The organism is Sediminibacillus albus, from assembly GCF_900101125.1.
Lineage (GTDB): Bacteria > Bacillota > Bacilli > Bacillales > Amphibacillaceae > Sediminibacillus > Sediminibacillus albus.
Genome location: NZ_FNFL01000002.1, coordinates 403701 through 519043, shown reverse-complemented (window position 1 = coordinate 519043; position 115343 = coordinate 403701). Strand labels below are relative to the sequence as shown.

Genomic DNA, 115343 nt, shown 5'->3' with positions numbered 1-115343 from the left:
TGAATGATGCCATTGATGAAGGCCGGTGTATCTGGCAGTTCGACAATATCGGAAATTCTTTCAATGGAAAGAATTTGACTTACGTCCGCCCCATATTCCTGGTTGTTCAAATGAAAAACAATAATTTTTTTAAAAGTTCCCATCTTTTAGCCACCTACTTTGTTATTATTTAGCAGTAAAAAAATTTCCATATCACCGATCGATTGGTAGGTAAGTTCCACCTGGATAGCCTGCTGGAAATCCTCTATAACAGTGCCGTCTTTTTCTGTAACCATTGGCGACTTTATGTCTGTCTGGAACCCCTTGCTATAAATACTTGTAGAAATACTGCCAGCAATCATATTGCCAAGCTCTCCGGAAAAAGAAAGAAGCATTTCCCCATCCAATGGCATGCCGAACATTGCTTCCCCGATTGACCCGAACAAACCCTCTTCCCCTTTTAAGACAAGTGTTCCTTGCACATCTCCTGTCAATTCAATCAATACCCCGAAGGGAACCGTCAATGAATCCTGGAAGACTCTAGCCTTACCTACATCCGGTTCCATTGGTATCACCGTTTTTATCGACTTCAATGTCTCGTTGTATAACTCTTTAACAATGAGATTCTCTTTACTCTGTAGGATTTTCAGCACCTCCTTTTATGTTTGAAAATTCTAACTATTAAAAAAATGGCTACTCTATCAATTAGAATAGCCATTTTTTTCTACTAGAAAAGACTATCGGCAACCAGGCGATCATGACCGGTACGGCTTTAGACCCTAGGCTTTGCGTCCTCCTCTTTCGAGAAGTTTGCCATTATCATTTAGTTTTTACTAGGCATTTTGTTGTAGTTATAAATAATTATAATATATTTTCGACAAACTTCAACATATTTTTGCGTAAAAAGTAAATAATTTGTTTAATTCCCAGTTAAAATCCATCAAATAAAAAAGCTACCAATGCATAGAATGCATTGGTAGCTTTTCCATTATTCGATGCTTGCAGATACTTCATTAACCATCTCGGACACTGAAATTAATCCGCCTCCAGAAAGGTACCAATAATCCGGATTCAAATAAACGATATTATCTTCACTATAAGCCTTCGTATTTTTAACCAGCTCATTTTCTAATGTTTTTTCGGCAGAATATTCACCACCGGTTACTTTGTTCCTATCCACTACGAAGAGATAATCTGGGTCTTTCTCAACTAAATATTCATAGGCAATGTTTTGCCCGTGTGTAGAAGATTCAATTTTTTCATCGACAGGAGTAAAACCAAATACATCATGGATCAGGCCAAAACGGGAACCAGGGCCATATGCATTAATACTGCCATCATTCGTCAAAATGACCAAGCTGTTTTTTCCGCTGGCCGAAGCTTTTTCATGAAGCGCTTCGATATCGGCCTCGATGTGGGCCAGTTCATTCTCTACTTCTGTTTCTTTACTGAAAATTTCACCAAGAGTAGTGACGTTTTCTTTAAAAGAATCCATATACCTTGTGGTGTCAACACCCATATGAATGGTAGGCGCTAAATCATTTAGTTCATCATAAGCTTCTGATGTTCTTCCGGAAATAATAATCAAATCCGGCTCCATCTCACTTAACTTCTCAAAATCGGGCTCGAACAAGGTTCCTACATTTTCATATGCCGAGTCCTCGTATTTTGCTAAATATGATGGAAGGTTTTCCTGAGGGACCGCTGCCACTTCTACTCCTAATTTCTCTAAAGTGTCCAACGTTCCAAAATCAAATACAACAACTTTTTCTGGATTAACTGGGACATCTGTTTCTCCTAACTCATGGGTTATTGTTATCTCTTCCTGGTTTGTCTCGGTATCTTCTGAGGCAGCAGCCGCATCATCGCTAGTATTATCCTTGCTTCCACATGCAGCAGTGACTATTGCCAATATAAACACTGAAATTAGCATTGCTAATTTTTTTGTCATGTTCCATTCACTCCTTAAAAAATATATTTATTTAAATGGATAAGGAGAAAAAAATCGGTAAGCAGGTACTGGGCAATCTACCAAGACAGCTTCTAAGACTAGACGGTTATTTTTTGGGCCCACCATCTTTTCATAGAGGCTATCCGGAAGTCCTGCCTATCCGCTTGCCCCCCCTTATCAATATTTAAATCAACGTTAAGTAATACAGTAATTAAGAAAAATAGAGGCAAATCCTGCATTGGTCAATGTCTTGAATTTCGATGTCCATATCATAAACTTCTTTAAGTACCGATTTGTTAATGATGTCATTTGTCGGTCCTTTGTTGACGATTTTTCCGTCTTTGAGAGCGACAATATAATCAGAGTACACGGAAGCGAAATTAACATCATGGATCACAATCACAACCGTTTTACCAAGCTCATTGACAAGCCTGCGCAAGACTTTCATGATTTGGACAGAATGCTTCATATCTAAATTGTTAAGCGGTTCGTCAAGCAGAATATATTCAGTATCCTGGGCGATGACCATCGCTATGTATGCCCGCTGCTGCTGTCCACCGCTCAATTGATCTAGAAACTTATCCTGTATGTCTTCCAATTCCATATAAGCTATTGCTTCATCGATAAATCGTTTATCTTCATTAGTTAATTTACCCTGTGAATAAGGAAAACGGCCAAAGCTGACTAGTTCTTTGATGGTCAACCGGATGTTGATATGATTGGCTTGTTTCAAAATTGATATCTTTTTGGCGAGCTCTTTGCTTTTACTTTCGCTTATTTCCTGATCATCTATCAATATTTCCCCATTGTCTTTAGCTATCAGCCTGCTGACCATAGATAACAATGTACTTTTGCCTGCGCCGTTAGGGCCAATAAACGAAGTAATTTTTCCTTTTGGTATAGTTAAAGACACATTGTCTACAACATTTTTCGTCCCATACTGTTTGGTAACTTCTTTTACAACTACCATGCTTTACTCTCCTTTAATAAAAGATAGATGAAGTAAACGCCGCCGACAAAGTTGACGATAACACTCAGTGTAGTGGAAAAGGTAAAGATCCTCTCTACAATCAACTGACCGCCCACTAGGGCAACAATGCTGATCAATACAGAACCAGCAATTAAAAATCTATGGCGGTATGTTTTCAAGAACTCATGGGCGACATTTGCGACCAACAATCCTAAAAAGGTTATTGGACCAACCAATGCAGTAGAGATAGATACTAGAATAGCGATGATAACCAGCATTCTTTTTACAACATAATTGTAATCGACTCCCAAATTGATCGCCTGTTCTTTTCCTAATGCCATAACATCCAAATATTTAGTAAACCGCCAAAAATATACAGCAACTAACAAAACGAGAACAAAAGATATTGTCAGCAAATCTGTGTTTACGTTATTAAAACTGGCAAACATTTTATTCTGAACAATAAAAAATTCATTTGGGTCTATCAATACCTGCATAAAAGAAGAAAGACTGCCAAAAAACGTACCGAAAATTAATCCTACTAATAGTAAAAAGTATATATTTTGATCGCTTCTTTTAAAGAGCAACTTGTAAAGTATGCCGGCAAAGATGACCATCAAACCGACCGAAATGAGAAAATTGACATTTTTGTTAAGAACCATTGCGCTGTTTGAGCCAAACACAAAAATGATAAAAGTCTGAATCAGTAAATATAAAGAGTCAAGACCTATGATGCTAGGCGTCAATATCCGGTTGTTGGTAATTGTTTGGAATATAATCGTTGAAAAGGCAATCACCGAACCGGTTAACACAATCGCTAATATTTTGGTTGCTCTTCTGGGAAGAATATAACCCCAATTACTTCCTAAATCGAAAAATAAAAAAGCTGCGACTAATAGGAAGGACAAGACTGCAAGAATTACTAATTTGATTCTATTACTCATACGCCTTTCTCCTCATCACCAAGTATAGAAATATCCCGCTGCCGATAACTCCCACTGTCACCCCAATGGCGATTTCATAAGGATAAATGAGAATTCTGCCAATGATGTCACAAGCCAGGACAAAGACTGCCCCAAGCAGCGCTGTATGAGAAAGGCTTTTTTTTAGGTTATCTCCTTGGTACATGGTTACGATATTGGGGATGATTAAGCCGAGAAAAGGTATCATTCCAACGGTCAACACCACAACGGTAGTGACCAAAGCAACAATCACCAGTCCAATATTTACAACCAGCTTATGGTTCAAGCCAAGATTGGTGGAAAACTCCTCTCCCATCCCCGCAATAGTAAATCGATTTGCATAAAGATAAGCAAGAGCAAGCAAAGGAATACTTATGTACAACAATTCGTACCTGCCTTGCAAAATCAAAGCGAAATTACCCTGCAGCCATGAAGACATATTTTGGATCAAATCTTCTTTATAAGCAAAAAAAGTAGTAATCGAGCTGACAATATTGCCAAACATCAACCCAACCAACGGAATGAAAATAGCATCCTTGAATTTAACTTTATCGAGAATTTTCATAAAAATGAATGTTCCCAATAAGGCGAAGAAGAATGCAACCAACATCTTTTGCAAAGGCCCTGCAGTTGAAAAAAACATTAAGGAAACTAGTATCCCAAAACGGGCAGAGTCGATTGTCCCTGCTGTGGTTGGCGATACAAATTTGTTCCTGCTTAGCTGCTGCATAATCAATCCGCAAATACTCATTCCCATTCCAGCGATAATAATGCTAACTAAACGCGGAATTCTGCTAACTAATAAGATCTGCAACTGATCTTCACTTAAATGTAAAATACTCGATGGTGACAGGTCCGTTACACCAATAAAAATCGAAGTAACAGAGAGCACAATCAATGCGACTAGTAAATGCCATTTCTTCATAAAAGCAATCCATCTCTTTCCCACTGCAAGCGTAGTTCTTTATTCCTTCTAATCAATAATGAGATTCATTATCAATTAGATACCCTTATATTAACATGTAAAATTTTTCTGTCAACGGGCTATTGGGAAATAAGCAGAGAATTTGTCCCTCTTTTCTGCAGATATTAACAGCCACAGGCAGTTGATTCCCCTTTTTTTATCCGCTTCCTGGCAAAAAAAAGAGGTCCTCTCCTTGATTACAGGATACGGACCTCCCTAAATACTATTAAATTCCTAATAAAACCGATAGTCTCTCTTTATCAAAGCCCATGACTATCTCCTCCGAACCGCCTTCTTCTGTTATTACCGTCACCGGTGTTGCACTGGCGCCAAGAGCTACTACTTCATCCATATATTGCGAATGGGTGCGGATATCTCTATCTTCAAACTGAACATTATTATTTTTCAGCCACTCTTTCTCAGCCTGGCATGGACTGCATGTTTCCTGACTATAGATGACCACTTTTCTCTCCATAGTATTTTCAGCCTCCTTTCAAAAACTTATCATTATTAACTATATCAAATGAAGCCTTATAATAGAAAATCCCGGCTTTTGGGTCTTCTTCCAAAAATATGATTGATTTCATAAAACAGCAGGAGCAGGTATAATAAGAGAAGCTTCCAATTATGTGAGGGGGGTTTTCAATGATTGTAATCATCGATAATTATGATTCATTTACATACAATTTAGTGCAATACTTTAAGCAGCTCGATTCCGCTGTGAAGGTCATCCAATGTGACAAGGGCACAGCGGAAACTGTTTCTCAGCTAAATCCCAATCTAATCGTCCTGTCACCAGGACCAGGCCGTCCTTGCCAATCCAGCTTAAGCTGGCAAGTTCTCGAACAGTTCAGCAATATCGTGCCGATACTTGGTGTTTGTCTGGGGCACCAAACGATTATTGAATACTTTGGCGGGAATATCGTTAAAGCAATGAGACCGACACATGGTAAAGTTTCTGCTGTTATGCACGATAAGCAAGGGATATTTGACGGAATAACTAATCCTGCCCAAGTTACCCGTTATCATTCTCTAATAGCTGATGAAGCATCCATTCCTGACTGCTTGATAGTGACTGCCCGTTCTGAAGATGGGGCAATTATGGGAATTACACATCGGGATTGGCCTGTCACAGGCATCCAATTTCATCCCGAGTCTGTATTGACTGCAGAAGGATTCCATATGATGAAAAATAGTTATCAGCAGGCAATTAGATTCTACCAACGTCCATTAGGAGGAACAGCAAATGATCGATCCATACCTGCTATTTGAGTTTACAGAGGGGCAGGATCAGCATCCCTTAGCATTTACGTCACCGGTAAAAATATTGCAAACGGACAAGCTGGAAGAAGTACCCGAAATCATCAAAGAAATTGATAAAGCCATACGAGCCGGTTTTTATGCTGCAGGTTATCTTTCTTATGAAGCAGCCCCCGCTTTCCATTCTGAAATGGAGGTCCACCATACATCAGCACTTCCACTTATATGGTTTGGAATATTCACCCAACCAATTCCGCCTGGGGAGGAAAAAAAGGCAAATAAAGATTATTCTATTTCTAATTGGAAATTAACTGCTTCAGAAGAAGATTATCAACAAGGCATAGAGGAAATAAAACATGCAATTGAGGAGGGGCATACTTACCAGGTTAACTATACCGAACGTCTGCAAGGACAGTTTAAAGGCAGTGATTTTTCATTTTATCGGCAATTAACCAGGAATCAACAGTCCAGCTATAGTGCTTATCTTCATCTGGGCAAATACAGAATTCTGTCTGCTTCTCCTGAATTGTTCTTTAAGGTGCATAACCAGAAAATCACAGCAAAACCGATGAAAGGAACTGCACCGAGAGGAAGGTTTACGGAGGAAGATCAAAAGAATCTAAAAAACCTGCTGACATCAGAAAAAGAGCAGGCTGAAAATTTGATGATCGTTGATTTGCTTAGAAATGATATCGGCCGGATTGCCAAGCCAGGCAGTGTCAAAGTGACCCGCCTTTTCGAGGCAGAAACCTATCCGACTGTCCATCAACTGACATCGACAATCGAAGCTGATTTAGTTGATGATATAACGATTTGGGATTGGTTTCAAGCTTTGTTTCCTTGTGGATCGATCACAGGGGCTCCGAAGATTAGTACAATGCGCTATATATCTTTACTCGAACAGTCACCAAGAGAAGTTTATTGTGGTGCCATTGGTTACATCACCCCTGAGCGAAACGCTATTTTCAATGTCCCTATCCGGACTGTCTTTATTGATTCAGAAAAGGAAACAGCAACTTATGGTGTCGGTGGAGGTATAACCTGGGATTCCACGCCCGTAGGAGAATTCCGGGAGCTGCATACGAAAGCTCAGCTTTTATCAGAACGGCGTCCGGAATTTCACTTGCTGGAATCCATAAAATTAGAGAATGGATACTACCCAATATTGTCTTATCATTTAGATAGAATCAAAGAATCAGGAAATTACTTTCAATTTAGAATAAATATCGAGGCAATCAAGCAAAAACTTGGTGAACTTGCGATGCTTTATGCAAACGGCACGTATAAAGTACGGCTAGTAGTCAAAAAGAATGGAGAGATTTCGATTGAGGCAGAAAAGGTTTACCGGAAGTCAGAGCCAGTAAGGTGCACCCTCGCGTCCTCTCCAATCGACAAAAATGACCCGTTCCTATTCCATAAGACTACACACAGACAGATTTACGAAACACAACATAAAACAAGCCCTGCTCAGACCCTTTCCGTTTTGATGTGGAATCAAAACGAAGAGCTGACTGAATTTACATTGGGAAATCTTGTAGTAGAAAAGGAAGGAAAGTTATTCACGCCTCCCGTGTCATCCGGTTTACTACCCGGGACATTCAGGCAGTACCTTCTTGATCAGAACCGAATAGAAACCAGGACTTTATATAAGCATGAATTGCACGAATATGATGCTGTTTGGTTCATCAATAGTGTTAGAGGCTGGTTGAAAGTTGAATTAATCTAACAAAATTACTTGACCTGCGGATTGATTCGAGCAGGTAATGAGAATCGCTTAGAAAGATTATCATTGTCAATTACACATTTCACCCTTGTTCGCATAACAGCTAAGTAATGGATTCTCATGGGAAAGTCTGATAAAATCGCTGTAACAATGGCAAAAAGGGGGAATCCAAGTGAAAATAGTATCAATTGAACCTACTCCCAGTCCACACTCCATGAAAATAAACCTAGATGAGGAATTACCTGACGGACAAAATAGTAACTATAAACAGGGAGACAATCTAGATACCGCTCCTTTATTCATTCAGAATTTATTTAAAATAGATGGTGTCAAGGGCATTTACCGGGTAGCTGACTTTATAGCATTGGAAAGAAATCCGCGTATCGCATGGGAAACCATTTTACCTGAGGTAAGAAAAGCATTCGGAGAAACCGGCCTAAGCAATACTCCAGATCCGGCTTCTATATCGCCTGACACGGAATCTTTTGGTGAGGTAAAAGTGTTTGTTCAAACATTCCGAGGTCTGCCCATGCAGGTCAAACTGGACGATGGAAACGAAGAAAAGCGATTCGGCTTGCCCGAAAACTTTATGGATGCTGTGATGGAGGCGTCTGCCGCATCCACTAATTTTGTGATGGAACGGAAGTGGATAGAACAAAGCCCTCGATATGGAACACTGGAAGAAATCGGTACAGTAATTGTGGAAGAGTTATCAGCCAGTTATGACAAACAAAGATTGCAGCAACTGGTGAAGATGGCGTTAAACGAAGAAACAGGTTCGAGTGAAGAAGCAGCAGGCTTAAAGAAAAAACGCCCTAGTATGGACATTCTTGATCATAAAGATTGGAAAGTACGTTATGCTGCACTGGACCGGATGGGAGATCCAGAATTAATCGATCTTCCTTTCCTCGACAAAGCGCTTAACGATGATAAGGCGTCGATACGCCGGCTCGCTACAGCATATTTAGGCATGATTGAGGACAAGGAAGTACTTCCTTATTTATATAAAGCCTTAAAAGATAAAGTAGTAACTGTTAGAAGAACTGCTGGCGACTGTCTTTCTGATCTAGGATTTAAGGAGGCAATGCCAGAAATGATTGCCGCGCTGAAGGATTCCAATCGCCTCGTCCGCTGGCGTGCTGCGATGTTTTTATATGAAGTTGGCGATGAAACAGCAATTCCAGCTTTGAAAGAAGCTAGTAATGATCCGGAATTTGAAGTAAAGATGCAAGTGAAACTGGCATTAGAAAGAATCGAAGGCGGGCAGGAAGCAAAAGGTTCTGTATGGAGCCAAATGACAGAAGCAACAAAGAACTAACCAATTCTAGGAGGAAAACCAATGAATGCTTATGAACAATATATGAAGGAAATTTCACAGCCAATGAGAAATGAATTAACAGAGGCCGGTTTTAATGAGCTGACCTCTCCTGAAGAAGTAGATCAGTTTATCAATTCTGCTGATGGTACTTCTTTAGTCGTTGTTAATTCAGTTTGCGGATGTGCAGCAGGGCTGGCTCGGCCCGCTGTTCGGGAGTCCCTGGAAAACGGCAAAACACCTGACAATCTTGTAACAGTATTTGCTGGCCAGGACCGTGAAGCTACTGCCCGGATGCGTGAACATTTCACCGGTATTGAACCATCTTCCCCATCCATGGCCCTTTTAAAAAATGGAAAAGTATTACACTTTATTCCGAGGGAAGAAATTGAAGACCATGAAGTCGAAGAAATCGTAACCAACCTAACCAAAGCCTACAACCAATATTGTTAAGAAAAGCGAAAGCGACTGATCAGCGTCGCATGAACTGGACTATACCACAGGAGATTATTAAAACTAGTTTGTCGCTTATAACAAGCGACAAGCGTAGTTTTGATTATACTTTGGTCCATTTTAAGACTCGCACTGGCAAAGTGAAAAGGAAACACAGAGCGACAGCGATAATGTTGACTTATCGGACGAAGGTACAGGAAGTTCACTAGACGCTAGGCGCTTGGAGCTGGACATAAGAAAAGCGAAAGCGACTGATCAGCATAAAAATCTTATCTGAAAGAAACCACAGAACAGGCAGTGCCACTCGTAATGAATGATTGGCACTGCCTGTTTATTTTAACGATTAGATTTTTTCCACCAAGTAGGTGGTCTTATTTCGAAAATATTTCTCCCCATTCTCTGAAGAATGCTCAAAAAAGCCACTTAACTGCTGGGTGACCTTATATTCCCTGTCTGGATCAGTAAAAAGTTGTTCTTCATTAGTGGAAACTAACACAACATCGGTAGTAGAAACAAAGCTATCAAGCGCTTGGGCTGAATAATTTTCCCCGACTGTCAAATCATTCAATCTCAACCTTGCCATAGCTTCTCTCACCTTCCTTTAGTTATCCCTTAACCCGAAAAGAAGATAATTAAACACTCTCTTATTTTTCTCATTATTTGTCTTTATCCCGCATTTGTTTTTTGGCCATTTCGATCATTTCTTTAACCATACTACCGCCAATTTTACCGCCGATCCTGCCAGCGTCCTTTGCCTTGATATTTCCGTTATAGCCTTGATTCAATTGTATTCCCTGTTCTTCTGCAGATTCGAATTTCGCCTCTGACGGATCATTAGCCTTCGTTACTTTTGCCTTTAATTTATCCAAACCTTCCCTTGCCTCAGGGACCAATATTTTATTTCTCCTTGCCATTTTCTGCTCCTTCTTTCTCAACTATGTTACTTAATTTTATTATTCGATTTGTTTTTGCCCTTATGACTGACAAGGTTCCCGTCTTGTCCTACCTGGTCGATTTCACCTTCAATAGTTCCTTCAGTATAGTTATCCGAAGCCTGTTCATGCGTGATCGAAAGTCCCTGTGCTAATTGATCATCTTTCTGATAATCTGAAGGGTCGTACATTTTTTCTGCAACTTTTTCTGCATCCTTGTTTGATACTTTTTTATTTTTATCCATCAGTATGCCTCCTTTTCCTATGCCGGTATGAATCCTTATGTTATTTTACATACGGTCTATTATACTGGCCAGCTCGGTTAATAACTGCTCCGCTTCTTCCTGAGCAAGCAAAACTGGTATTTGGTCATTTACAGTAATTGTACAGCCCTCTTGCTGGCTATGCTGCTTGGCTAAATAATCTTGCAGCTGGTGAAGCTGCCGATTAGAAAGAATCGACTGCGTTTGCAAATTTTTCACTCGCCGAAGATAAAACAATTCTTCGTCTTCGGAAAACTCGCCGCTGAATAAAACTCCATCAAAGCTATTCACTATAGCAGCCCCTTTAAGCTTGATTTTCTTTTTTTAGTATAAACAGTTCTAATAATTTCATGCTTTTTATAGAAAAGCACTCATAAAAAAAGCTAAGTCCGCTTAGGAGGACTTAGCTTCAGAAACACGTCTGTCTTGACGAAAATTTAAGTAATAGCTCTTTTGATTAGTTTCCGGAAAAATAATAAAACAAGCCCTATTAAAAAGATCACTACAATCGTTGAAAAACTGGATTGTTGATCGACCTTATCCGAAGATGAAGCTTTTTGGACATCACCGGACGATTGTTTGTTGTCTGCCTCATCATCCAGCGAAAACGCAGTATTTAGTAACTTATCGTTTTGCTTAATTTTTAATGTTCCATCATTTCCTACATTCAACACAGCGCCCGATTTTGTCTCTGTAAAATAAAGATCCTCTTCAACTGTATAACTGCTTCCATCTGGACTCACGTATTCTTTTCCACTTGGAATAATCGACGTTTTGAAATTTTCAAATCCGTAATCCAATAAAGCGATCGCATCCTGATATGCTTGATTCTGTGTTTCTGTTTTTAGAGTAACAGCGATCAGACTGATATTTTCCCGCTCGGCTGTAGTTATAAGTGTATGGCCTGACTCATCTACATAGCCAGTCTTCCCTCCGGTAATTCCTTCATAAGGAATTTCCCGAACCATTTTATGATGATGATAAAGTGTTGTAGACCAACTATCTCCATTCCAATCTAATTGTTCGGTACCAAAGATTTCTTTAAAGGTGCTATTTTGCAACGCATATTGGGTAAGTTTCGCCAAATCTGCTGCTGTAGTTACATGCTCTTGATTAAACAAGCCATGGGCATTTGTGAAATTTGTATCTCCCATGCCGACTTTTTTTTCTAAATAGTTATTTAAATCACGGGCAAATTGACGGGAACTGCCACTTATGTGCTCCGCTATCGCCACTCCTGCATCATTTCCTGAATTAAGCAACAGACCCTGAATAAGTCGCTTCAGAGGAACTTGCTCCCCCTCTTCCAGATACACCCTGGTCCCTTCCACGTTACGTGCTTTCGCACTAACAGTTACTATTTCATCCAGGTCAGCTGTTTCAATGGCATAAATAGCCGTCGCCACCTTAGTCAGACTTGCAGGGTACATCGGGCGGTCCGCATTTTGTTCATAGAGAACTTGTCCTGTGACTGTATCAATCAAAATGCCTGATTCACTAAACAATTCATTATCTAATTTAGCAGCATCTGCTTTCGTTTCTATCGAGAATATTATGATAATGGCAATAAAATAAAACGACAATCGTTTCACAATAGCACCTTCTTCCATATAGGTAAATAGTAAATAGTAAATAAAATTAACTTCGTATAAAGGGAAATGGTTACTGTGCCCTCGACACGGTCATCTATCAACTAGCGCAGAGGAATAGTATAACCAATACCCTGAAAATTGCTCTTCCCTTTTATACTACTATCAATCGACAAAGAATGACAATATCTTAAGTAGGTAAAAATAAATGTTTTTGTTGATTTTGACCCAATCAAGCCTATTTTTTTAAAAGATATATTACACTTCCCGTGTCAACTGGCTTCCATTGCATAAAAAAAGGACCCCCAAACCGGGAATCCTTGAATACTGTAAACCCCAAAATCTAATACTTAATTCATCACTCTGACTACACGGCCATTAAAATGCTTTTTCCAATACCCGCTCGACATGTTTGCAACTGCAACTCCTGTGGAACTTTGGGAACCGATAAATTTACCGCCGCCAATATAAATTCCTACATGGCCGTCTGTTTTATATGTATTAAAGAAAACAAGATCACCTGGTTTCATATCACTGGATGAAACCTGCTTCCCCGCACTCTTAAGGCTGTTGGTGCTTGCTCCAACACGAACACCCGCTTGAGAAAAGGCCCAGTGGACGAACCCGGAGCAATCGAAACGGCCATTAGCAATATCGGAAGCGCTTCGTCCGCCTCCAAAAACATAAACAGAGTTGCCGATATACTTATAACCAGCTGAAATCACCGTATTGATGTTTCCGCTTGGAGCAGATGTTTTACTTTTCGATGTTTGCGAGGCGGCTGTGCCATCCGAATTTCTCGGCTGCTCAACGCTCATCGTTTCTATTTGTGTTTCTCTTTGCTCGATTTCATTCCTGATTTGCTGTTCTTTCGAAGCAAGTGCTTCATCTTTATTTTGCAACTCAGCTTTTTCGTTGAGATTTGCTTGTTCTTTCTGCTTCAACTCTTCCTTCAAAAGATCGTTCTGTTCTTTTTGTTCCAAGATTTGGGCCTGCATGCCTTCTAATTCTGTTTGCATATCGGTAAGGTTTGTTAGTTTTTCATCCAAAGCCTGCCGTTTGTCTTCTAATTCTTTTTTGTCTGCCTCATGCTGGGCAAGAAGATCGGCATCTGAATCCATTACCTTAGAAACTAATGAAACACGGTCAATAAAATTGCCGAAACTCTTTGAACCTAAAATAACTTCCATGTAACTGATTGTTCCGCCATTTTTCTGTAGAGTCTTGGCTCTCTCTTTTAAAATTTCCAGCCGTTTTTCCATTGCTTCTTCAATTTCAGCAATGTCTTTTTCCAACGCTTCAATTTCTTTATGTGTATCTTTTATATCAGCTTTTGTGTCGTCTATCTTTTTTTGGTTGTCTTTTATTGCCTGCTCTACTCTTTTGATTTGCTCATTTAATTGTTGCAGTTCCGCAAGCACTTTTTCGATTTGTGCTTCTGTTTTTTCGATGCCGTCCTGGATTTCCGATCGTTGTTCCTGGACTTGTCTCTGCTCGTCCTCTAAACTGCCGTTTGTTTCTGCCGATACTGCTGCCGGTACTATAACGCTTCCAACACAAAGCAGCGCTGCCGTTTTCATTCCAATCCACTTTCTCGTAAACATGCTATTCCTCCCCCTAGAAATCTACTAATTTGATTATTCTCTATGTAATTTTGCTTATTTTCATCTATGTAAATCTAGTAGTAAGTATGTAATAGACCTGTTGGCAACTAATTCTATTTATTCACAATTAGTAGTATATCACTATAAAATGACAACAATATTATGTGAATATTACAATTGTGTATCAATATAAGGGGTAAAAAGTATCAAAAAATGCTCGAAACCTGTTTACTGGTGTAATTTTTAGTAAATAGGGTATGATGTAGTTTCTGATTAAGTTGCCCCACTGCGGGAAAGAGAACAAAGAGTTGTTTGTCGAAAAATAAACGGGAATGTATTTTCGTTTTCGAGAAACTACTAATCATATCAAAATAATTTAGGAAAGAGGAGATATTATGAAAGCGATCATTATAAACCAATACGGTTCAGCGGAGCAGTTGACAGAAGCCGAAGTTGACCAGCCAAAATTAACAGACGATCAGGTTTTGGTTGACATGCATGCCACATCGATTAACCCAATCGACTGGAAATTAAGGGAAGGCTATTTACAGGAGATGCTGCCGTTTGATTTTCCGATCATCTTGGGATGGGATGCAGCAGGTGTTGTCAAGGAGACAGGAGCAAAGGTAACAGACTTCCAAGTCGGAGACCGTGTTTTTGCCCGGCCAAGTACTACCCGGTTTGGCACTTACGCAGAATATGCTGCCATAGATGAGCAATTGTTGGCAAAAATACCGGATAATATTACCTTTGAAGAAGCAGCAGCTGTGCCATTAGCCGGTTTGACGGCCTGGCAATGCCTTGTCGACTTCTCTGAAATTAAACCTGGTGATAAAGTGTTGATCCATGCCGGATCAGGAGGGGTTGGAAGCTTCGCTATACAAATCGCTAAAAGTCTGGGTGCTTTTGTTGCCTCAACAGCCAGCGGGAAAAATGAAGAATTCCTGCAAAAAATAGGTGTTGATAGATTTATCAATTATAAAGAAGAGGATTTTGAGGAAGCCATTGAAGATTATGACATTGTACTAGATACATTAGGCGGGGATATTCAGCAAAAAAGCTTCAACGTCTTAAAAAAAGGCGGAAAGCTTGTGTCGGTCGTAGGAGCGCCTGATGAAAATATTGCAAAGGAAAAAGGCATTAAAGCAGGGTCCTTATGGCTGGATCCCAACGGAAGACAGCTTGCCGAACTGGCGGGATTAATGGAAAAAGGAGAACTAATTGCAACTGTAGGACATACATTCCCTTTCAGTGCAGAAGGACTGAAGGAAGCACATCGTCTGAGTGAAACCCACCACGCCAGAGGAAAGATTGTTATAAAAATCAAGTAACGAACGTAACTATGTTTTAGTTGGAGAATCAGGAAAACTTTAAGGAGCTGCCCTTTTGTGTCGATAAGGGCAGCTCCTTTACTATCTTTTTTGTATTTCGACCAATGTCAGTTTGTTATCCTCCACTTTTTTTATCTCAAAATATAGCTGGCCATATTCAAAATAATCCCCTTCAGCAGGAAAATAGCCGATCTCGCGTAATAGAAAGCCTGTTAAGATATCCTCTTCTTCAGGAATATTGGTTTTAAATACTTCGTTTAACCGATGCAATGATATTTTACCATTACAAACGATATGGCTCTCCGTCAATTCATGTATTAAAACATCTTCATCCTCATCTGTTTCATCCTTGATTTCCTGGCCAATCATTGCTTCGATAATATCCTCATTGCTTAATATTCCATTCGTGCCTCCATATTCGTCAAGGACGATGGCCATATGTTTTCGCTCTTTCAGCATTGATTTAAAGACTCGTTCAATTGAGTAAAATTCAAACACAAACAACGGGTCATTATCCATAAACTCCTGAATTGATCTTGTTTGATCCATTGACCATGATAACAACTGTTTGGAATGAAAAACCCCGACAATGTTATCCATATTTGCTTGATAAACGGGAAACCTAGTGTGATTATTGTTTAAAACAATATCAAACGTCTGCTGGTAGGAAGCATCAGACGGAATACCATCAATTTCTGTTCTGGGGGTTTTTAAGGCGTCTCTCACGTCCAGCCTTTGAAAATCGATAACCCCTTTAATCCGCTGTTTTTCATCTGTGGCAAATGTCCCTTCTGCCGTGGCAATATCAACCATTGTAATAAACTCTTCTTTTGAAATGGAGACCTTATCAGGGTCTTCACTGGATATCATTTTTATTACCAGCCGAGTAAATCTTGCCAGTAAGTAGGTTAGCGGTTTTACCAGCCGCATGAGCATGCTTATTACCGGAAATACAAAATAGGATACCTTTTCTGCAAATGTTGCGGCAATTGACTTAGGCAGCACTTCAGCAAATATTATCAAAACTAGGGTTAAGATTCCCGTAGCGATTCCAACACTGAAGCCATATTCAATCGCCACCATCGTTACAATCGTCGGCAGCAGGATATTAGAAATGTTGTTTCCAATAAGAATTGCGGTAATCAGCTCGTCCGGTTTGGATATGAGCTTTAACAATCTTTGCGATCGTTTGTCTCCGCTTTCGGCTTTTGATTTAACCTTCATTTTATTGACTGCTGTCAGAGCCGTTTCACTGCCTGATAAAAAAAAGGAGACGATTAGAAAGAAGATAATTGCGATAAACAATATGTTTCCTCCAATATCTTTTAGTAATATGTATTATTACCTATAAGCCCAAGAAGAATAATAGGGAACGAAAGATGGCTGAACAGGTGGTCCAAATCTTTCATTCCCTTGTTACATTTTAAATAAACAATAGAAGGCTGACAGCCATAACCGCCATCCCGCCAATCAATCCATAAATCGACAGGTGAGCCTCATCGTATTTTTTCGAAGCAGGCAATAACTCATCAAGGGAAATAAACACCATTATACCGGCAACACCTGCAAAAATCATGCCGAACAGTACGTCGTTTAAAAACGGCATTAATAAAAAGTATGCAGCAATTGCCCCTACTGGTTCAGATAATCCTGACAAAAAAGACAGCCTAAATGCTTTTCGTTTATCCCCGGTTGCAAAGTAAACTGGTACAGAAACCGCGATACCCTCAGGAATGTTATGGATAGCTATTGCAACAGCGATTGCTAAGCCCAATCCTGGATCCTGCAATGCTGAAGTAAACGTAGCAATTCCTTCCGGAAAGTTATGAATAGCTATGGCCAATGCTGTAAAGGTACCCATTTTTAACAAGCCGGGATCCTTGATAGCATTTCTTGTCTTATCCATATCCTCTACTTTTTTTACTTCATGCGGGTTTCCCTGCTTAGGAATGACTTTATCGATCAAGGCAATTAAAAGCATTCCGGCGAAGAATCCGATAACAGTCAGCCAATTGCCCAGTTGAACCCCCATCGCTCCGACGAGAGCATCCTTAGCTTTTACAAAAATCTCGATCATAGACACATAAATCATGACACCAGCTGAGAAACCGAGAGAAAAGGAGAGAAATTTGGTATTCGTAGTAGAAGTGAAAAAAGCGAGTACACTGCCGATCCCTGTTGCCAAGCCCGCCATCAACGTCAAGCCAAAAGCCAGCAATAAATTTTCCAACTTACATCTTCTCCTCTTTTGCACAATAATTTTTTTCCTGTATTTATTGGTCAGTTGATTTTTAGTATATGTTTCTTCCATAAAAATTTGCTACAGAGAAACTTGTCAATTTAATTTTTACTCGTGAATAAAAGTTTACCTTAGGAAACATTTTATGTTAAAGCAAACTTTCCGTCAATGTTTTATTATTATAATAAAAAAAGGCTTCCCCATGGTTGGGAAAGCCCTGCCTTACTTTAATTAGTCATGGTGACACAACATTAAACAGAGCTTGCCGTATCGGCAAGCTCTGGCTGTCGGGTATGATATAGGAAATCCACCAAAAGCATTCTTCTATGTATTTGGTGGAGACGGTGGGAATCGAACCCACGTCCAGAGATATCGTCACTCAGGCATCTACGAGCGTAGTTGGTATATTATCATTCACTACCTCTACAGCCTACCAACAGGCTTTCGAGGAGCTAGTCTGATTAGTCTCTTCTGGCATCCTCAGACGGTGGATGACAGCGTAGCCCGCTTCATTTGAGACCCTTCATCTACCACACGGGCGATGGCAGGAAGGATCCTTTAGTGCTACTTACGCAGCTGCTAAAGAGTAGTTGTTTTCTTTGCCAGTTATATTTAGGCGAATAACGTTTTACGAGACGTAACCTCGACACGCAGCCTGAGCTCGATCTATCCCTGTCGAATCCGTAACGTCCCCAAGAAAAAGTATCTGGGTACAACGGAATATATGATCAAGCATCATAATATTAAGTTGGAAATGTCCCTAAGACAATTCTAATTATAGCATATTCAGTGGATTTTTCAACCCTGTTCACCTAAGATTTTCCTTCATAGCCCTATCAACATCCCGTTTTGCTTGTTTTCTTTTTAGGTCTTCGCGCTTGTCATATTTTTTCTTCCCTTTACCCAAACCAATCAGCACTTTAGCGACTCCATTCTTAATGTAAATCTTCAATGGGACTAAAGAGTAGCCTTGCTGCTGTGTTTCCCCGATCAATTTATCAATCTCCTTGCGGTGAAGCAGCAGTTTCCTTGTCCTTGTTGGATCATGGTTAAATCGATTCCCCTGCTCATACGGAGAAATATGCAAATTGACCAAATAGGCTTCCCCGCGGTCAATCCGCGCAAAGCTATCCTTTAAGTTGACCCGGCCGGCTCTAATTGATTTTATTTCTGTACCTTTTAACGCGATTCCTGCTTCGTATGTTTCTTCTATGAAAAAATCGTGTCCTGCTTTACGATTTTGAGCTATTGCATTGCTTTGACCTTTTGCCATAACCTTTTCCTCCTAATTATCCGTATTATTGATTTTATCAGAAAAGCAATCCAATTCCAATTCTGCCGATGTTCGCTTCCTATCATCAGTAATCAAAAATAAAAGACTTACAATTGATGGTTTTCAGATGCAAAACAATCTTTTCTGTGAGAAAATATTTTCTACTAATAAGAAGAGAAGGAGCAAGATGACATTGCCTCAAGGACTTTTACAAATTAGAAGATTAAACATGGAAGATTGGGATACAGTAAAACAAATGAAAACAAATATAGAAGATGATTATGTTGTAAATATATTTCCCGACTTAGTGAGCTCCAGTTCCCAGGTGCTCTACGGAATGTTTTCCGATAACCAATTACTGGCGATCGCCGGTTATTCTGTTTTTCCCGGCGGATTAGCCATGCTCGGCAGATTGCGCAGCGATAGCAGATTCTTATCAAAAGGCCATGCCACAGAGCTTCTGGGTTATATTATTACAGAGCTAAAAAAACAGCCTGACATTATATGGGTAGGTGCCAATACTAATGAGCAGAATCAACCAGCAAGAAGGGTTTTAGAAAAGTTACAGTTATCTATCGTAACAAAACTGCATTCTCTTCCAGTGGCACATCCAGAATTCATTAACGGAACGGCAGGAAGCCTGTGGGCGCCGGTGGATTCAAGGAAGGAAAAACGGGCGTTGCTGGAATCCTTGACGGAAAATGCTATTAATTCCTTTCCATATGAATGTTACTACCCCCTGCCATTGACGCAACAACTGATCACCGATGAATACTTAGATAGCTCTGCATTTTATCAAAATCACGATGGTTCGAGATTTTTATCAATCAAGACTGACAGAAAACGTGAATGGTATGGGCAGGTCAAATACTTTTGGAATGATCACTTTGAACAACCCGGTTTTTGGGAAACTGCTTTTCATTATGCTAAGAAATCACCAGTGGACCCGAAAATTTGGATGGACTTTTCTGAGGTAGGGTTTAGCAATATTCCAGACAAAAGGGCCTTCACTGTCGCTGATGCCTGGGTGCTTTACGGCTCATGGATTTAAAGGGAGTTTTTTCAGGGTAGAGGAATAGTAATATTAAAGAATAGAAGGAGATGTTTCGCAATGACCGACAACAAGCAATACTCCTTAAACTCCTTATATATACCGTTAATCATTGCTATCCCAGCCAATATATTCTTTCTGGTCAGACTGCAGTTTGGTGTATATTATCAATGGGCATGGGTATCCTTTGCCGTTTTCACTTTATTTCTGCTAATCACTGGCGGGATTTCGATCACTAGGAAGGAAAGAAAATCACAAATACTTGGCTGTATTTATCTTTTATCAGCGGTAATATTTGTTGCTCTTGCTTTTCTTATTTCATAACAAAAACAGACACATAAACTGCTTCTCAGGCTGCCGGAAAAGCTTCGGCAGCCTTGTTTTTGATTTGAAAAGCAAATAAATACGCTTGAGGAGGCGTGCCTTCGTCCGCGAGGAAAACGAGTATCTTCATTCCACAAGGGACGAAAAAAAGCTTGCAGAAAAACCGAGGGCACTGAAAAAACGGAAGCGCTCTGATAGGTAGGATTTTTTAAAAATGCGGCCAGTGTGGGATTTAATTTCCATACAGACCGCTTTTCGTTTAACGATTCGTTTCACATTTTCCATGAAAATAGCTATCGTCCCTTGAATGCCATGCCTTCGAGACCCGAAGATGAGGCGACATCATATCCGTGTCTATGCTTCCATTCGCTATTGTTAGCTTCAGTTTATGGGATGAACAGTTCATTGTCCAAGAAAAAAAGAGTGATTTTCTTTGATTTATAAAAGAAAACCACTCTTTTAAAATTGGCCTCTGTTTATTCCGCGATGCGCGTCGGTGGTGACGCCTGCGGGAACAGCACGAGCCGAAGACCACTTGGTCAAGTGATCTTCTTGACCAAGTTAGCTGAGGCCGTGCCCGCGGCAAGCATCCACCGCCAAGCGATTCGTGGAATCAACAACAAACGTTGACAGCCCCTCTAGATTAAAAAGGACTTTTTCAGGGGGCGCGAAAAAACGAGGGTTTTTCTACAAGATGAACCCAGAAAACTGCGCCTATTTCTTTTTCTTCCGTTTTCCTTTAGGATTAGCCTTCTTTGCCGATCCTTTGGCAGTTTTCCCTTTAGGTTTGCCATTGTTCTTTTTTCCCTGATCCTTCTTGGCTGTAATCACTTTCGGCCGGTCTGGTGCTACTCTTTCTTTCCTGGGTTTCATCCCGACAACTTCGAAGTCGACCACTCGTTCATCCAAATTCACATTTACTACACGAATGGTGATTTCATCTCCGATTCGGAAAATATTTCCTGTACGTTCGCCAATCATGGCGTATTGTCTGTCGTCAAAATGATAATAATCGTCTGTAAGGTAGCTGACATGGACAAGTCCTTCAATTGTATTCGGCAGTTCAACAAATAATCCGAAGCCGGTTACAGAACTAATTACACCGTCATACTCCTCACCGATTTTATCCTGCATATATTCTGCTTTTTTCAAATCATCCGTTTCCCGTTCGGCATCGACAGCTGCACGTTCCATCTCTGAAGAGTGCCTTGCTATTTCAGGCATTTTATCCTTCCAATGGCGCCGCGTCTTTTCATCTAGCTGGCCATTGATCAAATAAGTCCTGATCAGGCGATGGACAATTAAGTCAGGATATCTGCGGATTGGCGATGTGAAATGAGTGTAAAAATCTGTCGCCAATCCAAAATGTCCAATCCCTTGCGGATCGTACTTGGCTTGTTGCATCGAACGCAGCATTAATTTAGAGATAATCATTTCTTCCTGTGTATCCTTCACTTCTTCAAGCACGCTTTGCAGCGCCTGTGGATGGATCTCATTCGAAGTTCCTTTGACGACATACCCTAAATTGGCGATAAACTCAAAGAAATGTTGAAGCTTATCCGGATTGGGGTCTTGGTGAATCCGGTGGATAAATGGCACATCCATCCAATGAAAGTGCTCGGCAACTGTCTCGTTGGCTGCCAGCATAAATTCCTCTATAAGCCGCTCTGCCACAGATCGCTCACGCAGGACAACGTCTACTGCCTTGCCTTCATTGTCTACTAGAACTTGCGCTTCTTTAAAATCAAAATCGATAGCACCACGATTTATTCTTTTCTTCCGTAAAATAGAAGCCAGCTGTTCCATATCCTTGAACATCGGTACAAGCTCTTGATATTTCTCCTTAAGTTCAGGATCATCCTCGGCTAAAATTTTGTTGACGTCATGATAGGTCATTCTTTCGTTCGTCCTTATTACGCTTTGGAAGATTTCATGGTTGACCACTTCTCCCTGGTCATTTATTTCCATTTCACAACCAAGTGTAAGCCTGTCCACTTGGGGATTTAAGGAACATATTCCGTTGGAAAGCCGGTGCGGTATCATCGGGATTACCCGATCTACCAAATAAACACTGGTAGCCCGCTCGATAGCCTCCTGGTCAATTGGTGAATCTTCTTCTACGTAATAGGTTACATCAGCAATATAGACGCCAAGCTTATAATTACCATTATCCAGCTGTTTGACTGTGACGGCATCGTCCAAGTCTTTTGCATCAGCACCGTCAATCGTGACAATGGTTTCATCTCTTAAGTCTTTTCGATTGGCGATTTCCTCTTCCTTAATTGTTTCAGGAGTTTCTTCTGCCTGCTGCAAAACTTCATCGGGAAAATCAACTTTTATTCCATGCTTATGGATAATGGAAATAATATCAATCCCCGGATCATTTTTATGCCCGAGAATTTGAACTACTTCTCCTTCAGCACTCATCCGTCCTTCAGGAAACTTCGTAATCTTAACGATCACTTTATGGCCATCTACCGCGCCTTTAGAAGCATTCTTCGGGACAAAGATATCGTTTGGAATCCGTTTATCATCGGCAACGACAAAACCAAAATTGCCATTATCATCATACGTTCCCACTAGCTCAGTTGTTGCTCTTTCAAGGATACGCACTACTACGCCTTCTGGACGTTTGCCATGCTCATCCCTGCCTTCAATTCTTACAAGCACTTTATCATTGTTCATTGCTGATTGTAAGTCAGCGTGATTGATATAAACGTCATCCTGGCCTTCTTCCTCAGGGATTAAAAAAGCAAATCCCTTGGAATGCATCTGGATTTTTCCACGGATTAAATTCATTCGTTCCGGGGGGCCGTATCTGTTTTTTCTTGTTCTGACCAGTTCGCCCGCTTCTTCCAGCTCGTTTAAATTCTGCATCAATATTTTGAATTGATCCGCGTCCTGCAAATCGAGAATTTCCTCAATCTCTTGCACGGATAACGGCTTGGAAGCATTCTCTTTAAAGTATTCCACGATTTTTTGTTTCATTTCTGTATTCAAACGCTCACCTTCCTTCACTATAAAATCGATTTAATCAAATTAACTGGATAAGATAGTTATCTCTATTATGGCTTAAGACCAGGATAGAGATTCTAAAAACTGATAAATATCTTCATGAAGCTGTTCTTTTTGTTTATCCAACGTTATTACATGGGAAGATTCTTCATACCATTTAATATCCTTCTGGTCAGCTTCCACATTTTCATATATGTAAGAAGCACTGTCTGTGTTGATCATTTCATCTTTTCTTGCTTGTACTACAAAGGTGGGTGCATAAATCTCATCGACTTTTTGTTTTACTTCGTTAATTAGGGAACCTAAATCCTTGAACATACGGCTGGAATGATCTATGAGCTCTTGCACTTCCTCTTCGATCGTTTGGTCATCCTTTTTTTCTAATTGCTTAAATTCGGTGGAGAATGCTTTAAACCCTTTGGTCAGCTGAACCTCGTTATCAAAGAACATGGGTGCACACATCGGGATAATTGCTTTGATTGGCTGTGAGTAAGCCAGTTTAAGTCCAAGAACCCCTCCTAAGGACAAGCCTGCTACGGCAATTTCCTCATGCCCCAATTCTTTCAAGTGATCAACGGCAGCCTGTACATCCTCCCACCATTGATCGGGATGGGCTTTGATTAATTCCTCGGGCGGCAATCCATGGCCGCGGTAGATCGGCGCATGGCATGTGTAGCCTTTACTTTGCAAGTAACGTCCTAGCATACGCACATCTGCTGTATGCCCAGTAAACCCATGTAATAATAGTACCGCACGGTCTCCTCCTTTAAACGTAAACGGTTCCGGCAGTTTGATTTTCATGGTCGTTTCATCTCCTCATTCAATAGTAACATTAACGTTTGCTGTATTACCTCATCTTATCAAAGAAAAAACAAAGAGGGGTATAATCCAGCATGAATCAATCTAATATATACCTTATCTTAGTAAGTGACAGGCATGAGCGGATTCCTGTATCCCCTGCCCTTCGGAATAGTAAACAATCCCTTATCGTTGTCGATAAGGGATTGTTTATCTAAGTAAAATATTAAAATTTACATTTAATAATGACAAGACTTTCACCTTAAAGGACTTAACCAGTATATCTCATCTATACGGAGCTAAGAGTTTATCCTTACAACACAAAACCAACGACAAATGTAAGAATGAACAGGATAACTGAAGCTACTACAGTTGCCCGGTGAAGTACTAAATCCATTCCGCGCGCCTTTTGTTTACCAAACAATTGTTCAGCGCCTCCGGAAATTGCTCCGGATAGTCCGGCACTTTTTCCCGATTGAAGTAAAACCAATACAATAAGTGCTATAGCGTCAATGATCAAAATGGTAATTGCAGCTGCATACATGATGCGCACACCTCCTATTTAACTCCCGAATAATAGATGCTACGGGATAAGTTCATCCTATCCGGCTATCTTTGTCCAAATTATCAAATTCCTAAGATGTCTAAATCAATAGAAAACGGACGAATTCATAATAGTAATGTAGCATAAATTCCCGCCTTTTAGCAAGCTATTTTCAGGCTGGCTAAAGAAACGAACGCACCTTCATTTAGATAATTCTGTTAAAATAATAGGACAAACCACGGAATACTAACCAATATGTGAGGAGAGAATTACATGAAGCAAACTTCTTTCTGGCTGCAAGCCTCCGATAACCAAAAAATATTTGTGCGAAAGTGGCATAATACAGAACGCCGGCCTTCAGCAATTGTACAGCTTTCTCATGGGATGGCCGAACACATTAACCGCTATCAGACTTTCGCCCAATTCCTGACAGACCATAACATCGCTGTTTACGGGAATGACCATCGCGGCCATGGGTACACAGGGCAAAAGCAAGGAACGATGGGGCACCTTGCCGACCAGCATGGATTTAACCGGGCTGTAGATGATTTAGCCATGGTAACAGAACAGGCGCGAAACGACTATCCGAGTGTACCAGTATTTTTATTAGGACATAGCATGGGCTCGTTTCTGGCTAGACGTTATATCCAGTTGTATAGCGATGTACTTGCTGGTGTCATATTATCTGGAACCGGCAGCCATCCTGGCATTGTCAATATAGCAGGAAAGCTCCTGGCTTTGCTTGAAATCAATCGTAAAGGCGGCAGGACCCCTTCAAAATTGCTTAATAAGCTAAGCTTCGCCAATTACAATCAAGCTTTTAAGGATAGTGAAACGGACTTTGATTGGTTATCGCGCGACCATGATGAAGTCCAATCATATCTCCAGGACCCTTTTACCGGATTTATTCCTACGGCAACGTTTTTTCATGACCTATTTACCGGTTTTGATTTAATCGATGACAAGCATGGACTGGAGAAGATTAACAAAGACCTTCCGTTTCTTTTTATTACCGGCAGCCTTGACCCTGTCGGCAAACAAACGAAGGGAGTATATGCTGTAATGAATCGATATTACCAACATGGGCTTACAAACATAACCTCCTATTTTTACGAGGATGGCAGGCATGAAATGCTAAACGAGATAAATAAAGAAGAAGTCTTTGACAATATTCTGCAGTGGATAACCGATGTCACTTATAAGCGAAGCAAAGAGAACAGCATGCGCTCTCTGTAGTTTTTTAACTTTTCAGCAGATGGGGTTGCCACAAACGTATAGCGGCCAAAGCAAAAATCGAACGATGATTCGAAATCCTTAGCATTCGAACTCGTTCGATTTTTCTTTTCTATTGTTTCATATAATCTGCGGGCCACAGTGACAACTCTATTTCTTCCTTCTAACAAGGTTCGGTGCTTAGGCATCCGCCGGCAGCGTCCTTCGCTTTCCGTGGGCACGGCTTCAGCTTCTTACTACCTTGCATGACAACCGCGGTCTCAAGTAAATCTTAAGCATTTGAGGTTTAATGGTTGAAAACAGTACGTAGACTTTCAGCGGAGGAAATCCACGGAGACTCCTGCGGGAAGCGTAGTGTATTTCCGCAGCGTAGTACTAATGGTTATCCGATACTATTAAAGAAACACCTACTGTTAATCGCCATATATATTCCTTTTCGTCATCAATCGAATGCTTAAAGATGGCTTTTTAAAACTTTCTATGCTGTTATCGTTCGATTTTTGCTAATGGATGTATTTCACTATTTTCATGCCCTCCTCTCTCAACCTTTTCTGTTTAATTTTGAATAGAATTCCGATTGTAAAATGACTAATTTGTGAACCGATGATTGTTTTTGGATGTTTTTGATTAATTATGATTGAAAAATGAAAGGGTTTGCTTTATGATTTATTTGATTGATATTACTTAAGAGGTGATGAATTATCCTTACACCAGAACGCCACCAACTTATCTTACAGCGTTTGGCCAAACAAGGAACCGTTAACATTCAAGACCTCGTTCGTTTAACAAAATCTTCGGAATCTACGATTAGAAGGGATTTAAGCGAACTGGAGAGCTTGGATAAATTAGTCCGTGTCCATGGTGGAGCAGCGACAAAGCAATCGATTAGCCAGGAGTTAAGCTTTCCAGAAAAAACTACCAAAAACCATCAAGAAAAACTAAAAATTGCCCGCTATGCAGCAGGCTTTGTAAATGAAGAAGAATATATTTACTTAGATGCAGGCACTACCACCTTTGAAATGATTCCTTTTTTAAAAGAAAAAGGAGTGACAGTCGTTACGAATGGGCTTACTCACTTAGATGCGCTAAGTAAATATCAAATACCAACGTATCTAACCGGTGGTTATGTAAAACATAAAACAAAAGCACTCATCGGTCATGGAGCCCAATCGGGCTTAAATAAATATCGTTTTGACAAATGTTTTTTGGGGGTGAATGGAATCGATTTAGCGTATGGCTTAACAACCCCGGATCCGGAAGAGGCACGGATTAAACAGCTGTCCCTCCGCTTGTCCCAAGAATGCTTTGTGCTTGCTGACCAGTCCAAGTTCAATCAAGTATCGTTCAGCAAGATTGCAGAATTAGAGGACAGCCAAATTATCACTACTGAGGTAGATGAACACATACTGTCACCCTACCAAAATAAGACAAACATAAAGGTTGTGTAATCAATGATTTTTACTTGTACCTTAAACCCGTCCGTCGACTATGTTATCCACGTAGATACATTTACTCCAGGGGGATTGAACAGAGGAAATAAAACATTTTATTATCCGGGCGGCAAAGGCATCAATGTCTCGCGGGTCCTTAACCGCCTGGGGCGCAGTAATACAGCTATCGGCTTTCTTGGCGGTTTTACTGGAGACTTTATTAAAAATGAACTTACTAAAGAAAATATTGACCATCAGTTTATTGCTGTCAACGGAACGACAAGAGTGAACATGAAATTAAAATCAACAGACGAAACAGAGATCAATGGGCCTGGTCCGGAAATAACCGCTGAGCAGCAAGAGCAGCTGTTTAAGCAAATTGCCGAAATGTCCGAGGGAGATTATTTAGTAGCTGCCGGAAGCGTGCCCTCTACGATTGCAACAGACTTTTATGTCCAGGCGGCTGAGCTTTGCAGGCAAAACGGCGTGAAAATGATTGCTGATACATCAAGCAACGCTTTAAAGGAAATTGTCGGCCGGGAGTTATTTTTGGTGAAGCCAAATCACCATGAATTAGGCGAATTATTTGACACAGCCATTACCACTCATGAGCAGGCAGCCCATTACGGGAAACAGCTGCAGCAAAAGGGTGCAAGGCATGTGATTATCTCGATGGGCGGCAATGGAGCCATCTATATTAATAAGGATACTTGTTTACGAGCAAATGTCCCATCCGGTCAAGTGAAAAATACGGTGGGATCAGGAGATTCCATGGTTGCTGGTTTTTTGTCCAGTTACGTGAAAACCAAGGATCCTGTGCTGTCCTTTAAAACAGCAGTTGCAGCTGGAAGTGCTACCGCATTTAGTGACGACTTGTGCGAGCAAGAAGATGTGGAAGCATTACTTTCTAAAATAACTACGGAAGCATTATAAAAGGAGGTATTCATAGTGAAGATTACGGATTTGTTAAAAGAAGATACAATTATTTTAGATTTACAAGCCACTTCCAAGGCGGATGTCATCGATGAGTTAGTATCAAAATTGGATGAAGCCGGCCGGTTGAATGACAAACAAGCGTACAAGGATGCCATTTTAGAGCGGGAATCACAGAGCACGACAGGAATTGGCGAAGGGATCGCCATTCCCCATGCCAAGACCTCCGCTGTAGCCACGCCAGCCATCGTGTTTGGCAGAGCGAAAGAAGGGATTGATTACGAATCCTTAGACGGTGCGCCATCCCACTTATTTTTCATGATTGCAGCTTCTGAAGGTGCTAATCAAACTCACTTGGAAACTTTATCAAGACTTTCTTCCTTCCTGATGGATAAAGATTTCCGCCAAAAGCTGGAAGAAGCCTCCTCAGAGGCTGAAGTAATGACTGTAATAGACGCGAAAGAACAGGAAGAGTCAGAAGAAACCCAACAGGAGACCGGCAATCAGGCCAGCAGCATCCTGGCGGTAACTGGCTGTCCCACAGGAATTGCCCATACATATATGGCAGCAGATAAACTAAAAGAAACTGCTTCAGAAATGGGCATTACTATTAAAGTGGAAACAAATGGCTCAGGCGGGGTGAAGAATCGGCTGACCGATGAAGAAATCGAACAGGCAGATGCAATCATTGTTGCGGCCGATACCAAAATTGAAACAGACCGCTTCCGCGGAAAACCTTTGATTCAGGTACCGGTCGGAAAGGCTATTCATCAGCCAAAAGAATTGCTGAACAAAGCTGTTAATAAGGATGCCCCGATATATCAAGGGGATGGCGGGCAGTCTTCCGATGAGAACAATCAAAACAGCGGCGGCCGTTCCGGATTCTATAAGCACTTGATGAACGGTGTTTCCAATATGCTTCCTTTTGTTGTCGGAGGCGGTATCTTAATAGCAATCTCCTTCTTATGGGGGATTAACTCCGCAGACCCTGCAAACGATGATTATAACCGTTTTGCAGAGATGTTAAATACCATCGGCGGAGGAAATGCCTTTTTCTTAATGGTTCCAGTTCTTGCTGGTTTCATTGCTTCCAGTATTGCTGACCGGCCCGGCTTTGCTCCAGGAATGATCGCTGGCCTAATCGCTATCACTTCAGGAGTTGAAGGTGCTGATGGCGGTTCAGGCTTTCTCGGCGGGCTGATCGCAGGTTTTCTGGCTGGTTATGTTACTTTATTTGTCAAAAAAGCCATGCAAGGACTCCCTGCCATATTCGATGGTTTGAAAACAGTCCTTTTATACCCGGTATTTGCCATTGGAATTACCGGACTGATTATGCTGCTGATTAATCCACCATTGACAACCATTTATACAGGACTATCCAGCTGGCTGGAAAGTCTTGGCGGCTCAAATCTTGTGTTACTCGGACTATTATTAGGCGGAATGATGGCTGTTGATATGGGCGGTCCAATCAACAAGGCTGCTTATACATTTGGAATTGCAATGCTTGATGCTGATAATTTCACTTTTATTGCTGCTATTATGGCAGGCGGGATGGTACCGCCGCTTTCACTTGCAGTGGCAACTACGATGTTTAAAAACAAATTCACGAAACAAGAACGAGAAGCGGGAAAATCTGCTTACGCCCTAGGGGCCTTCTTCATCACAGAAGGCGCAATCCCATTTGCTGCTGCAGATCCGGCCCGGGTAATTCCTTCTGTTGCTATCGGCTCTGCCATTGCCGGAGGACTAACCATGTTGTTTGACATTGGACTAAGGGCCCCTCATGGTGGTATTGTAGTAGCTGGGCTTGTCGAAGGAAATCCTCTCTTGTACTTGCTTGCAATCCTTGTTGGAACAGCAGTGAGTGCAGCTATGCTCGGATTCTTGAAAAAAGACCTTAGAAAAGAGTAAAATAGTACAGGGATACTGCCCGTGACTATAAAAGATAAATAATTAGGAGGTTTTATCTATGGTAGAAAAAACAATGACTATCACAGACGAAACAGGAGTACATGCACGTCCTGCTACGGTTCTGGTTAACAAAGCTGGTAATTTCGAATCAGACATCAATATGGAGTATAACGGAAAAAACGTTAACTTAAAGTCAATCATGGGAGTTATGTCACTAGGAATCCCTAAGGATGCAGAAATTAAGGTATCTGCAGAAGGCTCCGATGAGGAAGAAGCTCTGCAGACAATTGTCGATACTATCAAAACTGAAGGGCTAGGAGAATAATTATAATGAGCAGCATTAATGGAATAGCAGCATCAAACGGGATTGCCATCGCTAAAGCTTATAAGCTGGAAGTCCCTGAGCTGACTTTTGATAAATCAAAGGTTGAAAACCCTGAAGCGGAAATCGAGAGATTAGACAACGCTTTGGAGGTTTCGAAACAAGAACTGGAAATCATCAAAGAAAATGCGAAAAAGTCACTTGGCGATGAACATGCGGAGATATTTTCAGCACACTTGCTTGTATTAAGCGATCCAGAGATGATTAATCCCATTAAGGATAAGATTAAATCGGAAAACGTTAATGCCGAAGCAGCATTAGACGAAACAGCAAACATGTTTATCGATATGTTCAAAAACATGGATAATGAGTATATGAGAGAGCGTGCAGCAGATATACAGGATGTTACCAAACGTGTAATGGCCCACTTACTTAAAGTAACCTTCCCTGATCCTGCATTAATTGATGAAGAAGTCGTTATCGTAGCAGAGGATTTGACGCCGTCTGATACTGCTCAGTTAAATAAACGGTTCGTTAAAGGCTTTACTACTAATATCGGCGGCAGAACTTCCCATTCAGCAATCATGGCCCGCTCATTGGAAATTCCTGCAGTTGTAGGGACCAAAAACATAACCGAAGCAGCCGATAAGGATACCCTTATCATTGTAGATGGCATTGATGGCCACGTGATCATTGATCCCAGTGAGGAAGAGCTAGCTGCTTATAAAAAGAAACAGGCTGATTTCGAAGAACAGAAACAAGAATGGGCTAAATTAAAGGATGAGCCAACAAAAACAGCTGAAGGTGAGCATGTAGAACTTGTTGCCAATATTGGTACCCCAGAAGATGTAGAAGGGGTAATCAATAACGGTGGAGAAGGCGTTGGCTTATACCGCACAGAATTCTTGTACATGGGTAAAAGCGAATTGCCTACCGAAGAGGAACAGTATAAAGCTTACAAGTCTGTATTGGACCAAATGGGAGATAAACCTGTTGTCGTTCGAACGCTTGATATTGGCGGAGATAAAGAACTTTCTTATTTGGACCTTCCAAAAGAACTTAATCCATTCCTGGGCTTCCGTGCCATCCGCCTATGCCTGGAAAGAGACGACATTTTCCGTACCCAGCTTCGTGCGTTGCTGCGGGCTAGTACTTCCGGAAACTTAAAAATCATGTTTCCAATGATCGCCACATTAGATGAGTTCCGGCAAGCAAAAGCGATATTGTTAGAGGAAAAAGACAAGCTTATCAATGAAGGAACAGAAGTTTCTGATCAAATAGAAATAGGCATCATGGTTGAGATTCCTTCTACTGCGGTTATTGCCCGTCAATTTGCTAAAGAAGTTGACTTCTTCAGCATCGGCACCAATGATTTAATTCAATACACCATGGCTGCAGACCGGATGAATGAACGGGTTTCTTACTTGTACCAACCGTATAACCCTTCTATCATCAACTTGGTCAATAATGTAATAGAAGCTGCACATGCAGAAGGTAAATGGGCTGGTATGTGTGGAGAAATGGCCGGCGATTCAATCGCAATCCCTATTCTGTTAGGACTTGGTCTTGATGAATTTAGTATGAGCGCCACTTCCATTCTTCCTGCTCGTACGCAAATTAAAGAACTTTCCAAGCAGGATTTAGCATCCTTTAAGGACAAGCTTCTTTCGATGAACACTGCAGAGGAAGTTGAACAGTTCATCAGAGAAAAAACAAACCAATAGTTATATAAAGCAAAGACCTGGCTGTATAAATACAGCCAGGTCTTTATTTTTGCCCAATTGAAAAGTTTTCCTTGTTAATTTACTTTCGGAAGCGAGGATTTGTACATCAACCATAAAAAATATGGAGCGCCCATTAATGCAACCAAAATACCTGATGGTATTTCTTTTGGCACGAGCAATGTTCTGCTAAGTATGTCAGCGACGACAAGGAAGAAAGCTCCTAATAAAGCGGAACAAGGAAGCAGGTACTTATGGCCTGGTCCGAGAAACATCCTTGCCACATGCGGAGCTATTAATCCAACAAAGCTTATCGTTCCGACAGCAGCGACACTAGCGGCAGCCAGCAGAGAGGCGACAAGGGCCATTTCAAAACGAGTACGGGTAACCCGCAATCCAAGCCCTTTAGCCGTTTCATCTCCCAGCGACAATACGTTCAAATTCTTTGATTGCAGGTAAAGAATTGGAACCAAAATAACCATCGGCCAGAGCAGATAATCGATCAATGCCTCCCAGCTTTTCGCATATGTGCTTCCAGATAACCAAGTTAACGCAGATGCTACAGCCATGTCTGCCTGTACCACCATGATTTGAATGAGCGCAGATCCAAATGCTGATACACCAATCCCTAACAAAGCCAACAAGGACGGCTGGAAGCCAGCCCGATACGAAAGACCCATAACAACTAAAAAGGCTGCTAGAGCTCCCATAAATGCCCCAAGTGGAATAAAAGCTGCCGATAAGCTAGAAAAAATAACTAACAAAGCGCCTACTCCGGCACCAGAAGTAATTCCTATTACCGAAGGATCAGCCAATGGGTTTCTCAAAACCCCTTGGAATACAAAGCCGCTGACTGCCAATAGTGCACCGCTTAAAGCCGCTACCAATAAACGAGGCAGTCGCAAATTAACGATCATATTACGTAAAAATTCATTTCCATTTCCCATAACAGCCGATATGCTGTCAGCGATCTGAATACCATAATTTCCAGCAGTAAGTCCGATAAAAATTGCTCCGGCTAAAAGGATGACTAAAATTGGCAGAAGCAGCCTGCTTGAAAAGGGCAATCTTACACTGCCTGCCAAAACCCCGGTTTGCTTATCCCCATATTGGCGGTTCCGTTTGTTCAGTACAAGCCAAATTAACCATGGCGCACCGATGAGGGCTGTTATCGAACCTACCGGCAGTTCAGAAAAGGAAGTATCGATGATTCTTGCCAGCACATCAGCACCTAATAGGACGTTAGCTCCCCATATGAATGACCCGGCCACTAATAAATAATGGCTGCGGAAACCTATTAATTTTAGTAAATGAGGAGCAATCAAACCGACAAAACCGATCGGGCCGACGACGCTTACTGTCACCGCTGTCAAAAACACTGCAATAAGCAGAGAAATTAGCCGGAGCCTGCCGACATTTTGCCCGAGAGACGAGGCAACATCCTCTCCTAATCGAAAAATATCCAGTTGACTTGCGATAAAAAAAACTCCACAGAGACCGACAATAATAAATGGCAAGGAAAATTGCACTCCCCCCCAATCATTTTGGACAAGCGTCCCTGCTCCCCATAAAAACAAGCCCGCGGTTTCATTTTCGTAAAAAATTTGCAGCACAGAGGTAAAGGAAGAGAACATGATCGTGACCACCATGCCTGCCAGAACCATCTTTACCGGATTCGCCGCAGCACCTCCCGCCAGTCCATAAACAAGCAGCGCGGTAAGGATTCCCCCGGCAAAAGCAACAATTAATCCCTGGCCTGGAATCATGGCAGGTATAAAAATAGTACTGAAAACAACAGCAAAATAAGTGCCGGCATGAATACCCAATGTACTGGCAGAAGCGAGCGGATTTTTGGTGATCGTCTGCAAAATCACCCCGGATACCGCCAATGCGCCTCCAGCAAGTATCCCGATGACCGCTCTTGGCAGCCGTAAAAACCGCACCGTATGATGCTCAATTATATCTTCAGGGGCAAAAAGAGCATTGGCTACCACGTGCAACGGCAACTCCACACTCCCCTGGTTTATATGTACAACTAACAATGCAACTAAAAGCACGGCTCCACCTCCAAAGGTTAGAGCCGTTTTTATCCATATGCTTCTAAAGACATTTATCATGTTATCACTTCGCTTGCAGTAAGGCTTCCTTAATTTGTTCAGCAAACACTTCAGCAGATAGCGGGCCGCCGAATGTCCAAGTATCTCCCGGCAATGGATGTGTCTTACCCTCTTCTACAAAATTCAAGCTTTCCCAAGCTGGATTTCCCTTTAGCTGAGTGTCGAAAATGTTATCACTTTCCTGGACGATGTAGAAAAAATGAGCATCCTGGAAATTTTGCAGTGTTTCCACACTCGTTTCATCAAATCCATAAACTTGAAATCCTTCTGATTGATAAGCATTTTCCAAACCGATATTTTCCATGATTTGCACAGCCATAGCATTGTCTTTAAACAAACGGATCACCGGACTGTTATCTGCGCTATATGCCTGTGATAAAACAAAGGATTTGTCTTCCACATCGGAGCTGGCAATTTCTTCTTCAACACTACTATAAGTAGCGTCCAAATCACTTAACACTTTCTCTGCTTCTTCTTCCTTGCCGAATAGTTTGGCCAAAGTATTAAAGGTGGAAGTCATTTCTTCATACTGGTCACCCTCTCCTTCCGCTGGATAAGGATTGAACGACAATGTTGGAGCAATTCCTTCCAAACTATCCATAATTGCTTCATGGCGGTAACCTGCCGTGATGATTAAATCAGGATTCAATTCTGCAATTGCTTCTAAATTGGGTTCCTGTCTAGTCCCTACGTCTTGTACATCCTCTGAAAGTTCAGCATCGATATTAACCCATTTATGATAGTTTTCTATTCCTGCCATTCCTACCGGCTGAATGCCAAGCGCTAATAAATCCTCACCATATACCCATTCTAAAACAACGACACGTTCAGGTGTTTCTTCAAAAGTATGCTCTTTATAAGCATCCTTAACAGTAATCCCGCTGGCATCGCTGCTTTCCTCCTCAGATGATTCTTTTTCATTTCCCTCGCCTGAATCACTACATGCTGCCAATACGACAACCATTCCAATCAATAATAGCATCAACCAATTCTTCATATGTAACTCCTCCTTAGTAGTCAATAAATACTGCTTCCGTATGTACAAAAGATTTCTTAACCTATTATTGCAAAACAAAACCGTAAGTGATAATGAGAATCTTTATCACTTACGGTTTTATGTTATCGTATGTTCCCTGCTCTGTCAATTACTATTCCAGATGCATTCTTTTCCATTAATAAAAGGTGCTTCCCTTCAGGAAAGCACCTTTTAACTCAATTACTTATTTAAATTATAAAAAGCGTCTAAGCCACCGTAGATGCCAGTACCAACTAATTCATCTTCAATACGAAGAAGCTGGTTGTACTTAGCTACACGGTCTGTACGAGAAGGTGCACCTGTCTTAATCTGACCCGCATTAGTTGCAACTGCAATATCAGCAATGGTAGCATCTTCTGTTTCACCGGAACGGTGTGAAATAACTGCTGTATAGCCAGCACGCTTAGCCATTTCAATGGCGTCAAATGTTTCCGTTAGCGTACCGATTTGGTTTACTTTGACAAGGATGGAATTGCCGACTCCTTGCTCAATTCCTTGTTTCAAACGCTTCGTGTTTGTAACGAATAGGTCATCGCCTACTAGCTGTACTTTGTCGCCGAGACGATCTGTAAGTTTTTTGTGGCCATCCCAGTCATTTTCGTCAAGTCCATCTTCAATAGAAATGATCGGATATTTGTTAACCATTTCTTCATACCAATCAACCATTTCCCCAGAAGTACGGACAACCCCTTCACCTTTCAGGTTGTATTTACCATCTTCATAGAATTCGGAAGAGGCAACGTCCATAGCAAGTTTCACTTCTTCTCCTGGCTTATAGCCTGCTTCCTCAATCGCTTCGATGATTGTTTGTAAGGCTTCTTCGTTGGATTTCAAGTTAGGCGCGAACCCACCTTCATCACCAACACCTGTATTATAGCCTTTGGATTTTAAAACACCTTTTAATGAATGGAAAATTTCTGCTCCCATGCGCAGTGCTTCACGGAAAGTTGGAGCACCAACAGGCATAATCATAAATTCTTGAATGTCGACATTATTGTCTGCATGCTCACCGCCATTAAGAATGTTCATCATTGGTGTAGGTAGTGTTTTTGCACTGAATCCACCTAGGTATTTGTATAATGGCTGGCCAAGGTAATCTGCTGCAGCATGTGCTACCGCCATGGAAACACCAAGAATAGCATTAGCGCCTAATTTACCTTTGTTTTCTGTACCATCCAATTCTAATAGTAATTGGTCTATGATCACTTGACGGGTAACGTCCATCCCAAGTAATTCTGGAGCAATTGTTTCATTGACATTCTCGACAGCACGAAGGACACCTTTGCCTAAATAGCGTTCCTTATCGCCATCGCGAAGTTCTACCGCTTCATGTTCTCCTGTGGAAGCACCGCTGGGTACTAAAGCAGAACCGAAAGCTCCGGTTTCTGTAAATATCTCTACTTCTACTGTTGGATTACCGCGGGAATCCAATACTTCGCGTGCATAAACATCTGTAATGTAAGGCATGTAAATCTCTCCTTTATTTTTTAATTAATGATTTTCCTGTCATTTCTTTAGGCTGCTCTACTCCTAATAAATCTAACAAGGTTGGCGATAAATCTCCAAGGATTCCGCCTTCCCTTAGGGTAATTCCTTCTTTAGTCACTACCACAGGAACAGGATTCGTTGTATGAGCAGTCATTGGCTTGCCTTCCGGCGTAAGCACCTCATCTGAGTTGCCATGATCAGCAGTAATGATTGCTTCACCGCCTAATTCATGAATTTTATCTACTACTTTGCCTAAGCATTCATCGACTGCTTCCAAAGCCTTGATTGTGGGTTCGAGCATGCCCGAATGACCTACCATGTCAGGATTGGCGAAATTTAAAATAATCGCATTTTGATTGCCTTCATCCAATTCCTTTAACAAAGCATCCGTTACCTCGTAAACACTCATTTCCGGCTTCAAGTCATAGGTAGCTACTTTCGGCGAATCAATAAGAATCCGTTTTTCTCCGGGAAACTCTTTTTCCCGGCCGCCACTCATAAAGAAAGTTACATGCGGAAACTTCTCTGTTTCAGCAATACGGAGTTGATTTAGGCCGTTTTGGGATAATACTTCACCAACGGTATTATCCAAATTAACCGGCTTGTATGCCACGAACCCATCAACTGTTTCACTGAATTGGGTAAGGCCGACGAAATAAAGATTCTTTGGTACTTTGTTTCCCCGTTCAAAGTCACGGAAATCTTCATTGGCAAACGTACGGGATATTTGAATGGCGCGATCTGGGCGGAAGTTATAAAAGATCAATGAATCGTGATCCTTGACAGTACCTTTTGCCTGCCCGTTTTCATCTACAATCACCGATGGAAGCACGAATTCGTCGTAGATTTCGTTCTCATAAGAATCATTCACAACTTCCAATGGGTCCTTATACTTTGGTCCATCACCATATACCATGGCATCATAAGACTTCTTGACACGGTCCCAGCGTTTATCCCTATCCATAGAATAATACCGGCCGGAAATGGTTGCAAATTCGCCGACGCCATACTTTTCCATGATTTCCTCGGTTTGTTTAATATACTGTTCAGCTGACTTTTGCCCTACATCTCTTCCATCAAGAATCCCATGGACATACACCTGCTCTAGCCCTTGGGTAGAAGCAAGCTTCAACAATCCAAAAAGATGTTCAATATGGCTGTGGACACCGCCATCTGACAACAATCCAAAGATATGCAGAGCTTTGTTGTTTTCTTTTGCATGGATGACAGCATTAACCAGTGCCTCGTTCTCAAAAAAGTCGCCTTCCTTGATTGACTTGTTAACCCTAGTCAAGCTTTGGTAAACCACTCTTCCGGCGCCGATATTCAAGTGGCCCACTTCTGAATTACCCATCTGTCCTTCCGGCAGGCCAACAGCCTCGCCGGAAGCATTCAATTGCGAGTGCGGGTAATTATTGAAAAAACGATCATAATTTGGCATGTTTGCCTGTTTAACTGCATTACCTTTTACTTCATCTCGGATTCCAAATCCATCTAAAATGATGAGTGCAGCTAATTTATCTTGTTTCATTTGGCACCAGCCTCCGCTAACTGTACAAAGGAATCAGCTTCTAAGCTTGCACCGCCGACCAACGCACCATCAATATCAGATTGGGATAAAAGTTCATCCACGTTGGCTGGCTTAACACTACCGCCATACTGAAGTCTTACAGCATTTCCTGCTTCTTCCGAAACTGCTGTTTTGACAACTTTTCTTATATGGGTACACACTTCATTTGCTTGTTCAGAAGTAGCTGTCTTACCAGTACCGATTGCCCAAATTGGTTCATAGGCGATAATGGATGCTTTAACCTGATCTTCTGTCAAGCCTTCCAAAGCTTTTTTAACCTGTGCTTCAATATGATTCATCGTTTCGTTGTTTTCACGCTGCTCCAATGTTTCCCCCACACAAATGATTGGAATCAAACCGTGGTTGAAAGCAGCACGGGTCTTTTTGTTAACTGTTTCATCCGTTTCCGCAAAAAGCTCGCGTCGTTCAGAATGGCCCAGCACTACATGAGTGACACCTAAATCTTTTAGCATCGCAGGGCTTACCTCTCCGGTAAAAGCACCGCTGTCTTCAAAGTGCATATTTTGTGCAGCGATTTTCAAATCTGTGCCTTTGGCTTTTTCAACCAAGGCAGGAAGAAAAGGAAATGGAGCACAAACAACCGATTCTGCTTTATCCTCATTAGGGATTTTTGTCTTAGCCGTTTCAACAAACTGTTCAGCTTCTGAAAGCAGTTTATTCATCTTCCAGTTACCTGCAATTACTTTCTTACGCATATGATCACCTCTCCTTTATTTATCGCTTAGTGCATCGACACCAGGTAATATTTTACCCTCCATAAATTCCAGTGACGCACCGCCGCCCGTGGATACGTGGTCCATTTGGTCTGCATAGCCGAATTTCTCTACAGCTGCTGCAGAATCTCCGCCGCCGATAACGGTGTAACCTTCCGTTTCAGCCATTGCTTTTGCTACTGCTTTTGTCCCGTTGGCAAAAGTCTCTAATTCAAATACTCCCATTGGTCCGTTCCAGATTACAAGCTGAGAATCAGCGATGATGGAACGATATTTTTCTCTCGTTTTCGGTCCAATGTCGAGTGCTTCCCAATCTGCAGGGATATTCTCAATATCAACTTCTTTGGTGTTCGCATCATTTGAAAAATCATCCGATACAATGACATCAACAGGCATAATCATATCGACGCCGTTGTCTTCAGCTTTTTTCATGAACTGCTTTGCAAGGTCGAGTTTATCTTCTTCCAGCAATGATTTTCCGATCTCATACCCTCGTGCTTTGATAAAGGTATAGGCTAGGCCGCCGCCGATGATCAAATGATCTACCTTATCTAGTAAGTGATCGATAACGCCGATTTTATCTTTGACCTTGGCCCCGCCGATAATTGCCGTAAAGGGCCGCTCTGGATCTGATAAAGCTTTGCCTAAAACATCCAATTCTTTCTCCATCAGCAACCCGACTGCAGCTGGCAAATGTTCAGCAATCCCTGCAGTAGATGCATGCGCCCGGTGGGCTGCACCAAAGGCATCATTTACATAGACATCTGCCATATTGGCGAATTCTTTCGCTAATTCCGGATCATTGTTTTCTTCACCTGGATGGAAACGAACATTTTCGATTAAAAGGACATCGCCATCAGCCATTTCAGCCAAGGCGCGGTTCACTTCTTCCCCGTAAACCTCATCTGTTTTGGTAACAATTTGGCCAAGCAAGTCACTTAATCGTTTGGCTACAGCATCGAGGCGTAAATCTTCCGCCACTTCACCTTTAGGTCTGCCTAAATGGCTGGCAAGGATGACTTGAGCACCTTTTTCAACCAGTTTCTGGATAGTCGGCAAAGCCGCTCTGATCCTAGTGTCATCACTAACTTCACCATTGCTCATCGGTACATTGAAATCGACTCTGCAAAAGACTTTTTTTCCTTTTACCTCTAAGTCGGCAATCGTTTTTTTATTCATTCGTTTCAGCCTCCTTACCTGTTATCACTCCACATACTATCATTCCCGTATGTAGGACTCTCTTAACAAAAAACTTCATTTAACTTTTAAAATTTCCTATCAACAAGCAAGGGAGGAGGACAATTCCCCCTCCCTGCTAGCCATTAACTATTCGACTATTTTTGTATTTCTGAATTAAAGCCCTTGATTTTTAAGAAATACAGCCAAGTCTACACAACGGGAAGAGTAACCCATTTCGTTATCATACCAAGTGATGACTTTAACCATATTATCTTCGAGCACCATTGTAGATAAACCATCTGCGATAGAAGAATGAGTGTTGCCAACAATATCAGAAGATACTAATGGCAGTTCACTGTATTCCAGAATACCTTTCAAGTCACCTTCAGCAGCTTCGCGAAGTGCAGCATTTACATCGTCAGCTGTAACGTTTTTATCCAGTTCAACAACCAAGTCAACGATAGATCCGTCTGGAGTCGGTACACGCATAGCCATACCATTCAACTTGCCTTCTAATTCAGGAAGTACTTTGGCTACAGCTTTAGCAGCGCCGGTTGTAGTTGGGATGATATTTTGTGCAGCTGCACGGGCACGGCGATAGTCTTTATGCGGCAAATCAAGGATTTGCTGATCATTTGTATAAGAGTGGACGGTAGTCATTAGTCCGCGCTTGATACCGAATTTTTCGTGAAGTACTTTAGCAGCAGGAGCTAAAGAGTTGGTTGTACAAGATGCATTAGAAATCACATGATGGCTTCCTGCATCATATTTATCTTCGTTAACACCCATAACTAGCGTTAAATCTTCATCCTTTGCAGGAGCAGAAATTACTACTTTTTTCGCACCAGCATCAAGATGCTTCTTAGCATCATTGCGGTTTGTAAAAATACCTGTTGATTCAATAACTACTTCAACGCCTAGGTCTCCCCAGCCAAGATTAGCCGGATCGCGCTCAGATTTTACAATGATTTCTTGTCCAGCTACAACCAAGTTGTCGCCGTTAACAGAAACTTCTTCCTCCAAAATACCGTGTACAGAATCATATTTCAAAAGGTGCGCAAGCATGTTGGCATCTGTAAGGTCGTTTACTGCTACCACCTCAACCTCTTTGTTCTTCAATGCTTGGCGAAATACATTACGGCCAATACGTCCAAAACCATTAATACCTACTTTTACTGTCATCTAGAATTCCTCCTTGTTTTCATATATATATAAAGGGATTAATCCCTTATTAACTCTTTTGCTGCCCCTTCGTCAGTAACCAGGACATTGCTCTTGCCTTGCTTAAAATAAGAAATAATCGCTTGTGCCTTTGATTTCCCGCCAGCAACGGCAACGACACATTGAGAATTATCTAAATCCTCCAGCTGCAGGCCGACAGTTCTTACCTTGTGGATAACATCCCCAGTTTGGTTAAAATAATAACCAAAAGCTTCACTGACAGCATTGCCATCAGAGATTCTTTGCAAAATCTTGCCGGAAGCTTTTCTGCGCTGCGCCATCGTCCAAGCATCTCCGATCCCATGAATGACTACATCTGCTTGCTTAATCAAATGGAGAATTTCTTTAACAGAAGGTTCTCCTATAATTGACTGATAGGATTCTTCACTTAAAGGATCAGGAACATATAACAACCGGTACTCTCCATTAGCTTTTTTCGCCATTTCAGCACAGATTGTATTTGCCTGGTTTTCCACGCGTTCACCTAGACCACCGCGTGCTGGCACAAACATACAATTTTCTGCTCTTTCCAAAGGAGTCATCATTTCGGCTACAGCCGCCATCGATGTACCGCCAGTTACAGCAATTGTTTGATTGGCATGGAGAATCGAACGCAGAAAATCGACTGCTGCTTTTCCCATTTCTTGTTTTACCCAATCAAGCTCATCACTATTACCAGGAACCACTACAACATGGTCTACGTGTAATTTATCCTTCACACTTTGTTCTAAAACACTAAAACCAGATACTTCTTTAATGAATTCCCTAAGCTGTGCCAGGACATTCGTACCTTCTGGAGTTAACAGCATCCCTTTGGAAGTAATATCGAGAAAACCGTGGCTATTCAAAAAATCAATCTCACTCCGCACCAGCCGTTCTGCCATCTCAATATTATCAGCCAGGCTTCTGCGGCCAATTGGCTCCATTAAATGTATGTAATGCAAGATTTTATACCTGCGCTGCATAACATCGAGAAGGTCAGGGAATAATTTTTTTTGAAGATCAATTAGTGCTCTCATGTTATAACTCCTTTATTACCAGTTAATGCTAACCGGGTTAAAAACGTCCCTGGCAGGCGTATTATGTCCCGCATACTCCAAAAAAATTCCTCTTACAGTTTTTATTGTAGCAGAACCGGCAATTTACGACAACTAAAAGCACTTCTATTTTATAAACTCACTCAGCTTTGCCCACTCGATTTGACCATAGTCGACCTCCTGTCCGTCGATTTCCACGACGGGAATCGTCAGTTGGTATTTCTCCAGGAGTTCGTCATCACTATAAATATCGACTTCTTTCAAGTCATACCCATACTGATCCTGAAACGCGATCAGAAGATCTTTTGCCTCATCACATAAAGGGCAATTCGGCTTCGAATATAAAACCACTTTTTGCATATTATTCCCTCCACCCCTCTATTGTGCCATATTCCTTTAAAAGAAAACAGCATGAAGCTTCTATATGTCCTGCACTAACCAACCCTGCGGAGGAAACACCAACATACTCAGTCTACTCGAAAATACAAACCTACGTCCTTCGCGACGGATCGCTGCCACAGTTCTCCCTGGGCCTGGCGGTTACTCGTCCACCGAAAATTCTTGGTACTGAGTATCTTTATGCTTTTAATTTCAATTCAATCCTTTTTAGATATAGGAACAGAAAAACAAACTGTAGAAGAAAATAAGAAAAGTGATGACGGCAGAAGGAGTTAATGAGACTATCCAGAGAAAATTATTACAATCTACCTCACGAAGGTTTAATTGGGGAGACGAGAGTAAACCGAGAAAAGACAAGGGATTTGCATGAAAAAGACCCAGAAATCGGAAAAGTTTATTTTCACTAAATCGAGGTCTTAATCCTAATTTTTAATTTTAACTGAGAAATATTTATTTTTAGTTAGATCCCCTCAATACTATCTCCGCTACCGTTTCTACATGTGACTTGGCAGTATGAAGATACTGTTACGTATAAGTATTATTCTTCTCATATGTAAACTTTTTAAAAGTTATAATAAAACTCATATTGCCATAAGAAAGACCTCTAGTATTTGCTTTTTCCCGTAAAAGTAAGACACTAGGGATCAAAAAATACCTCGAACTAATATTCCGAGGGAACATAAAACACACTTCTATCTATAGTTAAGACCACTAAACCTATGTTACCAAGCTATTTGTACAATTATAAAAATCCATTGGTAAATCACCCCACTCCAACCCGCATTCCACCGTTGGAGTTAAAATAAAATTCTCCGATAAAAGAAGGAAGAGAAAATCGAGAAAAGACAGTCAGGACAAGGTTTGGGCATAAAAAAGACCCCGAAATCGGAAATGTTTATTTTCACGAAATCGGGGTCTGAATCGGAAATGTTTATTTTTATTGATAGATTTACTTTTAAATTAGACACCTTTCAATACCATTTCCGCTACCGTTTCTACATGCACCGTCTGCGGAAACATATCCACCGGCTGAATACCTTTCACCTCATACCCGTTCTTGGTTAAATACTTCATATCCCGCACTTGCGTCTCCGGGTTACAGGACACATAAATGACACGCTTTGGTTTAAGCTTCACCACACTGGACAAGAACGCTTCATCACTTCCGCTCCGGGGCGGATCCATGATTACTACATCCGCTTTCTCACCGCGTGCTGCCATCTCCACCATGAACTCGCCGGCATCGCCTTGATAGAAACGGGCATTTTTCACGCCATTGCGTTTTGAATTGCGGATTGCGTCTCGGACAGCATCCTTATTCAGCTCTACCCCAATGACCTTCCCTGCTTTTTGACTTGCAATCAGGCCAATCGTACCGATTCCGCAGTATGCATCAATTACCGTTTCCTTTCCGGACAATTTCGCCATCTCAATAGCTTTTGCATATAGCTTTTCCGTCTGGATTGGATTGATTTGATAGAAAGATTTCGCTGAAATGTCAAACTTCAGTCCACACAAGGTGTCTGTTATCGTCCCTTTTCCGAACAGTACTTTTTCTTGGTCACCTAAAACCATGCTCGTCTTCCGGTTATTCACGTTCATGAGGATGGTCGTAATCTCTGGGTGGGCCTTCCTGAGTGCTTTGACAAAATTATTCTTTCCCTTAAATACAGGGGAAGCTACAACCAGTACCACCATGATCTCACCGCTTACCTTGCCGACCTTAACCAGTACATGGCGCAGGAACCCTTGTCCAGTGTCCTCATTATAGGGCTGGATTTTAAAGGACTTCATCATACCCTTAATGGTTTGCCAAATCTCGTCCGCTTTCGGGTCGTGAATGAGACACCGATCCATTGAGATAAGCTGATGACTATTCTGGGCGTAGAGCCCGCCAATAATCTGCCGGTCCTTATTCAGGCCAAATGTCGTATGGCTCTTGTTCCGATAATCATACGGATGGTCCATGGTTAAAATCGGTTCCGGCTTACCGAACGGTTTCATCAATTTTTCTATCGTTTCCTGCTTAAAATGCTTTTGCGCCTGCTCGTTCATATGCTGCAGTTGACATCCCCCGCACTCGTAATAATAGGAACACATTGGCTTGACCCGGTTTTCAGACGTTGTAATCACTCGCTTTAGTGCTGCGTCAACTTGTTTCCCGCTAGTGGATACTGTTATCTCAGCCGTTTCGCCAGGCAATAGATGCTCAATCTCTAACTGCTTTCCTTCCCAGTTGATAATGCCTTTTCCCGATTTGGTAAGGCCTGTGCAGGTCACCTCCGCGGTTATGGTTTTCTTGCTACGTCCGCGCTTATTGTTGGTCAAGTTCTTCCCTTGGGATTTGTTGCTTTTATGTGTGGTAGGGGTCGATTGTTTATTCGAGTGGAATTTATTTGATTGTTTGCGTTTTATTCCCGATTTTTTGGCTGCACTGTTCTTACGTTTATTCATAGGCACTTCCCATCTTTTCTTCTTTGAGACCCCATTATATATTAGCCGAAAAGAGTAGTAAAACGGATAAACAAAAAGACTGCCACCAAATATTGGATTGGGCAGTCCCCCTTCTTTATATTCATTACACGTGTGACTCAGTATAAGATTTTCATTTTATGTAAAGAACTTATAGGCCCATTGAAGTCTATTTCAATTCATCGTTAAAATTAATTTTTACGCAAAATTTTCTCCATCGCTTTTCCCTTTGCTAATTCATCGATCAGTTTATCTAAATAGCGAATTTCCTGCATAGTTGGTTCTTCGATGTCTTCCACCCGGACACCACAGATCACACCTTTGATCAAATTCCGCGACGGATTCATTCGGGGAGCTTCCGCGAAAAAGGTCTCAAAGTCTGTTTGTTTTTCCAGTTGCGCTTCTAACCCATCCTGCCTATACCCAGTCAACCAACGATTGATTTCATCGACTTCTGTTTTCGTACGTCCTTTTTTCTCCGCCTTCTTAACATAATGGGGATACACACTTGCGAAACTCATTGTATAAATCTTATGTTTGGACATGATTCCCATCCTCGTATCTAGGTTTTTCTTTATATTATCACGAAAAGTAGTTGGGAAGCATCTCTAGTTATTCGTACTCCAGTCCCGTAATCAGTGAGCGCTCTAGAATTCCCCATGTCAAACATCGGATACTCTAGCAAAATGTATGTCACGTTTTCAGGGTAATTTGTTTAGTATTGTACAGCCTCATATCCGTCAAAAGTATGGCCGATGCTCCCTCATTTTTTATACCCAGTTGCTTACGAATAGCTTCATAGCCATCCACCAAATCATGAATTCCAAATGACTTTCATCTTCGATTGAATCTGATCAAAACACCCCTCTTTGATCGATTGCAATGATTCTCATAAATTTTGAAATTCGTTGCTCTTGATGGGCCATGAAATGAGGTCATAGGCACCATCCCCCTGTCCACCATGCTTATATAAAAATACAGGTTATTAATTTACTCTCTAACCTAACCATAAAAGTACAGAAGGTAAAATGTAACTAAAGGGTAGTTAACCTAAGATGTACAAGAAAGGGAATTAAAAAACAATAGATACAATATCAATATAAATTTTTATACCAAGAGTGATGATTGGTAAATAAAATTCCCACAAAGCAATGTAATAGTAACATAAAAAGAAAAGTAACAAACACAAACTCATTTCTAGTAATATTCCAACTAGCTCCAATAATTCCTGCTTCAACCACTACTAAACAAGAGTGGTACAAAAATGGTTTTATATTCATTTTAAGCACGACGCCAGTAACATTTATTTTTCATTTACATCTTGCTTTACTTCTTTTACTACCCTGCCTCATAGGAGTTGTCAAGATGCGGCAACCCCTTATTCAATGTTTGCCCCCGTTAATTGAAGAACGTTTACACAATGAATTTTGAAAACCAAGCTATATATTGTGCTCCCAAAATGAACAACAATTGAGCAAGCATTGTGCCTAACAACCTTGAAGTTACCATCATCAACGACATATTCTTTAGCTTTTTGTAACTACCTCTTTGATTAACAACATCATCTGCTATTACAGATATCTTTGGGTCAATAAAAATAACCAATAGTATTGTTGCAATCCCGTTTATTAAACCTGATGCCATGATTGCGGTAGAAGCTCTTTCAGGAGCTAATAAAGCTGCATATAGTGCAGATAATACACCGATTGTATAGATTGCTGTTATTATCATATTTACACAAAATAGTTTTATTGGAATATCCTTTACTCCAGTTTCCTGCAAGTATGAAAACTTCGGTAGACTTAAATGTGTTATGCCACGCTTTATGTACTGTAAAGAAAATATCCTTTTTATTAAGGAAGGTACAGAACCTTTTTCCTCTGATAAATGAATGATTGCTCTTGAAAATAATGCTATAAAAGTAGGAAGTAGAATTATGCCAAATACTGTTCCAACCGTTGATGCACCAATGAGTATTCGAAATTGGGTTTCTACAAACTCCAGAGCATGTTCTTTTGGAGCAGTATCAATTAGACTACCAGTGAAAGGTTGTTGCATCATATTTGCTAATCTGGATACGATAACCATTATGTTAAAGAGAGATAAAGCTGACGCTATCATTTTAACTCTTGCACCTGATAACCTCACAGCATAAGCTAGAGTTTCTATCGAATGGATAATAAAAATAAACAAAGCTATAAATAATAATTTTTCAGTTAAGAATTCCATTCAGTTACCCTCTTTGTCAATCAATTTAATACCCTAATTTTACCATAAAATTCATTTTATTTTTGCCTAACCTGAGAGAAATATTACTTAGTTAATTGTTCTAAGTACGGCTCTATATAACTTCGATATTCTTCTGTTAAACCATCTGGTAATTCATTAAGATTAAAATATTGGACATCAAAAGATTCTTTTTCATCAATTTCAATACTACCGTTTATTTCTTTTGAGATATACACTGCGGTTACAGAATAAAGTTCATCTCCGTTTGATAACTTAAAATAATAATCTTTACCTGAAAATACACCTAACAGATTTAGCTCTCCTATATCAAGTCCTGTTTCTTCTTTTACTTCTCTTCTTGCAGTATCTTCTAAGCTTTCACCTAATTCCATAAGACCACCAGGCAATCCCCAACCACCGTCAGTCCTATGTTGCAATAACAACTCATTGTTCTCATTTAATAGTAAGACCACCGAACCTGTTAATATTAAAGGTCTGTTCCCAACTATTTTTCTTAAATCCTTAACATAGTCCATATTCTCTGAAAAACTCCTTATAATTTGTGATTTCTCTTCAAGATTACTGCTCAATAGTAAAATAAGCGTTTTTGCTTGTTCCAGAAACTCTTTCTTGAAAATCCTTTTAGACCTTTCCACCAAACACCTGTGTCTAAAGTCATCATAAATAGAATAAGTAAAACAATAATAACCATTGCCATAAATGCTGTTCCCAATCCAGGTAAAATTCACATTCAATACACTCGATAAGAATATTAATCTTATTTTTTTCCAAAATTCCTTCTTTCACTAAACTGACCGTTAGTTTAAGTGAATAACTTCACAAAATCATAGATCTTCTTACTTAAATCATACCAGAAGATAAAGCAATATTAATCCTATTTTCCGCAATTATGGAAATAACTTACTGCGCAGTATAAGTCTACTACGAAATACAAGAGTTAATCTACAACCTGGAAGTTTGTAGATTAACACACGGAAAAAGGTAGTGGATATATCGAGTATCCACTACCTTTTTTCTCTACTTCCTTAAGCCTGTAATTCACATATTAAGCAGTTGTAAAATAGGAAGAAACAGTCAAATCGGAACCGGAAAAGTGTCCGAAATCTCCTGTCTTGCTCCCGCCACTCTAAAGAAGTTGTGGATTTCACCCGCCTGCAGCAAGTTCTTCAGCTCTTCCGCAGTAGCGGAAAGCAGGTAGGTGTTGGAGTTTGCCTCCTTGCCACTCCAATACTGTTTAACAGCGGCAGTTTGCGGTATGGATGGGGCTGTAATCAGCCAATCCTGCAATCGGTTGGAATCTTCTGCTGAAAATGTAGTATCAATTACAGGTTTGCGGTTGTCTGATTTCTTATACAATTGGACGAAATCTTCCAAAATGGCACTTGCAGTAGGCAGTGCTCCGGCCCCTGGCCCCTGTAGTTTTAAGTTGCCGGCAAGATCACCTTCGATGGCAACAGCGTTATCTACTCCTGCTACCTCGTACAGTGAATGTCCTTGCGGCACCGCCCTTGGCTCGACACGAAGCTGTGCTTTCCCTTTATTGAACTGAAGACTGGCAATATGCTTGATTCGCCATCCAGCAGTTTCGACAGCCTGAATGTCGGCAAGCGTGATACCGCGTATTCCACGCCGTGTCACTTGCGTCCAGTCCGGCTGGTCTCCAAGCAATAAATCGCTCAAAATCATCAGCTTATAAAAGGCATCCCATCCATCCACGTCATTACCGGGGTCTGCTTCAGCATAGCCAAGCTTTTGTGCAGTGAGCAGCGCTTCTTGAAAGCTTACCTTGTTTTCTGCAATTTCAGTCAGGATGTAATTGGATGTCCCATTTAAAATGGCTTCCACATTGGAAATATAGTTCACCTGCAACAGCTGTTGCAGTGTCCCTATTATCGGTACTCCCCCCGCTACCGCTGCTTCATATTTGAGCTGGGCATTCCCGGTATCAGCGGTTTCCCGTAATGATTTCCCTTCATGAGCAAGAAGCTCTTTATTGGCGGTCACCACGTGGACCCCTTTTTCCAAGGCTTTGTGCAAATAACCGGCTCCAGGTTCTATGCCGTTTATCGCTTCGATGATCACGTCGATGTCAGAGACATTGATCAGCTCTTCGAAGGAAGAGGTTACAAGAATACCATCGGCGATATCACGTTGTTTTGTTTCGTCTTGAATCAAGACCCCAACGATTTCCACTTTTCTACCTATTAATCTTTCAAACTTGCTTTGTTGTGATTGAAGGATTTGGTAAACGCTGCTGCCTACTGTCCCAAAGCCGAGTAAAGCTACTTTGATTGTCGTCATACTTTTCCTCCTGTTCCTTCAAGCTGTGTTAAGAGGTTGCGCTAACCTTGTCGAGCTCCCGCTGTTTTAGTTCCCTGCGTAAAATTTTTCCGCTTATTTTAGTTTTGGGCAGTTCTGCAACTACTTCTATTTCCCGTGGAGCGGCATGTGCTGCCAAATGCTCTTTGACAAAAACGCGTAACGCTTCCAGCAGCTCGGGTGTTTCTTCGTAACCAGAACGCAAGGTGACGAATGCTTTTACCAGTTCGCCGCGCAGAGGATCTGGCTTGCCGATCACTCCCGCTTCTGCAACCGCAGGATGTTCAATCAACTTGCTTTCCACTTCGAATGGGCCGATGCGCTCGCCCGCTGAATTGATCATGTCATCGCTTCTGCCTTGGAAAAAGATATAGCCATCCTCATCCTTTACAGCCAAATCACCGGACACATACCAGCCTTCATATAAAAAATAGGAAGAAAATTTATCACGGTTCCCCCAAATTTCTTTCATCAGCCCCGGCCACGGAGTACGGATGGCAAGCTGGCCAATCGATCCGGTTGGAAGTTCTTTTCCGCTTTCGTCCAATATACCGACCGTAATTCCAGGGAATGGCCGCCCCATAGAACCCGGCTTAATCGGCTCTGACGGAAGATTGACAATCAAATGGCCGCCCGTTTCGGTCATCCACCACGTATCATGAATCCTTAATGATAAATTGTCCCAGGCCCAGTTGATCACCTCTGGATTCAAGGGTTCTCCGACGCTTAAAATGTGGCGGAGTGACTTCAGGTTATATTGTTTGTGTAAATCTCCCTGCGCCATCAGCATGCGAAAAGCGGTAGGAGCACTGTACCAAATCGTGACGCCGAAGTCTTCAATGATTTGATACCAGGTTTCCGCCCGAAACCGGCCAGCCTGAATGACAACAGCCGCCCGGTTCAGCCATGGGGCGAACAAACCATAAACACTGCCCGTAACCCAGCCAGGATGGGAGGTACACCAATATACGTCGTCTTCCTGGATATCCAATACCCAGAGTCCGGATTGAAAGTGATGGACGACAGCTCGGTGTGCATGTAACACACCCTTTGGTTTTCCTGTCGAACCGCTTGTGTAATGAATCAACATACCATCCTCCGGCTCGACCCATTCGACCAGCTCTTCATCAGTCAAAGCCGCCGGATTGGCTGCTTCCATTTGATTGACCAACAATACGGTCTTTAAGCTGGGGATTTCTGGTTGAGGTACACGGCGGACAAGCTCATTGTCCGTAATCAAGAAAGTTCCACTGCAGTCATTGATCCGGTCTTTTACGGCCTCTTCCATAAAAGCTTCAAACAAAGGTCCAGCAATGGCACCAATTTTGATGATAGCCAGGATGGAAAAATAGCAGGCCGGGGTTTTCGGAAGGAACACAAATACGCGGTCTCCCTTGCCGACACCCTGTTCCTTCAACACCCGGGCATAGTGATCTGTTTTTTCTTTTACCTCCGCGAACGTGTAGCTCTCTTTGTATTCATCCTGGACAAAATACAAAGCAGTCTTGTTTCCATATCCTTCTGCAACGTGACGGTCGATCGTTTCGTAAGCGGCATTCCATTTGCCGGTTTTGAAAAGGCTTAGCTGTTCTGCGGCTTGTTCCCAGGTAAAAGCTGCAGCTACACGGCGATAGTCTGTTAAGTTGTGTACGCCTTTATCGGCTTCAAGTATTTTTAAGTCCTTTCCTGTCATGTTGAACCTCCTCTATGTATCCAGCTTGGTCAAGCTGTCTCTGTTGTTAAGTCCAAGCTGGCAAGTATTTCAGCCTTATAAGCAGCCAATTCACTGCTTCCCCTTTCTCTCGGTCTAGATTCTGTAATCGCGATTTCCCGTTCCACCGTCCCCGGCTGGCCCCGCAGCACAATGATCCGGTCGCATAAATAAGCTGCTTCATCCACATCGTGTGTTACCAGCACCATTGTCGACCGGTAACTCCTCCACACTTCAAGCAGCAAATCCTGCAGCTGCATTTTGGTAAACGCATCAAGGGCACTGAACGGTTCATCCAGCAGTAGAATTTCCGGCGACGTTGCAAGTGCTCGGGCAATCGCCACCCGCTGGGCCATTCCGCCTGAAAGTTGTTTTGGATATAATATTTCATTGCCTGCAAGTCCGACACTTTCCAAGTAACGGCCTGCCTTCTTTTGCTTTTCCTCTCTGTTTCCCTCAAGACCGAAGGTGACATTGTCGAGAACATTTAACCAAGGCAGTAGTCGGGGTTCTTGAAACATAAAACCAGTCGTCTTCTGTATGCCATTCACTTTTTTCCCATTAATCTCAATAACCCCGTCATATGCATTGTCAAGGCCCGATATGGCACGCAGCAGCGTACTTTTTCCGCAGCCGCTCGTTCCGAGAAGGCCGATAATTTCCCCAGGTTCCGCACGGAAGGAGACATCCTGAACAGCAGGTTTTCCTGCAAATGTCCTCCCGACCCTTTCTAATTGCAAACTCATCGCTTTACCTCCTTACGATTTTGCAGCCCGGTCTTGCCAGTGCAAGGTCCGGGTCTCCAGTTTTTTCAGGATCCAGTCCGACAGCTTCCCAATCACGGCGAACAAGACAATACTGGCTATGATGGTTTCCGGAGCGAGTGTATTCTGGCCGACGACCAGTAAATATCCAAGTCCCTGGCTCGCACCCATCAGCTCTGCTGCAACGACAAACATCCAGCCCAATCCTAAACCGCTGCGAAGTCCGACCAAGAAAGAAGGAAGAGATGCTGGCAGAATAATCCTTCGCACCAGCTGGAACATATTCAGTCCATACATTTTCCCTACTTCGATCAACTTTCGGTCGACGCCTCCTATGCCACTGACAATATTTAAATAGACCGGAAAAAAGACACCGACAGCAATCATGGCAATTTTGGACGGTTCGCCGATTCCCATCCATAAGATGAACAGCGGGACCCAGGCAAGGGAAGGGATGGAACGAAACGCCTGGATAAGCGGATCGAACAATGCCTCCGCATGCTTATAAAACCCAACCAACGAACCGAGTACGACAGCTGCCGCCGTTCCAAGCAAAAATCCCATCAGCACCCGGTAGCTGGTAATGAAGACATGTCCCCAGAGCGTGCCGTCTTCCGCCATCCCTGCAATTGTTCCTAAAATAACGGACGGAGCAGGAAGCTGGTAGGCGGGAAAGACTTCCAAGCGGCTTAACACTTCCCACACAACCACCAACAAAAGCGGAAAAATACTTCCCAATAAAAGAGGATGGGTGAACGGATTCTTTGGTTTAGCCGCCGATGGCTTGCTCTTGCTTCCTGCGGTGAAGATGCCGCTCACTTCACTTTGATTTTTTGCCATAGATGCTCCTCCTCTCCGACTTGTTTATTCCGATATCGTTTCTTCTGCAAAAGATGGATCAATCAGTTCGTCTGTCAATTCTTCGATATTGGCCTCCGGATCAATCGTCTCGCTTTCCTGCAGCACTTTTCCTGCCTCTACCAATGCTTCCCGTTGTACTTCGCCGGGAACAGGCTCGGAAAAATCGTTTCTTTCCAGCTGTTTGACCGCGACTTCCTCTTTAATTTCTGCTTCCTCAGCCAATAACTTAGCAGCTTCCTCCGGGTTATCCTGGACCCATTTTCTAGCTTTTTCGTAAACGTTGATCACACGGTTAACGTAGTCCGGATGCTTTTCGGCAAACTCCTCGCGGACATTCAAGAAACCGTACGTATTAAAGTCAGGATTTCGATAAAAAAGCTCAGCATCCGATTCCAGTTCCAATCTGGCCATATGCGGATCAAGTCCTGCCCATGCATCAACCTGCCCGGATGTCAGTGCAGATGCTCCGTCACCGTGCTGCAGGTTGACGATTTCCACATCTTTTGGAGGCACTCCCTCTGCTTCAAACGCACGCAGCAGGAAAATATATGGATCTGTTCCCAGCGTTGCCGCTACCTTTTTCCCCTTCAAGTCGGCTAAATTGGAAATATCGGAGTCTTTCCCTGCGACCAACGCAGTCCATTCCGGTTTGGAATAGATGTAGACATTTTTAATAGGGGCGCCGTTCGCTTTCGACATCAATGCTGCTGCACCAGCAGTTGATCCGAAGTCGACGCTGTCGCTATTTAAAAACTCGAGTGCTTTATTGCTTCCCTGGCTTAATGCCCATTCAATTTCGATTCCTTCTTCTTCGAATTCTTCTTCTGCCCAGCCAAACTTTTTCAGTACAAGACTAGTAGGAGAATAATAAGCATAATCAAGTCTGATTTTTTCGGGCGTTCCTTCCGAGCTGGCGCTGGAAGAGCAGCCGACAGCAAGGATTACCAACGCCCCTAACACTGTTATAGCCAAAAAACTTCTGATATCTATTAACGGAATTCGTTTCATCTATTTTCGCTTCCCTTCTATTCTTATATTTCACAAGCATAAGTGGTGATTGTGCCGCGCAGCCGCTGTGCTTCTTTATAAGTACAACGGTTATGCACGACCTCGAGCCCGGCGTCTCTGGCAATATTCGCAGCTTGCTCCGATACAACCCCTTCTTGTAACCAAAAGATTTTCGGCCTGACCTCGGCTGCTTCTTTAGCAATTCCGATAGCTGCTTCAGGGCTTCTGAAAACTTGCACAATATCAATCGGTTCCGGAATGCTTTGTAAGTCTGGATATGCTCTTTCTCCCAAAATTTCCGTTTCCCGCGGATTTACCGGGATGATTTTATAGCCAAGCCGCTGCATTTTTCGTGCCAGCCGGTGACTCGGCCTTGCTTCCTTTCCGCTTAATCCGACGATGGCCAGTGTCTTTTGCCGCTGCACTTCTTTGCCATCCTTTACTACTTTTTCCTGCGGAGATTGCAATGCCCACCGAATAACTCCTTCATCATTGATAACAATCCTGCTATCTGCTGGGTCACCTTCTCCCGTGGCCTTTTTCAGCGCAGTGTCCAAATCGTTTATCAGATCTCTTACTGATTCTATCCCTACCGAAAGCCTGACAAGCTCCTCCTTGACTCCCGTAGCAGCCAGCTCTTCTACCGATAATTGCTGATGGGTAGTAGATGCTGGATGGATGATCAATGACTTTGCATCTCCAACGTTGGCTAAATGCGACCATAAAGCAACATTATCAATTAATTTTCTGCCAGCTTCTTTTCCGCCTTTAATACCGAAATTAACAATTGATCCATACCCATTATTCAACAGCTGTTTACTACGCTCGTGGGATGGATGGTTATCTAAACCAGGGTATGAAACCCACTCTACTGCTGGATGGCTTTGCAAGTACTCCGCCAATTCAAGAGCATTTTGATTATGCCGTTCTACTCTCAAATGCAGTGTTTCCAATCCTTGTAATAGTAAGAAAGCGTTAAAAGGACTAAGACTTGAACCAAAATCCCGTAGCAGTTGTACTCGGACCTTTGTACTGAAAGCAAGTGTGCCAAAATCGACCGCATAACGAATTCCGTTATAGCTAGGGTCCGGTTCTGTGAATTGCGGATATTTTTCTGAGTTCCAATCAAACCTGCCGCCATCAACGATAACTCCGCCAATCGAAGTGCCGTGTCCTCCGATCCACTTCGTTGCTGAATGGACCACGATATCCGCTCCTAATGTGATTGGCTTGCATAAGTGTGGCGTAGCAAATGTATTATCGATAATAAACGGTACTCCATTCTCATGAGCTATATCAGCAACCCTTTCCACATCAAGTACATGCAGGCTTGGATTACCAATGATCTCTCCATATACCGCTTTTGTCTTATCCGTAATTGCCGCCCGGAAATTCTCAGGGTCAGCTGGATCCACAAATCTTACGTTAATTCCGTATCTTGGTAGAGTCGTGGAAAATAAATTGTAGGTTCCTCCATATAAATTGGCAGCAGCGACAATTTCATCTCCAGCGCTTGCCAGATTCAATATAGAAAGAGTGATAGCAGCCATACCGGAAGAGGTTGCGACTGCAGCCACTCCTTCTTCCAACAATGACAGCCGTTTTTCAAATACATCGACGGTAGGGTTGCCCAGCCGTGAATAAATATTACCTGGTTCATCTAGTGCGAATAATCTTTCCGCATGCTCCGTATCATGGAACACATAGGAAGTTGTTTGATAGATAGGTACAGCCCTTGACCCGGTTGTTGGGTCCGGAGACTGCCCGCCGTGAAGGGATAATGTTTCTAAATCGTAAGTATGTGCCATAAATAAATTCCTCCTGTACTTTTCCTTTTCTCCAATAAAAAACCCTCTTCATAAGAAGAGGGTTTTAAAATGCATATGCCTCCTCTTATCTACCAGGATTAATCTCCTGCAGGAATTAGCACCTTTTCAAATCGGATCGATTTGATGGTTGCCGGGCTTCATCGGGCCAGTCCCTCTGCCTCTCTGGATAAGAGTCCGTATTCAATTTTTCTAATAATTACTTTACTAAAAATCAAATGTATTTGTCAAAATATTTTTTATTTTCTTTCTCCTTTGATCAGCGTTCCAGCTTTTCTTTAATAACATCGCCCCATTTAGAAAACTCAACCAAAAAGCCATCATGGCCAAACCGGGTTTCTACATGGGTATACTCAGCTGGTTTTGCTGACTCGGCTAATTGATCGACTAACTCCTGCAAAGCAGTCGGCGGAAATAATAAATCGCCGCTATAACCAAGTGCTGTTACAGGGGCTTTGATATATGAAGCAGCCTGCTGCCAGCCGCCTCTTCCCCTGCCAATATCATGTGTATCCATAGCCTTAAGCAAGTAAAGGTAGCTATTCGCATCAAAACGTTTGGTCAATTTTTTGCCTTGGTAATCAAGGTAGGACTCGACTTCGTAGGCAATTTCATCATGAAAATTGCCGGCAGGAGCCCGCTGTTTTCTGGAAAAACGCTCATTAAACAAATCTCCGGAGCGATAGGTAATCATACCAACCATCCTCGCCAGGCTTAATCCGCTCTCTGGAATCGCCATTTCCGAGTAATTGCCGTTATTCCAATTCGGGTCCCGCAGAATTGCTAATCTGGCAATGTTATTGAAGGCTATCGCATAGTCGCTTAGGTACGGTGTTACTGCCAGCGGAAATAACTGATCCATCATTTCAGGATACATTACTCCCCATTCCAACACCTGCATTCCACCCAGTGATCCACCCATCACGGCTGCCATATGGTCTATTTCCAACTTCTTCAACGCCTTATATTGAGCTTGCACCATGTCCCGGACAGTAATAAAAGGAAATTTAGCCTGGTAAGGTTCTCCGGTGTCAGGGTTCGTACTTAAAGGACCTGTAGATCCATTGCATCCGCCAAGGACATTGAAGGAGATCACCTGGAACCTATCTGTATCGATGTAGCCGCCGGAGTAAATCATTCCGGCCCAATACCCTTGATTCTCCTGGTCACCTGCTGCATACTGGCTCCCGGTAAGTGCGTGGCATATTAAAATGGCTGGGGCATCGATCTGGCCAACTCGTTCGTAAGATAGTTCAACATCCCTCAGCAATGTCCCTGATTCCAGTGTTAAGTCGCCGATGGACACTTTGCCGGTTTTTCTTGCTGCAGCCGTTTTTACTTCCATACAACGGTTCCTCCACCTTTCATCTTTTCAAATAACAAGCTTTTTTTATCAGTTTTTATTCAACGTATTTTCGGGCCAGCGGCGCTTGATTGGCATTGAATTCACGAATCCATACCGCTAGCCAACTAAAAAATGCCTCTCTAGAAGATAGAGAGGCATAAATAATAAATTTCGCTCCTTATCTTCCAAGCTTCCGCTTAGCAGGAATTGGCACCTTTTTAAGCTATGCTTAATGGTTGCCGGGTTTCATCGGGCCAGTCCCTCCACCTCTCTGGATAAGTATTCACAATATTTCGTTTTGGTTAACAAGAATTCTAGCATGGCATTTTTATCCTGTCAATATGTTTTCTGCCTATTCACACTTTTTATAATTATTATCAAGAAAAAACTTTTCTATAGTTTATCTTATTACCCGAATGGGAAGAGATAATTACGGCAGACGGGCCCGTTGCCACAAATTCAAAAAAATAGTATGAAGAGCAACCGATTCTGGAAAAATACTTAAAAAGGTGGTTTTTAACTTGTTTTTTCACAAAAAAGAACTTCAGTTCCATGCCAAACCAGAAAAGTCTGATCCAGTTTTCGCGAAGCAATTACAAGAGATTATCGGCGGCCAATTTGGCGAAATGTCAGTAGCTATGCAATATTTATTCCAAGGGTTCAATACCCGCGGCAATGAAAAATATAAGGATTTAATTATGGACACAGGTACCGAAGAACTGGGCCATGTGGAAATGATTGCCACGATGGTTGCACGCCTATTAGATGGCGCACCAATCAATGAGCAAGAGAAAGCTGCCAAAGATCCTGTAATCGGCGCGATAATGGGAGGAATGAATCCACACCATGCGATTGTTTCCGGCCTGGGAGCTACCCCTGAAAACAGCGCCGGGGTACCATGGAGTGCAGGATATATCATCGCCAGCGGAAACCTAATGGCTGATATGCGCGCCAACCTGAATGCAGAGTCTCAGGGAAGACTGCAAGTAGCACGTCTTTATGAATTAACCGAAGATCGCGGAGTAAAAGATATGCTTTCCTTCCTCCTTGCCAGAGACACCATGCATCAAAACCAATGGATGGCAGCCTTACAGGAGTTAGAGGAAAAAGAAGGCGGCAAAATTGCTCCAACTACTGTGCCTGATGAATGGGAAGCAATGGATTTCTCCCACAAACTTTATAACTTTTCAGAAGGAGAAGACAGTGCACGCGGCGCATGGGCAACAGGCAATGCACCAGACGGCCATGAGTTCCAATATGAGAGCAGCCCAGTTGGCTATGGCGGCAAACCCGAATTAAAACCGGCACCGCCATATGTGCATTCCACACCTCCTCTCGATAAATAATAGATTCGATAGGATAGGCTTGTGCTTTGATTCCAAGCACAAGCCTATTTTTTCGTTTTTATAGAAACATTTGAGGGTAAACATATTTTCACATTAATTCGTTTTGGAGGAGCATATGGTTTATTCACAAGAACTCGAACAAAAAATAGAATGCTTGAGAGAGAAAATGTACGAAGCGTACAAACAAGACCCAAGCAGCCCAAAGGTGATCGAAATTTCCCAAACCTTGGATAAAGCCATTAATCAGCTGGACAGCCAAAAAAGAAACAAATAGATTGGAATAATAGTAGTAGATTTTACTTTTATCCTCTTTTCTCTTTATTATCGAGCATAGTCAGTGCCGTCTATTATTTGTTTGCTTTTTTGCGCTTGCATTGAACTTTCGTTTATCGTATAATAGTCGTTGTCAGTCGCTGATAATACTCGCTTTAGGGAGTTGGCGATGTTTCGGTCCGCAGGAGACGAAAACATACAGTGATTTATTAACAATATTATTATGCGCTCGTAGCTCAGTTGGATAGAGCGGTGGTTTCCGGTACCACGTCTGTCGGGGGTTCGAATCCCTCCGAGCGCACTCAACGTACATAATCGTTGGTATGACGGTATTCTCTCCCGAAAGATTAGGTGTAATCGTCTCCGGTGGGTATCCGGATAGACACGGAACATAATTTCCGTCAGCCTCTTTTTCGACAAGTTACCGTCCCATTACCGGCCATTGTTCGCGACCTTTCGTAAAATAATACGGGAGGTTATTTTTATGCCTAAAAACGGAAGTAAGAAAGCTATTACGTCAATGAAGCGAAATGGCGTCGTCAAACGGCGCGAGGTTCAGCCGCAAAAAGTAAAGTCCGGCAACCATTCGGATTTATACGCAGACAAGGCGCCCTTGCGGCGTCTTTTTTCACTCTGCGGGAACAGCAAACAGCAAAAAAAGGCTGTTTTCTAACAGATTGTTGCTTTTAGTATAATCTTTGTATAAGTTGAATTTTCTGATAAAATCAAATTGATATTCAAACTTTAGGCTTTCTAAACCGTATGGATATATTAAGGGAGGTTTTGTTATTAATAAAAAGATTTTAGGTGTTTCAGCAGTGATTTTAGGAATGATAATTTTACTTTATTTAATGGTTGGTAATTATTATGACCTTCAAATAGCTTCGCAAAGAGCATCAGAAGATACTAAAACCCTACTTATAACAATGTCTTTGTGGGCATTCCTATTTGGTGTATTGATGGAATGGAAAGGTTTAAGGAGCCTTTTTAATGGACGAATTAACTTTAATTGGAAACTTCTTATTCCAACATTGATTTTATCTATTCTTGTCTTTATACCAAATATTTATTGGATGAGATGGTATGGAGTATCGCAGGACATTTATCCTAACATCTTTTTACTACCTGAAACACATATGATTTTATCGGTTTTAGCAGGAACGATGTTGGTTCGTACATTTATAGACAATAAGTAAGATTGACTTCTTTATGAGAGGTCTTTTTTATGCACTTCTTTTTAACATATTGACGGTATTGTCATTAGACTTTTGACACGCTGAAATAACCATCTGCTCTACTCGTTTATCAAACGCTAAATCCTTACCTAATTCGAGCCTCGTTGCTGTATCAGTGTATAACAAAGCAGGCGGGTAAATAAACTCCTAAACAAAGTGTCGATTTCTTAGGCTTTAACACGTCCTGTTCAAGCTTTTCGAGCAATCATATTACTATTTCTATCTTGTGCTACAACAACAGCGATTTTAAGGTTAGAAATTCCTCTTTTCTTATCTTTTTCAACACGTTTTTTTTGTCCTTCTATGTGTGATTTCCCGCTTTCCTTTTAAGAACTCACGGAAGAAGGTTTCATCACTTTCTATAATTCCTTGCAATCGATCGAAACCGTTATCAAGAACGATATATACCATTAGACTTAACAGATCTACTCCTGCAATGAACACAAGTAATTCCAGAAGCAAATCGTGTAGCAAAAAAATAAATAAACCGTGTCGGGGGTTCGAATCTCTCCGATCGCATTCATTCAAAGGATTTCAGCAACATGCTGGAATCCTTATTTTATGCTTGTATTTATCCTCCGATTCTTATCCCTTTCAAAGTTAATTTCTTTTTTTTGAGAAAAAAGAGAAAAAAACCAATTCTGTTTCATAGTCTGTATAATGAATAGATAATTCAGAAAAGTTTGACTTATGCAAACATTTCGTAAGGAGGGCGAGCATGAAAGAGGAAACTCCTATCTTAGAGGTCAAACAATTACATACCCATTTTTTTACCAAGGCTGGTGTTGTAAAAGCGGTTGATGGAGTACATTTTGATATCAAGCCGGGAGAGACACTTGGAATCGTCGGAGAGTCTGGTTCCGGAAAAAGTATTACTGCTATGTCTATTATGCGGTTAATCCCCTCTCCTCCTGGAAAAATTGTCGATGGCCAAGTTTTATTTAAAGGGGAAAATCTTCTCAATAAGTCGGAGAAGCAAATGAGGAAAATTCGCGGAAAAGAAATATCTATGATATTCCAGGATCCCATGACCTCACTTAATCCGGTCTTCACAATTGAAAAACAGATGGTGGAAACCATCCTTGTCCATGAAAACTTGAATAAACAGCAGGCAAGAAATCGCGCGGTCGAACTGTTGGAGTTAGTCGGCATTCCTGAGGCAAGGGGCAGGTTAAAAAATTATCCCCACGAATTCAGTGGTGGTATGAGGCAAAGAGTCATGATTGCAATGGCACTAGCTTGTAATCCAGAGGTACTGATTGCCGATGAGCCGACAACTGCTCTGGATGTTACCATTCAAGCCCAAATACTCGAGCTGCTGGCAAAGCTGCAGAAAGAACTGGGAATGGCCATCATCATGATCACCCATGATTTAGGTGTCGTTTCGGAAGTGTGCGATCGAGTAATGGTGATGTATGCAGGAAAACCAGTGGAATATACCGACAAAAAAAGTTTATTCAAACAGCCTAAACATCCCTATACACTAGGGCTGATGAATTCCATTCCGAAAATTTCTGCGAAAAAAGAAAAACTTGAAGCAATTGAGGGGCTTCCTCCCGACCTACGCGCTCTTCCAGGGGGATGCAGTTTTGCTCCCCGATGTTCACAGGCAACGGAAATCTGCTTAACTACTGATCCAGTATTGATTGAACATGGGAACAACCACCATGTCCGTTGTCTGCTATACGAGGAAGAGACAGAAAAGGTGGTGTCAGAATGAGCACTTTACTTGAAGTGAAAAACCTAAAAAAACACTTTCCTATAAATAACGGAGGGCTTTTAAAAAAACAAAACGGGGCAGTGAAAGCAGTGGACGGAATTTCCTTTCAAGTCAAGCAAGGGGAAACGCTTGGTCTTGTCGGCGAGAGCGGCTGCGGTAAATCGACGGCTGGACGAGCTATTTTAAAACTTCTCGAGCCTACAGAAGGGGAAATTCGCTTTAAAGGAGAAGACATAACCGGTTACCGCGGCGAAAAACTGCGGAAATTGCGGAGGGATATGCAGCTGATTTTCCAAGATCCCTATGCTTCATTAAACCCAAGGAAAACCATCGAACAAATCATTACGGAACCGATGAAAATTTTTAACCTGCCAAAACAGCAAAGGAAAAAGAAACTTGATCGCCTGTTGGATGTAGTTGGTTTAAGTTCTTACCATAAGCAGCGTTACCCGCATGAATTCAGCGGGGGCCAGCGTCAGCGCATCGGCATTGCCAGATCACTGGCTCTTGATCCGGATTTAGTCATTTGCGATGAACCAGTTTCAGCGTTAGATGTCTCGATCCAGGCACAGGTAATCAATTTAATGGAGGATCTTCAGCAAGAATTTAATCTTACCTACATATTTATCGCTCATGATTTGAGTGTGGTCCACCATATTAGTGACCGGGTTGCTGTTATGTACCTCGGACAAATTGTTGAAATCGGCGAGGTGGAGGAGCTTTATAGCCATCCTAAGCATCCGTACACCCAGGCACTGCTTTCAGCAATACCGGAAGCGGATCCTGAGCTATCCCGGGAAAGAATTCTTATAAAGGGAGACCTCCCTTCGCCTTCTGACCCGCCGCTCGGATGTAAATTTCACACTAGATGCCCTTACGCAGAAGAAATCTGCCGGACCTCCAACCCGCTTTTGAAACAAGTATCATCGGGCGGACAACAAGCTGCCTGCCATTTTGTTAAGGAAGTGGCATTAGAGCATTAATGTTCTATGCCAATTCTTATATAAATTTTTTAAGGGGGAAAATTATGAATAAAAAAGGATTGTGGACATTGTTTGGCCTGCTCTTATTAGTTGTTTTAACAGTCAGCGGCTGCAGTAACGATCAAGCCGGCACGGAAGAGGATACCGGAGATGAAACCGCGGAAGCAAGCGACGATGCAGAAGGCAGTGAAGGTGAAAAGACGCTTGTCTTTGGCAGAGGCGCTGATTCAGTGCAGCTGGATCCTTCTCAAATAACAGACGGGGAATCCATCTATGTCACGAACCAGGTCTATGATACGCTTGTCCGCTACAAGGAAGAAAATACGGAAGTCCGCCCATCTTTAGCCACTGAATGGGAAACCAGTGAAGACGGCCTCGTCTGGACCTTCCAATTACGCGATGATGTAACCTTCCATGACGGTACCGATTTTACCGCTGAGGATGTCGTGTTCAACTTTGAACGCTGGGCCACTTCTGCTGATTTCATCTACTATGGATATATGTTTGGAGCGACAGAAGATAATTTGAAAGGAATAATTGAAAAGGTAGAAGCCACAGGAGATTATGAAGTTAAATTCACTTTATCCGAACCAAATGCACCATTTTTATTCACCCTTGCCATGCCGCCATTCGGAATAGCAAGCCCTGAAGCTGTAGAAGAACATGGCGAGGATTACTTTAAGAATCCAGTTGGAACTGGTCCATTTGTTTTTGAAGAATGGGTGAAAGATGACAATATCACTTTAGTGAAAAACGATGACTATTTCGGTGAACCAGCTAAAATTGACAAGGTTATTTTCCGGACAATACCTGATAATGGCGCTCGTTTCATGGAACTCCAATCAGGATCCATTGATGTGATGAACGGTCTGAACCCGCAGGACATTCAACAAGCGGAGTCAGATGAAAACTTGCAAATTATCCGCAGACCTTCGATGAATGTCAGCTATATGGCAATGAATACAGATCAAGACGGCCCCATGGGCGAAAAAGAAGTCCGCCAGGCAATCAATCTGGCCATCGATAAAGAAAAATTGCTTACATTATTTGAAGGGGTTGGTAAAGCTGCCAAAAACCCGATGCCTCCTTCTTTATGGGGATATAACGATGATGTAGAGGATTACGGGTTTGACGTTGAAGAAGCTAAACGACTGCTAGCTGAAGCTGGTTATGCAGACGGATTCAAAGTCACGCTTTATTCTATGGCGAATCCGCGCCCATACCTGCCGCAGCCGAAAGTAACTGCTCAAGCTATTCAAGAAATGCTTGCCGAAGTAAATATTGAAGTAGAAATCGTGGAAAACGATTGGGATAGTCATTTAGCTGCTACCGAAAACGGCGAACATGATATGGCCTTTTTAGGATGGACTGGCGATAATGGCGATCCTGATAACTTCTTATATGTATTGCTGGATAAAGACAATGCAAAATTAGGCTCTGCCGGTAATATTGCCTTCTATAAAAATGATGAAGTCCACGATTTGTTAAAACAGGCACAAACAGAAATGGATCAAGACAAACGTTCGGAGTTATATATGCAAGCTCAAGAACTTATCCATGAAGATGCGCCTTGGTTCCCGATCGCCCATACAACACCACCACTGGCGGCTAATAAAGACGTGGTCGATTACCTGCCGCATCCAACTGGAAGTGAACCATTCAACTTCCTGGATATCAATAACTAAACGTTAAAGCCACGAACCTTATGGAAAGAAGTTACCTTTGGCTGTTTCAAAGGTAACTTCTTATTTAAGAAAATACTGAACCATAAGTTATCAGCAGAACCGCCGCTTTATTTGTAACATTTAAACAAAAGATCTTTGAATTTCATTGGTCTAAATGGAGGGAATGTCATGGTTAAGTATATTTTGCGACGGCTCGTCATGCTCATTCCGGTACTTCTCGGGGTATCGATCCTGACCTTTTCTCTCATTCACTTAATTCCGGGAGACCCGGCTAAAAGTATGCTTGGAGAGAAATCAACGGAGTCACAGCTGGAGCAGCTGCGGGAAGAATTGGGATTAAATGATCCGTATATTGTACAGTATGGCAGATTCGCAGGAAGCATTCTTCAGGGTGATTTAGGGGAATCAGTCAAGTCCAAAGAAGACATCAGCATTGAAATCATGAACCGGCTGCCAGCTACAATGGAATTGACAGTATTCGCCATGGTTTTGGCTATATCAATAGGTATTCTAGCCGGCGTAATAGCTGCGGTTAAGCAGTATTCCTGGTTTGACAATCTAAGTATGACTGGTGCGCTGTTTGGAGTTTCACTTCCTATCTTTTGGTTGGGACTGATGATGATTTGGTTTTTCTCGGTTCAGTTAAATATTCTGCCAGCCTCCGGAAGAATATCTAATAATATCGAATTAAATTCGATAACGAATTTTTACTTGCTGGACAGTATAATAACTGGAAACTGGGCTGCATTTAAGGACGTATTATCCCACCTTATTATGCCAGGCGTAGCGTTAGGAACAATTCCAATGGCGATTATTGCACGGATGACACGCTCAAGCATGCTGGAAGTCATGAAGCAGGATTACATACGTACTGCCAACGCCAAAGGATTAGCACGGCATTTAATCGTCTTCCAGCACGCGCTCAAAAATGCATTTTTACCAGTATTGACCGTCATCGGTCTTCAATTCGGCCTGCTGCTGGGCGGTGCTGTTCTGACGGAAACAATATTTTCCTGGCCAGGCATTGGCCGTTATGTGTACCTGGCAGTAATGGGAAGGGATTATCCTGTCGTCCAAAGCACTATTTTGATTATCGCTGTTATTTTTGTCATCGTTAATCTGATTACTGATATATTATACAAATATTTCGACCCGAGAATCAGCTACGATTAAGAAAGGAAGTGAACTATCATGCCAGCTTTGCCGCAAACGACAAATCCACCGGAATTACCAGGACCAAAAAACAACGCGTCTGCCAAATCTTCCAGCCTTTGGCTTGATGCTCTTTCCAGATTAGTAAAGAGCAAGACCTCTTTTATTGGTCTATGCATTATTTTACTATTAATTGTCATTGCAATCATGGCTCCCATTGTAGCCACCCACAGTCCGACTGATCAGCAATTATTAAATCGTTACCTTGCCCCCTCTGCCGAACATTGGCTGGGTACCGATGAACTAGGGCGGGATATATTCAGCCGTATTGTGTACGGGACACGTATCTCCATCCAAATTGGAGTGATTGCCGTTGGAATATCGGCTGTTATCGGGATACTGCTGGGAGGGATTGCCGGTTACTTCGGCCGATGGATTGACCAGGTCATTATGCGGATTATCGATATTATGATGGCTTTTCCCAGCATCCTATTAGCTATAGCCCTTGTGGCTGTCCTTGGCCCTAGTTTAACTAATGCAATGATTGCAGTGGGAATTGTCGGAGTTCCGCAGTTTGCCAGAATTGTCCGTTCCACTGTCCTATCCGTAAAAGAAACGGAATATATCGAAGCAGCCAGAGCTATCGGAGCAAAAAATAACCGTATATTATTTCAGCATGTGCTGCCCAACTGCCTGGCGCCTATCATTGTACAGGCTACACTTAGTGTTGGCACAGCTATTCTTGATGCTGCAGGGTTAAGCTTTTTAGGAATGGGTGCCCAGCCGCCTTCTCCAGAATGGGGAGCCATGCTTAGCGATGGCAGGGCTGCGCTGCAAACTGCCCCGTGGGTGGTAGCATTCCCGGGTCTCGCTATCTTTTTTGTTGTGCTGGGCTTCAATTTATTTGGCGATGGGCTACGGGATGCCTTGGATCCCCGTTTGAAGCAATAGATCAACTAGTCTTGGAGATTCACAGATACTTATCTTTCATCTAAACTTATAAATCTCTATCGTGTAGAATAGAAGGTAAAGCTGCCAAGCTTTACCTTTTTTAAACCCACTGAGAAATACAAGAGCTCGGTGCAGAAACATGTTTCCAGCTAGGAGGCTATGTGTAATGAAGAAATCCAGTATCGTGTTCGTCTGCTTTTTTCTTGGCACCTTATTAATGCTGCAGCCTTTTACAGGTAAGACCGAATCCAGCAATTCTTTCAACACCTACCCGAACCTTCCTGCCCCTATCGGGAAAGAGAAAATATTGCTGACATCGGCTGGACAAGCACCCGAGAATATGATCCTTGCAAAAATTGCCGAAGAGTTACATTTAGAAGGAGACTACCGGCCAAGAGCACTGGCTTCTGACTTATATGATTATAATACTCTCGTTATTGCTGTCGGCAGCAGCGCTAACGGCCTAAAGTATAAAAGCCGGACATTCTCAGAAGAGAAACAACGAACAAGGTTACTTCTAGAAGAAGCAGAACATATGAACGTGCCTGTCATTATCATGCATATAACAGGCGACAAAAGAGAAGACCGCCACACATCTGAATTACTCGAGATAACTGCCCCATTTGCTGATTATTTCATTGGCCTTAAAACTTTCAGCAGAAAACACCAGATGATTGATTTACTGCAGGCTTCCCATGTTCCTATTACATTAGTTAATGAACTGGATGATATAAATACACCCTTCAATTCTGCATTTCGATAGTTGATAAAGGATGTCGTGCCATGAATGAATATAAAAATTATACAATAGCCGGATTAACCGGGGGGATTCTCCTTGTGTACGGGTTCTGCTTTCCAAACTTGTCCTCTGACTGGTCATTTTTTATTATTTCAAGAATCCAGGCAAGCATGGACATCATGGACAGCGGACAGCTTTTAATCGCTTCATTTGCCTACATAGCAAGAAATGGGATCATTTATTTCTTGCTTTACTTTGGGGCAGTCCTGCTCGCCAGTTCGATAACCAAGAATACAAATTCTTTGGTTTTTCAATCCATATACACAATGATAACAACCGGATCTGTTATCGTCCTAAATCAAATCTACCAGGAATCAGCAGCCTTAGCTCCTCACTTAATATCGCTTGGTATATTGCTGATTTTACAATCATATATTCCGAAACAAAGGCATTACTTCCTAACATATTCTGTCATTTTGCTCTTTCTGCTTACCGCAATGCAGTGCCTCCATTTGATCCCTTTTCTATCAGGCTGGACGTTTGGAGCGGATGATATTGCTGTCAGTTTAAAAGCAGCGGACAGCTTTATAACAGAAGATCAGCTATTTACTACTTTATTCTTTGTTTTTTTCACGATTTTCTTCATTATTGCTGTTATCTTCACCCTGCTGGTTCACTTATTCAACGTCCAGATAACTACATTGAAAAAATACCAACTGCAGGAAAAAGAACTAGAAGAAACCCGGTTTGCGTTAACTGAATCCAAGGTCTACCAGGAAATCCATACGTTGGTCCACGACTTGAAAACACCCCTTGTCTCAGTTAATGGATTGATTTCCCTGATTGGTCTTAAATATGAAGCCTCTGACGATAGCAAATTAAAGGATTACTTGAACCGGGTAGATCATTCGATTCAAAAAATGAATGATATGATATCCGAAATTTTGTATGAAAATATAAAGAAAGAAATTGGCATAGAAGAATTCTTACGCTATGTTGTCAGCCACCTGGCATTGGATGACCAGAAAATACAGTTGGACATTAACATAGCAAAGAATTTACCCTATATCCGCATAAATAAGATTCGATTTGCACGAGCCATTTCTAACCTGCTGGAAAATGCAATTATTTCTTTCCAAGGAAAAGAAGGAAAAATTGAAATTGATGTCAAACAAGTCAATAATGATATCCTGTTTAAAATCAAAGATAATGGCCCTGGTATCCAGGAAGATCATCTGCTGGAAATCTGGAAAGAAGGTTTTACCACCAAAGATTCATCAGGTATAGGGTTATCCTTTGTGAAAAGAGTTGTAGAAAACCACCAGGGGAGAGTTTCAGTAACGAGTACAGCAGGAAGCCACACCCAAATGGAAATTTTCCTGCCGGTACTGCCGCAAGAAGGGAGCTTGACCAAATGATACTGGTCATTGATGACAACGAAGATATTCGTTATACCATTAGAGAGATTTGTGAGTTTGCTGAATGGGAGGTATGCGAGGCAGCTACAGGAAAAGATGGTACAGAGCTTTTTAAAAAAGTCGAACCTTCCCTTGTATTGATCGACTATCATATGGCTAATTGGGATGGGTTAAAGACGACAAAAGAAATAAGAAAAATAGACCCAACTGTGCCAATAATCATTTTGACAGTAGATGAGCGACATGAAATTGCAGAGCAATTCCTTCAAGCTGGTGCAACCGACTTTGCTTTGAAACCGATTAAAGCACCGGACCTCATATCAAGAATCCGCCTAAATTTAAGGGTCGGCAAACTTACGAAAGGCCAACAGGATGTATTTGTGGATAAAGGAATAAATACCGCTACCCTTCGCACGATAAAAAACTTCCTTTTCCATCAGAACGACGCCATGACTATTACCGAAATCCAGTCTCATTTACCTGTCGCTTACCAGACAGTCCACCGTTACCTTAACTATCTGGCCGATAAAGGTGAAGTAACGGTCATTTCCCACTACGGACGTAAAGGAAGGCCTAAAAACAAATATAAAATGATGTAGCAGGCTTAGTGATTGGTTTAATTATCGCAAATCAGGGAACCATGGATATAGGCAAAAAAGCACAAAAAACATCTTACATAGGAAAGTGTTTTGTTTGACCTTTATTGACCTATTAGATAAGATAAAACTAGTCATTCATCAAAGGGATGAAAGAACTAATAAAGGAGGAAATTTCCAATGAATTTAATTCCTACAGTTATTGAACAAACCAACCGGGGAGAACGTGCATACGATATTTATTCCCGATTGTTAAAAGACCGCATCATTATGCTAGGGAGCGGGATTGATGACAACGTATCCAACACAATTGTTGCTCAGCTGTTATTCTTAGCTGCTGAAGACCCTGATAAAGATATATCTCTTTACATTAACTCACCAGGCGGATCTATTACAGCAGGTATGGCTATCTATGATACCATGCAATTTATCAAACCAAATGTATCCACTATCTGCATTGGTATGGCCGCTTCTATGGGTGCATTCCTGTTAGCAGCGGGGGAACCAGGCAAGCGTTATGCCTTGCCAAATAGTGAAGTAATGATTCACCAACCGCTTGGCGGCACGCAAGGACAGGCTGCTGACATAGAGATCCATGCGAAAAGAATCATCGAAATGCGCAGCAAGTTAAACAAAATTCTAGCCGAACGAACTGGCCAGCCCCTTGAGGTAATTGAACGCGATACTGATCGCGACAACTTCATGGAAGCATCCAAAGCAGTTGAATACGGCCTAATCGACAAAGTAATGGAGAAAAAACCTGAATAAAGCATAATAAAAGCGGATGGAGATAATTCTCCAGCCGCTTTTATTTTAGTCTACATGCACAACTCGGGTTCCTGCGAAAATGTCATGTAATCCCTGTTTTTGATTAGTAAACGCCACAATGAGATACAGAAGTGGTGTAAGAAAGAGAACGCGGTGGATAAACCTGCCAACTACTTCTCTAAAAATTAAGTCACTCCATCTCAAAGACTGTTCATCATACCTGACAACCCGCAGCCCAAACAGCATCTTTCCTAACGTTTGCCCAAAGTATTTTGTCATTAGCAAAAAATACAGATAAAAAATGATCGAGCCTAATACTCCAGCCAATGTCCAAAAGCCAATATCAATCGTGTCTCCATCAGACATAAACTTCAAAGGACTAAGCAGGATACCGTTGAGACTAAACACAACAATTAAATCCGTTATGTATGCCCAAAATCTCATCCAGAAGCCAGCATAACGATTGGAATCCAGCACAGGCGGTGCCGGGGGATGTTGTTGGATAGACGAATCTTCTTGGTTGTGGGTTTGTTGATCCTGATAATTTTCACTCATATCGGCACCTCCTTATCTAGAATACAAATACATGGCCCGCGGCCCATCTGATTCTCGAATTAATTCCTGGATACCAACCAATTCTAAATTAGAACCGAACAGGTTTTGCGCTGTCATCCCCAGAAACTGGTCAAAATTAAATCCGGCGCGATATTGGATCACTTGGGCTCCATCGAGATCATAGTCTTCCTCCATCATCGCAATCGTATCATCCAGTGTACCAAGATCATCGATTAATTGATTTTCCAGAGCCTGCTTGCCTGTATAGACTCTGCCGTCCCCTAATTCCCTAACTCTGTCTTCTTCCATGCCACGGCCTTCGACGATGACTTGCACAAACTCACCGTACAGCTCATCAACCATGGTTTGCAGGATTTCTTCTTCTTCATCGGTCATCTCCCGGGAACCGGACATAATATCCTTATACTTACCGCTTTTAATTGTATTAAAATCAATCCCATATTCATCAGCCAATTCTGCGTAATTAATACTTTCCATGATGACACCGATCGAACCGGTCAATGTTGCAGAGTTGGCGACAATTTTTTCAGCTGGTGCAGAAACATAATAGCCTCCCGAAGCGGCAGTATTGCCCATGGATACATATACAGGTTTATCTTTTTCTTCTTGAATTTCAACTATCTTATCGTGGATTTCTGCACTCTCTACTACACCGCCTCCTGGGGTATTCACTCGTAAAATAATCCCATCAACGCTGTTATCTTCTCCTGCCTTTTCAATCATTTTCAAAAAATGCTGATGATCATAACCAGAAGTATTCAGTAATGAACCCGAACCAGTATCCTGAATAACACCTTCCAGGTTTAGTACAGCGATTTTGCTGTTTCCTGAACCTTCTTCAAGTACCGTTTCATCAAACATTTCTTCTTTCTGGCTGAATACGCCATCTAAATTTGTAGATGCCAAACTCGATACAAATTGAAAGCCAATCGATACCAAGAATAAGCCGGCAGCAATTCCTAAGGCTAGCCAACGTTTTCCATTCATCGTTTTTCCTCCTTCTTCTGTCAGACACTTCAGTATAGTCCCTTTAAAAGGGTACCGTAAATTTAGCGTTTTTTCCACCTTTTACATTGCCTTCCAACGATTTTTTATGTAAAAAATAAAAAACAAGCTCTCTCAAAGAGCTTGACAGCTTGTAGAGCCCCCACTGTTTTTTGAGTCCACTGAAAAGTCCTTTTTAATCTAAACGCTGTCAACGTTTGTTGTTGATTTCCACGAATCGCTTGTACGTGGATGCTTGCCGCGGGCACGGCCTCAGCTAACTTAGTCAAGTGATCACTTGATCAAGTGGATTTTCGGTTCGTGCTGTTCCCGCAGGCGTCACCACCGATCGCCCATCGCGGAATCAACAGAGGCCAATTTAAAAAGAGTGATTTTCTTGTGAAAGTAAAAAGTGAGGGATTCGATGCTAGACCGTCAAAACCAAAAGTTATTCGGTCAGCCTAAAACAGAAGAACATATCGATCAACTCACCTTTCAAAACAGTGATACCTTTAAAAAAAAGGCGAAAAAACGATAGCAGATTGAAGCTAAAAATAGCTAATGGAAGCATAGACACGGGCCTCATCTTCGGGTCTCGAAGGCATGCGCATTCAAGGGACGATGGCGATTTTCACGGCAAATGTGAAACGAATCGTTAAACGAATGAAGGAAAAGCGGTCTGTATGGAATTTAAATCCCACACAGACACCGTTTTTTTTAAATTCTACCTACCATAGAGCTTCAGTTTTTCAGTGCCCTCGTGTTTTTACGAATATTTTTATTCGCCACAAGTGGGAGATGGATACGCAATTTCATTGTTCCCATCTGCCTGATATCATCCGAAGAAAATGAAATTTGGAAAACTGACCAAAAAATAGGGCTGTCAAAACTTTCTCGACAGCCTGAATCTTTCTAACAGAGCTTGGGCTTGGTAACCTCGTACCTTATACTTGCGGCTGGGACTCAGCTGGATTAATAAAGTCAGTTAACTGTTTGATCGCTTTGTCCTCATCTATGCCATCAGCTATTAAGGTTATTTTTTCTCCCGTGGCAATCGCCAGGCTCATTAATCCCATGATGCTTTTGGCATTTACGCGCTTGCCATTCTTTTCAATCATCAGTGCAGAAGAATATCCACTAGCTTTTTGCACGAACTGTGCAGCTGGTCTTGCTTGCAATCCTGCACTCAATTCCACTATTAAAGTTTTCTCCTTCATGCCCCATTCCTCCTCATCATTTAAGAAAACGCTTTCATTTAGATTTAAAAAAACACTCTCTATTATAGAGAGCTGCTAATAAAGCAAAGGACGACTAACAAATATTTATAGGGAAATTATAACATATCAGGTTCCTTATTGGTAGTTAATTTCCCAATGGTTCTCCGTTTTTAAGCTTTTCGGCATATTCGTCTATCTTACGAAGCCGATGGTTGATTCCCGATTTGCTGATTTTACCGGTAGAAACCAATTCACCCAATTCTTTCAAGGAAACCTCCTGGTGCTGCACACGCAAGGTGGCTATTTCCCGTAATTTATCAGGAAGAACTTCGAGTCCTACTGTTCTTTCAATAAATTTAATGTTTTCGACCTGTCGAAATGCTGCTCCAATTGTTTTATTAAGGTTTGCTGTTTCGCAATTGACCAGCCGATTGACAGAGTTTCTCATATCCCGGACGATTCGGACATCTTCAAATTTGAACAATGCCTGGTGGGCCCCCATATTTGTAAGTAACTCCGTGATTTTTTCTGCCTCTTTAATATAAGTGATAAACCCCTTTTTCCGTTCCAGCTTCCGTGCGTGTAAGTTAAAGGAATTCATCAAGTCACAGAGGGCATCGTTATGTTCCTTATGGAAATTATAAATCTCCAAATGATAGGAAGAAGTTTCTGGATTGTTTACCGATCCTCCAGCCAAGAATGCACCGCGAAGGTATGATCTGCGGCAGCAAATATCACGGGTGAACTTTTCTGAAATCTGATGGTTAAATGAAAAAGGTTCCCTAAGGATCTCTAATTCAGCCAAAAATGGTCGGACTCCCTCTTTCATTCTTACAATATATACGTTATTTTTCTTTAACTTCATTTTTTTCCGTACAAGAAGTTCTACGGGAAAATCATAAAGAGACTTTATCAACGTATAAATCCTTCTGGCAATAGCTGCATTTTCAGTTTGTACGTCTAGAACATATTCTTGCCGCGCTAAGGAAATTGCTCCGTTCATGCGGACAAGCGCAGCTAATTCTGATTGGGCGCAGCAAGTCTCATTTGTAATTTTCGTTAATTCTTTTTTTATCTCTGATGCGAAAGACACTCCCGTCACCTCCCCTGGTGAACCATTATATTAACGAGTATAATAGCTCTGCTACTTTTGCAGTATCATGGCGCAGCATTTTTTTAGAATGATCGATGATATCTCCTTCAATGATTTCTAATCCCATATCGGTTAAACGGTCAGTATCATATATGACTGGTGCGGCGTTTTCTTCCGCATAAAGCTCCCTCACATCGCCTTCAATTGGCTTGTTATGGACGATAATCGAATGAATTGCGCCTTCACCGATATGTTCTGTAATTGCCTGGACATGATCAGCTGCAGTATAATTAGACGTTTCGCCTTCCTGAGTCATTACATTACATACATACGTCACTTTTCCCTTAGTATTACGTAAAGCATCTCCGATTTGCGGAACGATCATGTTAGGTAGTGTACTTGTGTACAGACTGCCGGGTGCGACAATTACCAAATCCGCTGCCTTTATTGCTTCTACTGCTTCCGGAAGAGGCAATACCGGCTCGGGGCTTAGAAACACCCGTTTGATTTTTTTATTAGCAAGTGGAATATTAGACTCTCCCGAAACAATTTCGCCATCTTCCATTTCAGCATGTAAAAACATGTTCTGATTGGCAATTGGGTAAATTCTCCCTTTAACGTTCAGCACCCGGGATATTTCCTTAATTCCATTATAAAAATCGCCGGTTAAAGAAGTCATGGCCGCTAGCAATAGGTTACCCATCGCATGGCCAGATAATCCATTTCCATTAGCAAAGCGATGCTGGAATAAATCAAGCAACATCGGCTCTGCATCTGATAAGGCTGCAATAACGTTCCGAATATCGCCGGGTGCAGGAATCGCCATTTCGGAACGCAAGCGTCCTGAGCTTCCACCGTCATCGGCTACCGTAACAATAGCGGAAAGGTCAATTGGATAATTTTTCAACCCTCTTAAAAGCACAGGCATTCCAGTTCCGCCTCCTACTACCACTACATGAGGCTGTTTCTGTTTGTTCATCGTTTAATGACCCTTTCTTTTATCGATATCACGGTGGCTGACGTGTGTCACATAATCGGTGGAAAATTTCTTCGCCAAATATTCGGAAATTGCTACGGAACGGTGCTGCCCGCCAGTACAGCCGATAGCTATTACCAGCTGGCTTTTTCCTTCTTTTTTATACTGTGGAAGCATAAATTCCAGTAAATCAGTAACTTTATCAAGGAACTTTTGGGTATCCGACCATTTGAATACATAGGAAGAAACCTCTGTATTCAACCCTGTCAACGGTCTCATGTGAGCTACGTAGTGCGGATTAGGCAAAAAGCGCACATCAAATACGAGATCAGCATCAATCGGCAAACCATATTTAAAACCGAAAGAAACGGCATGGACAGAAAAGATTTCCTGCTCTTTTTCTGCATAAGCTTCGACAATTTTATCTCGCAGCTCCTTCGGCTTTAAACTTGTCGTATCAATAATGTTGTGAGCACGGCCGCGCAATTCATCCAGAATGGAACGTTCCTGTTCTATTCCTTCAAGTGGAAGACCTTCTGGTGCCAGAGGATGCGATCTGCGCGTTTCTTTGTAACGGGAAACAAGCGCTTGATCCTGTGCATCAAGGAACAAAATGTGTTCTGCAAGCCATGCTTCCTCTTTTCCTAACGCATCCAACGCATCAAACAATGTGTCGAAAAATTCCCTGCCGCGCAAATCCATCACAACGGCAACTTTTTGGATATTATTCGTCGAATCCTTCATTAGTTCAAGAAATTTTGGCAATAATGCCGGTGGAAGATTGTCTACACAATAAAAGCCTAAATCCTCAAAGCTTTGTACTGCGACAGTCTTTCCGGCCCCTGACATACCAGTGATGATTACTAGCTGTGTTTCTTTATTTTTATTGGCCAAGCTCGTTCTCCCCCTTTTCAATGCTCGTTCAACGCGTGGCGCCTATCAAATTATCGTCATTCCCCCCACTGCTGTAAAGCTTGCATGTGTAATTAATTCGTCGGGTCCAGCTTATAATCGAGCAACTCGTAATCTTTTGTGTATGAAAACGTTCCGTATAAGACTTGATCGCTATGAAGAATATGGTTGATAATATAACGGTCGCCTTCTGCCATTGGTTTCTCCAACACATGCTCCTTAGGAACCCATTCCAGAATCCCTTCTTTGCATTCTTCGTTAAGTGTCCCTTGGAATTGCCTACAGGAAAAAGTGAACATCATCCATTCATCGACCACATGCTTTTCCTCCTGGATAAGAAAAGAAAAGGCAGCACTTAATTGTGGATTAACTAAACTTAGCCCTGTTTCTTCAAAATACTCTCGTTGTGCTGCTTCTTTGATTGATTCTCCACGTTCCATTTTACCGCCAGGCATGGCATACCATCCGCGCCTTGGCTTCTGAAGCATTAATATATGATCGTCCTTTTGCAAAACGCAATTTGTAACACGACGCACTTTCTCACCTCTTTCTCTTTTAGTGATTGGCATCAAGCTAATTGCCAATCTAAAAAAGAGCATCTTACTTTATTATACAATGACTGAATCCTATCCTACAATATTAGAAGGTTCCGGCGATGTCCGGAAGTAGCGTGCTCTCCTCCTGATAAAGGACAAAAAAAGACACAGGCGGAAAATTTCCACCTGTGCAAAAGAATATATTTATTAAAAGGGGGTCAATTAGTTAATTCTATTGTACCCGATAATTGTTTCGCCCGTGTTACAACAGAGTTAAAAACAATTTACGTTTTAATTTTCGCCGCCAGTCCTTCTAATTGACCGCTTTTAATTCCTCTACCAGGTTTTCAATATAGGCTTGAGCAGATTGAGCGGCAATACTGCCATCGCCAGTTGCAGTGACGATTTGGCGCAGTTCTTTTTCACGGATATCTCCAGCAGCAAAGACTCCCGGCACATTCGTTTCCATCTTTTCATTAGTCGGAATATAGCCTTGATCATTGGTGATTCCTAATGTTTTAAATGGTTCGCTTAATGGAACCATTCCAATATAAATAAATACGCCGTCTGCTTCATGCTCATATTCTTTGTCAGATTTCTGGTCATGCAATGTAACACTGCTGACCTTTCCATCTTTTCCGTTTACCGTCTTTACAACCGTATCCCAAATGAAATCAATTTTTTCGTTATCATAAGCACGCTGTTGTAAGATTTTCTGTGCTCTTAATTGATCACGGCGGTGAACAATTGTGACCTTGCTGGCAAACCGGGTTAAATAAACCCCTTCTTCTACAGCAGAGTCTCCTCCTCCTACAACGATAAGTTCTTTGTTTTTAAAGAAGGCTCCATCACAGACTGCACAATAGGATACTCCCCGGCCGCCCAGTTCCTCTTCTCCAGGAATACCGAGCTTTTTATACTGCGCTCCGGTCGTAATAATTAATGTGCGTGTTTTGTATTCTTTATTACCAGCAATAACTGTTTTATACTCTTTTCCATCGATAACTTGTTTAATATCTCCATAAGCATATTCAGCACCGAATTTTTTTGCATGGTCGAACATTTTCGTTGACAGGTCTGGTCCAAGAATATGGTCATACCCAGGATAGTTCTCCACATCTTCCGTATTAGCCATTTGTCCGCCAGGGATACCGCGTTCAAGCATTAGTGTATCTAAATCTGCCCGGGAGGTATAAACAGCTGCAGTCATACCTGCAGGACCTGCTCCGGCAATGATTACGTCGTAAATTCTGTCTTCGGCCATTGTTGTTCAGCCCCTTTTCTTCTACATCATTTATCTTTTCCAATCACATTATCATATGAATCAGTGCAGAGGTCTAATATTCTGCTCACTGTTAAGATAAGTTATTATTTATATTATGGTTGTTTCTTAATTGTGTATCCAAGGCCCTTCATACTTGCTTAAAAATGGGTGCTGTTTACACCCTTCTTCCCAAAGTGCCAGAGCTTTGGAAGGGTTACCTGTTTGAAACGCTGCAATGCTATACCATTTAAAGAAGGAAGCATGGCCTTTCAAGTGATATTTAGATAAACCTTTAAAACGCTGAAGTGCAGCCTGGTAATTTTCTGTACGCGCCAAAGTTACTGCTACCCGCAATTTCTGTTGGTCATGGATGGGATAGACATTCGCCACCGCTTCGACATGATCGGTAAAACGCTCTTTTTCCTGGCGATGGTAATAAAACAATGCTAAGTTGGTATGGCAAAATAATGACTGGGGATCTTTATCAAGCCACTGCTGCTCCAGGCGTATAGCTTCATCTTCATCTCCAGAGAAAAACAAAGCATAGCTATATTCGTGCTTTGCCGGCAAGTGATCAGGGAACAATGCCATCATCTCGTGCAGAAGGGGGATTGCTTCATCCCATTCTTCTCGTTCTAAATGATAAAAAGCCGTTTCCTGAAAAATTAGCAGTTCATCCTCTAAATCATCTGCCCAATCTTCATCTTCTTCATCTAAATCCAAAAAATTCAGCAATTCCTCAGCTTCACTTGTAAAATCGCCGTCTGGCGCTATGTCTAAATATTTTTGAGCGTTTTTCATGGCGTCGTTCATTAGCCCTAAATGGGCATAATTATTGGCTATTAAGTAATAACAGTCAATATAATCATTGCCGTGAGTAGTCAGTACATCTGTTAGGACCTGGTTGGCTGCATGGTATGCGCCAACTTCCGTATAAATTATCGACAGCTGGCATTGAAAAAGAGCCTCGTCCGGAGACGACTCAATTGCCTTTTTTAGCCATTTAACTGCTATATCAAACTTTCTCTTTTGGAAAGCTTCTACACCTTTTGTGAAATAAAAATCGCCCTCAGGGATGAAAGGGATGACTTTATCGACATTATATGGCGCTTTTACATCGTATGGAGTATGCATGAGTCTCCCCCTGTGTGTTCCTTATTTTAACCATCTATAAATGCACAAGCCATGCAACAAACGTTGCAGGATGGGCAACTTTAATTTTGAATGAAGCCATCATATCGCTTGAAGTATAACACATTTACCATTGCTTATATATAGAACGGGAAGAAAAGATGACAAAATAGCATAAAAATCCCCATTTTTAACACCCATACGCCTGTTTCCTTAAAGCTGCATAGCAGCATGGGCGCGGAGAAATATATAAGCGATTTACGAATCGTACTTATCATGGATCAGCCCGAAATCTCCTCACCATTATATTCCATCTATCGTTATCTTGATTTGCTATACTAGGCTGAATTTGCCTGATTATTCTGTTTTTAAGGAACGCCTATGCTAAAATGATGGATATACCCAAGCAGATGCATCATACGAATGAACAATTTATCAAGGAGGCCTTTAGATGAAGATCGTAGTAGTTGGAGCAGGTGCGCTAGGAGCTTATTTTGGAGCAAGATGGCAGGAGGCTGGACAGGATGTCACTTTTTTGGTTCGCCCCAAAAGAGCGGAGCAATTACGAAGAAATGGTTTGCATATTTATAGCAGCCATGGCGATTATCAGCTCGATCAACTTAAGCTGGCAGAGAAAGTGGAAGATATCGATTCCGCTGATCTCGTTTTACTGGCGGTGAAGGGGTATCATCTGGAAGGGACTCTCGACTCGCTTGCCGCTTTAACAGCAAAAGGGGCTAAAATCCTTCCAGTGCTAAATGGCATCGAACATATATCGATCCTCCAGGAGAGGCTAGGCGAAGATGCCGTACTTGGAGGGTTGTCATTTATTATATCGACCTTAGACGAGCAAGGAAATGTTGTGCACACAAGCAAATTTCATGACTTGATTTTGGGGCCGCTGGTATCTTCGCAAAAAAAGATATGCGAGGAATTAGCTGACATCTCCCGGGCTGCTAATTTCACCATTAAATCCAGTAGCGATATCGAGACAGAAATGTGGAAAAAATATATGTTCATTACCGCTTTTTCAGGTATTACGACAGCAGTTAACCTGCCGATTGGTGATATTCGCAATCATCCCCAAACATTTCATATTGCCGAGCAAATGTTGAAAGAAATGAAGATGCTGGCCAACCATAGTCAGGTTAAGCTGTCAGATGATCATATTAATCAAGCGGTCGCACAATTAAATGGTCTAGATGGAGATGCTACATCCTCCATGCACCAGGATAGGCGGAAAGGTGCAACGCTGGAAGTAGAACATTTGCATGGCGGCGCCCTTCGTTTGGCAAGCAGGCAAGGAATCGATATGCCTTATACTGATTCCATCTATGGATTAATTAAGCCCTTCGAGTAATGGCTTGGATTTATCAATGGGCTTGTGGTGCGCCATCAAAAAATAGGCAGTGTATCTTGTCATCTAATATATACAATAGCGGGAAAATATTGTATATTAACACCAGGTATTAAAACTTGGATTTGAGGTGGCAAGATGCAAACGGTATATATTGTGCTTACTAATACCGGTTCTCTTATCAACTGGGCCATAAAGACAGTTACAGACGCACCCTACAATCATGCATCGATTGCCCTTGATAAGGATTTGCGGAGAATTTACAGTTTTGCCAGACGTGAGCCTCTCAACCCCTTATGGGGAGGATTTGTAAAAGAAGATTTAGAAAAGGGGACGTTCAGCTGGTATCCCGATACAACTTGTGCCATTTTCCAATTAACAATTTCCGACAGGGAATATCAAAAATTAGAGCGATTGATTGCTGTATTCGAGAAAAGGGCTAAACGATACTTATATAACTATGCGGGATTAGTAGGGATACCGATTAATTACCCAATAGAAGTACCCGCATCATTTTTTTGCTCACAGTTTGTTGCAGAAGTTTTAAGAAGAGCAGGCCATCCCCTGTTTAATAAACCCAGCTCTCTAGTCACGCCGGATGATTTCCGCGAGCATAAGGAGCTGGAGCTGGTTTATGAAGGTGAATTATATCAATATCCAGCTTTGTACTCCCAGGAAAAATATCAACCAAAAAAATATCATCACTTTCCTTTCCGAAAGTATATGATGCAGCAAATAGATACTGAAGTTTTACGGTTAATGAACCGAAGCCAAAAACAGTACTATTTCCGCGATGGCTTTCTTAAACCGAAAAAAATTTACTTGACCGGTAAGATCAGCAAGGTAAAAAACGTTAAAAAGCTATGGAAAGTATTTATCGATTAGGCAAAGGAAGTAACAAAGCGAGCCTTCCCATGGATGGCTCGCTTTATTTTGTACTATTATTTACACAGATGGGTGAACGGCATCATACATTAACTGCTCCAATTCATCGATGTATTCCGTCTTTTGGCTGTCTGACCATTTCAATATTTTAGCCATATATTCGATCGCTGCATCCTTGTGCTCTCTCACCCACTCAATATGGAAGAACAACGCCCCAGTACGGCGTACAAAAAAGTCGACAGGTCTGTAAATCAATTCTTCATCGATAGCATATCTTAATTGGGCAAATACCAGCGGATCAAGCTGTGCTTCAGCTGCTTCATTTTGTAAATCTGTGTAAATCGCCAAAACTTGATCCACATTGGAACCATACGTATCGACAAGGGAAGCAGCTTCTCCATTCGTTAACCCTAAAGCAGTACCTTCAGCAATTTTCGATTTTTTAAAACGTTCAAACCCTGCAGATCCACCTACATCCCCGCCGGATATAGGCATCTTCAACGTTTCGGACCCCGAATAAAGAATGCCTTCTTCTTCTTTTAACTGTTTGGCGACTAGATCAACAGCGTTTACAGCCATTTTGCGATAACCTGTTAATTTCCCGCCTGCCATAGATATTAATCCGGAGTCGGAAACAAAGATTTCATCCTTCCTGGAAATTTCGCCAGGGTCTTTCCCTTCTTCTCCAATTAATGGACGTAATCCAGCCCAGCTTGACTCAACATCTTCCGCCGTAATAGCTACCTCAGGAAACATATAATTAATCGCATCGACGAGGTAATTACGATCTTCAACAGTCATTACCGGATGAGATATATCACCTTCGTAAGCTGTATCCGTTGTCCCTACGTATGTTTTGCCTTCACGCGGAATGGCAAATATCATCCGTCCATCGGGAGAATCGAAGTAAATGGCTTGGGTAAGCGGAAATCTCTTCTCATCGAATACAAGGTGAACTCCTTTCGTGAGCTGCAATGTTTTACCTTGCTTTGATCCATCTTTTTCCCGCAGTGTATCTACCCACGGACCAGCAGCATTTATAATTTTCTTGGCATAAATTTTCTTCTGCTCTCCGTTCGTCTGGTCTTCAACTACGGCTCCTGCTAATTTTCCATTTGCATCGTATATAAAATCAATTACTTTCGTATAGTTGACAGCCCGGGCGCCTTGTTCTGCCGCTTTTTTCATTACTTCCAATGTCAGACGGGCATCATCGGTTTTATATTCCACATAGAATCCTGCTCCCCGGAGTCCCTGCTTCTTAATCAACGGCTCACGATCGCTTGCCTCCGAGGCGGAAAGCATTTTTCGTCTCTCTTTCTTCTTTACACCTGCAAGGTAATCATAAACGCGCAATCCAAGGTTAGATGTAAGCGGACCAAAAGTTCCTCCTTTGTGAAATGGAAGCATCATCCATTCTGGTGTGGTAACATGCGGTCCGTTTTCGTATACAATCGCTCTTTCCTTGCCTACCTCGGCAACCATTTTTACCTCAAACTGCTTTAAATACCGCAACCCGCCGTGCACCAATTTTGTGGATCTGCTGGAGGTACCTGCAGCAAAATCCTGCATTTCCACCAATCCTGTATTCAATCCTCTCGTAACAGCATCAAGAGCAATTCCTGCTCCGGTAATTCCTCCTCCTATTATAAGTACATCAAGAGGTTCCTTAGTCAAATCCTCAAAAATTTCCTGTCTGCGCAAATTAGAAAATCTAGCCATTATCGACACTCCTTTATCTCACGGCTTAGAGAAATGCTCTTATTTATTGCTTTACCCGAAATCACTTCCGTTCATGTACTATCCTGCCCATAAACAGAAAAAAAGAGACCGCAGCATTTTCTATAGGTTATCCCCATAGAAGTGTGCGGTCTCTCCATTTCTCCAGCCGTTTCTTATTAACTTATCTTTATTATAGCACTCTTCGTTTGGAATGGAAAGTTATTTACTTAAATACTTGTGTAGCTTCGATCGCTTTCTTCCAGCCATTATACAACTCATCTTTCTGCTGCTGGTCCATTTCTGGTTCAAATTTCTCGTCTATTTTCCAATGCTGCTTCAGCTCTTCTTTACTCTCCCAGTAACCTACAGCCAAGCCGGCTAAGTAAGCGGCTCCCAATGCTGTTGTTTCTGTTACTGCAGGACGTTCTACAGAAACCCCGAGCATATCACTTTGGAACTGCATCAAGAAATTATTCTTAACAGCACCTCCGTCCACTCGCAAGGATCTTAAATCCATATTCGCGTCTTCAATCATCGCATCAACGACATCTTTTGTCTGATAGGCAAGAGCTTCCAATGTTGCTCTGACAATATGCTCCCTTGTCGTTCCTCTCGTTAGTCCAAACATGGCTCCGCGGGCATCGCTATCCCAATAAGGCGTTCCTAAGCCGACAAATGCTGGTACAAGGTAGACGCCTGAGGATTCGGTTACTCTTTTAGCATATACTTCACTTTGTGGAGAGTTGTCGATGATTTTCAAGCCATCACGAAGCCACTGGATCGCTGAACCAGCGACGAAAATACTTCCTTCCATAGCATATTCCACTTTTCCATCCAATCCCCAAGCAAGCGTAGTCAGCAATCCATGTTCCGATTTAACAGCTTTTTCCCCGGTATTCATGAGGACAAAACAACCTGTCCCATACGTATTTTTGGCCATGCCATCGTCAAAGCAGGCTTGTCCAAACAGTGCAGCATGCTGATCACCTGCAGCTCCGGCAATCGGTACCTTATGCCCGAAAAAGTGATATTCCACTGTTTCGGCGTAAACCTCAGAGGAATCCCTTACTTCGGGAAGCATGCTTTTCGGGATATCGAGGATTTTCAACAGCTCATCATCCCACGTAAGTTCATGAATATTGAACATCAATGTTCTGGAGGCATTTGAATAATCAGTTACATGCGCTTTTCCGCCGGACAGCTTGTAAATCAACCAAGTATCAATCGTCCCGAACATCAGCTCACCGTTTTCTGCCTTTGTTCTTGCACCTTCCACATGATCAAGAATCCATTTTACCTTCGTTCCTGCGAAATAAGGATCAATGAGTAAACCTGTTTTTTCCCTGAATAAGTCGTTATATCCTTGTTCCCTTAATTCATTACAAATATCCTGTGTCTGCCTGGACTGCCAGACAACCGCCTTATAAATCGGCTTTCCGGATGTCTTATCCCATACTACTGTCGTTTCCCGTTGATTGGTGATACCGATTGCAGCGATGTTTTCCGGCTCTGCGTCTGATTTACGGAGGACCTCGGCTATACAAGAAGTGATCGAAGTCCAAATTTCATTAGCATCATGCTCCACCCACCCGGACTTTGGAAAGAACTGTTGAAATTCCCGTTGTGCTGTTTCAACTATTTCTCCCTTATGATTAAATAGAATCGCCCGCGAGCTTGTCGTTCCTTGATCCAACGCCATTATGTACTTTTCCATTCCTAATCCCCTCCCATATTCAAAGTTATTGTAAGCGCTTATTATGTCATTTCCCCATTCCTATCTCCAGTTAACCTGTTTCTATAAAAACTTACAGTTTGGATAAGCCGTTTCCTCGCAGGGAAATAAAAAAAACGTTGACTGATGAGCCTTTTGGCAACGTCAGGGACGTAGTAGCACTTATGCAGGAAGGTTAAAATTTTTATGCTTTCCTACCTGCTAAAAAAGTTCCCATTAATTATCGGGAACTTCAATCGTATTACCATCTAAGAAAAAGCCGTCTTCCTTGTCACGCTTTTCCATTTCTTCTCTTGAATAAATGACCTTCATCGGGTTGCCACCAACAAAAGTCCCTGCTTCGACATCTTTATGTACGAGGGTTCCGGCAGAGACAATTGCCCCGTTACCGATTGTTACCCCTGGCAGAATCGTTGTGTTGGCTCCGATCATGACGTTTTCTCCAATAACAACATCGCCTAGCCTGTATTCTTTAATTAAATACTCATGGGCTAAAATCGTGGTGTTATAGCCAATTACTGTATTTTTTCCAACAGATATTTTTTCCGGAAACATAATATCGAGCATAACCATTAATGCAAAAGCAGTTCTATCGCCAATATCCATACGTAAAAACGTACGATACAGCCAATTTTTCACTGACAAAAACGGCGTGTATCGAGCCAGCTGGATAACAGCGAAATTTTTTATCACTTTTAAAAACGGCACTGTCTTATAAATATGCCATAAGGAATTGGCTGTCTGAACACGATATCGCTCTGTTTTACGCATCTGGTCACACTCCCAGAATCGTTGTCAGATCGCTCATTTTTTCGAGCATATAATCCGGCTGGTACGCTTCTAAAACTTCGCGCCCTTTAATTGTCCATGCAACACCTGCAGTTTTCGTCCCGGCATTTTGCCCAGCTTCAATATCATGATAATTATCGCCCACCATCAATGTTGTAGAGGCTTGGCCATCAAGCTGCTGCAATGCTTTTATGATCGGCTCCGGATGTGGTTTGGCATTTGTAACATCCTCTAAGCCGATAACTGTTTCAAACAAGCCTTCCATCCCTGTCAGTGCTATCCCCATCATAGCTGTAGACTTCACTTTCGTTGTCACAATCGCCAGCTGGTAACCTGCTGCTTTTAATTGCTTCAATGTATCTACAACAGTAGGATAAGCTGTTACATAATCGTCATGGTTAGAGAGGTTATGTTCCCGGTAAGTAGCAACCATCTCATCCACCCTGTCAGGGTCAATTTTCATAAAGCTGTCTTTTAATGGGGGACCGATGAAATCCAGCACCTCTTTTCTGCTGTATTCGTGGTTGGAATACACCTTTAGCGTATGCAGGAACGAAGCGATAATGAGTTCGTTTGTATCAATTAATGTGCCGTCTAAATCAAAGAGAATCGTACGAATGTTCATGTGTTGGCTCCTTTCCATTTCTTGATGATTGAGCTCGTTTCCAAATATAAGCGATAGCGGCAGTAAGAAGGATCGCAGTCAACAAACGGATTAACAACAATGGCCAGACTGGAATACCCAACGGGATGAATACTAAAGTGTCTTCCACCACGGCATGACAGGATACAAGAAAAATCAGCGCCAAATACATGTCTTTTTTCGAAACGCCATCCTCTTTGACAGCCTGGATCATCAAACCGGCTCCATAAGCAAGTCCCAAGGTGAGCCCCGCTGCCAATGTCATCGATGCATTTTTTTCCATACCAAGGAACTTGGTAAAAGGAGCGAGGGCGTTTGACATTTTATCCATCCAGCCAAGCTCTCGGAAAAATTGCATAAAAACCATTAATGGAATGACAATCAATGCCAATTGCAATACACCGATCATGGCTGTTTGCAAGCCCTGGCCGAAGATAGCCAGCCATCCATCTGGTATGTGTTCCGCTTTAGATATTAAACCATACTGTGCTGCCTCGCTGCCGCCGCGCCATACCAAGTTGATTACTGCAGCAGCCAGGAGGGCTAAAGAAATTCTGACTCCCACTACGACCCACCAGCTGACGCCGACTTTAGAGGCAACGGTCGATTCGATGATCAAATTATGGGAAAAAGACATCATAATCGCCATGATAAATACTTCTTTCACCGAAAAATCAAAAGAAACTATTGCACCGATTCCGGCATACAAATTCAATAGGTTTCCTAACACCAAAGGAACTGCCGCCTCGCCCGACAGGCCGATCCATTTCATCATCGGACTTAACATATCAATCAGCCAGCTTAAAACTGGTGTGTAGCGGAGAATTGTCACAATCAACGTAACTGGAAAGATAACCTTTCCGAGTGTCCATGATAAATAAAGTCCTGCTTTAAAGCCCCGTTGAATGATTCCAACCATATTACTCCACCTCTTTTTATGCTTTTTTACCGTTATAATGTTTATTTGCCTGGCCGGACTTCCGACGGTAAATAATCAGTAGGATGCCTACAATTACGAGCACAATGGAAATTGCCTGGGCTGTTCTAAGTGACCCGGCAATATACAGGCTGTCTGTCCGCATCCCTTCGATAAAGAAGCGACCGACAGAATACCAGATAACATAGCTTAAGAATACTTCCCCGCGTCTTGGGTTGTAGCGGCGGAAAATGAGTAAAAATACGAGCCCTAATATATTCCATAACGACTCATACAAGAAAGTCGGGTGATACATGATACCTCCGATACACATTTGGTTCATAATGAAATCAGGAAGGTATTGCAAAAAGTTATCATAGGCAGCTTGAGAAACAGGACCGCCATGTGCTTCCTGATTCATGAAATTTCCCCAGCGGCCAATTGCCTGGCCTAGAATAAGACTGGGAGCAGCAATATCTGCCAGCTGCCAAAATGAAACTTTTTTTGCCCTTGCAAAAATTACTGCTGTAACGACAGAACCGATTAGTGCTCCATGAATGGCAATGCCGCCTTCCCATATTGCGAAAACATCCCACCAGGGGGCGCCGCTATAACGTTCCCATTCAAAAATGACATAGTATAGGCGCGCAGAGATGATGGCGATAGGAATTGCAAAAACAATCAAATCGACAAACAGCTCTTTATTTAATCCAAGCCGGTCAGATTCTCTGGTCGCAAGCCATAACCCAAGAAAAGCACCAGCTGCTATAATGACCCCATACCAATATACTGTAAAAGGGCCTAAATCAAAAAACACTCTATCTAATGCAGGTGCACTACACGTCAATTCCTTCACCTCCTACTCGTTTTCTTCGCCTTTTTCCTGCTGAATCATATTTGTCAATCTTTCCGAAAATTCTTCTGCCGCATTGACGCCCATCCGCTTTAACCGGAAATTCATCGCAGCCACTTCGATAATGACGGACAGATTCCTGCCTGGACGTACCGGAATAATAGCTTTAGGCACTTCCACATCCATAATCTTCATTGTCTCTTCCTCAAGCCCGAGGCGGTCATATTGTTTTTTCTGGTCCCATAATTCTAAATGGATAATCATCGAAATCTTTTTATAGGATCTTACAGAGCCAGCTCCGAACAAAGTCATTACATTGATAATGCCCAGTCCGCGGATTTCCAGTAAATGCTCGATTAGCGGCGGCGAGTTTCCAATCAGGCTGTCATAATCTTCCTGCCTTATCTCCACGCTATCATCGGCAACAAGCCTGTGCCCGCGTTTAACTAGTTCCAAAGCCGTTTCACTTTTCCCTACGCCACTTTGGCCGGTTATTAAAACGCCAATCCCATATATATCGACCAACACGCCATGAATAGCTGTAAATGGGGCAAACCTGGCTTCCAAATAATTGGTCAATCTGCTCGTAACTCTAGTCGTTTTATGTGGAGAACGCATCAATGGCACTCCTGATTCATCGGCTGCTGCTATCAGCACTTCCGGAATGTCCATTCCCCTGGTAATAACAATTCCCGGAGTGATATCTGTGCAAAGATTAATGACACGGTCCCGCTGCTCTTCGGAACTTAGTTCATTAAAGAACGACATCTCTGTTTTACCTAGCAGCTGCAGCCGGTCTTTTGGATAATATTTAAAATAACCAGCCATTTCCAGACCAGGACGGGATATATCACTCATGAAAATTTCTCTGTGTACACCATCTCTTCCGGCAACAAGCTCTAAGTTAAATTGGTTCAATAAATCCTGGGTACGTACTTTTGCCATATGTATCCCTCCATCATGCCTTTCTTGTTCGCACAACTTTTCTATAATAAATCACTGTATCCTATTGTAGCACTTTTTTAAATCGCAGGCATTAGTATGATTCGATTCCAAATAAGATAGTGACTCTCCACGCAAAAGACGCAGGCAAACTGCCTGCGTCTGATTTCATTTGTTCAATTCAAGGGTGTCTCTAATCAATCTGTTCAGCAGCAAATTCAGTAAGGAAAGAATAATCGCTGCCAAAATAGCAAATCCAAAGCCATCTATGACAAAAGCACTGTCCAGCAATCCCTGGGTAATCATTAAGGTAATTGCATTGATCACAAATAAAAACAATCCTAACGAAAATAAGGTAACTGGCAGTGTTAAAATAATCAGAAAAGGTTTAACTAACACATTAAGAATTGAGAGGATGAGACTCGCGAGAATCGCAGTGCCAAAGCCATCCAAATGAAAAGACTCAAACAACTGAGCTACTGCAATCAGTGCTACTGCATTTAAAACAATGGAAAGCAGCCATCGCTTCAGCATCAGTCCAACCTCTCTTTAGGCATGATGAAAATAGCTATTATATACAAAATTCCCAACGGGAAAAATCCAGTGAAAATGAAGATGACAATATATAGCAAGCGAAGCAGAGTGGCATCCATATCAAAGTATTCTGCAAGTCCGCCAATCACACCAGCAAGCTTCCTGTCGCTTCTCGAACGGAGTAATTTATTGCTCATTATATCCCTCCTATAATGGCCTAACCCAAATCGATCCTGTTTTCGTTTCTGCTTCCACATGCAGTAACTGCGGAGCATCCGGGTTTGCCTCAAATTGTAAAGAACGGTTGATTACATCTTTTTTTTCCTCCACTACTTTATAGTTTGCCAAATCGCAGTGAATATTTCCGATTTTTGTTTCAGCGGTACCATAAATGTGCACATTCTCAGGTAAAGCCAGTCGCACAGTACCGGTGGTTGTTTTGAAGAACCCCGCTTCAGGCTGATTTCCATCCTGCCAGCGGCAGCTGATACTGCCATTAACCAATAGGGCTTCCACTTTATTGAATACGCCATCCACGGTAATTTTCCCGTTTATTGCTTCACTTTCCAAAGTCAGCCAATTACCCTCCACAACATTTACTGTCCCGTTAGCCGTCTCCGCTTCAAAATCGCCGCCGCTCATTTTCACGGCGTCAATAGAGCCATTCGTTGTCTTGGTTTTAAAGTGTCTTACGGTTAATCTTTCCGCACTAATACTGCCATTAAACAATTTTAATACCGCTTTCTGGTATTGTCTGACAGGAACGCGGATCTTTACCTCGGTTTTGACTTGCTGGCTTTGAATCGAAAATTGTAAACGCTGATTCTCCAGAAGAAAAAACGCTTCTTCATGAAATTTTTCCCGGGCTTTTTCCTGGCTGTCCACCTGGTAGACCTTGGCTTCGCATTCAATTCTTACATCGTTTTCATTCCACGGTGCAAGCTCAATATTTCCATTCGAAATATCAATATCTAATTCGGTGAAATCTGCTGAATGATGATGAAAAATGTGAGATACAGCATAATGGGTGCCAAAGTTAAAATCAAGGTCGACATTTTTAATCTTTTGAAAAGCTTCCTCCACAAATCCAAAAAAACTACTCTTTTTGTTAGACTTGGTTTTGCCATTGTTTTTTTTCTGTCCTTCTTGTTCCCAGTCAACATTGGTAGAAACGGGGTTCGATTGCTGCTTTGCCTGTTCGGCCTGTTCCAGCGATTCCAGCAGCTCTTCTGCTTCTTCTGAAGAAATTATTCCATCTTCAATCATTTTCAGTATTTTTTTGCGGTCCTCATTCATGGTATGCACCTGCCTCATTGGTTTGAAAGCTCTCAAACAAATACCCGCTCTAGCTAAAATGAAAAATACATACTTAGCCGGCGGGCGTTTCCCAATCAATCAAAATTCCACGTATAAAAACTTTCATAGCCAAGCCGTTCTTTGGCAATTGCTTCGATATCTGTTACATCATCCTGATTCTCTTTCATTTTGCCTAAAACACCCTGTGCTTGGGAACGATGAGCCATGATCGTTTTCATTTTTTGATTGAAGACGGCCTTCACATTATTGATTACGTCTGGCTCACCGAAAAGTTCCAAGTGATCGTGACTTAATGCCTGCGCCCATACTTTCGGGCGTTTAGAAGCATCCATCAGGCGTACAGCCTCGACAGCTGCCGCTCCCATTGCATCATGGTCAGGATGGACAGCATGGCCGGGGTAATGGGTTATTACCAAACTTGGCTCAATTTCCTCAAGGATTCCCTTCAAATGCTCGGCAACTTCATCTCTCGATTCAAATTCTAGCGTTTTGTCCCGATAACCAAGCATACGTAAATCAACATCGAGTACTTTACAGGCATCTATTAATTCCTTTTTGCGAAACTCTGATAAAGTTTCACGGTTGGCAAAAGTCGGATTGCCCATATTACGGCCCATTTCACCTAACGTACCGCATAAATAAGTGACAGACACCCCTGCTTCTCTAAATTGGGTAATCGTTCCCGACGCACCGAAAGCTTCATCGTCAGGATGCGGATATATGACAACCACATGTTTTTCCAAATCGATCATCTCTCCCTACTAGTTTTTGAAAGGCGTTTCTCCGATTTCCAGTGCAACCATTAAGCGACCCTCACGGTCATGGCCGGCCATTAATAATCGCTGCTCTTCATCCAATTCCCACTGGTTGACTCCTTCTGCATATACCCAGCCAATGTCAAGCTTCAAGCCTACCCGGTATGTATTTTTACTACCGACGATCTTTCCGTGCAAATAAGAAACTTTAGCATTACGGATAAAGGCACCTACATTATAGGCATTCTCATCAAAATGGCTGGCATAGGCGCCATTAGTTGTTTCCAAATGAACATATACATCTTTATTTGCTAAACGGTCCAGCTCTTTCTGAACTGCTTCTATTGTTATTGGTTCCATTACTTTCCCCTTCTTTCAGACTGTGTCTATTTTTACCTTACCCAAAATGTTCGTAAGCGTCAAAGTTTTTAGTCAGGACAGTTTCGCCATTTATGAAGCCGTTTGTTCTCCGTTCTCAGCAATGAAATACGAGGTTGATACAAAAGTATAGGAGTCAAAGCGAAATCGAACGTGATTCGAAATCCTTAGCATTCGAACACGTTCGATTCTTCTATTCTTATATTTAATATAATATAACCTGCAGACACAGTGACAACTGTATTTTTTCCTAAAAAAGGTTCGGTGCTTAAACTTACGCAGGCAGATACTTCGCTTTTCGTGGCCAAGGCCTTAGCTTCGTTGAAAATAAAAGAGCCATTTTCTGCGTGCGATGAGTCCCTGCCGCAGCGTTCCTTGTCCTCAGAAGCAGAAACGGCTTCTTCCGGGGTCTTCAAACCCGTGCTGTTCTCACTGGAGTCTACGTATTCCTGCGCTGATACGGTTGTTGGTTGATACGGTTGTTGGTTGAAAACAGTACGCAGACTTTTAGCGGAGGAAATCCACGGAGACTCCTGCGGGAAGGAAGGCCTCGGTGAGACCCCGCAGAGTGCAAACTCGAGGAGGCTCACCAGCCGCCCGCGGAAAGCGGAGTGTATTTCCGCAGCGCCGCACGAATGCTTAGAAATGGCCTGTTAAAACTTTATATGCCGTTTTCTTTCGATATTTGCAAGTGGATGTATGTTAAGTCCCAACCACAGTTGTTCTCGCCTATTTCGATGTTACTTTCTCTTGTTGTTTGACTCTTTCTTCCATTCGCTGCCGGTCTCGTTCCAACACAGGCTTTAAATATTTACCTGTATAAGACTCAGGTTCATTTGCAACTTGTTCGGGAGTGCCCGTGGCAATGATTTGTCCGCCGCGGTCGCCGCCTTCTGGACCTAAGTCAATGATATTATCAGCAGCTTTAATCACATCCAAGTTGTGCTCAATGATCAAAACGGTATCTCCGTTATTTACAAGCCGCTGCAGCACTTCCAGCAACCGGGAAATGTCATCGACATGCAATCCTGTTGTCGGCTCGTCCAAAATATACAAGGACTTGCCATTTGACCTGCGATGCAATTCGCTGGCCAGCTTCACCCGCTGAGCTTCACCACCGGACAACGTTGTTGCAGGCTGTCCAAGCCTGATATACCCAAGCCCGACATCAAAAATGGTCTGCAGCTTCCGTTTAATCTTCGGGATATTGGCGAAAAACTCAAGCGACTCTTCAATCGTCATCTCAAGGACATCAGCGATGTTCTTCCCTTTATACTTCACTTCTAATGTCTCCCGATTATACCTTTTCCCATGGCAAACCTCACACGGCACATAAACGTCCGGAAGAAAATGCATTTCGATTTTAATTATGCCGTCGCCACGGCAGGCTTCACAGCGTCCGCCTTTGACGTTAAAGCTGAATCTCCCTTTCTTATATCCGCGTATTTTTGCTTCGTTTGTCTGGGCAAATACATCCCGGATATCGTCAAACACTCCCGTGTACGTAGCCGGGTTGGAACGCGGTGTTCGGCCAATCGGTGATTGGTCAATATCAATTACTTTATCTAAATGCTTAATACCTTTAATCTGCTTATGCTTACCAGGCTTCCGCTTGCCTTTATGGAGCTGCATGGACAAGGATTTATGCAAAATCTCATTGATAAGTGTACTTTTTCCGGAACCGGAGACCCCGGTAACGGCAGTAAAGATACCAAGCGGAATTTTTGCATCAACCTTTTTGAGGTTATTTTCCTCCGCACCAATCACTTCAATGGCTCGCTTATCTGGTTTCCTTCGCTCTGATGGAAGCGGAATGAATTTTTTCCCTGAGAGGTATTGCCCTGTCAGAGACTGCTGATCACCCATTACTTGATCCGGCGTCCCGCTGGAAACGATTTGGCCCCCATGTTCTCCGGCACCTGGACCGATATCGATCAGCCAATCTGCTGCAAACATCGTATCCTCATCATGCTCAACGACGATTAACGTGTTACCAAGGTCGCGCATCCGTTTTAAGGTTCCGATCAACCGGTCATTGTCACGCTGATGCAGACCGATCGACGGCTCATCCAAAACATACAGTACACCCGTCAGGGCCGAGCCGATTTGCGTTGCCAGCCTGATTCGCTGTGCTTCACCGCCTGATAACGTACCGGCAGCTCGGGAAAGTGTCAGGTAATCGAGACCGACATTATTCAAAAAGGTTAGCCGATCGCCGATTTCTTTAAGTATCATCCGGGCGATTTGCTCCTCTTTTTCTGATAGATCGACTGTTTCAAAGAATCGGTAGGCTTCCGTTACAGACATTTCGGTTACCTTTCCAACATGCAATCCGTTAATCAAAACTGCCGTTGCTTCTTGTTTCAAGCGGTATCCTTTACACTTCGGACAAGGTTTTTGTGTCATGAATTTTTCCATTTGCTCCCGAATGAAGTCAGAGCTGGTTTCCCTGTATCTGCGGGCAATATTGGAAAGGACCCCTTCAAAAAGGATATTATTTTCCCTTACTCTGCCAAAATCATTTTCATAACGAAAGAAAATTTTCTCTTTTCCGCTGCCATGTAAGATTTTGTCCATTTGCCGTTTCGGAATCTGTTTCACTGGGATATCCATGTCAATCCCATAGTGGGTGCAGACGCTCTCCAAAAGCTTCGGATAGTATTGGGAACTGGTTGGTTCCCAGGCGATAATCGCTCCTTCTCTTAAAGTCAAATCCCAATCTGGAATTACTAAATCTACATCGACCTCAAGCTGTGTCCCTAATCCGTCACACCGTTCACAGGCCCCATAAGGACTATTGAATGAAAAGAGGCGCGGTTCTAATTCGCCAATGGAAAAACCGCAGATCGGGCAGGCATGGTGCTCACTGAATAATAGCTCTTCTTCGCCAATTACATCGACGATTACGTTGCCGTCCCCAAGCCGAAGCGCCGTTTCCAGGGAATCTGATAGTCTACCCGCTATCCCTTCCTTGACGACGATCCGGTCAATTACAACCTCAATGGAATGCTTTTTATTCTTTTCCAATTGAATGTCATCGGTGATTTCATACATGTCCCCGTCGACACGGATTCGAATATACCCTTCTTTTTTCAGGTCTTCCATCACTTTTACGTGCTCACCTTTGCGCCCGGATATAACAGGAGCGAGAATTTGCAGTTTTGTCCTCTCCGGATACTCGAGAATCCGGTCAACCATTTGCTGAACGGTTTGTGAAGTGATTTCAACTCCATGGATCGGGCAGGTGGGATGCCCCACCCTGGCATAAAGTAAACGCAGGTAATCGTAAATTTCCGTTACAGTACCAACCGTTGAACGCGGGTTTTTACTGGTCGTTTTTTGGTCGATAGATATTGCCGGAGAAAGGCCTTCGATTGCGTCAACATCCGGCTTGTCCATTTGGCCGAGAAACTGGCGCGCATATGCGGATAATGATTCTACATAACGCCGCTGTCCCTCTGCATAAATCGTGTCAAAAGCCAGAGAGGATTTTCCCGACCCAGAAAGACCAGTAAGGACAACAAGCTGATCTTTCGGTATCTCTACATCAACATTTTTCAAATTATGGGCACGCGCCCCTTTTACAGTTATCGATTTCTTCGCCATTCCTAGGTCATCCTTCCGCTTTAAGTTCCAATACCAAGTCGCGAAGCTCAGCTGCTCTTTCGAAGTTCAGGTCTCTTGCCGCCTGCTTCATTTCTTTTTCCATATCTTCAATTACTTTTTGTCTTTCTTTCTTTGACATTTCAGACAGTTTAGGTGTCTCGGACTTATACTCCTCTGTCTCTTCTGCCGCCACTGTTGCTTTGATTATATCGCGTACTTCCTTCTTAATCGTAGTCGGGGTTACCCCGTGCTCTTCATTATAGGCCTTTTGTTTTTCACGGCGCCGATTGGTTTCTTCAATCGCTTTTGCCATGGAATCCGTCATCTTATCGGCATACATAATGACACGGCCGTTCTGGTTTCTGGCAGCTCTTCCCATTGTCTGGATCAGCGACCTTTCCGAACGTAGGAATCCTTCTTTGTCTGCGTCCAAAATGGTCACTAAGGAAACCTCTGGTATATCCAGCCCTTCTCTCAAAAGGTTGATTCCTACTAATACATCATATTTACCCACTCGAAGGTCCCGGATAATCTCAATTCTTTCTAATGTCTTTATCTCAGAATGCAGATAAGCAACCTTGATTCCGACTTCTTTCAAGTAGTCAGTCAAATCCTCGGACATCTTCTTCGTCAGAGTAGTCACGAGTACCCGTTCATTTTTCTCTACCCGCTCATTGATTTCTCCAATCAAGTCATCAATCTGACCTTCGATCGGGCGTACTTCCACTTCCGGATCCAGCAGTCCGGTTGGACGAATAATCTGTTCTGTCATTTGTGGGGTATGCTCCAGCTCATAAGGGCCAGGTGTTGCCGAAACATAAACCATTTGGTTAACCTTCTTTTCGAATTCTGTAAAGGTCAACGGGCGGTTGTCCATTGCGGATGGGAGCCGGAAACCATGATCAACAAGCACTTGCTTCCTGGCCTGGTCACCGTTATACATTCCGCGGATTTGCGGCAAGGTCACATGGGATTCATCGACAACAATCAGGAAGTCATCCGGAAAATAGTCAATCAGAGTATAGGGAGTTGAGCCTGGCTCACGGAAGGTTAAATGGCGTGAATAGTTCTCAATCCCGGAACAGAAGCCCATCTCATTCATCATTTCCAAGTCATAATTGGTCCGTTGCTCAATTCGTTGAGCTTCCAGCAGTTTATTTTGATCTTTCAATTCTTTTAACCGCTCATGCAATTCTTTTTCGATATTTTTCATCGCCCGTTTTAAGTTTTCTTCACGGGTTACGAAGTGGGAAGCCGGGAAAATGGCAATATGTTCTCTATCACCGATAATTTCTCCGGTTAACGCATCTACTTCCCTAATCCGGTCAATTTCATCTCCAAAAAATTCGACGCGCAGACAGTGTTCTTCCCGGGAAGCCGGTATAATTTCAACAGAATCACCGCGCACTCGGAAAGTCCCCCGTTGGAAGTCAATATCATTGCGGGCGTACTGGATATCGACGAGATTACGCAGCAGCTGGTCACGATCCTTCTCCATTCCCGTCCTTAAAGAAAGCACCTGGCTTTTATACTCCTCCGGAGAACCTAAGCCATAAATACAAGACACACTGGCTACAATCAACACATCATTTCGCTCAAACAATGCAGAAGTAGCCGAGTGGCGCAATTTATCGATTTCATCATTGATACTGGCATCCTTCTCGATAAAAGTATCAGTGGACGGCACATAAGCCTCTGGCTGGTAATAGTCATAGTAACTGACAAAATACTCGACAGCATTATTAGGGAAGAAATCTTTGAACTCACTGTATAACTGACCTGCCAGCGTTTTGTTATGGGCAATCACCAATGTCGGGCGATTGATTTCCGTAATCACATTCGACATTGTGAATGTTTTACCTGTTCCCGTGGCGCCGAGTAATGTTTGGTGCCGTTTTCCCTCTTTAAGGCCATCTACTAGTTCATCTATTGCTCTTGGTTGATCTCCCTGCGGTTGATACTGGGCTACAAGGTCGAATTTGTTTTTCACGATCCAACCAACCTCCGTTCCTTCTATTCCTGACTATTTTAACACATCGTATTACTATATTAACACAAAACCGAACAAACATTCGACTTTCACGCATTTTTTTATCGCTTTACACGGTATCTCTGCACAAAAGCAGCTGACACGTGGATAGTTTAACACGTTCCCGCTCATCTTTTATAGGAAAATGATTTGCCTTTGGTTTGTCACAAAGTAGCAATCTTGTACGTTGTAGTCCGGCCACCAATTCCTTATAATTTGATGCAGGGTCTTATACATGGTAATAGAAAGGAAGTTTTTGAATGAAATTTAAATTGCTGACATTAATGGCTGTTATATTGTTGATCGCTGCCTGTGGACAGACTGACAACCAGGGAACAGGAGATGATACAGAATCTCCTGAAGCAATCGAAGTAGAATTGCAAGTGCCAGAGAAGGCAGACAGCGGCGAAAAGCTGTCACTTACTGCCAAGGTCACCCAAGGCAGTGAAATAGTCGAGGACGCAGATGAAGTAGAATTTGAGATTTGGCAGGAAGGTTCGAAAGAAGACAGCGAAATGATCGAAGCTGGCTACCAGGAGGAAGGTATTTATCAGATTGAAAAGACATTTGACCAGGCTGGCAGCTATGTTGTTCAATCCCATGTTACAGCCCGCGGAATGCATACGATGCCAAAGAAAACACTTGACGTTGTTGAAGCTGAAAAGGAACAAGAAGACGGATCAGAAAGTGAACAAGGCGATGGAGGGGCTGAGTCCGGGGACCACCATCACTCCGATGACTTAGCGATCGCGTTAACTCACCCTGAAAGCCTATCTATTAATAAAGAAACAGAACTTACCGTAGAACTGCTGGAAAAGGACAAACCATTTGTTGACGCTAATGTTACTCTGGAAGTGAGCAACGGACAATCCGAAAATCCCCAATGGATCAACTTATCGGAAACAGATGCTGGCACCTATTCCGGGACCGTTACTTTTGCTGACAAGGGAGAGCATGATATTATCATTCATGTTAAGAAATCCGATTTTCATACGCATAAAGAAACAAGCATAGAAGTGACAGAATAAAAAATAGCTTCTCCGGAATCTTACCCGGAGAAGCTATTTTTTCGGAAGGAAAACGGATATATCACATGAGAAAAGAGAAAGTGAACGCAGCTTTGCAGCTTCAAAAAACAGCTGTATCGGCTTGTATTTCTCTTTATGGGAGAATAAATCACTCGCCTTCCGCGGACGAAGGTCCGGCTCCTCCTCTTATGATTGCCGTTCCTGCTCTGACGGGCGGCTGACTGTCTGCAGCGCCACTTCTTCGCACAAATTTTCTTTTCCCAGCAAACGATCATAACGAAAAAAACTTGCAGAAAAACCAAGGGTTTCTCTACAAGTTGAACCGCCATAAATGGCGTTTACTGATAACTTTGATCATATTGGTTCACTTCAAATAAATCGACCAACTCAATATCAGGATGTTTATCTTTAAACCAGCGTAAAGAGAAATCATTCTTGAATAAAGCAAGGTATTCTCCTTCCCTGTCTTTCACGAGTAGATTACGTTCATCAAACATGGTGCGGTCCACCTGTTCTGTTTTCAGCCAGCGCGGGATTCTTTCGCCGATTGATTCAAGCATTACCTCAACGTTGTATTCATTTTTCATTCGATATTCGAATACTTCGTATTGCAGCTCGCCTACAGCACCAATAATATAAGACTCATCATTGCTGCCGCGGAACAGCTGAATAGCTCCCTCCTGTACTAACTGCTCGATGCCTTTTTTAAATTGTTTAGCCTTCATGACGTTTTTGGCAGTAACTTTCTTGAAGAGTTCCGGCGGAAATTGCGGCAGCTCATCATATTCGAAGGATTCCTTGCCTTCAATTAACGTATCGCCGATTCGATAAGCATTCGGATCATAAATACCGATAATATCTCCAGCATATGCTTCTTCAATCGTATCCCGGGACGAAGCAACGAATTGCTGAGATTGGGATAATTTTATCGGCTTATCCGTACGCGCTAACTTAACACTCATGCCTCGTTCGAATTTTCCTGAGCAGACCCTTAGGAATGCAACTCTATCGCGGTGGGCCGGATTCATATTAGCTTGAATTTTAAACACGAACCCTGAGAATTCTGGATTGTCAGGGCTGATTAATCCTTCTGTTGACTTTCTGGCAGTCGGCGCAGGCGCCATGGAAATAAACGTGTCAAAGAAGGTTTGCACTCCGAAGGGTGCCAGGGCACTTCCGAAGAAAATCGGTGTTTGTTCTCCACGCAATACTGCATCCAGTGAATACTGATCTCCTGCTTCATCCAATAATGCCAGTTCATCTTCCGTCTCCTGGAAAGTAGAATTCTGGACCAGGTCCTGATTCTCCGGCTTATCTAAATCTTGATACGGAATGTAGGTTTCATCCTCGTTGCCATTAAAGCGGACAAATTGCTTGCCGTGGCGGTCAAAAATACCGAGGAATCTCTTTCCCATGCCAACCGGCCAATTCATCGGATAGGTTTCGATATCGAGTACCTCCTCGATCTCTTCCAACAATTCCAGAGGAGGGCGGCCTTCACGGTCGAGCTTATTGATAAAAGTAAAAATCGGTATGCCCCGCATCCGGCAAACCTTAAACAACTTAATTGTCTGTGCTTCGATCCCTTTCGTAGCGTCAATAATCATTACTACACTGTCGACTGCTGTCAATGTGCGGTAAGTATCCTCACTGAAGTCTTCATGGCCGGGTGTATCTAAAATGTTCACCTGATGGCCCATGTAAGGAAAATTCATCACACTGGAAGTGACGGAAATCCCCCGCTGTTTTTCGATTTCCATCCAGTCAGATGTAGCAAACTTACCGGATTTCTTCCCTTTTACCGTTCCAGCTGAGCGGATGAGATTTCCAAATAACAATAGCTTTTCTGTCAAGGTTGTTTTCCCTGCATCGGGATGCGAAATAATCGCAAAGGTTTTACGTTTATTTACTTCTTCATTTATAGACATAGAAAAATCCCTTTCATCGTAAATTGTTTTCTCGTTTGTTATTCGATCATATGGTAAGGGATTTCGTTTTACATTGGATGATTCTCCTTTTTCCTGGCGAAAACATGCCATTATAAGCGTATGCCGGCAGCTTTTGCTTTGTGTTGCTTGAATAAAACGTCGCTGTACGAGTCGGTTACATTACACTTCCTCTACTATAATAGCTAATGTGACAGACATTAATCAACCTAGAAATTTAAAATTAATAGCAGCAACCACTGGTCTAAAGTGAGTGATTGCTCCGAAGTAGAGCGACTTTCGCCGGAAGTTGAGCGATTATGGGCCGAAGTAAAGCGTCTTTCTGTTTAAGTAGAGTGATTGCCCCAAAGTAGAGCAACTTTCACCGGAAGTTGAGCGATTCTGGACCTAAGTAGAGCGTCTTCCTGCTTAAGTAGAGTGATTGCCCCAAAGTAGAGCAACTTTCGCCAGAAGTTGAGCGATTCTGGACCTAAGTAGAGCGTCTTCCCGCTTAAGTAGAGCGATTCCCCTAAAGTAGAGCAACTTTTCCAGCAAGTAGAGCGATTCTGGGCCGAAGTAGAGCGTCTTCCCGCTTAAGTAGAGCGGTTCCCCTAAATGGGAGCAACTATTCCAGCAAAACTCTCCCACATTTATCATGCTAGGTCAATTTAAAAAGGCCCCTTATAATTGGAGTTTCTCCTTAATCAATCTGGCAGTTTCTGTTGAATCTAAGTTGGTATTATTTATTTTTATGTAATTTTTTCTGGTAATTTCTCCTGCAAAGGAATTCAGTCGGTGCTTTTCTAGCGTTTTCCGTAAGTTATGTTCAGATTTTTCAATGTTTCTTTTAGTTGGCTTATGTTCCAGTCTGTTCGGTGTTTTATTTCGCATAATCCGTTCCTCTAAATCAGCCGTAAGCTCCACAAAATATACTTCCCCGCCTTGCGATTCAAACGTCTGGCAGACTGTTTCGATAAAATCCCAATCGTCTTGCTGATCAAACGCCCACACGTAAGTGAATATCATACCAAGACCACTTTTGGCAGCTTCCGAAAATAACTCATGTCGGAATAAATCAACAAGTCGTTGGAATTGCTGCGTTTCAAAATCAAAAAAATGGTGGACCAGTTCGATAGTCATATGATTATGAAACAGCTTTAATTCAGTAATTTTTTCCAGCTCTTGGCCTACAGTCATTTTGCCAACAGCCTGCGGGCCAAATAATAATACAAACTTCATAGGAAACTCTCCTTCTATTAAGTACTGCAGGTTGATTTATTGTTTACCGCCTCTGCCTCTATCCAACTGTATTTCTATATCGCGTCTATTTTTCCTCCCTTTTGGGAAATTTCTCTTACAAGTATCCTTCTACCTATTGCCCGCTCTGTTATAATAGAGAGATGACTATGTTTATCAACAAGGGATGAGATAGAGTTGCGAACGTTTTTCTTAGACAAACACGACATTGTAAAAATCACCGGTGAACGTTTTTATAAAAGAGGGTATGAATACTATAAAAAAGGACGGGTGCACGGTCTCACTTACAATCCGGCCATAAATACGTGGCGCGGCCAGGTGCGGGGCACTGAGACATATAGTGTAAGAATCTTCTTTTTTGACAACGATGACTTAGAGGGCAGCTGTGACTGTCCTGCCTATGCTGCCCACTATACATGCAAGCATATTGCGGCCGTACTGCTTGCGGTCGGGCAGGAATCCTGGAGCCGGCTTCGAAAGGATTCCGAAACAAACGAGGAAGCTGGAGAGGATAAGCAAAATTTCGATTTCTCTTCACGGATGATTAAAGCCTTTTCTGTTCATCCGTCTCAACAAAAGCAGTTACTACAATTGGAATATATGCTGAAATGCCGGGTTAATCCTCATAACTCAAAGTTTTTTCTGGAAACAGAGATAAAACTGGGGACATCGAAAGTATACGTTATTAAAAATATCCGCGAATTGCTCACCCATATAAAGAAGGGCATCGCTTACAAAATTACGCCTGCTTTCACTTACCAGCCTGGCAGCCATGTATTTAAAGAGGAAGACAAAGTAATTATCGATCATTTGATTAACGCCTATGACAATGAAACGTTATATGAAAATTCTTTTACCAATCCACTACTCGATAAAAAAACAATCATGCTCCCGCCGGGAACTGCTAACGAAGTATTACCGCTCATGGCAGATGCCAACAGCTTTTACCAGTCCAAAGACAACAAAGTGGCAGTCAGCGTGCGGCAGGATATTCAGCCCGTCAGCTTTCATTTAGATAAACAGGCGGCAAAATCCTATCAAATTGATATATCCGATTTGGCGAATTATACTTTTTTAGAAAATTACGGTTATTTAGTTTCCGATGGCACTTTTTATTTATTGTCTCAAGAACAGCAAGCAATTATGGAACAGTTGTACACCATGCTGCCATACCGTACAGATCAGCGTCAGCAAATTGCCGAACAGGAAATGAGCTCGTTTGTGAGCAAAGTGGTTCCTAAGCTTGAAAAAATCGGTACGGTCCATTATGCCGAGCAGACAAAGAAGCATATCACGACAAGCCCGCTAAAGACAAAAATTTATTTAGATGAAGTCGATGACTCGCTGCAATTGAAGCTGGAATTCCATTATGGCAATGATGTTGTTTATCCATATCAGGAGGACCGCTTAACAGACAAGGTCATCAAACGGGAAGCGGCAGCAGAACTTGAAATGATCCGCTTGCTTGAAAAAGCTGAATTTGTTTATTTAAACGATATGTATCAGTTGTTTAAGAATGATGCAATTTTTACATTTCTACAAGAAACATTGCCGCAGCTTGAAGAGAAAGCAGATGTTCATGTTTCCGCAAAAGTAAAAGCAATGCGCAGTCCTGCCACCCCTTCCCTGTCAAGTTCCGTCAAGGTTGACCGAACCAGCGGCATGCTTGATATCCGTTTTGATATGGAAGGCATCTCACAAGACGAAGTACAGCGGATGATGCAAGCACTAATCGAAAAGAAAAGATACTACCGTATTCATGATGGCGCCTTACTTTCTCTGGAGAACGAGGCCTTTGAATCGTTCAGGCAATTGGCTGATAAACTCCATTTGAGTAAAGGCCAGATTGAAGATGGCAATATTCAAGTACCAATGGCGCGAAGCTTCCAAGTAGAAGAAGCGCTTGATACAGGCCATGCAAATTACAGTGAAGCGTTTCAGCAATTGCTCGCCCAGTTGAAAAACCCGGTAGACTTGGACTTCCCCTTGCCTGCCGAGCTGGAAGCAGAGCTGCGTGATTACCAATTGGCAGGATACCAATGGCTGAGAACTTTGAGCCATTATCGCCTCGGCGGAATCCTAGCCGATGATATGGGGCTTGGTAAGACTATACAAACAATTACCTATCTTTTATCGGAAAAAGAAACCAATCAAACAATCAAAAGCCTGGTCATAGCCCCTGCCTCACTTTTATATAACTGGAAAAAAGAATTCGATAAATTTGCACCTACCTTAAAGGTTGCGGTGATTGCCGGGAACAAACAGCAGCGCAAGACATTGATCGAAGCCAACAATCAGGCAGATGTTTACATTACTTCTTATCCGTTATTGCGCAAAGACGTAGCTTTTTATGAGCATACTGTTTTTGACCATTTAGTTCTGGACGAGGCACAGGCTATCAAAAACCATCTTACCCAGACAGCTAAAGCAACAAGGGCTATCCAGGCTGGAAAGCGGTTTGCTTTGAGCGGTACACCAATCGAGAATTCCCTGGAAGAGTTGTGGGCGATTTTTCACACAATATCTCCCGGACTTTTCCAAAACAAAAAAGCTTTTCTGAATTTGAAGCATGACTATATTTCCCGGATTACCCGGCCGTTCATCCTTAGAAGACTGAAAACGGATGTGCTCGATGAATTGCCGGATAAAATAGAATCCGTCCAATACTCGGAACTGACCAAAAACCAAAAGCAAGTGTATATTGCATATCTCGAAAGAATGCAGCAGCAGGTCACCGAAACAATCGAAGAAAAAGGCTTCGATAAAGGGAAATTGGAAATACTGGCCGGGCTTACAAGACTGCGTCAGATCTGCTGCCATCCTAGTCTGTTTTTAGATAATTACTCTGGAAAATCAGGAAAGCTGGAGCAGCTGATGGAGTTAGTCCAGGAATTAAAGAGCAGCGGCAAACGAGCGTTAGTATTTTCTCAGTTCTCCAGTATGCTGGGACTAATTAACGAAAAATTAACGAACGAGGGTGTCGAAACATTCTATTTGGATGGGAGTACGCCATCGCTGAAGCGGATGGAAATGGTAGACCGTTTCAATAACGGTGAAAAAGAAGTATTTTTAATCTCGCTGAAAGCGGGCGGGACAGGGTTAAACTTGACTGGCGCTGATACGGTGGTCCTTTATGACCTTTGGTGGAATCCGGCAGTAGAGGAGCAAGCAGCAGGTCGGGCCCACCGAATCGGCCAGAAAAAAGTCGTCCAAGTAGTCCGATTGATTACAGAAGGAACGATTGAGGAAAAAATATTCGAAATGCAGCAAAAGAAAAGAGAGCTCGTTGACCAAATCATTCAACCGGGCGAAACGATGCTTTCTAAGTTATCAGAGAAAGAAATCCGCGAACTGTTACAAATGAAAGTGTAAGTTTGTTTTTTAACAGACCAAACCAACGTAACGTGAAACTCCGGAGGCTGCCCACCAGGAGCAAACTGTCAAAGCGATACCTCAAGAATTGCCTAGGGGGGACAAAACGATAACTAGTAACCAACATCAAAATGCATGGATGCAGCCCATCCGTGCATTTTTTTACTTTCATGTCCATTCATTAGCTAAAAGTCCATAAATAACGCGGTCTATCGTTCACACCTTAGATTCATATCCAACCTCCTGCACTTCTTTGCAGCAAGGTTCATAGATCATCAAATCTTCGGTGCGGATGTCGTGTACTAATCCAGCTTAGCATCTCAGGTTGATACCATCGAGGTTTTAATAACTCGAAAACTTTATGGTCTTCCATAACTACATTTAAGCGATTTATCATTTCATCTAATTGGCCTGGGGCAAATCTAAGCGACCAAATAACAGATGAAAAGATTGCCATAGCAACATAAATCGAATAAAACTTCCAAAAATCGTCAGGTACATTACCATCGAAGTAACCTTCAATCTGGCCGATTGAAAAGAAAATACTTTTTTCTCTCTGAAACAAAGCTACTTTTACAAAGTCATGAAGTGGATCTCCCCAGTCATAATTATTGAAATCAATCGCTCCGGAGTACTGTTTATTATTGACAATAATATTTGCCAGATGGAAATCATCATGCTGGAAAAAATTAGGGCGATTTTTTAGTTGATGCTTATTGTTCTCGATAAAATCAATAATTTTATGGTCGTTGTTTATTTTGATACCACATGTTTTATATTCATCGATGTATTTATAATGCTTATTCATTGCTCGATTATACCAAAAATCAACTATCGATGGTGCTTTATAACGGTGCATCCTGGACAGTTGTGTTCCTGCTTTCATACCAAGTTTAAATTGCTCCTCTTCTGTGAGTTTACAAATTACCTCGGTTGCATCTTTACCTTCAATATAAGAATAAATGCTATAGCAAGTGCCGCTATTAGGTAAAATACCGATATCAATCGGTTTGGGAGCCTTAACATGGAGCTGTTGCATTTTTTTCAAGATTCGAAATTCCTTCTTCTTCTTTTCATATCCATCCATGTCACCAATTCGCACTAATAATTTTTTATGATCGACATGAAACACACATTTTCTATCAGGAGAGTAACCATTTGTTAGCTCAGCAATTCTAGTAGTATTTTCTAGCAATTTCACAGTTTCTTTTAGAGTTTTTAAAATATCCCCCATCTATCTGAACTCCCCACTCCCCTCCCAACTAAGTTATTAAGATGTCCAGGTTTGTTTTACTATATTTATAAGAAATTCAGCGTTATCTGGTGACATATTTTCAGATAATCTTGCACCTGCGATGATTGGAGCCCATTGTAAAACTTCGCCTTTTGACAAACCGCTTTTCTCACAATATATACGTAAATACATTTCTGCTAATTCCACTGAGGAATGTAAGTAAAGTAGATACGTACGATATACATCTGCTCGAATATCCCCTGAACTGGAATCAACCCAATCGATAATGGACACATCGTCATTCATAATCAAATTATATAGATGAAAATCTCCATGACAGAGCCTCTTTTCAAATGTCATTGAATTTAGTTTTTTTAGTAAAGAATCCTTATGTTTTTTATCTAAATAATAAGCAGATTCAATTTGATGGCTTAATTTTTCGGTCATAGGTTCAAGTTGATCCGCGACAACCAAATGGATTTTTTGTTGTACTTCTACGGAAATATTTATGTAATACTCAGCTTGGTCCAAGTTCTCAGACAACAAATCACCTAGCGTTTTCCCTTTTATATATTCCATTATAATTGCTTGTTTCCCATCTATTTTAGTGACATCAAAAATTTTCGGGACAGGGAGTCCAATCGAATGGGCATATTTTTGCTTATTTGCTTCATATAACGATTCCGTTTCCGGCAGATAGTCCTTAAATAATTTGATGATCCTGTTTTCGCTAAGATATATTTTTGCTGTATTCCCTATTGCCAACTGATGGTCTAAATCCATTAGTTATCTCCTCCTTGCACTTCTCATTTTGCAGAACCATTGAATCATTTCCTCCTGAATGTGCCAACCAATTCTATCTATTTCGATGTGTATTTGAACAATACCTTTTCAGTTAAAAAAGCCTAAATCATTATGTGATTTAGGCCTGTAAGCAAAAAATATTCACTCTCATGGTTCTAGATAATAACGGAACTGCTTTTGCCAACAAGGAAGCTTATGATTGATTCAACCCGACTTTTTCTGCTTGCGGACGCGGTACTGTTCTTTAGCGAACAAGATACCAAGCTCATGAGGATCCCCTTGATACATGGCTCGCTGCAGAAAGCGGAGCTCTCCTTGATTGTCCCTAACTTCTAATTTGCAAAAAGCACTGTTTCTTTGCAGAGCACTATAAAACTCCTGTTCGTTCGTAACTTTCTGGCCGTTCACCTTCTCAATTTGCTCGCCTACCTGCATTCCAAGTCGGTCAGCAGGCGTTCCTGGAACTATACCCAAGATTAAAAGCCCCTTCGCTGAAGGATGAAAGTACGGCTGTTTTTGTTTATCCTTGATTCGAAATCGGTATGAAATCAATTCTCTGCCAATTAATGCGACTGTAAAAGCCACAAGAGACATGACTGGCAGATAGTAACTGGAAACAGCCAGGCCAAGGGTAATGAATGCCAGAATCATTACAGAACGTCCGATTTTTTTTGATCCAACTATAGGCTTAAAGCCTTTGACTACCTGTTCAAAGCCTGTGAGCAGCGGAAGCAGGATTAGTCCATAGCTTTCACCATGGATGTGTAAGACCGGCCACCACGCTGCGAAAGGCTCAATAAGCCCAGCAGGTACCAGAGTAAAGAAAGGAATCACTGCCATTTTCTTGAGTCGATGCTGCCCCACCCACTTGCCGCGGCTTCCTTTTACGATTTCCGGATATGTCTCTGGTGTTGTGATACGCAACAGCATCACTGATTCTATCATTAAAAATGCTGCCAATAATACCGTTAATCCTGTGATATTGATAGTCTGTAAATCTTCTATCCATACAAAATCCGTATTTGCTTCCAGTAATGGCGGAGCTATCAGTAATACTAAATAGGCCAATCCAAAAGTATAAGCAGAGGAAAGCAGGGTGAAACGGGCAGCCACCGATAGCAGAATCATCACAGCTGATAACAGGAGCACCACCGGATAGCTAAATACGATCCCTGCACCTACAGTGATAGCCGACAAAACAATGCCAGCAATTAAGGAAACCTGCCATGTGTTCTTCGCTTCGGTAAAAGCATCAAAAATCTTGGCGCCAAATTGCATTCGTTCTTTTTTGATTCTGTTGATAGACGATAATAAAACGAGAATCACCGACCAGTATAGCAAAGGATTCACAAAAAACTTTCCGATACCTTTTGCCAATTCTATTAACCACTCTTCCATTGCCATACTCCTTCCCGCCAAACAATTATCAAGATCGCAGCTTTTTATTTTCTATGTGAAATGATAGTTTGATTCTCTTCTAATAGTATGTTTATTATAGCACAGCCAAAAGGCTGAAAAACAGGTTTTATCATATAACGTAAGCAGCAATGTAGAAGCAACGCTAAACTTATTAATAATATGGCAGTTAAATGATATTCCGTTACAGCGTTTTCTCCAGGATGAATATCTAGCAAGGGGAATAAAGCAGACAAACCCTATTTCTCTACAAGCTGAATAACCACTGGCCTGAGCCAGTGGTTATTGTTAAAAATGGTGCGTTTAATGTTTGGAAGCGACCCATCGTTAATCAAACAATGCTTCTAAAGCTTTTTGTTTTTGTCTATCATTTTCACCATTTCTTATTTTCTCAATAATTTCTGTTTGCAGCTTGTTTGCTGTTTGCTCGTCAATGCTCCCTGTTTTTTCAAGGTCGTTATCTCCTTGAAAAGCTTGGACAGCAGCTGCTGTTTTTTGGTCAAAAGAACCGTCTTTGTTGCCTGGTTTATATCCTAAACCTGCCAGCATGATTTGGGCATTTTTGATTTTATCATTGCTCTGATTTACTTCGAGCGACTGTTCAATTTGGATTGGGTTTGTGTAAAAATAATCAGGCTGTTTTACTTCCATCGTCGGCTCAATCCCTCTTTCGTGAATCCAGTTGCCATCAGGGGTAAGCCATTTAAACAAGGTCATTTTTATTGTGCTGCCATCTCCCAAAGGAATCGCCTGCTGGACAGTACCTTTCCCAAAACTTTTCGTTCCGACAAGTTCGGAATCGCCTGCTTCTTTCATCGCTCCTGCCAGAATCTCTGAAGCAGAAGCACTTCCCTCATCGATCAAGACAGTGATTGGATAGCCTTTCTTTTCATCAAGCTCTGAAAAGTAGCGGGACTTCTCTCCTTTACGGTCTTCTATTTGTACATACGGTGTATCCTTCGGTATGAAGTTTTTCAAAATATCTTCTACCGCTGTAAAGAGCCCACCTGGGTTACCACGTACATCGATGACAAGTCCTTCGATCTCTTCTTTTTCCAGTTCCGCCAGTTCTTCATCAAACCGTTTTGCTGTACCTTCAGAAAAGGAGGTGATTTCAATAATTCCTGCTTTTTTTCCATTGACGGATTTGGTCTCTGAATACACCGTTTCCAATGGAATATCATCTCTCGTTAGTTCAATTGTTAGCGGATCAGAAACACCTGGCCTGCTTATTTCCAGGGTTACTTTGGAGCCTTGCTCCCCACGTATTTTTGAAACAGCATCATAAAGGTCAAGACCTTCAACACTTTCATCATCCACTTTTAAAATTTGGTCATTAGGCTTTAAACCAGCTGCTTCCGCCGGAGAATCCTTAATTGGAGCGATTATTGTCACTTTCCCATCAACCATGCTCACTTCTGCGCCAATTCCCTCAAAGGACGATTCAATCGAATGGTTAAACTCTTCAACAGTCTCCTGGTCCATATAGACACTGTAAGGGTCTTCCAGGCTGTCCATCATCCCCTGGATCGCACCTTCAATTAGTTTGCTTTTATCCACTTCCTCTAAATAACTCTCTTGGATAAGGCTGTAAGCCTTGGCTACCTTGTCTAACTCTTCTGTTCCTTTGGCACCCTCCAATAACTGCTGTTGCTCTTCCTCACTTAAATCAGCAAAAGTTCCAGAAGGAGAACCACCGTCCTCTGCTTGTTGCTGGGCTGAATCCTCAGAGGTGGCAAGTTGGACACCAAAGTAAGCCCCTAAAGCTCCCAACAACAAAGCTGCCACCATTATGGCCGCTATGTAGCGCTTTTTAAGATTCATGGTATTCACACTCCATTAGATATAATTCTTGTTTGGTGACAAAGATTCCTGTTCTGCTACTTTAACACGAAATCGATCTTAGATGGAAAGCTGCCAGCTCGCCAATGTGGATGTATGCTAGAAAAAGGCACCACACCGGATATGTGCGATGCCTTTCTCTAATTAAGTTATGCCGGACTTGTCCGATACATGTTTAATTTCTTAAAAGTAACTTAGCGGATTAACTGCATTGCTTTTGGACATGTTCCAAGCCCCTCTATGCAATTCAAAGTGCAAGTGAGGTCCTGTTGAATCACCGGTGTTACCCATTTGTCCAATTGGGTCGCCTTGTGATACAGACTGGCCGCTGGATACCGCTCTGCTATTCAAGTGGGCATAAACAGTCGTATATACTTGTCCATTTACATAGTGGCTGATAAATACGACATTGCCATAGCTTGAAGAATGGTATGATTTGCTGACCACTCCAGCTGCAGATGCTTTAACTGTGGTACCAATACCGTTGGCGATATCAATGCCGGCATGGTAGCTTCCCCAGCGCGGTCCCAATCCGGAGGTATACGTCCCTTTAGCAGGCCAGATGAATGATCCTCCACTTGACTGTTTTGCCGGAGAAGGACTGGAATTGCCACTTGATGAAGAATTCCCGTTTTTCGCTGCTGCTTTTTTGCGGGCTTCTTCCTCTTTGCGCGCTTGTTCCGCAGCCATCTGCTCTAATTCCTCTTGCTGAGCCTTGGCCTGGGCAATCGCTTTTTGAATAGCGTTCTCCTGGCTTGCCAGCAATTGCTGTTCTTCTTCTAATGACATTTTATATTCTTCAAGCTCATGCTGTTCTTCTTCCAGCTCAGCCATGAATGATTCTTTTTGCTGCATTTTTTGATCTAAATTGGCTTTTAACGATTCCAAGTCCTTCTTTTGCTGTTGAAGCGTGTTTCTCTTTGCTTCCAGCTCTGCTTGCTTATCTTCAAGCTGTGCCTTTTTATTTTCTACTTCTACCTGTTTTTGCTCAAGCTCTTCTTTTTCAGCCTGATGGGTCTCCATGATTCCTTTATCCTGGTCCATGATTTTTGTTACCGCGGTAGCGCGATTAACGAAGTCCCCAAAATTCTGCGCGCCCATTAAAACTTCCAAATAGCTGATGTCGCCGCCATTCTTTTGCAATGTACGAAGCCGGTTTTTCAGAAGCTCTTCGCGTTTAGCGATCCGTTCCTGCAAATCCTTAATTTCAACTTTCAGCTGCTCAATTTCTGCTTTTGTTTCTTCAATTTGTGTGTTCGTCTGGTCTATTTCCTGATTAGTCGTATTGATCTCGGATTCTTTAGTAGTAATTTTTTGTTTGGCGTCTGCCAGCTCACGATCGATTTGTTCAATATCACTGCTTACTTTGTCCTGGTGTTCCAGGTTCTCATCGATCTTTTCTTCGGTATTTGACTTTTTGCCTGTTATTTCGTTCTTTTCACTGCTGACATTATTTTGCTCTTCTTTTAAAGAATTAATTTCCTCTTTTACTTTGTTGATTTCGTTGGCTTTTACGTGGCTGACTCCTGGTAGAATCGTACTTAATGACAGAGCAGCTATCATGAAAACGTAGGTTGTTGTTTTTTTCTTATGCATTTTCGCTTTTTCCCCCTGTTAAAACTCTTTTCTATCAATTCGCATATTCTGTTGTCTGGACTTATACCTTCAAGAACTTCCGTACACTCATCACGCTGCCCCAAACACCGATCACTGCACCTATTCCCAGAATAAGCAAGGATAGCTGCCAGGCAAATGGATTAAATGGCATCAACGACACAAATTTAAAGTTAATCAATTCACTTACATTTGCATCAAGGTAATAATAGCCTGAGACAATTACTGCGATAGGAATGATACTTCCGAGTATGCCAAGTAAGAGGCCTTCGATAAAAAATGGCCAGCGAATGAAACCATTGGTAGCGCCGACAAGCTTCATGATGCCTATTTCTTTACTGCGGGCCATGATTGTTATTTTAATAGTATTAGATATTAAGAAGATTGCAGTGAATACTAAACCGATAATTAAGGCTAACCCGATATTTCGGGCATATTTATTAAACTGAAATAACTTTTGAACAATTTCTTCTCCATAATTTACTTCCTGGATATTTTCTATTTTCTCTACTTCGGAGGCTACGTCAAACGTTTCGATAGGATCTTCCGTTTTAATAACAAATGCGTCATTTAAAGGGTTGTCCTGTTCAAACATCTCCCACGTTTTGCCTTCCTCGCCCATACTTTCAATTAACTCGTTTAACTCTTCCTCTTTTGAGGAATATTCTACTGTAGAAACTGCAGGGATTGTTTCTATTTGCTGCTTGATTTCATCGACTTGCCCTTCTTCTGCGGTTACTTCAACAAGTGCTTTTATTTCGACATCTTCTTCAATATTGTCAGCCATTTGATTCAGGTTAAGCATTAAAGCTAGGAATGCTCCGACCAAAATCAAAGTAGTCGTAACAGCGCCAACGGAAGCAATTGTCATCCAGCCGTTACGCTGAATGTTCTTGCCGCCTTCACGGAAATGCCTTCTTAATGTTCTAAATTTCATAGCCGTATTCACCTCGATGTTCATCACGCACGACCATTCCATCTTCAATGGCAATGACGCGTTTCTTGATGGTATTGACGATTTCTTTGCTGTGAGTGGCCATAAGTATGGTTGTGCCAGTTGCATTGATTTCTTCAAGAATCTTCATGATTTCCCAGGATGTTTCCGGGTCCAAGTTTCCTGTCGGTTCGTCAGCGATTACCAGTTTAGGATGATTCACAATCGCCCTGGCTATAGCAACCCGCTGCTGTTCTCCCCCGGATAGTTCATCAGGGATAAAACGGGCCTTATTCTTTAACCCTACTAAATCAAGCACTTCCATAACTCGCTTTCGAACTACCTTTGGGGTTTCTTCGATAACCTCCAGGGCAAATGCCACATTTTCGAAGACGGTTAGCTTGGGGAGTAGTTTAAAGTCCTGGTAGACAACTCCGATATTCCTTCTTAGATAAGGAACCCTTTTCCACTTCAAGTTGTGAAGCGACATGTTGTTTACCCTGACAATTCCTTTTGATGGCTTTACTTCTCTGAAGATCATTTTTATAAATGTAGACTTTCCAGCTCCACTTGGTCCTACGACGTAAACGAACTCACCCTGGTCAATTTTGACATCTATTCCATTCAAGGCAGTGACACCATTCGGGTAAGTCTTATAAACTCCCTGCATATCTATCATATATATATCACCTTTATCTCCATGTGTAGTTTCTTGTTGATTTTTCTAGCTAGTCATCGGCTGATATTTTGTCGAATCAGCAATTCTTTTACATTATAACATCTATTATTGATTTTTTTAGCTATAAAATTATTACATTTATATTTCAATGGTAGCCGCTATCATACTTTTTATATGGAAACCTAGGCAAATACTGGGATAATTGCAAGTTTAATAGGCAAAAAAAGAGGGAATTCTTGTATAATTAAGGCTTTTTTTGTCGAATTGTAACGATTATGTAAAAAAAAGCTGGGTATTGGCTATAAATAGCCAACATCCAGCTCGAATCGTCAGGATAATTGTTGTGACTGCTTCTGCTATGTCTACTCTTTTTCTGCCAGCCACGCTGCCAGCAATGCAGCATCTTCTCCCGCCGCTCTACCAGGAGGCATGCCGCCTTTACCCTTTTCGATTATTTCCAGTATTTCTTCTTCCGAATATTTGCTGCCAACCTCTGTCAAATCCGGTCCGACAGCACCACTTAAGTCTGCACCGTGGCAAGACTGGCAGCTTTTTTTATATTCTTCTTCAGCAGCTTGTGTATTGATGCCATCAGAATTACCGCTATCGGCGACTTCCTCGCTAGCATTGCCATCGCTGCTTTGCGCACTCTCATCAGACTCCTGGCTAGAACCGCAGGCAGTAAGCATAAGCCCAATACCGCAGATGGCGCCTAATAGTAATTTTCTCAAACGTATCCCCCCTATCTGCTTCTATTCTCCTTCATTATAAGCAATCTAGTGGGTTTTAAAACCCTCGCCAAGTACCTCTGTCGCATTCATAGCAACGACAAAAGCATGAGGGTCAATTCTTTTGACCATTTGTGTCAATTTCGTGAATTCGTTTTGGGCGACGACACACATCACAATGCGCCTTTCCTCATCTGTATAGCCGCCAGTACCATTTAGGACAGTTACCCCCCTGTCCACATCCTGGAGCAGCGCCGCCCGCACTTCTTCCACTTGTTCGGTGATAATCAGCACATTTTTTGAAGTATTCATTCCTACCTGGACAAAATCAATGGTCCTGCTGGTCACAAACAAACCAATCAAAGCATATAACCCTTCCTCGACGGAAAATACAAAGGTTGCTGTAAGGACAATCATTCCATCAAAAATCGGTAAACAAATACCTAACGGCAAATGAGTATATTTATGGAGAATTTGTGCTGCAAGGTCAATCCCGCCGGTAGATGCTTTTCCTCGGAAAACAATCCCGAGCCCAAGTCCAACTCCCATCCCGCCAAATATTGCTCCGAGAAGAGGATCAGGTGTGGCAGCCGGCCATTCTCTCGTCAAAAAAACAAAAAACGGAAGCATAATTGTACCGACAAGCGATTTGGCGCCAAAATTTTTCCCTAAAATAATTACTCCTGCAATGAATAGCGGGACATTTAAAGCCCATTGGACGATGGATGGCTCCCAACCGAACAATTCTTTGGTAATCGTACTTATTCCAGCAACTCCTCCAGACGCTACATCATGGGGAAGAAGGAATACATTAAAAGACAATGCAACAAAAAATGATCCAATTATGACCAATGAATATTCTATAATATTTAACAATAATTGCGGCATCGGTTCCCGCCTGTATCTTGCAATCATGTAAACACCCCGTTCGTCAATTAGCGGGAAGGGGCTATCTTAAAAAAGTCCCTCTCCCACCCAACCTTAAGGAGTATATCATGACCGTTATTTAGCCACAAGGCTTTAGGGGGTCTATTTTACGGTAAAGCGATTGAGTAACATCACACGAATAC

General features: G+C 42.1%; 105 protein-coding genes, 1 tRNA gene, 1 other RNA gene, 1 pseudogene and 3 riboswitches (1 of these 111 only partly in view). Of the genes and pseudogenes, 32 read left to right on the top strand and 76 right to left on the bottom strand.

Features of this window, described 5'->3' with window-relative positions:
- The 7 genes from BLR93_RS08555 to BLR93_RS08525 all read right to left on the bottom strand — a co-directional run.
- On the bottom strand, positions 1–143 hold the start of the coding sequence (locus BLR93_RS08555) for a chemotaxis protein CheW (RefSeq protein ID WP_093213264.1). 316 nt of this gene lie to the left of the window's left edge; only the first 143 of its 459 coding nucleotides appear in the window; the start codon lies at positions 141–143; its stop codon lies beyond the left edge, outside the window.
- A 3-nt stretch (positions 144–146) separates the two neighbouring features.
- Positions 147–545: a chemotaxis protein CheX gene (locus BLR93_RS08550; protein WP_093213262.1), complete on the bottom strand. Its 399-nt coding sequence runs from the start codon at positions 543–545 to the stop codon at positions 147–149.
- Positions 546–718: 173 nt separating this feature from the next.
- Positions 719–804, bottom strand: a riboswitch (cyclic di-GMP riboswitch).
- A 163-nt stretch (positions 805–967) separates the two neighbouring features.
- Positions 968–1930 carry a siderophore ABC transporter substrate-binding protein gene (locus BLR93_RS08545; RefSeq protein WP_093213260.1) on the bottom strand — a complete coding sequence of 321 codons (963 nt, stop codon included), beginning with the start codon at positions 1928–1930 and terminating at the stop codon, positions 968–970.
- Between the two features lie 211 nt (positions 1931–2141).
- Positions 2142–2900 carry an iron ABC transporter ATP-binding protein gene (locus BLR93_RS08540; RefSeq protein ID WP_093213257.1) on the bottom strand — a complete coding sequence of 253 codons (759 nt, stop codon included), beginning with the start codon at positions 2898–2900 and terminating at the stop codon, positions 2142–2144.
- A complete protein-coding gene (locus BLR93_RS08535) occupies positions 2894–3844 on the bottom strand; it encodes an iron chelate uptake ABC transporter family permease subunit (RefSeq protein WP_093213255.1) in 951 nt (316 codons plus the stop codon). Before BLR93_RS08535 ends, BLR93_RS08540 begins: the two co-directional genes overlap by 7 nt.
- On the bottom strand, positions 3837–4787 hold the full coding sequence (locus BLR93_RS08530; protein ID WP_093213253.1) for an ABC transporter permease: 951 nt from the start codon (positions 4785–4787) through the stop codon (positions 3837–3839). Before BLR93_RS08530 ends, BLR93_RS08535 begins: the two co-directional genes overlap by 8 nt.
- A gap of 265 nt (positions 4788–5052) precedes the next feature.
- Positions 5053–5301 (bottom strand): glutaredoxin domain-containing protein, encoded by a 249-nt coding sequence (locus BLR93_RS08525; protein WP_093213251.1) that lies wholly within the window; start codon positions 5299–5301, stop codon positions 5053–5055.
- Positions 5302–5471: 170 nt separating this feature from the next.
- On the opposite strand from BLR93_RS08525, the gene BLR93_RS08520 reads away from it, so the two are divergent.
- From BLR93_RS08520 to BLR93_RS08505, 4 genes are all read left to right on the top strand, one after another.
- Entirely contained in the window at positions 5472–6098 is a 627-nt protein-coding gene (locus BLR93_RS08520; RefSeq protein WP_093213249.1) for an anthranilate synthase component II, read from the top strand.
- Positions 6073–7812 carry an aminodeoxychorismate synthase component I gene (pabB, locus tag BLR93_RS08515; RefSeq protein WP_093213247.1) on the top strand — a complete coding sequence of 580 codons (1740 nt, stop codon included), beginning with the start codon at positions 6073–6075 and terminating at the stop codon, positions 7810–7812. Before BLR93_RS08520 ends, pabB begins: the two co-directional genes overlap by 26 nt.
- Before the next feature lie 169 nt (positions 7813–7981).
- Positions 7982–9127 (top strand): conserved virulence factor C family protein, encoded by a 1146-nt coding sequence (locus BLR93_RS08510; protein WP_093213245.1) that lies wholly within the window; start codon positions 7982–7984, stop codon positions 9125–9127.
- Positions 9128–9148: 21 nt separating this feature from the next.
- The gene (locus BLR93_RS08505) at positions 9149–9577 is read left to right on the top strand and encodes a BrxA/BrxB family bacilliredoxin (protein ID WP_093213243.1); all 429 of its coding nucleotides are present in this window, start codon (positions 9149–9151) and stop codon (positions 9575–9577) included.
- A gap of 343 nt (positions 9578–9920) precedes the next feature.
- Here the strand turns inward: BLR93_RS08505 and BLR93_RS08500 are convergent, their stop codons facing one another.
- The 6 genes from BLR93_RS08500 to BLR93_RS08475 all read right to left on the bottom strand — a co-directional run bounded on the left by BLR93_RS08500 (position 9921) and on the right by BLR93_RS08475 (position 13965).
- A complete protein-coding gene (locus tag BLR93_RS08500) occupies positions 9921–10160 on the bottom strand; it encodes a hypothetical protein (RefSeq protein WP_093213241.1) in 240 nt (79 codons plus the stop codon).
- A 73-nt stretch (positions 10161–10233) separates the two neighbouring features.
- Complete coding sequence (locus BLR93_RS08495; protein WP_093213239.1) at positions 10234–10491, bottom strand: alpha/beta-type small acid-soluble spore protein; 258 nt, start codon at positions 10489–10491, stop codon at positions 10234–10236.
- A gap of 26 nt (positions 10492–10517) precedes the next feature.
- The gene (locus tag BLR93_RS08490; RefSeq protein ID WP_093213237.1) at positions 10518–10754 is read right to left on the bottom strand and encodes a YozQ family protein; all 237 of its coding nucleotides are present in this window, start codon (positions 10752–10754) and stop codon (positions 10518–10520) included.
- 45 nt (positions 10755–10799) lie between these two features.
- Positions 10800–11063, bottom strand: a complete 264-nt coding sequence (locus BLR93_RS08485) for a hypothetical protein (protein WP_093213235.1) — start codon at positions 11061–11063, stop codon at positions 10800–10802.
- A 146-nt stretch (positions 11064–11209) separates the two neighbouring features.
- Positions 11210–12364, bottom strand: a complete 1155-nt coding sequence (locus tag BLR93_RS08480; RefSeq protein ID WP_245690094.1) for a D-alanyl-D-alanine carboxypeptidase family protein — start codon at positions 12362–12364, stop codon at positions 11210–11212.
- Positions 12365–12711: 347 nt separating this feature from the next.
- Positions 12712–13965 carry a coiled-coil domain-containing protein gene (locus BLR93_RS08475; protein WP_093213231.1) on the bottom strand — a complete coding sequence of 418 codons (1254 nt, stop codon included), beginning with the start codon at positions 13963–13965 and terminating at the stop codon, positions 12712–12714.
- 395 nt (positions 13966–14360) lie between these two features.
- Between BLR93_RS08475 and BLR93_RS08470 the strand changes: the two genes are divergently transcribed.
- The gene (locus tag BLR93_RS08470; RefSeq protein ID WP_093213229.1) at positions 14361–15296 is read left to right on the top strand and encodes an NADP-dependent oxidoreductase; all 936 of its coding nucleotides are present in this window, start codon (positions 14361–14363) and stop codon (positions 15294–15296) included.
- 81 nt (positions 15297–15377) lie between these two features.
- Here BLR93_RS08470 and BLR93_RS08465 read toward each other — a convergent pair whose 3' ends face one another.
- From BLR93_RS08465 to smpB, 4 genes are all read right to left on the bottom strand, one after another.
- Positions 15378–16601 carry a CNNM domain-containing protein gene (locus tag BLR93_RS08465; protein WP_093213227.1) on the bottom strand — a complete coding sequence of 408 codons (1224 nt, stop codon included), beginning with the start codon at positions 16599–16601 and terminating at the stop codon, positions 15378–15380.
- A gap of 118 nt (positions 16602–16719) precedes the next feature.
- On the bottom strand, positions 16720–17526 hold the full coding sequence (gene zupT, locus BLR93_RS08460) for a zinc transporter ZupT (RefSeq protein ID WP_281241688.1): 807 nt from the start codon (positions 17524–17526) through the stop codon (positions 16720–16722).
- A 342-nt stretch (positions 17527–17868) separates the two neighbouring features.
- Positions 17869–18229: a transfer-messenger RNA gene (gene ssrA, locus BLR93_RS08455) on the bottom strand.
- Between the two features lie 114 nt (positions 18230–18343).
- Positions 18344–18808 (bottom strand): SsrA-binding protein SmpB, encoded by a 465-nt coding sequence (gene smpB, locus BLR93_RS08450; protein ID WP_093213223.1) that lies wholly within the window; start codon positions 18806–18808, stop codon positions 18344–18346.
- 187 nt (positions 18809–18995) lie between these two features.
- Here smpB and BLR93_RS08445 point away from each other — a divergent pair, with 187 nt between their 5' ends.
- Both BLR93_RS08445 and BLR93_RS08440 read left to right on the top strand, forming a co-directional pair.
- On the top strand, positions 18996–19859 hold the full coding sequence (locus BLR93_RS08445; protein ID WP_093213221.1) for a GNAT family N-acetyltransferase: 864 nt from the start codon (positions 18996–18998) through the stop codon (positions 19857–19859).
- Between the two features lie 60 nt (positions 19860–19919).
- A complete protein-coding gene (locus BLR93_RS08440; protein WP_093213219.1) occupies positions 19920–20183 on the top strand; it encodes a hypothetical protein in 264 nt (87 codons plus the stop codon).
- Between the two features lie 714 nt (positions 20184–20897).
- Here the strand turns inward: BLR93_RS08440 and rnr are convergent.
- Together rnr and BLR93_RS08430 are read right to left on the bottom strand one after the other, a co-directional pair.
- Positions 20898–23171, bottom strand: coding sequence for a ribonuclease R (rnr, locus tag BLR93_RS08435; RefSeq protein ID WP_093213483.1), 2274 nt, complete (start codon positions 23169–23171; stop codon positions 20898–20900).
- Between the two features lie 84 nt (positions 23172–23255).
- Positions 23256–23999, bottom strand: a complete 744-nt coding sequence (locus tag BLR93_RS08430) for an alpha/beta hydrolase (RefSeq protein WP_093213217.1) — start codon at positions 23997–23999, stop codon at positions 23256–23258.
- A gap of 92 nt (positions 24000–24091) precedes the next feature.
- On the opposite strand from BLR93_RS08430, the gene BLR93_RS18365 reads away from it, so the two are divergent.
- Positions 24092–24214 carry a hypothetical protein gene (locus BLR93_RS18365; protein WP_281241687.1) on the top strand — a complete coding sequence of 41 codons (123 nt, stop codon included), beginning with the start codon at positions 24092–24094 and terminating at the stop codon, positions 24212–24214.
- A 95-nt stretch (positions 24215–24309) separates the two neighbouring features.
- On the opposite strand, the gene secG is transcribed toward BLR93_RS18365, so the two are convergent.
- Positions 24310–24540 (bottom strand): preprotein translocase subunit SecG, encoded by a 231-nt coding sequence (gene secG / locus BLR93_RS08425; RefSeq protein WP_093213215.1) that lies wholly within the window; start codon positions 24538–24540, stop codon positions 24310–24312.
- Between the two features lie 273 nt (positions 24541–24813).
- Between secG and BLR93_RS08420 the strand changes: the two genes are divergently transcribed.
- The 6 genes from BLR93_RS08420 to ptsP all read left to right on the top strand — a co-directional run bounded on the left by BLR93_RS08420 (position 24814) and on the right by ptsP (position 32093).
- Complete coding sequence (locus tag BLR93_RS08420) at positions 24814–25776, top strand: alpha/beta hydrolase (RefSeq protein WP_093213213.1); 963 nt, start codon at positions 24814–24816, stop codon at positions 25774–25776.
- Between the two features lie 698 nt (positions 25777–26474).
- Positions 26475–27221, top strand: a complete 747-nt coding sequence (locus tag BLR93_RS08415; protein ID WP_093213211.1) for a DeoR/GlpR family DNA-binding transcription regulator — start codon at positions 26475–26477, stop codon at positions 27219–27221.
- A 3-nt stretch (positions 27222–27224) separates the two neighbouring features.
- Positions 27225–28136 (top strand): 1-phosphofructokinase, encoded by a 912-nt coding sequence (pfkB, locus tag BLR93_RS08410; RefSeq protein WP_093213209.1) that lies wholly within the window; start codon positions 27225–27227, stop codon positions 28134–28136.
- 15 nt (positions 28137–28151) lie between these two features.
- Complete coding sequence (locus tag BLR93_RS08405; RefSeq protein ID WP_093213207.1) at positions 28152–30047, top strand: PTS fructose transporter subunit IIABC; 1896 nt, start codon at positions 28152–28154, stop codon at positions 30045–30047.
- A gap of 58 nt (positions 30048–30105) precedes the next feature.
- Positions 30106–30372, top strand: coding sequence for a phosphocarrier protein HPr (locus tag BLR93_RS08400; protein WP_093213205.1), 267 nt, complete (start codon positions 30106–30108; stop codon positions 30370–30372).
- A 5-nt stretch (positions 30373–30377) separates the two neighbouring features.
- Positions 30378–32093 carry a phosphoenolpyruvate--protein phosphotransferase gene (gene ptsP / locus BLR93_RS08395; protein WP_093213203.1) on the top strand — a complete coding sequence of 572 codons (1716 nt, stop codon included), beginning with the start codon at positions 30378–30380 and terminating at the stop codon, positions 32091–32093.
- Between the two features lie 74 nt (positions 32094–32167).
- On the opposite strand, the gene BLR93_RS08390 is transcribed toward ptsP, so the two are convergent.
- From BLR93_RS08390 to metX, 20 genes are all read right to left on the bottom strand, one after another.
- Positions 32168–34207 (bottom strand): iron ABC transporter permease, encoded by a 2040-nt coding sequence (locus tag BLR93_RS08390; RefSeq protein WP_093213201.1) that lies wholly within the window; start codon positions 34205–34207, stop codon positions 32168–32170.
- Positions 34208–34211: 4 nt separating this feature from the next.
- Entirely contained in the window at positions 34212–35204 is a 993-nt protein-coding gene (locus BLR93_RS08385) for an ABC transporter substrate-binding protein (RefSeq protein WP_093213199.1), read from the bottom strand.
- Positions 35205–35423: 219 nt separating this feature from the next.
- Complete coding sequence (eno, locus tag BLR93_RS08380; RefSeq protein WP_093213197.1) at positions 35424–36710, bottom strand: phosphopyruvate hydratase; 1287 nt, start codon at positions 36708–36710, stop codon at positions 35424–35426.
- 13 nt (positions 36711–36723) lie between these two features.
- On the bottom strand, positions 36724–38262 hold the full coding sequence (gene gpmI, locus BLR93_RS08375) for a 2,3-bisphosphoglycerate-independent phosphoglycerate mutase (RefSeq protein WP_093213195.1): 1539 nt from the start codon (positions 38260–38262) through the stop codon (positions 36724–36726).
- Positions 38259–39017 carry a triose-phosphate isomerase gene (tpiA, locus tag BLR93_RS08370; RefSeq protein WP_093213193.1) on the bottom strand — a complete coding sequence of 253 codons (759 nt, stop codon included), beginning with the start codon at positions 39015–39017 and terminating at the stop codon, positions 38259–38261. Before tpiA ends, gpmI begins: the two co-directional genes overlap by 4 nt.
- A gap of 15 nt (positions 39018–39032) precedes the next feature.
- Positions 39033–40214, bottom strand: coding sequence for a phosphoglycerate kinase (locus BLR93_RS08365; protein WP_093213191.1), 1182 nt, complete (start codon positions 40212–40214; stop codon positions 39033–39035).
- A gap of 174 nt (positions 40215–40388) precedes the next feature.
- Positions 40389–41396: a type I glyceraldehyde-3-phosphate dehydrogenase gene (gene gap / locus BLR93_RS08360; protein WP_093213189.1), complete on the bottom strand. Its 1008-nt coding sequence runs from the start codon at positions 41394–41396 to the stop codon at positions 40389–40391.
- 38 nt (positions 41397–41434) lie between these two features.
- Entirely contained in the window at positions 41435–42454 is a 1020-nt protein-coding gene (locus BLR93_RS08355; RefSeq protein WP_093213187.1) for a sugar-binding transcriptional regulator, read from the bottom strand.
- A 144-nt stretch (positions 42455–42598) separates the two neighbouring features.
- Positions 42599–42832 (bottom strand): glutaredoxin family protein, encoded by a 234-nt coding sequence (locus BLR93_RS08350; RefSeq protein WP_093213185.1) that lies wholly within the window; start codon positions 42830–42832, stop codon positions 42599–42601.
- Between the two features lie 999 nt (positions 42833–43831).
- Entirely contained in the window at positions 43832–45325 is a 1494-nt protein-coding gene (rlmD, locus tag BLR93_RS08345; protein ID WP_093213182.1) for a 23S rRNA (uracil(1939)-C(5))-methyltransferase RlmD, read from the bottom strand.
- A 209-nt stretch (positions 45326–45534) separates the two neighbouring features.
- A complete protein-coding gene (locus BLR93_RS08340) occupies positions 45535–45888 on the bottom strand; it encodes a DUF2200 domain-containing protein (protein WP_093213180.1) in 354 nt (117 codons plus the stop codon).
- Between the two features lie 868 nt (positions 45889–46756).
- Complete coding sequence (locus BLR93_RS08335; RefSeq protein WP_093213177.1) at positions 46757–47572, bottom strand: lipid II flippase Amj family protein; 816 nt, start codon at positions 47570–47572, stop codon at positions 46757–46759.
- 83 nt (positions 47573–47655) lie between these two features.
- Complete coding sequence (locus tag BLR93_RS08330) at positions 47656–48321, bottom strand: NUDIX hydrolase (RefSeq protein ID WP_342720373.1); 666 nt, start codon at positions 48319–48321, stop codon at positions 47656–47658.
- Between the two features lie 346 nt (positions 48322–48667).
- Positions 48668–49894: a homoserine dehydrogenase gene (locus BLR93_RS08325; RefSeq protein ID WP_093213172.1), complete on the bottom strand. Its 1227-nt coding sequence runs from the start codon at positions 49892–49894 to the stop codon at positions 48668–48670.
- 28 nt (positions 49895–49922) lie between these two features.
- Positions 49923–51605, bottom strand: a complete 1683-nt coding sequence (acsA, locus tag BLR93_RS08320) for an acetate--CoA ligase (RefSeq protein WP_093213170.1) — start codon at positions 51603–51605, stop codon at positions 49923–49925.
- A 29-nt stretch (positions 51606–51634) separates the two neighbouring features.
- Complete coding sequence (locus tag BLR93_RS08315; RefSeq protein WP_093213167.1) at positions 51635–52369, bottom strand: ABC transporter ATP-binding protein; 735 nt, start codon at positions 52367–52369, stop codon at positions 51635–51637.
- A gap of 12 nt (positions 52370–52381) precedes the next feature.
- Positions 52382–53227: an ABC transporter permease gene (locus BLR93_RS08310; RefSeq protein WP_093213165.1), complete on the bottom strand. Its 846-nt coding sequence runs from the start codon at positions 53225–53227 to the stop codon at positions 52382–52384.
- 24 nt (positions 53228–53251) lie between these two features.
- Positions 53252–54256 (bottom strand): aliphatic sulfonate ABC transporter substrate-binding protein, encoded by a 1005-nt coding sequence (locus BLR93_RS08305; protein WP_093213163.1) that lies wholly within the window; start codon positions 54254–54256, stop codon positions 53252–53254.
- Between the two features lie 23 nt (positions 54257–54279).
- Positions 54280–56064 (bottom strand): PLP-dependent aspartate aminotransferase family protein, encoded by a 1785-nt coding sequence (locus BLR93_RS08300; protein ID WP_093213161.1) that lies wholly within the window; start codon positions 56062–56064, stop codon positions 54280–54282.
- 82 nt (positions 56065–56146) lie between these two features.
- Positions 56147–56258: riboswitch (SAM riboswitch) on the bottom strand.
- Between the two features lie 83 nt (positions 56259–56341).
- On the bottom strand, positions 56342–57427 hold the full coding sequence (gene metX, locus BLR93_RS08295) for a homoserine O-acetyltransferase MetX (protein WP_093213159.1): 1086 nt from the start codon (positions 57425–57427) through the stop codon (positions 56342–56344).
- Positions 57428–57602: 175 nt separating this feature from the next.
- Positions 57603–57709, bottom strand: a riboswitch (SAM riboswitch).
- Positions 57710–57948: 239 nt separating this feature from the next.
- Between metX and BLR93_RS08290 the strand changes: the two genes are divergently transcribed.
- The 5 genes from BLR93_RS08290 to BLR93_RS08270 all read left to right on the top strand — a co-directional run bounded on the left by BLR93_RS08290 (position 57949) and on the right by BLR93_RS08270 (position 60242).
- On the top strand, positions 57949–58773 hold the full coding sequence (locus BLR93_RS08290) for a manganese catalase (RefSeq protein ID WP_093213157.1): 825 nt from the start codon (positions 57949–57951) through the stop codon (positions 58771–58773).
- Between the two features lie 115 nt (positions 58774–58888).
- Positions 58889–59047, top strand: a complete 159-nt coding sequence (locus BLR93_RS08285; RefSeq protein ID WP_093213155.1) for an aspartyl-phosphate phosphatase Spo0E family protein — start codon at positions 58889–58891, stop codon at positions 59045–59047.
- Between the two features lie 224 nt (positions 59048–59271).
- Positions 59272–59347 (top strand) — tRNA-Arg (locus BLR93_RS08280).
- A 183-nt stretch (positions 59348–59530) separates the two neighbouring features.
- The gene (locus BLR93_RS08275; RefSeq protein ID WP_093213153.1) at positions 59531–59719 is read left to right on the top strand and encodes a hypothetical protein; all 189 of its coding nucleotides are present in this window, start codon (positions 59531–59533) and stop codon (positions 59717–59719) included.
- 145 nt (positions 59720–59864) lie between these two features.
- On the top strand, positions 59865–60242 hold the full coding sequence (locus BLR93_RS08270; protein WP_093213151.1) for a hypothetical protein: 378 nt from the start codon (positions 59865–59867) through the stop codon (positions 60240–60242).
- Positions 60243–60269: 27 nt separating this feature from the next.
- Here BLR93_RS08270 and BLR93_RS18280 read toward each other — a convergent pair.
- Positions 60270–60668 (bottom strand): annotated as a pseudogene (locus BLR93_RS18280) (IS1595 family transposase); the annotation flags it as partial.
- A gap of 331 nt (positions 60669–60999) precedes the next feature.
- On the opposite strand from BLR93_RS18280, the gene BLR93_RS08260 reads away from it, so the two are divergent.
- From BLR93_RS08260 to clpP, 9 genes are all read left to right on the top strand, one after another.
- Positions 61000–62001 carry an ABC transporter ATP-binding protein gene (locus tag BLR93_RS08260; RefSeq protein WP_093213149.1) on the top strand — a complete coding sequence of 334 codons (1002 nt, stop codon included), beginning with the start codon at positions 61000–61002 and terminating at the stop codon, positions 61999–62001.
- Positions 61998–62984 carry an ABC transporter ATP-binding protein gene (locus BLR93_RS08255; RefSeq protein WP_093213146.1) on the top strand — a complete coding sequence of 329 codons (987 nt, stop codon included), beginning with the start codon at positions 61998–62000 and terminating at the stop codon, positions 62982–62984. The genes BLR93_RS08260 and BLR93_RS08255 overlap by 4 nt, the downstream gene beginning before the upstream one ends.
- 44 nt (positions 62985–63028) lie before the next feature.
- The gene (locus BLR93_RS08250; RefSeq protein ID WP_093213143.1) at positions 63029–64669 is read left to right on the top strand and encodes an ABC transporter substrate-binding protein; all 1641 of its coding nucleotides are present in this window, start codon (positions 63029–63031) and stop codon (positions 64667–64669) included.
- 168 nt (positions 64670–64837) lie between these two features.
- Complete coding sequence (locus BLR93_RS08245) at positions 64838–65842, top strand: ABC transporter permease (protein ID WP_093213141.1); 1005 nt, start codon at positions 64838–64840, stop codon at positions 65840–65842.
- Between the two features lie 27 nt (positions 65843–65869).
- On the top strand, positions 65870–66772 hold the full coding sequence (gene nikC, locus BLR93_RS08240) for a nickel transporter permease (RefSeq protein ID WP_425440932.1): 903 nt from the start codon (positions 65870–65872) through the stop codon (positions 66770–66772).
- Between the two features lie 166 nt (positions 66773–66938).
- Positions 66939–67535: a DUF6305 family protein gene (locus tag BLR93_RS08235; RefSeq protein WP_093213136.1), complete on the top strand. Its 597-nt coding sequence runs from the start codon at positions 66939–66941 to the stop codon at positions 67533–67535.
- A gap of 20 nt (positions 67536–67555) precedes the next feature.
- Positions 67556–68929, top strand: coding sequence for a sensor histidine kinase (locus BLR93_RS08230; RefSeq protein ID WP_093213133.1), 1374 nt, complete (start codon positions 67556–67558; stop codon positions 68927–68929).
- Positions 68926–69528 (top strand): response regulator, encoded by a 603-nt coding sequence (locus tag BLR93_RS08225; RefSeq protein ID WP_093213131.1) that lies wholly within the window; start codon positions 68926–68928, stop codon positions 69526–69528. Before BLR93_RS08230 ends, BLR93_RS08225 begins: the two co-directional genes overlap by 4 nt.
- A 177-nt stretch (positions 69529–69705) precedes the next feature.
- Positions 69706–70293: an ATP-dependent Clp endopeptidase proteolytic subunit ClpP gene (clpP, locus tag BLR93_RS08220; protein WP_093213129.1), complete on the top strand. Its 588-nt coding sequence runs from the start codon at positions 69706–69708 to the stop codon at positions 70291–70293.
- Positions 70294–70338: 45 nt separating this feature from the next.
- Here the strand turns inward: clpP and BLR93_RS08215 are convergent, their stop codons facing one another.
- From BLR93_RS08215 to BLR93_RS08175, 9 genes are all read right to left on the bottom strand, one after another.
- The gene (locus BLR93_RS08215) at positions 70339–70848 is read right to left on the bottom strand and encodes an RDD family protein (RefSeq protein WP_093213127.1); all 510 of its coding nucleotides are present in this window, start codon (positions 70846–70848) and stop codon (positions 70339–70341) included.
- Between the two features lie 12 nt (positions 70849–70860).
- A complete protein-coding gene (gene sppA, locus BLR93_RS08210) occupies positions 70861–71856 on the bottom strand; it encodes a signal peptide peptidase SppA (protein WP_093213125.1) in 996 nt (331 codons plus the stop codon).
- Positions 71857–72797: 941 nt separating this feature from the next.
- Positions 72798–73070 (bottom strand): HPr family phosphocarrier protein, encoded by a 273-nt coding sequence (locus tag BLR93_RS08205; RefSeq protein WP_093213123.1) that lies wholly within the window; start codon positions 73068–73070, stop codon positions 72798–72800.
- Positions 73071–73215: 145 nt separating this feature from the next.
- Positions 73216–74163, bottom strand: coding sequence for a DNA-binding protein WhiA (whiA, locus tag BLR93_RS08200; RefSeq protein WP_093213121.1), 948 nt, complete (start codon positions 74161–74163; stop codon positions 73216–73218).
- Positions 74164–74188: 25 nt separating this feature from the next.
- Positions 74189–75142 (bottom strand): gluconeogenesis factor YvcK family protein, encoded by a 954-nt coding sequence (locus BLR93_RS08195; RefSeq protein ID WP_093213119.1) that lies wholly within the window; start codon positions 75140–75142, stop codon positions 74189–74191.
- Positions 75143–75145: 3 nt separating this feature from the next.
- The gene (rapZ, locus tag BLR93_RS08190; RefSeq protein WP_093213117.1) at positions 75146–76033 is read right to left on the bottom strand and encodes an RNase adapter RapZ; all 888 of its coding nucleotides are present in this window, start codon (positions 76031–76033) and stop codon (positions 75146–75148) included.
- 92 nt (positions 76034–76125) lie between these two features.
- Positions 76126–76587, bottom strand: a complete 462-nt coding sequence (locus tag BLR93_RS08185; protein WP_093213115.1) for an NUDIX hydrolase — start codon at positions 76585–76587, stop codon at positions 76126–76128.
- A 313-nt stretch (positions 76588–76900) separates the two neighbouring features.
- The gene (gene trxB / locus BLR93_RS08180; protein ID WP_093213113.1) at positions 76901–77851 is read right to left on the bottom strand and encodes a thioredoxin-disulfide reductase; all 951 of its coding nucleotides are present in this window, start codon (positions 77849–77851) and stop codon (positions 76901–76903) included.
- A gap of 126 nt (positions 77852–77977) precedes the next feature.
- Positions 77978–78985, bottom strand: a complete 1008-nt coding sequence (locus tag BLR93_RS08175) for a tetratricopeptide repeat protein (RefSeq protein ID WP_093213111.1) — start codon at positions 78983–78985, stop codon at positions 77978–77980.
- 448 nt (positions 78986–79433) lie between these two features.
- On the opposite strand from BLR93_RS08175, the gene BLR93_RS08170 reads away from it, so the two are divergent.
- Together BLR93_RS08170 and BLR93_RS08165 are read left to right on the top strand one after the other, a co-directional pair.
- Positions 79434–80342: a ketopantoate reductase family protein gene (locus BLR93_RS08170; protein ID WP_093213109.1), complete on the top strand. Its 909-nt coding sequence runs from the start codon at positions 79434–79436 to the stop codon at positions 80340–80342.
- A gap of 135 nt (positions 80343–80477) precedes the next feature.
- A complete protein-coding gene (locus BLR93_RS08165; protein ID WP_342720361.1) occupies positions 80478–81224 on the top strand; it encodes a C40 family peptidase in 747 nt (248 codons plus the stop codon).
- Between the two features lie 60 nt (positions 81225–81284).
- Here BLR93_RS08165 and BLR93_RS08160 read toward each other — a convergent pair whose 3' ends face one another.
- The 15 genes from BLR93_RS08160 to uvrB all read right to left on the bottom strand — a co-directional run bounded on the left by BLR93_RS08160 (position 81285) and on the right by uvrB (position 97401).
- The gene (locus BLR93_RS08160; protein WP_093213107.1) at positions 81285–82946 is read right to left on the bottom strand and encodes a glycerol-3-phosphate dehydrogenase/oxidase; all 1662 of its coding nucleotides are present in this window, start codon (positions 82944–82946) and stop codon (positions 81285–81287) included.
- A 223-nt stretch (positions 82947–83169) separates the two neighbouring features.
- Positions 83170–84660, bottom strand: coding sequence for a glycerol kinase GlpK (gene glpK, locus BLR93_RS08155; RefSeq protein WP_093213105.1), 1491 nt, complete (start codon positions 84658–84660; stop codon positions 83170–83172).
- A gap of 234 nt (positions 84661–84894) precedes the next feature.
- Positions 84895–85449 (bottom strand): acyltransferase, encoded by a 555-nt coding sequence (locus BLR93_RS08150; protein WP_093213103.1) that lies wholly within the window; start codon positions 85447–85449, stop codon positions 84895–84897.
- A gap of 4 nt (positions 85450–85453) precedes the next feature.
- The gene (ppaX, locus tag BLR93_RS08145; protein ID WP_093213102.1) at positions 85454–86092 is read right to left on the bottom strand and encodes a pyrophosphatase PpaX; all 639 of its coding nucleotides are present in this window, start codon (positions 86090–86092) and stop codon (positions 85454–85456) included.
- A complete protein-coding gene (locus BLR93_RS08140) occupies positions 86067–87029 on the bottom strand; it encodes a nucleoside recognition domain-containing protein (RefSeq protein WP_093213101.1) in 963 nt (320 codons plus the stop codon). The genes ppaX and BLR93_RS08140 overlap by 26 nt, the downstream gene beginning before the upstream one ends.
- Before the next feature lie 16 nt (positions 87030–87045).
- Positions 87046–87873: a prolipoprotein diacylglyceryl transferase gene (gene lgt / locus BLR93_RS08135; protein WP_093213100.1), complete on the bottom strand. Its 828-nt coding sequence runs from the start codon at positions 87871–87873 to the stop codon at positions 87046–87048.
- Positions 87874–87885: 12 nt separating this feature from the next.
- Complete coding sequence (gene hprK, locus BLR93_RS08130) at positions 87886–88824, bottom strand: HPr(Ser) kinase/phosphatase (RefSeq protein WP_093213098.1); 939 nt, start codon at positions 88822–88824, stop codon at positions 87886–87888.
- 165 nt (positions 88825–88989) lie between these two features.
- Complete coding sequence (locus tag BLR93_RS08125) at positions 88990–89355, bottom strand: phage holin family protein (RefSeq protein WP_093213096.1); 366 nt, start codon at positions 89353–89355, stop codon at positions 88990–88992.
- Positions 89355–89552: a PspC domain-containing protein gene (locus BLR93_RS08120; RefSeq protein WP_093213094.1), complete on the bottom strand. Its 198-nt coding sequence runs from the start codon at positions 89550–89552 to the stop codon at positions 89355–89357. Before BLR93_RS08120 ends, BLR93_RS08125 begins: the two co-directional genes overlap by 1 nt.
- Positions 89553–89562: 10 nt before the next feature.
- Positions 89563–90651: a DUF4097 family beta strand repeat-containing protein gene (locus tag BLR93_RS08115; protein WP_175559295.1), complete on the bottom strand. Its 1089-nt coding sequence runs from the start codon at positions 90649–90651 to the stop codon at positions 89563–89565.
- A 95-nt stretch (positions 90652–90746) separates the two neighbouring features.
- Positions 90747–91415 (bottom strand): bacillithiol biosynthesis deacetylase BshB2, encoded by a 669-nt coding sequence (bshB2, locus tag BLR93_RS08110; RefSeq protein WP_093213481.1) that lies wholly within the window; start codon positions 91413–91415, stop codon positions 90747–90749.
- An 18-nt stretch (positions 91416–91433) separates the two neighbouring features.
- Positions 91434–91787 carry a YojF family protein gene (locus BLR93_RS08105; protein ID WP_093213090.1) on the bottom strand — a complete coding sequence of 118 codons (354 nt, stop codon included), beginning with the start codon at positions 91785–91787 and terminating at the stop codon, positions 91434–91436.
- A gap of 185 nt (positions 91788–91972) precedes the next feature.
- Positions 91973–92395: a hypothetical protein gene (locus BLR93_RS17755; RefSeq protein WP_139184406.1), complete on the bottom strand. Its 423-nt coding sequence runs from the start codon at positions 92393–92395 to the stop codon at positions 91973–91975.
- A 139-nt stretch (positions 92396–92534) separates the two neighbouring features.
- Entirely contained in the window at positions 92535–95411 is a 2877-nt protein-coding gene (gene uvrA, locus BLR93_RS08095) for an excinuclease ABC subunit UvrA (RefSeq protein ID WP_093213086.1), read from the bottom strand.
- A 7-nt stretch (positions 95412–95418) separates the two neighbouring features.
- Entirely contained in the window at positions 95419–97401 is a 1983-nt protein-coding gene (gene uvrB, locus BLR93_RS08090; RefSeq protein WP_093213084.1) for an excinuclease ABC subunit UvrB, read from the bottom strand.
- Positions 97402–97700: 299 nt separating this feature from the next.
- Between uvrB and BLR93_RS08085 the strand changes: the two genes are divergently transcribed.
- Positions 97701–98468: a FixH family protein gene (locus tag BLR93_RS08085; protein ID WP_093213082.1), complete on the top strand. Its 768-nt coding sequence runs from the start codon at positions 97701–97703 to the stop codon at positions 98466–98468.
- Between the two features lie 338 nt (positions 98469–98806).
- Here the strand turns inward: BLR93_RS08085 and BLR93_RS08080 are convergent, their stop codons facing one another.
- Positions 98807–100396, bottom strand: coding sequence for a peptide chain release factor 3 (locus BLR93_RS08080; RefSeq protein ID WP_093213081.1), 1590 nt, complete (start codon positions 100394–100396; stop codon positions 98807–98809).
- Positions 100397–101074: 678 nt separating this feature from the next.
- Complete coding sequence (locus tag BLR93_RS08075) at positions 101075–101632, bottom strand: DEAD/DEAH box helicase family protein (RefSeq protein WP_093213079.1); 558 nt, start codon at positions 101630–101632, stop codon at positions 101075–101077.
- A 195-nt stretch (positions 101633–101827) separates the two neighbouring features.
- On the opposite strand from BLR93_RS08075, the gene BLR93_RS08070 reads away from it, so the two are divergent.
- Positions 101828–105022, top strand: coding sequence for a DEAD/DEAH box helicase (locus BLR93_RS08070; protein ID WP_093213077.1), 3195 nt, complete (start codon positions 101828–101830; stop codon positions 105020–105022).
- 265 nt (positions 105023–105287) lie between these two features.
- Here BLR93_RS08070 and BLR93_RS08065 read toward each other — a convergent pair whose 3' ends face one another.
- From BLR93_RS08065 to BLR93_RS08025, 9 genes are all read right to left on the bottom strand, one after another.
- The gene (locus BLR93_RS08065) at positions 105288–106256 is read right to left on the bottom strand and encodes an aminoglycoside phosphotransferase family protein (RefSeq protein WP_093213075.1); all 969 of its coding nucleotides are present in this window, start codon (positions 106254–106256) and stop codon (positions 105288–105290) included.
- 36 nt (positions 106257–106292) lie between these two features.
- Positions 106293–107039 carry a phosphotransferase family protein gene (locus BLR93_RS08060; RefSeq protein WP_093213073.1) on the bottom strand — a complete coding sequence of 249 codons (747 nt, stop codon included), beginning with the start codon at positions 107037–107039 and terminating at the stop codon, positions 106293–106295.
- Positions 107040–107264: 225 nt separating this feature from the next.
- Positions 107265–108458, bottom strand: a complete 1194-nt coding sequence (locus BLR93_RS08055) for a PDZ domain-containing protein (RefSeq protein WP_093213071.1) — start codon at positions 108456–108458, stop codon at positions 107265–107267.
- A 345-nt stretch (positions 108459–108803) separates the two neighbouring features.
- Complete coding sequence (locus BLR93_RS08050) at positions 108804–110300, bottom strand: S41 family peptidase (protein ID WP_093213069.1); 1497 nt, start codon at positions 110298–110300, stop codon at positions 108804–108806.
- A gap of 201 nt (positions 110301–110501) precedes the next feature.
- Positions 110502–111914, bottom strand: a complete 1413-nt coding sequence (locus BLR93_RS08045) for a murein hydrolase activator EnvC family protein (RefSeq protein ID WP_093213067.1) — start codon at positions 111912–111914, stop codon at positions 110502–110504.
- A 61-nt stretch (positions 111915–111975) separates the two neighbouring features.
- Positions 111976–112869: a permease-like cell division protein FtsX gene (ftsX, locus tag BLR93_RS08040; protein WP_093213065.1), complete on the bottom strand. Its 894-nt coding sequence runs from the start codon at positions 112867–112869 to the stop codon at positions 111976–111978.
- A complete protein-coding gene (ftsE, locus tag BLR93_RS08035; RefSeq protein ID WP_093213063.1) occupies positions 112859–113545 on the bottom strand; it encodes a cell division ATP-binding protein FtsE in 687 nt (228 codons plus the stop codon). Before ftsE ends, ftsX begins: the two co-directional genes overlap by 11 nt.
- A gap of 362 nt (positions 113546–113907) precedes the next feature.
- Positions 113908–114276 (bottom strand): c-type cytochrome, encoded by a 369-nt coding sequence (locus tag BLR93_RS08030; RefSeq protein WP_281241686.1) that lies wholly within the window; start codon positions 114274–114276, stop codon positions 113908–113910.
- 45 nt (positions 114277–114321) lie between these two features.
- Complete coding sequence (locus tag BLR93_RS08025; protein WP_245690093.1) at positions 114322–115161, bottom strand: YitT family protein; 840 nt, start codon at positions 115159–115161, stop codon at positions 114322–114324.
- Positions 115162–115343 lie beyond the last annotated feature (182 nt).

Excerpts from the sequence above, each read along its gene's own strand:
- BLR93_RS08195 (WP_093213119.1), bottom strand. The coding sequence starts at position 75,142 with ATGAACAAACAGAAACAGCCTCATGTAGTGGTAGTAGGAGGCGGAACT.
- BLR93_RS08285 (WP_093213155.1), top strand. The coding sequence starts at position 58,889 with ATGGTTTATTCACAAGAACTCGAACAAAAAATAGAATGCTTGAGAGAG.
- BLR93_RS08540 (WP_093213257.1), bottom strand. The coding sequence starts at position 2,900 with ATGGTAGTTGTAAAAGAAGTTACCAAACAGTATGGGACGAAAAATGTT.
- metX (WP_093213159.1), bottom strand. The coding sequence starts at position 57,427 with ATGGAAGTAAAAACGGCTGCAGCAAGAAAAACCGGCAAAGTGTCCATC.
- BLR93_RS08115 (WP_175559295.1), bottom strand. The coding sequence starts at position 90,651 with ATGAATGAGGACCGCAAAAAAATACTGAAAATGATTGAAGATGGAATA.
- BLR93_RS08310 (WP_093213165.1), bottom strand. The coding sequence starts at position 53,227 with ATGGCAAAAAATCAAAGTGAAGTGAGCGGCATCTTCACCGCAGGAAGC.
- BLR93_RS08140 (WP_093213101.1), bottom strand. The coding sequence starts at position 87,029 with ATGGTTGGAATCATTCAACGGGGCTTTAAAGCAGGACTTTATTTATCA.
- BLR93_RS08175 (WP_093213111.1), bottom strand. The coding sequence starts at position 78,985 with ATGCATACTCCATACGATGTAAAAGCGCCATATAATGTCGATAAAGTC.
- BLR93_RS08205 (WP_093213123.1), bottom strand. The coding sequence starts at position 73,070 with ATGAAGGAGAAAACTTTAATAGTGGAATTGAGTGCAGGATTGCAAGCA.
- BLR93_RS08230 (WP_093213133.1), top strand. The coding sequence starts at position 67,556 with ATGAATGAATATAAAAATTATACAATAGCCGGATTAACCGGGGGGATT.
- BLR93_RS08120 (WP_093213094.1), bottom strand. The coding sequence starts at position 89,552 with ATGAGCAATAAATTACTCCGTTCGAGAAGCGACAGGAAGCTTGCTGGT.
- BLR93_RS08225 (WP_093213131.1), top strand. The coding sequence starts at position 68,926 with ATGATACTGGTCATTGATGACAACGAAGATATTCGTTATACCATTAGA.
- pfkB (WP_093213209.1), top strand. The coding sequence starts at position 27,225 with ATGATTTTTACTTGTACCTTAAACCCGTCCGTCGACTATGTTATCCAC.
- BLR93_RS08495 (WP_093213239.1), bottom strand. The coding sequence starts at position 10,491 with ATGGCAAGGAGAAATAAAATATTGGTCCCTGAGGCAAGGGAAGGTTTG.
- BLR93_RS08055 (WP_093213071.1), bottom strand. The coding sequence starts at position 108,458 with ATGGAAGAGTGGTTAATAGAATTGGCAAAAGGTATCGGAAAGTTTTTT.
- BLR93_RS08470 (WP_093213229.1), top strand. The coding sequence starts at position 14,361 with ATGAAAGCGATCATTATAAACCAATACGGTTCAGCGGAGCAGTTGACA.
- BLR93_RS08315 (WP_093213167.1), bottom strand. The coding sequence starts at position 52,369 with ATGAGTTTGCAATTAGAAAGGGTCGGGAGGACATTTGCAGGAAAACCT.
- pabB (WP_093213247.1), top strand. The coding sequence starts at position 6,073 with ATGATCGATCCATACCTGCTATTTGAGTTTACAGAGGGGCAGGATCAG.
- BLR93_RS08430 (WP_093213217.1), bottom strand. The coding sequence starts at position 23,999 with ATGAAAATCAAACTGCCGGAACCGTTTACGTTTAAAGGAGGAGACCGT.
- gpmI (WP_093213195.1), bottom strand. The coding sequence starts at position 38,262 with ATGAAACAAGATAAATTAGCTGCACTCATCATTTTAGATGGATTTGGA.
- BLR93_RS08275 (WP_093213153.1), top strand. The coding sequence starts at position 59,531 with ATGCCTAAAAACGGAAGTAAGAAAGCTATTACGTCAATGAAGCGAAAT.
- BLR93_RS08440 (WP_093213219.1), top strand. The coding sequence starts at position 19,920 with ATGACCGACAACAAGCAATACTCCTTAAACTCCTTATATATACCGTTA.
- BLR93_RS08490 (WP_093213237.1), bottom strand. The coding sequence starts at position 10,754 with ATGGATAAAAATAAAAAAGTATCAAACAAGGATGCAGAAAAAGTTGCA.
- BLR93_RS08125 (WP_093213096.1), bottom strand. The coding sequence starts at position 89,355 with ATGCTGAAGCGATGGCTGCTTTCCATTGTTTTAAATGCAGTAGCACTG.
- ppaX (WP_093213102.1), bottom strand. The coding sequence starts at position 86,092 with ATGAACATTCGTACGATTCTCTTTGATTTAGACGGCACATTAATTGAT.
- BLR93_RS08165 (WP_342720361.1), top strand. The coding sequence starts at position 80,478 with ATGCAAACGGTATATATTGTGCTTACTAATACCGGTTCTCTTATCAAC.
- ftsE (WP_093213063.1), bottom strand. The coding sequence starts at position 113,545 with ATGATAGATATGCAGGGAGTTTATAAGACTTACCCGAATGGTGTCACT.
- BLR93_RS08060 (WP_093213073.1), bottom strand. The coding sequence starts at position 107,039 with ATGGATTTAGACCATCAGTTGGCAATAGGGAATACAGCAAAAATATAT.
- BLR93_RS08170 (WP_093213109.1), top strand. The coding sequence starts at position 79,434 with ATGAAGATCGTAGTAGTTGGAGCAGGTGCGCTAGGAGCTTATTTTGGA.
- BLR93_RS08525 (WP_093213251.1), bottom strand. The coding sequence starts at position 5,301 with ATGGAGAGAAAAGTGGTCATCTATAGTCAGGAAACATGCAGTCCATGC.
- acsA (WP_093213170.1), bottom strand. The coding sequence starts at position 51,605 with ATGACAGGAAAGGACTTAAAAATACTTGAAGCCGATAAAGGCGTACAC.
- clpP (WP_093213129.1), top strand. The coding sequence starts at position 69,706 with ATGAATTTAATTCCTACAGTTATTGAACAAACCAACCGGGGAGAACGT.
- BLR93_RS08445 (WP_093213221.1), top strand. The coding sequence starts at position 18,996 with ATGACATTGCCTCAAGGACTTTTACAAATTAGAAGATTAAACATGGAA.
- glpK (WP_093213105.1), bottom strand. The coding sequence starts at position 84,660 with ATGGAAAAGTACATAATGGCGTTGGATCAAGGAACGACAAGCTCGCGG.
- BLR93_RS08500 (WP_093213241.1), bottom strand. The coding sequence starts at position 10,160 with ATGGCAAGGTTGAGATTGAATGATTTGACAGTCGGGGAAAATTATTCA.
- uvrA (WP_093213086.1), bottom strand. The coding sequence starts at position 95,411 with ATGGCGAAGAAATCGATAACTGTAAAAGGGGCGCGTGCCCATAATTTG.
- secG (WP_093213215.1), bottom strand. The coding sequence starts at position 24,540 with ATGTATGCAGCTGCAATTACCATTTTGATCATTGACGCTATAGCACTT.
- BLR93_RS08085 (WP_093213082.1), top strand. The coding sequence starts at position 97,701 with ATGAAATTTAAATTGCTGACATTAATGGCTGTTATATTGTTGATCGCT.
- BLR93_RS08050 (WP_093213069.1), bottom strand. The coding sequence starts at position 110,300 with ATGAATCTTAAAAAGCGCTACATAGCGGCCATAATGGTGGCAGCTTTG.
- BLR93_RS08160 (WP_093213107.1), bottom strand. The coding sequence starts at position 82,946 with ATGGCTAGATTTTCTAATTTGCGCAGACAGGAAATTTTTGAGGATTTG.
- sppA (WP_093213125.1), bottom strand. The coding sequence starts at position 71,856 with ATGAATGGAAAACGTTGGCTAGCCTTAGGAATTGCTGCCGGCTTATTC.
- BLR93_RS08340 (WP_093213180.1), bottom strand. The coding sequence starts at position 45,888 with ATGTCCAAACATAAGATTTATACAATGAGTTTCGCAAGTGTGTATCCC.
- tpiA (WP_093213193.1), bottom strand. The coding sequence starts at position 39,017 with ATGCGTAAGAAAGTAATTGCAGGTAACTGGAAGATGAATAAACTGCTT.
- BLR93_RS08305 (WP_093213163.1), bottom strand. The coding sequence starts at position 54,256 with ATGAAACGAATTCCGTTAATAGATATCAGAAGTTTTTTGGCTATAACA.
- BLR93_RS08550 (WP_093213262.1), bottom strand. The coding sequence starts at position 545 with ATGGAACCGGATGTAGGTAAGGCTAGAGTCTTCCAGGATTCATTGACG.
- BLR93_RS08335 (WP_093213177.1), bottom strand. The coding sequence starts at position 47,572 with ATGGAATTCTTAACTGAAAAATTATTATTTATAGCTTTGTTTATTTTT.
- BLR93_RS08390 (WP_093213201.1), bottom strand. The coding sequence starts at position 34,207 with ATGATAAATGTCTTTAGAAGCATATGGATAAAAACGGCTCTAACCTTT.
- BLR93_RS08400 (WP_093213205.1), top strand. The coding sequence starts at position 30,106 with ATGGTAGAAAAAACAATGACTATCACAGACGAAACAGGAGTACATGCA.
- BLR93_RS08105 (WP_093213090.1), bottom strand. The coding sequence starts at position 91,787 with ATGGAACCAATAACAATAGAAGCAGTTCAGAAAGAGCTGGACCGTTTA.
- BLR93_RS08300 (WP_093213161.1), bottom strand. The coding sequence starts at position 56,064 with ATGGCACATACTTACGATTTAGAAACATTATCCCTTCACGGCGGGCAG.
- BLR93_RS08245 (WP_093213141.1), top strand. The coding sequence starts at position 64,838 with ATGGTTAAGTATATTTTGCGACGGCTCGTCATGCTCATTCCGGTACTT.
- BLR93_RS08250 (WP_093213143.1), top strand. The coding sequence starts at position 63,029 with ATGAATAAAAAAGGATTGTGGACATTGTTTGGCCTGCTCTTATTAGTT.
- BLR93_RS08385 (WP_093213199.1), bottom strand. The coding sequence starts at position 35,204 with ATGAAGAATTGGTTGATGCTATTATTGATTGGAATGGTTGTCGTATTG.
- BLR93_RS08420 (WP_093213213.1), top strand. The coding sequence starts at position 24,814 with ATGAAGCAAACTTCTTTCTGGCTGCAAGCCTCCGATAACCAAAAAATA.
- BLR93_RS08365 (WP_093213191.1), bottom strand. The coding sequence starts at position 40,214 with ATGAATAAAAAAACGATTGCCGACTTAGAGGTAAAAGGAAAAAAAGTC.
- BLR93_RS08255 (WP_093213146.1), top strand. The coding sequence starts at position 61,998 with ATGAGCACTTTACTTGAAGTGAAAAACCTAAAAAAACACTTTCCTATA.
- BLR93_RS08150 (WP_093213103.1), bottom strand. The coding sequence starts at position 85,449 with ATGCGTAAAACAGAGCGATATCGTGTTCAGACAGCCAATTCCTTATGG.
- BLR93_RS08025 (WP_245690093.1), bottom strand. The coding sequence starts at position 115,161 with ATGCCGCAATTATTGTTAAATATTATAGAATATTCATTGGTCATAATT.
- BLR93_RS08080 (WP_093213081.1), bottom strand. The coding sequence starts at position 100,396 with ATGTCTATAAATGAAGAAGTAAATAAACGTAAAACCTTTGCGATTATT.
- BLR93_RS08215 (WP_093213127.1), bottom strand. The coding sequence starts at position 70,848 with ATGAGTGAAAATTATCAGGATCAACAAACCCACAACCAAGAAGATTCG.
- BLR93_RS08075 (WP_093213079.1), bottom strand. The coding sequence starts at position 101,632 with ATGAAGTTTGTATTATTATTTGGCCCGCAGGCTGTTGGCAAAATGACT.
- BLR93_RS08355 (WP_093213187.1), bottom strand. The coding sequence starts at position 42,454 with ATGAGAGCACTAATTGATCTTCAAAAAAAATTATTCCCTGACCTTCTC.
- hprK (WP_093213098.1), bottom strand. The coding sequence starts at position 88,824 with ATGGCAAAAGTACGTACCCAGGATTTATTGAACCAATTTAACTTAGAG.
- BLR93_RS08235 (WP_093213136.1), top strand. The coding sequence starts at position 66,939 with ATGAAGAAATCCAGTATCGTGTTCGTCTGCTTTTTTCTTGGCACCTTA.
- rlmD (WP_093213182.1), bottom strand. The coding sequence starts at position 45,325 with ATGAATAAACGTAAGAACAGTGCAGCCAAAAAATCGGGAATAAAACGC.
- gap (WP_093213189.1), bottom strand. The coding sequence starts at position 41,396 with ATGACAGTAAAAGTAGGTATTAATGGTTTTGGACGTATTGGCCGTAAT.
- rnr (WP_093213483.1), bottom strand. The coding sequence starts at position 23,171 with ATGAAACAAAAAATCGTGGAATACTTTAAAGAGAATGCTTCCAAGCCG.
- eno (WP_093213197.1), bottom strand. The coding sequence starts at position 36,710 with ATGCCTTACATTACAGATGTTTATGCACGCGAAGTATTGGATTCCCGC.
- BLR93_RS18365 (WP_281241687.1), top strand. The coding sequence starts at position 24,092 with ATGAATCAATCTAATATATACCTTATCTTAGTAAGTGACAGGCATGAG.
- BLR93_RS08545 (WP_093213260.1), bottom strand. The coding sequence starts at position 1,930 with ATGACAAAAAAATTAGCAATGCTAATTTCAGTGTTTATATTGGCAATA.
- BLR93_RS08505 (WP_093213243.1), top strand. The coding sequence starts at position 9,149 with ATGAATGCTTATGAACAATATATGAAGGAAATTTCACAGCCAATGAGA.
- BLR93_RS08520 (WP_093213249.1), top strand. The coding sequence starts at position 5,472 with ATGATTGTAATCATCGATAATTATGATTCATTTACATACAATTTAGTG.
- ptsP (WP_093213203.1), top strand. The coding sequence starts at position 30,378 with ATGAGCAGCATTAATGGAATAGCAGCATCAAACGGGATTGCCATCGCT.
- trxB (WP_093213113.1), bottom strand. The coding sequence starts at position 77,851 with ATGGCCGAAGACAGAATTTACGACGTAATCATTGCCGGAGCAGGTCCT.
- BLR93_RS08065 (WP_093213075.1), bottom strand. The coding sequence starts at position 106,256 with ATGGGGGATATTTTAAAAACTCTAAAAGAAACTGTGAAATTGCTAGAA.
- ftsX (WP_093213065.1), bottom strand. The coding sequence starts at position 112,869 with ATGAAATTTAGAACATTAAGAAGGCATTTCCGTGAAGGCGGCAAGAAC.
- BLR93_RS08475 (WP_093213231.1), bottom strand. The coding sequence starts at position 13,965 with ATGTTTACGAGAAAGTGGATTGGAATGAAAACGGCAGCGCTGCTTTGT.
- BLR93_RS08535 (WP_093213255.1), bottom strand. The coding sequence starts at position 3,844 with ATGAGTAATAGAATCAAATTAGTAATTCTTGCAGTCTTGTCCTTCCTA.
- BLR93_RS08530 (WP_093213253.1), bottom strand. The coding sequence starts at position 4,787 with ATGAAGAAATGGCATTTACTAGTCGCATTGATTGTGCTCTCTGTTACT.
- BLR93_RS08350 (WP_093213185.1), bottom strand. The coding sequence starts at position 42,832 with ATGCAAAAAGTGGTTTTATATTCGAAGCCGAATTGCCCTTTATGTGAT.
- BLR93_RS08045 (WP_093213067.1), bottom strand. The coding sequence starts at position 111,914 with ATGCATAAGAAAAAAACAACAACCTACGTTTTCATGATAGCTGCTCTG.
- BLR93_RS08325 (WP_093213172.1), bottom strand. The coding sequence starts at position 49,894 with ATGACGACAATCAAAGTAGCTTTACTCGGCTTTGGGACAGTAGGCAGC.
- smpB (WP_093213223.1), bottom strand. The coding sequence starts at position 18,808 with ATGGCAAAAGGTCAAAGCAATGCAATAGCTCAAAATCGTAAAGCAGGA.
- BLR93_RS08260 (WP_093213149.1), top strand. The coding sequence starts at position 61,000 with ATGAAAGAGGAAACTCCTATCTTAGAGGTCAAACAATTACATACCCAT.